Source organism: Endozoicomonas sp. ALB091 (genome assembly GCF_049310265.1).
Classification (GTDB): Bacteria; Pseudomonadota; Gammaproteobacteria; order Pseudomonadales; family Endozoicomonadaceae; genus Endozoicomonas.
Genome location: NZ_JBLYNQ010000008.1, coordinates 576,716 through 692,058 on the forward strand (window position 1 = coordinate 576,716; position 115,343 = coordinate 692,058).

At 50.4% G+C, this 115,343-nt stretch carries 95 protein-coding genes and 1 tRNA gene (2 of these 96 running past the window's edge); 46 read left to right on the forward strand and 50 right to left on the reverse strand.

Annotated features, from left to right (window positions below; translation table 11 throughout):
* On the forward strand, positions 1-239 hold the final stretch of the coding sequence (locus ACO6UX_RS18845) for an acyl-CoA dehydrogenase C-terminal domain-containing protein (protein WP_422449911.1). It extends 1,552 nt beyond the left edge of the window; only the last 239 of its 1,791 coding nucleotides appear in the window; its start codon lies off the left edge, out of view; the stop codon is at positions 237-239.
* Between the two features lie 91 nt (positions 240-330).
* Here the strand turns inward: ACO6UX_RS18845 and ACO6UX_RS18850 are convergent, their stop codons facing one another.
* Positions 331-588 (reverse strand): hypothetical protein, encoded by a 258-nt coding sequence (locus tag ACO6UX_RS18850; protein ID WP_422449912.1) that lies wholly within the window; start codon positions 586-588, stop codon positions 331-333.
* 517 nt (positions 589-1,105) lie between these two features.
* Here ACO6UX_RS18850 and ACO6UX_RS18855 point away from each other — a divergent pair.
* The 4 genes from ACO6UX_RS18855 (at position 1,106) to ACO6UX_RS18870 (ending at position 7,377) form a co-directional block, all read left to right on the forward strand.
* On the forward strand, positions 1,106-2,038 hold the full coding sequence (locus tag ACO6UX_RS18855) for a DUF3943 domain-containing protein (protein ID WP_422449913.1): 933 nt from the start codon (positions 1,106-1,108) through the stop codon (positions 2,036-2,038).
* A gap of 328 nt (positions 2,039-2,366) precedes the next feature.
* Positions 2,367-4,145: an acyl-CoA dehydrogenase C-terminal domain-containing protein gene (locus tag ACO6UX_RS18860; protein ID WP_422449914.1), complete on the forward strand. Its 1,779-nt coding sequence runs from the start codon at positions 2,367-2,369 to the stop codon at positions 4,143-4,145.
* Positions 4,146-4,321: 176 nt separating this feature from the next.
* Positions 4,322-5,467: a hypothetical protein gene (locus ACO6UX_RS18865; protein WP_422449915.1), complete on the forward strand. Its 1,146-nt coding sequence runs from the start codon at positions 4,322-4,324 to the stop codon at positions 5,465-5,467.
* Positions 5,468-5,577: 110 nt separating this feature from the next.
* Positions 5,578-7,377, forward strand: coding sequence for a hypothetical protein (locus ACO6UX_RS18870; protein WP_422449916.1), 1,800 nt, complete (start codon positions 5,578-5,580; stop codon positions 7,375-7,377).
* A 100-nt stretch (positions 7,378-7,477) separates the two neighbouring features.
* Here the strand turns inward: ACO6UX_RS18870 and ACO6UX_RS18875 are convergent, their stop codons facing one another.
* The 3 genes from ACO6UX_RS18875 to ACO6UX_RS18885 form a co-directional block, all read right to left on the reverse strand.
* Positions 7,478-8,014, reverse strand: a complete 537-nt coding sequence (locus ACO6UX_RS18875) for a hypothetical protein (protein WP_422449917.1) — start codon at positions 8,012-8,014, stop codon at positions 7,478-7,480.
* 69 nt (positions 8,015-8,083) lie between these two features.
* A complete protein-coding gene (locus ACO6UX_RS18880; protein ID WP_422450544.1) occupies positions 8,084-9,823 on the reverse strand; it encodes a GspE/PulE family protein in 1,740 nt (579 codons plus the stop codon).
* Positions 9,824-9,854: 31 nt separating this feature from the next.
* Positions 9,855-10,307: an inorganic triphosphatase gene (locus ACO6UX_RS18885; protein WP_422449918.1), complete on the reverse strand. Its 453-nt coding sequence runs from the start codon at positions 10,305-10,307 to the stop codon at positions 9,855-9,857.
* A gap of 169 nt (positions 10,308-10,476) precedes the next feature.
* Between ACO6UX_RS18885 and ACO6UX_RS18890 the strand changes: the two genes are divergently transcribed.
* The 4 genes from ACO6UX_RS18890 (at position 10,477) to argA (ending at position 15,149) form a co-directional block, all read left to right on the forward strand.
* Entirely contained in the window at positions 10,477-11,157 is a 681-nt protein-coding gene (locus ACO6UX_RS18890) for a TIGR00153 family protein (RefSeq protein ID WP_101746454.1), read from the forward strand.
* Positions 11,158-11,176: 19 nt separating this feature from the next.
* Positions 11,177-12,448: an inorganic phosphate transporter gene (locus ACO6UX_RS18895; RefSeq protein ID WP_422449919.1), complete on the forward strand. Its 1,272-nt coding sequence runs from the start codon at positions 11,177-11,179 to the stop codon at positions 12,446-12,448.
* A gap of 84 nt (positions 12,449-12,532) precedes the next feature.
* On the forward strand, positions 12,533-13,687 hold the full coding sequence (argE, locus tag ACO6UX_RS18900) for an acetylornithine deacetylase (RefSeq protein WP_422449920.1): 1,155 nt from the start codon (positions 12,533-12,535) through the stop codon (positions 13,685-13,687).
* Between the two features lie 94 nt (positions 13,688-13,781).
* Positions 13,782-15,149: an amino-acid N-acetyltransferase gene (argA, locus tag ACO6UX_RS18905; RefSeq protein WP_422450545.1), complete on the forward strand. Its 1,368-nt coding sequence runs from the start codon at positions 13,782-13,784 to the stop codon at positions 15,147-15,149.
* 273 nt (positions 15,150-15,422) lie between these two features.
* Here the strand turns inward: argA and ACO6UX_RS18910 are convergent, their stop codons facing one another.
* The 4 genes from ACO6UX_RS18910 to thiI form a co-directional block, all read right to left on the reverse strand.
* On the reverse strand, positions 15,423-16,106 hold the full coding sequence (locus tag ACO6UX_RS18910) for a DUF2057 family protein (protein WP_422449921.1): 684 nt from the start codon (positions 16,104-16,106) through the stop codon (positions 15,423-15,425).
* Between the two features lie 126 nt (positions 16,107-16,232).
* Positions 16,233-18,992 (reverse strand): hypothetical protein, encoded by a 2,760-nt coding sequence (locus tag ACO6UX_RS18915; RefSeq protein ID WP_422449922.1) that lies wholly within the window; start codon positions 18,990-18,992, stop codon positions 16,233-16,235.
* 244 nt (positions 18,993-19,236) lie between these two features.
* Complete coding sequence (locus ACO6UX_RS18920; RefSeq protein WP_422449923.1) at positions 19,237-19,740, reverse strand: dihydrofolate reductase; 504 nt, start codon at positions 19,738-19,740, stop codon at positions 19,237-19,239.
* 83 nt (positions 19,741-19,823) lie between these two features.
* Positions 19,824-21,281 (reverse strand): tRNA uracil 4-sulfurtransferase ThiI, encoded by a 1,458-nt coding sequence (gene thiI, locus ACO6UX_RS18925; protein ID WP_422449924.1) that lies wholly within the window; start codon positions 21,279-21,281, stop codon positions 19,824-19,826.
* Between the two features lie 675 nt (positions 21,282-21,956).
* Between thiI and glnA the strand changes: the two genes are divergently transcribed.
* From glnA to ACO6UX_RS18955, 6 genes are all read left to right on the forward strand, one after another.
* Complete coding sequence (gene glnA / locus ACO6UX_RS18930) at positions 21,957-23,360, forward strand: glutamate--ammonia ligase (protein WP_101746446.1); 1,404 nt, start codon at positions 21,957-21,959, stop codon at positions 23,358-23,360.
* Positions 23,361-23,616: 256 nt separating this feature from the next.
* Positions 23,617-24,177 (forward strand): DUF4124 domain-containing protein, encoded by a 561-nt coding sequence (locus tag ACO6UX_RS18935; protein ID WP_422449925.1) that lies wholly within the window; start codon positions 23,617-23,619, stop codon positions 24,175-24,177.
* Between the two features lie 411 nt (positions 24,178-24,588).
* Complete coding sequence (glnL, locus tag ACO6UX_RS18940; RefSeq protein WP_422449926.1) at positions 24,589-25,662, forward strand: nitrogen regulation protein NR(II); 1,074 nt, start codon at positions 24,589-24,591, stop codon at positions 25,660-25,662.
* Between the two features lie 3 nt (positions 25,663-25,665).
* Positions 25,666-27,144, forward strand: a complete 1,479-nt coding sequence (gene glnG, locus ACO6UX_RS18945; protein ID WP_422449927.1) for a nitrogen regulation protein NR(I) — start codon at positions 25,666-25,668, stop codon at positions 27,142-27,144.
* Between the two features lie 181 nt (positions 27,145-27,325).
* Complete coding sequence (locus tag ACO6UX_RS18950) at positions 27,326-27,820, forward strand: hypothetical protein (RefSeq protein ID WP_422449928.1); 495 nt, start codon at positions 27,326-27,328, stop codon at positions 27,818-27,820.
* 152 nt (positions 27,821-27,972) lie between these two features.
* A complete protein-coding gene (locus tag ACO6UX_RS18955) occupies positions 27,973-28,689 on the forward strand; it encodes a molecular chaperone (RefSeq protein ID WP_422449929.1) in 717 nt (238 codons plus the stop codon).
* Here the strand turns inward: ACO6UX_RS18955 and ACO6UX_RS18960 are convergent.
* Complete coding sequence (locus ACO6UX_RS18960; protein WP_422449930.1) at positions 28,671-29,060, reverse strand: hypothetical protein; 390 nt, start codon at positions 29,058-29,060, stop codon at positions 28,671-28,673. The genes ACO6UX_RS18955 and ACO6UX_RS18960 overlap by 19 nt on opposite strands.
* A 414-nt stretch (positions 29,061-29,474) precedes the next feature.
* Between ACO6UX_RS18960 and ACO6UX_RS18965 the strand changes: the two genes are divergently transcribed.
* Positions 29,475-30,221, forward strand: a complete 747-nt coding sequence (locus tag ACO6UX_RS18965; RefSeq protein WP_422449931.1) for a hypothetical protein — start codon at positions 29,475-29,477, stop codon at positions 30,219-30,221.
* Positions 30,222-30,471: 250 nt separating this feature from the next.
* On the opposite strand, the gene ACO6UX_RS18970 is transcribed toward ACO6UX_RS18965, so the two are convergent.
* From ACO6UX_RS18970 to ACO6UX_RS18985, 4 genes are all read right to left on the reverse strand, one after another.
* Positions 30,472-31,299 carry a hypothetical protein gene (locus ACO6UX_RS18970; RefSeq protein ID WP_422449932.1) on the reverse strand — a complete coding sequence of 276 codons (828 nt, stop codon included), beginning with the start codon at positions 31,297-31,299 and terminating at the stop codon, positions 30,472-30,474.
* A gap of 402 nt (positions 31,300-31,701) precedes the next feature.
* Entirely contained in the window at positions 31,702-32,736 is a 1,035-nt protein-coding gene (locus ACO6UX_RS18975) for a hypothetical protein (protein WP_422449933.1), read from the reverse strand.
* 93 nt (positions 32,737-32,829) lie between these two features.
* Positions 32,830-35,292, reverse strand: coding sequence for a TcfC E-set like domain-containing protein (locus ACO6UX_RS18980; protein WP_422449934.1), 2,463 nt, complete (start codon positions 35,290-35,292; stop codon positions 32,830-32,832).
* A 377-nt stretch (positions 35,293-35,669) separates the two neighbouring features.
* Positions 35,670-36,218 (reverse strand): hypothetical protein, encoded by a 549-nt coding sequence (locus ACO6UX_RS18985; RefSeq protein ID WP_422449935.1) that lies wholly within the window; start codon positions 36,216-36,218, stop codon positions 35,670-35,672.
* Between the two features lie 1,049 nt (positions 36,219-37,267).
* Here ACO6UX_RS18985 and trmL point away from each other — a divergent pair.
* Positions 37,268-37,732 carry a tRNA (uridine(34)/cytosine(34)/5-carboxymethylaminomethyluridine(34)-2'-O)-methyltransferase TrmL gene (gene trmL / locus ACO6UX_RS18990; protein ID WP_422449936.1) on the forward strand — a complete coding sequence of 155 codons (465 nt, stop codon included), beginning with the start codon at positions 37,268-37,270 and terminating at the stop codon, positions 37,730-37,732.
* Between the two features lie 174 nt (positions 37,733-37,906).
* Here trmL and ACO6UX_RS18995 read toward each other — a convergent pair whose 3' ends face one another.
* From ACO6UX_RS18995 to ACO6UX_RS19005, 3 genes are all read right to left on the reverse strand, one after another.
* A complete protein-coding gene (locus ACO6UX_RS18995; protein WP_422449937.1) occupies positions 37,907-38,191 on the reverse strand; it encodes a DUF29 domain-containing protein in 285 nt (94 codons plus the stop codon).
* A 3-nt stretch (positions 38,192-38,194) separates the two neighbouring features.
* Positions 38,195-38,701, reverse strand: coding sequence for a protein-export chaperone SecB (gene secB, locus ACO6UX_RS19000; protein ID WP_241693370.1), 507 nt, complete (start codon positions 38,699-38,701; stop codon positions 38,195-38,197).
* Between the two features lie 87 nt (positions 38,702-38,788).
* On the reverse strand, positions 38,789-39,205 hold the full coding sequence (locus ACO6UX_RS19005; RefSeq protein WP_422449938.1) for a rhodanese-like domain-containing protein: 417 nt from the start codon (positions 39,203-39,205) through the stop codon (positions 38,789-38,791).
* A 421-nt stretch (positions 39,206-39,626) separates the two neighbouring features.
* Here ACO6UX_RS19005 and gpmM point away from each other — a divergent pair, with 421 nt between their 5' ends.
* The gene (gene gpmM / locus ACO6UX_RS19010) at positions 39,627-41,159 is read left to right on the forward strand and encodes a 2,3-bisphosphoglycerate-independent phosphoglycerate mutase (protein ID WP_422449939.1); all 1,533 of its coding nucleotides are present in this window, start codon (positions 39,627-39,629) and stop codon (positions 41,157-41,159) included.
* Positions 41,160-41,233: 74 nt separating this feature from the next.
* On the opposite strand, the gene ACO6UX_RS19015 is transcribed toward gpmM, so the two are convergent.
* The 5 genes from ACO6UX_RS19015 to ACO6UX_RS19035 all read right to left on the reverse strand — a co-directional run bounded on the left by ACO6UX_RS19015 (position 41,234) and on the right by ACO6UX_RS19035 (position 52,268).
* Positions 41,234-41,833, reverse strand: a complete 600-nt coding sequence (locus ACO6UX_RS19015) for a hypothetical protein (RefSeq protein WP_422449940.1) — start codon at positions 41,831-41,833, stop codon at positions 41,234-41,236.
* A gap of 201 nt (positions 41,834-42,034) precedes the next feature.
* Positions 42,035-42,655, reverse strand: a complete 621-nt coding sequence (locus tag ACO6UX_RS19020) for an FKBP-type peptidyl-prolyl cis-trans isomerase (protein ID WP_422449941.1) — start codon at positions 42,653-42,655, stop codon at positions 42,035-42,037.
* A 154-nt stretch (positions 42,656-42,809) separates the two neighbouring features.
* Positions 42,810-47,429, reverse strand: a complete 4,620-nt coding sequence (locus ACO6UX_RS19025) for a hypothetical protein (RefSeq protein ID WP_422449942.1) — start codon at positions 47,427-47,429, stop codon at positions 42,810-42,812.
* Between the two features lie 137 nt (positions 47,430-47,566).
* Complete coding sequence (locus tag ACO6UX_RS19030) at positions 47,567-51,373, reverse strand: hypothetical protein (RefSeq protein ID WP_422449943.1); 3,807 nt, start codon at positions 51,371-51,373, stop codon at positions 47,567-47,569.
* Positions 51,366-52,268, reverse strand: a complete 903-nt coding sequence (locus ACO6UX_RS19035; protein WP_422449944.1) for a hypothetical protein — start codon at positions 52,266-52,268, stop codon at positions 51,366-51,368. The genes ACO6UX_RS19030 and ACO6UX_RS19035 overlap by 8 nt, the downstream gene beginning before the upstream one ends.
* A gap of 439 nt (positions 52,269-52,707) precedes the next feature.
* On the opposite strand from ACO6UX_RS19035, the gene ACO6UX_RS19040 reads away from it, so the two are divergent.
* Together ACO6UX_RS19040 and ACO6UX_RS19045 are read left to right on the forward strand one after the other, a co-directional pair.
* Complete coding sequence (locus tag ACO6UX_RS19040; protein ID WP_422449945.1) at positions 52,708-53,157, forward strand: cation:dicarboxylate symporter family transporter; 450 nt, start codon at positions 52,708-52,710, stop codon at positions 53,155-53,157.
* Positions 53,075-54,127, forward strand: a complete 1,053-nt coding sequence (locus tag ACO6UX_RS19045; RefSeq protein WP_422449946.1) for a cation:dicarboxylate symporter family transporter — start codon at positions 53,075-53,077, stop codon at positions 54,125-54,127. Before ACO6UX_RS19040 ends, ACO6UX_RS19045 begins: the two co-directional genes overlap by 83 nt.
* 135 nt (positions 54,128-54,262) lie before the next feature.
* Here the strand turns inward: ACO6UX_RS19045 and ACO6UX_RS19050 are convergent, their stop codons facing one another.
* Positions 54,263-55,258, reverse strand: a complete 996-nt coding sequence (locus tag ACO6UX_RS19050; RefSeq protein ID WP_422449947.1) for a hypothetical protein — start codon at positions 55,256-55,258, stop codon at positions 54,263-54,265.
* Between ACO6UX_RS19050 and ACO6UX_RS19055 the strand changes: the two genes are divergently transcribed.
* The 6 genes from ACO6UX_RS19055 (at position 55,239) to ACO6UX_RS19080 (ending at position 60,005) form a co-directional block, all read left to right on the forward strand.
* Positions 55,239-55,595, forward strand: a complete 357-nt coding sequence (locus ACO6UX_RS19055; RefSeq protein ID WP_422449948.1) for a hypothetical protein — start codon at positions 55,239-55,241, stop codon at positions 55,593-55,595. The genes ACO6UX_RS19050 and ACO6UX_RS19055 overlap by 20 nt on opposite strands.
* Positions 55,596-56,273: 678 nt before the next feature.
* Positions 56,274-56,540, forward strand: a complete 267-nt coding sequence (locus ACO6UX_RS19060) for an SLC13 family permease (RefSeq protein ID WP_422449949.1) — start codon at positions 56,274-56,276, stop codon at positions 56,538-56,540.
* Positions 56,446-57,015 (forward strand): SLC13 family permease, encoded by a 570-nt coding sequence (locus ACO6UX_RS19065; protein WP_422449950.1) that lies wholly within the window; start codon positions 56,446-56,448, stop codon positions 57,013-57,015. Before ACO6UX_RS19060 ends, ACO6UX_RS19065 begins: the two co-directional genes overlap by 95 nt.
* A complete protein-coding gene (locus ACO6UX_RS19070; protein WP_422449951.1) occupies positions 56,984-57,223 on the forward strand; it encodes an anion permease in 240 nt (79 codons plus the stop codon). Before ACO6UX_RS19065 ends, ACO6UX_RS19070 begins: the two co-directional genes overlap by 32 nt.
* 77 nt (positions 57,224-57,300) lie before the next feature.
* Complete coding sequence (locus tag ACO6UX_RS19075) at positions 57,301-58,527, forward strand: ankyrin repeat domain-containing protein (protein ID WP_422449952.1); 1,227 nt, start codon at positions 57,301-57,303, stop codon at positions 58,525-58,527.
* Positions 58,528-58,775: 248 nt separating this feature from the next.
* Positions 58,776-60,005, forward strand: coding sequence for a hypothetical protein (locus ACO6UX_RS19080; protein ID WP_422449953.1), 1,230 nt, complete (start codon positions 58,776-58,778; stop codon positions 60,003-60,005).
* A gap of 29 nt (positions 60,006-60,034) precedes the next feature.
* Here ACO6UX_RS19080 and xerC read toward each other — a convergent pair whose 3' ends face one another.
* The 5 genes from xerC to lptM are packed head-to-tail and all read right to left on the reverse strand — an operon-like array spanning position 60,035 to position 64,081.
* On the reverse strand, positions 60,035-60,943 hold the full coding sequence (xerC, locus tag ACO6UX_RS19085) for a tyrosine recombinase XerC (RefSeq protein WP_422450546.1): 909 nt from the start codon (positions 60,941-60,943) through the stop codon (positions 60,035-60,037).
* 35 nt (positions 60,944-60,978) lie between these two features.
* Positions 60,979-61,707: a DUF484 family protein gene (locus tag ACO6UX_RS19090; RefSeq protein ID WP_422449954.1), complete on the reverse strand. Its 729-nt coding sequence runs from the start codon at positions 61,705-61,707 to the stop codon at positions 60,979-60,981.
* Between the two features lie 21 nt (positions 61,708-61,728).
* Positions 61,729-62,559 (reverse strand): diaminopimelate epimerase, encoded by an 831-nt coding sequence (gene dapF, locus ACO6UX_RS19095; RefSeq protein ID WP_422450547.1) that lies wholly within the window; start codon positions 62,557-62,559, stop codon positions 61,729-61,731.
* A gap of 23 nt (positions 62,560-62,582) precedes the next feature.
* A complete protein-coding gene (lysA, locus tag ACO6UX_RS19100) occupies positions 62,583-63,860 on the reverse strand; it encodes a diaminopimelate decarboxylase (RefSeq protein ID WP_422450548.1) in 1,278 nt (425 codons plus the stop codon).
* A gap of 56 nt (positions 63,861-63,916) precedes the next feature.
* The gene (gene lptM / locus ACO6UX_RS19105) at positions 63,917-64,081 is read right to left on the reverse strand and encodes an LPS translocon maturation chaperone LptM (protein WP_269675681.1); all 165 of its coding nucleotides are present in this window, start codon (positions 64,079-64,081) and stop codon (positions 63,917-63,919) included.
* 189 nt (positions 64,082-64,270) lie between these two features.
* Here lptM and cyaY point away from each other — a divergent pair, with 189 nt between their 5' ends.
* Both cyaY and ACO6UX_RS19115 read left to right on the forward strand, forming a co-directional pair.
* Entirely contained in the window at positions 64,271-64,594 is a 324-nt protein-coding gene (cyaY, locus tag ACO6UX_RS19110) for an iron donor protein CyaY (protein ID WP_422449955.1), read from the forward strand.
* Between the two features lie 467 nt (positions 64,595-65,061).
* Positions 65,062-65,535 (forward strand): DUF29 domain-containing protein, encoded by a 474-nt coding sequence (locus ACO6UX_RS19115; protein ID WP_422449956.1) that lies wholly within the window; start codon positions 65,062-65,064, stop codon positions 65,533-65,535.
* A gap of 70 nt (positions 65,536-65,605) precedes the next feature.
* Here the strand turns inward: ACO6UX_RS19115 and brnA are convergent, their stop codons facing one another.
* The 3 genes from brnA to ACO6UX_RS19130 all read right to left on the reverse strand — a co-directional run bounded on the left by brnA (position 65,606) and on the right by ACO6UX_RS19130 (position 68,727).
* Positions 65,606-65,827 carry a type II toxin-antitoxin system BrnA family antitoxin gene (gene brnA / locus ACO6UX_RS19120; protein ID WP_422449957.1) on the reverse strand — a complete coding sequence of 74 codons (222 nt, stop codon included), beginning with the start codon at positions 65,825-65,827 and terminating at the stop codon, positions 65,606-65,608.
* A 427-nt stretch (positions 65,828-66,254) separates the two neighbouring features.
* Positions 66,255-67,292, reverse strand: coding sequence for a porin (locus ACO6UX_RS19125; protein WP_422449958.1), 1,038 nt, complete (start codon positions 67,290-67,292; stop codon positions 66,255-66,257).
* Between the two features lie 436 nt (positions 67,293-67,728).
* Positions 67,729-68,727, reverse strand: a complete 999-nt coding sequence (locus tag ACO6UX_RS19130) for a caspase family protein (RefSeq protein WP_422449959.1) — start codon at positions 68,725-68,727, stop codon at positions 67,729-67,731.
* Between the two features lie 204 nt (positions 68,728-68,931).
* Between ACO6UX_RS19130 and ACO6UX_RS19135 the strand changes: the two genes are divergently transcribed.
* Positions 68,932-69,007: transfer RNA gene (locus ACO6UX_RS19135), tRNA-His, on the forward strand.
* A 29-nt stretch (positions 69,008-69,036) separates the two neighbouring features.
* Here the strand turns inward: ACO6UX_RS19135 and ACO6UX_RS19140 are convergent.
* The gene (locus tag ACO6UX_RS19140) at positions 69,037-70,611 is read right to left on the reverse strand and encodes an FGGY-family carbohydrate kinase (RefSeq protein WP_422449960.1); all 1,575 of its coding nucleotides are present in this window, start codon (positions 70,609-70,611) and stop codon (positions 69,037-69,039) included.
* A gap of 93 nt (positions 70,612-70,704) precedes the next feature.
* On the opposite strand from ACO6UX_RS19140, the gene ACO6UX_RS19145 reads away from it, so the two are divergent.
* On the forward strand, positions 70,705-71,460 hold the full coding sequence (locus tag ACO6UX_RS19145) for a glycerophosphodiester phosphodiesterase family protein (RefSeq protein ID WP_422449961.1): 756 nt from the start codon (positions 70,705-70,707) through the stop codon (positions 71,458-71,460).
* Positions 71,461-71,496: 36 nt separating this feature from the next.
* On the opposite strand, the gene yjgA is transcribed toward ACO6UX_RS19145, so the two are convergent.
* The 5 genes from yjgA to ACO6UX_RS19170 all read right to left on the reverse strand — a co-directional run bounded on the left by yjgA (position 71,497) and on the right by ACO6UX_RS19170 (position 76,493).
* Positions 71,497-72,039, reverse strand: coding sequence for a ribosome biogenesis factor YjgA (yjgA, locus tag ACO6UX_RS19150; protein ID WP_422449962.1), 543 nt, complete (start codon positions 72,037-72,039; stop codon positions 71,497-71,499).
* A gap of 156 nt (positions 72,040-72,195) precedes the next feature.
* The gene (locus tag ACO6UX_RS19155) at positions 72,196-73,440 is read right to left on the reverse strand and encodes a cysteine desulfurase-like protein (RefSeq protein ID WP_422449963.1); all 1,245 of its coding nucleotides are present in this window, start codon (positions 73,438-73,440) and stop codon (positions 72,196-72,198) included.
* Positions 73,371-74,093, reverse strand: coding sequence for a 2OG-Fe dioxygenase family protein (locus ACO6UX_RS19160; RefSeq protein ID WP_422449964.1), 723 nt, complete (start codon positions 74,091-74,093; stop codon positions 73,371-73,373). The genes ACO6UX_RS19155 and ACO6UX_RS19160 overlap by 70 nt, the downstream gene beginning before the upstream one ends.
* 202 nt (positions 74,094-74,295) lie before the next feature.
* Positions 74,296-75,447 carry an ankyrin repeat domain-containing protein gene (locus tag ACO6UX_RS19165; protein WP_422449965.1) on the reverse strand — a complete coding sequence of 384 codons (1,152 nt, stop codon included), beginning with the start codon at positions 75,445-75,447 and terminating at the stop codon, positions 74,296-74,298.
* Positions 75,448-75,557: 110 nt separating this feature from the next.
* The gene (locus ACO6UX_RS19170; protein ID WP_422449966.1) at positions 75,558-76,493 is read right to left on the reverse strand and encodes an ankyrin repeat domain-containing protein; all 936 of its coding nucleotides are present in this window, start codon (positions 76,491-76,493) and stop codon (positions 75,558-75,560) included.
* 398 nt (positions 76,494-76,891) lie between these two features.
* Between ACO6UX_RS19170 and pmbA the strand changes: the two genes are divergently transcribed.
* Positions 76,892-78,253, forward strand: a complete 1,362-nt coding sequence (gene pmbA / locus ACO6UX_RS19175; RefSeq protein ID WP_422449967.1) for a metalloprotease PmbA — start codon at positions 76,892-76,894, stop codon at positions 78,251-78,253.
* Positions 78,254-78,481: 228 nt separating this feature from the next.
* On the opposite strand, the gene mgtE is transcribed toward pmbA, so the two are convergent.
* The 3 genes from mgtE to rapZ all read right to left on the reverse strand — a co-directional run bounded on the left by mgtE (position 78,482) and on the right by rapZ (position 81,107).
* Entirely contained in the window at positions 78,482-79,840 is a 1,359-nt protein-coding gene (mgtE, locus tag ACO6UX_RS19180; protein WP_422450549.1) for a magnesium transporter, read from the reverse strand.
* Between the two features lie 140 nt (positions 79,841-79,980).
* Complete coding sequence (locus ACO6UX_RS19185) at positions 79,981-80,250, reverse strand: HPr family phosphocarrier protein (protein WP_101748935.1); 270 nt, start codon at positions 80,248-80,250, stop codon at positions 79,981-79,983.
* Positions 80,250-81,107, reverse strand: coding sequence for an RNase adapter RapZ (gene rapZ, locus ACO6UX_RS19190; RefSeq protein ID WP_422449968.1), 858 nt, complete (start codon positions 81,105-81,107; stop codon positions 80,250-80,252). Before rapZ ends, ACO6UX_RS19185 begins: the two co-directional genes overlap by 1 nt.
* 411 nt (positions 81,108-81,518) lie before the next feature.
* Here rapZ and ACO6UX_RS19195 point away from each other — a divergent pair, with 411 nt between their 5' ends.
* Positions 81,519-82,847, forward strand: coding sequence for a hypothetical protein (locus ACO6UX_RS19195; protein ID WP_422449969.1), 1,329 nt, complete (start codon positions 81,519-81,521; stop codon positions 82,845-82,847).
* Positions 82,848-82,985: 138 nt separating this feature from the next.
* On the opposite strand, the gene ACO6UX_RS19200 is transcribed toward ACO6UX_RS19195, so the two are convergent.
* The 3 genes from ACO6UX_RS19200 to ACO6UX_RS19210 form a co-directional block, all read right to left on the reverse strand.
* Positions 82,986-83,435: a PTS sugar transporter subunit IIA gene (locus ACO6UX_RS19200; protein WP_422449970.1), complete on the reverse strand. Its 450-nt coding sequence runs from the start codon at positions 83,433-83,435 to the stop codon at positions 82,986-82,988.
* 27 nt (positions 83,436-83,462) lie between these two features.
* Positions 83,463-83,777 carry a ribosome hibernation-promoting factor, HPF/YfiA family gene (hpf, locus tag ACO6UX_RS19205; protein WP_101748939.1) on the reverse strand — a complete coding sequence of 105 codons (315 nt, stop codon included), beginning with the start codon at positions 83,775-83,777 and terminating at the stop codon, positions 83,463-83,465.
* Positions 83,778-84,153: 376 nt separating this feature from the next.
* Positions 84,154-85,617: an RNA polymerase factor sigma-54 gene (locus ACO6UX_RS19210; protein WP_422449971.1), complete on the reverse strand. Its 1,464-nt coding sequence runs from the start codon at positions 85,615-85,617 to the stop codon at positions 84,154-84,156.
* 309 nt (positions 85,618-85,926) lie between these two features.
* On the opposite strand from ACO6UX_RS19210, the gene dcuC reads away from it, so the two are divergent.
* Positions 85,927-87,297: a C4-dicarboxylate transporter DcuC gene (gene dcuC / locus ACO6UX_RS19215; protein ID WP_422449972.1), complete on the forward strand. Its 1,371-nt coding sequence runs from the start codon at positions 85,927-85,929 to the stop codon at positions 87,295-87,297.
* 89 nt (positions 87,298-87,386) lie between these two features.
* Here dcuC and ACO6UX_RS19220 read toward each other — a convergent pair whose 3' ends face one another.
* Positions 87,387-87,677 (reverse strand): hypothetical protein, encoded by a 291-nt coding sequence (locus ACO6UX_RS19220; protein ID WP_422449973.1) that lies wholly within the window; start codon positions 87,675-87,677, stop codon positions 87,387-87,389.
* A gap of 111 nt (positions 87,678-87,788) precedes the next feature.
* On the opposite strand from ACO6UX_RS19220, the gene ACO6UX_RS19225 reads away from it, so the two are divergent.
* Genes ACO6UX_RS19225 through ACO6UX_RS19245 form a run of 5 tightly spaced genes read left to right on the forward strand, consistent with a single transcriptional unit; the run spans position 87,789 to position 90,670 of the window.
* Positions 87,789-88,139, forward strand: a complete 351-nt coding sequence (locus tag ACO6UX_RS19225; protein WP_422449974.1) for an ATPase, T2SS/T4P/T4SS family — start codon at positions 87,789-87,791, stop codon at positions 88,137-88,139.
* A 36-nt stretch (positions 88,140-88,175) separates the two neighbouring features.
* On the forward strand, positions 88,176-88,385 hold the full coding sequence (locus ACO6UX_RS19230; RefSeq protein WP_422449975.1) for a hypothetical protein: 210 nt from the start codon (positions 88,176-88,178) through the stop codon (positions 88,383-88,385).
* A gap of 52 nt (positions 88,386-88,437) precedes the next feature.
* The gene (locus ACO6UX_RS19235; protein WP_422449976.1) at positions 88,438-88,854 is read left to right on the forward strand and encodes a hypothetical protein; all 417 of its coding nucleotides are present in this window, start codon (positions 88,438-88,440) and stop codon (positions 88,852-88,854) included.
* Complete coding sequence (locus tag ACO6UX_RS19240) at positions 88,833-89,726, forward strand: type II secretion system F family protein (RefSeq protein ID WP_422449977.1); 894 nt, start codon at positions 88,833-88,835, stop codon at positions 89,724-89,726. Before ACO6UX_RS19235 ends, ACO6UX_RS19240 begins: the two co-directional genes overlap by 22 nt.
* The gene (locus ACO6UX_RS19245; RefSeq protein WP_422449978.1) at positions 89,723-90,670 is read left to right on the forward strand and encodes a tetratricopeptide repeat protein; all 948 of its coding nucleotides are present in this window, start codon (positions 89,723-89,725) and stop codon (positions 90,668-90,670) included. The genes ACO6UX_RS19240 and ACO6UX_RS19245 overlap by 4 nt, the downstream gene beginning before the upstream one ends.
* A gap of 112 nt (positions 90,671-90,782) precedes the next feature.
* Here the strand turns inward: ACO6UX_RS19245 and ACO6UX_RS19250 are convergent, their stop codons facing one another.
* The 7 genes from ACO6UX_RS19250 to ACO6UX_RS19280 all read right to left on the reverse strand — a co-directional run bounded on the left by ACO6UX_RS19250 (position 90,783) and on the right by ACO6UX_RS19280 (position 98,102).
* On the reverse strand, positions 90,783-91,673 hold the full coding sequence (locus ACO6UX_RS19250) for a hypothetical protein (protein ID WP_422449979.1): 891 nt from the start codon (positions 91,671-91,673) through the stop codon (positions 90,783-90,785).
* Between the two features lie 373 nt (positions 91,674-92,046).
* Positions 92,047-93,681, reverse strand: coding sequence for an IS1634 family transposase (locus ACO6UX_RS19255; RefSeq protein ID WP_422445567.1), 1,635 nt, complete (start codon positions 93,679-93,681; stop codon positions 92,047-92,049).
* A gap of 331 nt (positions 93,682-94,012) precedes the next feature.
* Positions 94,013-94,738, reverse strand: a complete 726-nt coding sequence (lptB, locus tag ACO6UX_RS19260; RefSeq protein WP_422449980.1) for an LPS export ABC transporter ATP-binding protein — start codon at positions 94,736-94,738, stop codon at positions 94,013-94,015.
* A 64-nt stretch (positions 94,739-94,802) separates the two neighbouring features.
* The gene (gene lptA / locus ACO6UX_RS19265; RefSeq protein ID WP_422449981.1) at positions 94,803-95,348 is read right to left on the reverse strand and encodes a lipopolysaccharide transport periplasmic protein LptA; all 546 of its coding nucleotides are present in this window, start codon (positions 95,346-95,348) and stop codon (positions 94,803-94,805) included.
* Positions 95,349-95,400: 52 nt separating this feature from the next.
* Positions 95,401-96,039: an LPS export ABC transporter periplasmic protein LptC gene (lptC, locus tag ACO6UX_RS19270; protein ID WP_422449982.1), complete on the reverse strand. Its 639-nt coding sequence runs from the start codon at positions 96,037-96,039 to the stop codon at positions 95,401-95,403.
* Positions 96,040-96,060: 21 nt separating this feature from the next.
* Entirely contained in the window at positions 96,061-97,035 is a 975-nt protein-coding gene (locus ACO6UX_RS19275; RefSeq protein WP_422449983.1) for a KpsF/GutQ family sugar-phosphate isomerase, read from the reverse strand.
* 104 nt (positions 97,036-97,139) lie between these two features.
* On the reverse strand, positions 97,140-98,102 hold the full coding sequence (locus ACO6UX_RS19280) for a calcium/sodium antiporter (protein ID WP_422449984.1): 963 nt from the start codon (positions 98,100-98,102) through the stop codon (positions 97,140-97,142).
* Between the two features lie 253 nt (positions 98,103-98,355).
* On the opposite strand from ACO6UX_RS19280, the gene ACO6UX_RS19285 reads away from it, so the two are divergent.
* The 8 genes from ACO6UX_RS19285 to ACO6UX_RS19320 all read left to right on the forward strand — a co-directional run.
* Positions 98,356-99,204 (forward strand): ATP-binding cassette domain-containing protein, encoded by an 849-nt coding sequence (locus ACO6UX_RS19285; RefSeq protein ID WP_422449985.1) that lies wholly within the window; start codon positions 98,356-98,358, stop codon positions 99,202-99,204.
* Positions 99,205-99,999, forward strand: a complete 795-nt coding sequence (mlaE, locus tag ACO6UX_RS19290; protein WP_422449986.1) for a lipid asymmetry maintenance ABC transporter permease subunit MlaE — start codon at positions 99,205-99,207, stop codon at positions 99,997-99,999. It abuts the gene before it with no gap.
* Between the two features lie 14 nt (positions 100,000-100,013).
* Positions 100,014-100,478 (forward strand): outer membrane lipid asymmetry maintenance protein MlaD, encoded by a 465-nt coding sequence (gene mlaD, locus ACO6UX_RS19295; protein ID WP_422449987.1) that lies wholly within the window; start codon positions 100,014-100,016, stop codon positions 100,476-100,478.
* A gap of 51 nt (positions 100,479-100,529) precedes the next feature.
* Positions 100,530-101,216, forward strand: coding sequence for an MlaC/ttg2D family ABC transporter substrate-binding protein (locus tag ACO6UX_RS19300; protein WP_422449988.1), 687 nt, complete (start codon positions 100,530-100,532; stop codon positions 101,214-101,216).
* A complete protein-coding gene (locus ACO6UX_RS19305; RefSeq protein ID WP_422449989.1) occupies positions 101,213-101,524 on the forward strand; it encodes an STAS domain-containing protein in 312 nt (103 codons plus the stop codon). Before ACO6UX_RS19300 ends, ACO6UX_RS19305 begins: the two co-directional genes overlap by 4 nt.
* A gap of 282 nt (positions 101,525-101,806) precedes the next feature.
* Positions 101,807-102,058, forward strand: a complete 252-nt coding sequence (locus tag ACO6UX_RS19310) for a BolA family protein (protein WP_163370989.1) — start codon at positions 101,807-101,809, stop codon at positions 102,056-102,058.
* 10 nt (positions 102,059-102,068) lie between these two features.
* Entirely contained in the window at positions 102,069-103,331 is a 1,263-nt protein-coding gene (gene murA, locus ACO6UX_RS19315) for a UDP-N-acetylglucosamine 1-carboxyvinyltransferase (RefSeq protein WP_422449990.1), read from the forward strand.
* 383 nt (positions 103,332-103,714) lie between these two features.
* Positions 103,715-115,343 carry the 5' portion of a hypothetical protein gene (locus ACO6UX_RS19320; RefSeq protein ID WP_422449991.1) on the forward strand. Its footprint extends 161 nt past the window's final position, so 11,629 of the gene's 11,790 nt are visible here — the first part of the coding sequence; it begins with the start codon at positions 103,715-103,717; its stop codon lies off the right edge, out of view.

Consider the following 115,343-nt stretch of genomic DNA (forward strand, 5'->3'; position numbering starts at 1 on the left):
ACTACCTGATGTACTCCGGTTATGCCTGCCTTGCTTACTTCTGGGCCCGGATGGCACTGACGGCAAAAGAAGCCCTGGCGAATGGTACCACTGAAGAAGGGTTCTATAAGGCTAAAATCCAGACTGCACAGTTCTACTTCCAGCGTCTGTTACCAAGAGCCCAGATGCACAAGGCGTGCATTGAGTCTGGTGCCGACAACCTGATGGCCATGGAAGCGGATGATTTTGGCGACGTTTAATTCGCTGGTCTGACGGGCTGAAAGTGAATCAGCCATAAGCAAAACAATAAACAGAGAGGCTACCGGTTGGTAGCCTTTTTTTTGCAGATTATTACCGCATTTCATCAAGAATCATAAAGCTCAGAAAAGTAGTGGGTAAGGCAATAATCATAATCACCGGGAGTGCCGGATTAAATAGCATGAGAGTGCCTGCTACCAACCAGATCGTTCTGACCCAGCTGCGCTTGATGCGCTCTTTTCTGGAGATGATTCGACCACGAGGTCTGAGCAATTTGCTGGCTAACTGGTTAAACAGGGTGGAAAAAAAAATCTGCAGGATTGCAGTGATCAAGACGAGAAGATATCGCATAAGATGCCTGAGTATCTGGTCAACAATATCGGAACTGCAGGACAGCTTATCTTCCGGAACCGAGCAATCGAATCAACACTGTTTGATCCGATAAAATGATCAAACAAAAAGAAAACGGTTAAATTAAGTTAGCTTACTTTATCGGCAATTGGCACTTATTTATGATGGATGTTCATGAAGATCTCAGTGAAAAAGGATTTTTCTTGCTTGTTTCACTCTTTTGGTGCGTTTGAACTCAGTCTTTAGCAGCATTGACTGTTTTGCCAGCTATAAAAATATGGTCTATAAAATTTGATTTGCTTTTATGTAGTTGGCCAAATGGAATCGTATATTTCTGGCTAAGTGGGCAGTTGCTATGCAAGGCGCAACGTAGGGAGCATAGCCGTAGCTATGTGACCGGAGTTGCAACGCCGCAGAGTGACTGACAACTTAGTCAGAAATATATGATTTCATTTGGTTAACTACTTATAAGACCTTGGAGCTGAATTCAGCAATCACGCTGTGTTGATGTCGCATCATGAAGAAGAATACCCAAACGATAAAAAGCCTGTTAATTCTTCTTGCCTTCTTTTTTATGTTATCGGGATTATTGCCGCCTGTTTTCTCAGATGATTTCAACCCTGCTCAAGGGCCTTCACTGGCTGCTGTGCATCATGATCTGACCCGCCAGGCAGAAGTCTTTAGCCAACATCCACCATCATTTGTGCAGCAATCGCCATTGCCTTCTGACGACTGGCGCTGGTTTTTAAAAGATAAAGACCAGAGTTGGGACATCACGCTATTTGATAAAAAACCGGCAGAGAATCAGGCCAGACTTTGGTACCAAACCAAAGTGACGTTTGGCTTGGCGCTGGGGGTTCTTGGAGTGATCGCTCTGTTACCAGAAAGTGTTTCCAATTGGGATAAATCGGAAATCAGGCCCATCAAAAAGTGGTGGAGCAATGTCAGGTCAGGGCCTGTATGGGACACCGATAAATGGTACATCAATTATATCGGGCATCCTTATTTTGGTGGTGTGTACTACGTTATGGCCCGGTCATCGGGCTATAACCAGTGGAACTCGTTTGTTTATTCATTTTTGATGTCCACTTTCCTGTATGAATACGGCATTGAAGCGATGTGTGAGCCGCCATCCATTCAAGATATCATTGTGACTCCTCTCGGCGGGTGGCTGTACGGGGAGTGGGCTTATCAGAAAAAACAGAAAATTCTGGACAATGACAGTGAGGTGATGGGCTCCAGGATGCTAGGTTCTACCGCACTGTTTCTGCTGGACCCGGTTGGCAAATTCAGTGAGTGGGTCGGTGGTGACAGTGGTGAGGGGACAATACAAAATTTGTCCATTCGATTGAGCGTTATGCCCCCGGCTGCCAGTTTTTCCCCTTACCGGAAAACGTCACTCGACGTTGATCATCGCTACATCGGCGTGGAGGTTTTCTTTAATTTCTAAATACGACAGCGAAACACAAAGAAGCACAGTCTTTTTGCTGAAAAACAGGGACTCTTCAGGTAACATGGCGTCACGGAACTCAACAGCCTGTGTGACTGAAAGCTGCTTTGGTGTGGTTGCGATAAATGGGACTCCCGCTTCTTCGTCAAGTAACCCCGCTATGCTCTTCAGATGCAGACATTTTTATTACCAATACCATTATGGACGCTTAAACCTGACAGGTTGCCGGTAAAACAGCTATGAGCCACTTTGTGTCCTTTTGCGTATAACTCAAAGGCATAATGGCTGTATTCCAATAGTAAGAAAAAAATTCCAGGAGTGGAGAGTAATGGCCGAGTACAAAGCCCCCCTTCGCGACATGCGGTTCGTAATGTACGACGTATTCAACGTAGCTGAGCAGTGGGCTCAGTGGCCTGCTGTCAGTGAAACGGTGGATCAGGAAACTGCAGATGCGATTCTGGAAGAAGCCGCCAAACTGGCTTCTCGCACCATTGCCCCTTTGAACCGCCCGGGAGATGAAGAAGGGTGTCAATGGGACAGCGGTCAGGTGACCACACCGGAAGGTTATAAAGAAGCCTATAAACTGTTCGCTGAAGGCGGTTGGAGCGGGCTGGGTGGTAATCCCGTTTATGGTGGTATGGGTATGCCCAAGGTACTGGCTGCCCAGTTTGATGAAATGGTCTGCAGTGCCAGCCTGGCATTCACTCTCTACCCGAGCCTGGGGGCCGGGGCCTGTCTGGCCATTGATGCCCACGCCTCCGATGCGTTAAAAGAAGCGTACCTGCCGCAAATGTATTCCGGTGAGTGGGCGGGCACCATGTGTCTGACGGAACCCCATGCGGGCACCGATCTTGGTATCATCCGCACCAAAGCGGAAGACAATGGCGATGGCAGCTACGCCATCACCGGTACCAAAATCTTTATTACCGGCGGGGAGCATGATCTTACTGAGAATATTATCCACCTGGTGCTGGCCAAGCTTCCCGATGCACCTCCCGGGCCTAAAGGCATCTCATTGTTTCTGGTACCTAAGGTATTGGTGAATGAGGACGGATCTCTGGGTGAAAGAAATGCCCTTGCCTGTGGTTCCATTGAGCACAAGATGGGCATTAACGGCTCCGCCACCTGTGTCATGAATTTTGATGGGGCCAAAGGCTATCTGGTGGGAGAACTGAATAAAGGCCTGAATGCCATGTTCACCATGATGAACTACGAGCGCCTGTTTGTGGGGATTCAGGGGCTTGGCAGCAGTGAGATGTCCTACCAGAACGCACTCGAATATGCTCAGGATCGCATCCAGGGACGTTCCGCCAGTGGCGCTGTGCAAAAAGATAAAGCGGCGGACCCATTAATGGTCCATGGGGATATCCGGCGAATGCTATTGAATATGAAAGCCATGAATGAAGGCGGCCGGGCTTTCTCCACCTATGTGGCCAAACAACTGGATATTGCCAAGTTCAGTCAGGATGACCATGAAAAAGAGAAGGCTTCTGCCCTGGTGGCGTTGTTAACTCCCGTTGTGAAAGCCTTTTTAACCGATGCAGGGCTGGAAAGCTGTGTTGCCGGTCAGCAGGTGTTTGGTGGTCATGGCTTTATTCGTGAGTGGGGCCAGGAACAACTGGTCAGGGATGTGCGCATCACCCAGATTTACGAAGGAACCAACGGTATTCAGGCGCTGGATCTGCTCGGACGTAAAATTGCCCTGAGCGGTGGAGCCTACCTGGAAACATTCCTGAGTGAAGTTCGGGGCTCAGTGGACGCTAATGATGAATTTGCTGAAGAGCTGCTGGCTGCGGTTGATAAGCTTGAGGAGCTGACGCGCAAACTTCTGGCGCAGTCGAAAAATGACCCCAATGTCATTAATTCTGCCTGTGTTGATTACCTGAATGCTTTTGCCTACGTTGCCTATGGCTGGATGTGGTCATTAATGGCGAAAACAGCAGCGAGCCAGCTTGCTGAAGGCAGTGAAGACCAATCCTGGCTGGAAGCCAAGCAGCTGACTGCCCGGTATTATTTCAAGCGTTTACTGCCTCGCTTTGAAAGTTCAGCGGCCGCCGCTCTTGCGGGAACTGAGGAACTATTTGCCTTATCTCCTGGTCAATTCTAATAGCAAGCAAAATCATTCCAGTTGAAACCAGAAAACCTCGCTTTGCGGGGTTTTCTGGTTTTTTGGTCTTTATTTTTCAGGATTACGGCCAATAAAAATAGAGAAATCCAGATGTTCTGTTGTATGGGTTATTAATGGTTCGCGTAATCTTTTTGAAATAAATTTTGGGGATACACATGACTCTCAGCTCAGCCTACAGGTCTTTATACCCGATATGTGTCTATCTATTGATCATGACCCCCGGCAATAATGCCTATGGAATGGATGATGTTAAACCTCCGATTTATGCCAGTAACTTTCTGTTAAAACAAAAAGATACAGGCCAGTGTCTGGTGGTAATGGACGAGCAGGAAGGTTGCAGCTCTGAAGAAATCCGGCTGACGGATGACTGTGTGAATAGCAACAGGATAACGTTCGGGGTCTGTGATGAAAAAAAACCGGAGCAGAGGTGGAAGTTTGACTTCCAAAAGAAACGAATTCACTCATTGGAACGAAGTGCTGATCTATGTTTGACCCGGTTGTCGAAACATCTGGCCATGGATGTTTGCCAACCAGCAAGTTTGCAACAGCTATGGTTTTTTAATCAACAGGACCATCTTTACAGCCGGGCTGATTATTTTGACCCTCTTGCGTTTGTAGCACTCTTGCAAAGTGATACGGATATTTCACCGGTCTCGTTCCACTTTAGCGACTCTGAAACGGGAGATGATCAATGCTATCTGAGTCCTTTTACCGGCAGGGTTGAGTGTGCAGGATTTGAAGTTGGTGAAGAGGCCGTGAAACAACAGGAAGTTCAGTCCTGGCACTGGTCAGGCCACTGGCCATGGCAGGCAAAGCCAGCAAAGCTGACAGAAGAGTTGCGGCTTGGTGATTTCAGTAATAATCATTGTCTTGCGGTTACGCAATGTCACATGGACAGTGTTGGGCAGTACGACTGTTTTGGTGGGGCAAAGGTTCAGGTAACTGCCTGTCAATCCATCAGTCATCAGGTCTGGCGCTATGACCTGGTGTCTAAAAAACTGTTTAACAAACAGGCCGGGGAGCAGTTCTGCTTAAGCTGGTCAGCGGGAAAACTGACATTGGAACACTGTCTGCCCGGTGCTGGTCCTCAGCAATGGTATTTTGCCCAGGGAAGAGGAAGCAAGTATCCGGAGCGAGGACAACTGCGTTGGTTTACCAATTTAGATGAACATTACGATTACGTTAAGGCACTTGATTTTGATCCCATCGTTAAATTTGAAATATTAAAGAAAGACATTCAGGGAAATGACTGCGGCTACGATCCCATTAATGGCCTTTGGAAAGGCTTATGTGCTAATTAGGCTATTTGATCAACAGAGTCATTCGGGCTGATTGAACTTATTCCCGTCTATGTTATCTAACGGTATTCTTGGACTAAGCCTCCTGGAACATAAATAGTGAGGATAATCCTGTGTATTTGCATGGCAGTGCTGCTGCGCGTAGAGGCGATCAAAGAACAGAATCGTCTGAGCGTGCTGAAACATCCGGGGTCAGAGCGGGGCGTGATGTCAGGGTCCATGCTGATTCTCCCGGTTTACCAGCCAGTTATGCGCCACCCGGCACTGAACCATTACAGCGAAGCGTATCAGAGTATAACCTTGCCATTGTCAGAGATGGTATCAGAGGTTGTGTGGAAACGGGGAAGAAAGCCTCTCCCGAGTTTTTCATCTACCTGGAAAAGATCAAACCATTATTAGATGGCCCCCCAACTGAAGAGTCTCTCAAGGAAATAGGCGAATTATATAAACTTATCAATGAATGCGATTTCTTCACTGAAGAAATGAAAACCATGGATGACCTGAAAAAAAGGATAGCCTCCAGCTTTTCATCTTATGTTGAACAACAAAAAACAGAGCTGGTGAAACAACTGAAAACCTGTTTTACCATCCGCAGCAGCGGCGGAGCTGATCGCTTTTATGAACAGCTTACTGGCAAAATCAAACAGCTTTTTCCTCAATTCACACCGCCAATGCAGGAGTTGTTGCATAATGTTGGTGCAACCATTGTGTCCAGTGAGTTGGATCAAGGTTTTAAAAAATACCTGACTGACCAGCTCCGCAAAAATGGCAGCTCCGAACACCAGGTGAGAAATCAGAGTGCTGCCGTGCGGTCAGAGCTGGAAGAGTTTGCCCGCATTGCCAGGATGATTGTTGAACGTCAGGGAAAACACAAGCTTGCTGTCACGCAGAATTATCTGGAAAGACTCTCAGTAATGGTTGATCGATCGGTAAGAATGTCAGTGGCAGACTGCAGGTTGCACCTGGAAGCCCTGGAAATGATCGATTCAGCAATGATGGACACAATGGCAATAAGCCCGGGGTCGGATGCTGAAAATTATTGGCATCACATGCTTTTTGAGGCCGTCCTTGATCTTCGCTTTGCTTCCGAATTTATGGCTGCCTATCATCACCTGATTTCGCCATTACCACCACAGAAATGGGGTTTGGAAGAGCTGGAGGGGTTTGTCACTTTATTAAGATATTCCGGTCAGTCCCTCGGCTACTGTTCGCAAGAGTTTGTCTCATTACTTGCCAAAATGGATGGCTCTGACAATGGGCAATCTGCCAACACGCCAGTGGCAGCTGCCAGCGGTGATAATGACGAAGACGATTGCCGGGCCGTAGAGTCTGACGAAGCGCCGGGTGAAACTGAAAAAGGGTTAGCCAAAGAGGACCGCAACAAGGAACTGGAAAAATTTTTGCACGTTGTTGCTCTGGAAGCTTCAGGCGAGTTCTATCACTCAAATTACGATAAAAGCTATTCTGACTGGCACATAATTGCTGAAATGCTGCTCGGGCAGCGAGCGTTCGCAAATCCTCATGCCAGAAAGGCAATCAGGTTTATGGTTGATTTATCAAAAGGGGGAGCCAAGACTGCCAATTTGCATTTTTTTGATACTACTGGCAACAGAGCAAACGCACGCAGAACGTTAGAGCAGGTGATGAACCAACTCAGGCAAAAGCAACCGGACAAAATTGATATCCGGCAAAATGGTTATTTCAGCAAGGTGTCCATCCAACTCTGGAAGGGTGGCCAAATATGCCATACCTGCCACGTGGCTGCGGTCACTGAATCCGGAGTGCCCTATGACAGTATGGCGATGGGGATACAAATTTTGTGTGGCAGGGAGCTGATGAAAGAATTGTATACCTATCGGGATAGAGCCCTGGACTTTCGATATTACCAACCCATGAAGCTTGTTGCTCCTTAACCCGGATATTTCACAAACTGCCCCGAATCTCGCGAGGGACTTTGTTGGTCAGCAGAAATTGAACAATGGATGCTACAGAATTTATTTACAGGCTCAATGATTACTTCTGAAGATTTCGTATCAGCAAGCTGACACCTTCAGTTAACTCTCCAATGACATGGGGAGCATAAGCAATTTCCAACCATCGTTCTTTTTGTTGATGGGAAGAAGGATAAAATACCCAGCAAAGCTGCTCCTGCCATGAGCAGTCGGATTCAAGATCATAATGAATGCCGTATACCGGTAAGCTTCTGTTACCTATCTGTACTCCGTATCTGCCCTGCTCACTGCGGGTAGCAACAATGGTTCCTTCCTGATTGGCTTGAATTTGATAGACCAGCGTGGGTTTTTCATGGCTTTCATGCTGGCTATAGACAGCGTGTGCCTTTAGCAGGCTGTTGATATAGTTCTCCAGTGCCTGTTTACGGCCCTTGCCGGGCGTGTTTGCCGTTATCTGTCTGGCAAATGAATCGGACTCCTCTGTGACGATCATTTTCTGGCCATGCTTATCGGAGTAAATAGCTGTTGACTTATTACTGCTTGCGTTGATCAGCGCTGGAAAGATCAACAGCGGTAAAAGAAAGGCGTATTTCTTCATATCAAAGGCCCTGAATTTATGATTTGTTATTTTTTTCCTGCAAGCCATTTCCTGACATTGCTGCCGGGCTCACTCGGGAGTGACCCGCATCACTTCTTCTATGGTGGTCATTCCAGCGGCAACTTTCTGTGCACCTGATTGTCTCAGGCTATACATGCCTTCCTTGATACATTGTTGGCTGAGCAGTGTAATGTCAGGATTTTCATTAACCATATCTTTAACCTGAGGGCTCATGGTTAAAATCTCATAAAGGCCGGCACGCCCACGATAACCCGTTTCACGGCAATCGAGGCAACCAACAGGCTGATAGACTTCTGAGGGTGCCGATGCGGGCCAGGGGTTTGTCAGGGCTTTCCAGCCACTGGTGTCCAGCGGTGCTTTCGCTTTGCAATTCGGGCAGAGGGTTCTGACCAGACGTTGTGCCATAACACCGAGCACGGTGTTTTTAATAAGATAAGGGGGGACACCAAGCTCAAGCAAACGGGTCAGGGCAGAGGGCGCATCATTGGTGTGCAGGGTAGAAATGACTAAATGCCCGGTCAGAGCGGCCTGAATTGCCATCTCGGCGGTTTCAAGATCACGGATCTCACCCACCATAATGATGTCAGGATCTTGCCTTAACAGTGCCCGAAGCCCTGAGGCAAAGGTCAGGTCGATGTTGTGTTGCACCTGCATCTGGTTGAAGGCAGGCTCCACCATTTCAATAGGGTCTTCGATAGTACAGACATTCACCTGATCCGTGGCCAGCTGCTTCAGTGTTGAGTAAAGCGTGGTGGTTTTACCAGAGCCCGTGGGACCAGTCACCAGAATGATACCGTTGGGCTGGCCTGACATGGCTTTCCAGCGCCGTTCATCTTCTCTGGAAAACCCCATATCGCTGAATGATTTGACCAGCACTTCCGGGTCAAAAATCCGCATCACCAGTTTCTCACCAAATGCGGTAGGTAATGTGGACAAGCGCAGTTCGACCTCATAGCCATCGGCGTTACGGGTTTTCAATCGTCCATCCTGCGGCTTGCGCTTTTCGGCAACATTCATGCGGCCAAGAATTTTCAGGCGGCTGGTCATTGCTGCGGCGACTTTGACTGGCATCTGATAAATCGAGTGGAGTACACCATCAATTCGAAACCGGAGATTGCATTGTTCCCGGCGGGGCTCAATGTGGATATCGCTGGCTCTTTGTTCAAAAGCGTATTGGAGCAGCCAGTCAACAATGTTGACGATATGCTGGTCGTTGGCATCCGGAGCCTTCATGCTGCCCAGCTCCAGCATCTGTTCAAAGCTATTGAGCGAGGCAGAAGTGACACCGGCCTCCGAGCTGGCTCCCATCACTGACCGGGCCAGACGATAGAACTCGACGGTATAACGTCGGATATCGGTTGGATTGGCGACAACCCGCCGGATTTCCCGGCGATTCACATGGCGCAGATTGTCTTCCCAGATTCGATGCCATGGCTGGGCAGAGGCCACCACTATCTCAGTGCTGGTCACCTCAACCGCAAGGATCTGGTGTCGCATGGCAAAGGCATGGGACATGATGGGGGTAATGGCCGTAGCATCAATCTTGAGAGGATCGATGTGGAAGTAATCCTGACCGGCCAGTTCGGCGAGCCACTGACACAGGCGCTCAATATCCAGCTTGTTACCCGGATGACAAAGATCCTCCAGCTCCAGCTCAGCCAGGTATTCCAGGGGGTGCAGACGGACTTGTTCCGGTGTGCGCGGGCGGCTGAGGATATCATCAGCGGTTGCCTGCTCGATATGCTTGCTTCTGACCAGGTCAGACACAACCATGGCCAGATCCAGCATTTGCTCCCTGTGTTGCAGGCCATCTGCTTTATTATTGTTCACGTGAAATACCGTTTGCAGCTGGAATTGCCTTATATTCTCTCTTTTTTTTCGGCGTGGGGACAAATGGATTTATTGTTTCAGTAAATAGAGGGTTGAGCTGCTCTATCGATATATCACTGAGCTCGGCGGGCCAGACAGGCGTCAAAACCTGCCCGTCCAGTTTATTGGTGCGCAGCGGCCACTCCCATTCGCCCCGACGGGTCAGGCCATTGATGCTTTCTCCCCGGGTTTTCAGAGTCTGGATATATTGCCCGTTAACTTCACGAATCCGCAAAGCCACCCTGGCCTGGTTGAGTCTCAGGTCCCGGGTATCAAAGTAGGTATTCCCAAGGTGAAGGGTTTCTGATGGCTGTACTGCATGCTCCTGCCAGAATGGGTGACTTTTCAGCGGCTCAATCTGATCGGCAGGCACAGACAGCTTTAATTCGGTTTCCTGGCTCATTTTCTTATCCACAATGCGGTTGTCAAATTCTATCGGACGGAGAAATTATATAAAAATCATAGGTTCACGGGTAAAGGCACTCTGTGCTGCGCGCGCCAGCTGATGCGCATATGTGCAGGAATTGAAACGGCCTTCTATAATCAGGCGTTCAACCGGATGGATTTGAAAAATGCCTACCAGCAACATACTGGCGAGTGTTTTCGGCCGCTCACCAATAGGACCTATTCAAAAGCACATTACCACTGTTCACAAATGTGCGTTACAGCTGGAGCCATTCTTTCAGGCAGTGTTTGCCGAAGAGTGGGAGACGGCGTGTGAGGTTCAGCAGACAATCACCAAATTTGAGCACGAAGCGGATGTCATCAAGCGAAGTATCCGCCGGTCACTTCCCAAAAGCCTTTTTCTACCCGTTCCCCGTACCGATCTGCTGGAAATCGTGACCGTTCAGGATAAAGTGGCTAACCGTGCCAAGGACATTGCAGGCCTTGTGTTAGGAAGAAAGATGGTTATTCCTGAATCCATGCACGAAGCATTCATTACCTATGTACGCCTTTCAATTGCCACAACTGCACAGGCATTGAAAGCCATTCATGAGCTGGACGAGCTTCTGGAAACGGGTTTTCAGGGGCGGGAAGTTGATCTGGTGGAAAAAATGGTTGAAGAGCTGGACAACATTGAGAGCGAAACTGACAGGGACCAGGTAAAAATACGCCGTATGCTGTTTGATCTTGAACAAACGCTGCCACCGGTTGACGTCATGTTTCTGTATCAGATTATCGAGTGGGTGGGCGATCTTGCGGATCGGGCTTCCCGTGTTGGTAGTTACCTCCAGTTGTTGCTGGCCCGTTAACTGAACCGGATGCAGACTGATGAGTATTATCGCTGAATATGGCACAGTTTTCCTTATCCTGGCCTGCCTGTTTGGGTTTTTTATGGCCTGGGGGGTTGGGGCCAACGATGTTGCCAATGCCATGGGGACGTCGGTTGGTTCGGGAGCCCTGACGGTTAAACAGGCTATTTGTATCGCTATCCTGCTGGAGTTCACCGGTGCTTATCTGGCAGGCGGGTCGGTCACTGAAACCATACGCAAGGGGATTATTGATCCATCCTTACCCCTGCTGGCTGGGAACCCCAATCTGCTGGTATATGGCATGCTGGCTTCGCTGCTGGCTGCGGGCACCTGGTTACTGATCGCTACACACTACGGCTGGCCGGTGTCCACTACCCATTCTATTGTTGGGGCCATTGTCGGTTTTGCGGCTGTTGGTATCTCTGCCGACACCGTCAGCTGGGGAAAAGTGGCAGCCATTGTTGGCAGCTGGGTTGTTTCTCCCCTGATGTCAGGGCTGTTCGCCTTCCTGATTTTTGTCAGCGTGCAGAAGCTGATTCTGGATACTGAAAATCCCTTCAGAAACGCCAAGCGCTATATGCCCCTTTATATGTTTCTGGTTGGCTTCATGATGTCGATGGTGACGCTGATCAAGGGCCTCAAGCATATTGGCTTGCCGCTGGATTATACCGAAAGCACTGTGCTCTCACTGATTATCGGCTTGGTCATAATGTTTATTGGCCAGATGGCGCTGGCAAAAATAAAGGAAGATATTCAGGCGGATATGTCGTTTCATTTCTCCAGTGTGGAGAAAGTCTTTGGGGTTATGATGATTTTTACCGCCTGTTCCATGGCCTTTGCCCATGGTTCCAACGATGTGGCCAATGCGGTGGGGCCATTGGCAGCGGTTGTCAGTGTGGTGATCAGTGGTGGTGAAATTGTCGGCAAGTCTTCCGTTCCGCCCTGGGTTCTGCTGGTGGGTGCTGTAGGTATTGTGGCAGGGCTGGCGACCTGGGGCTATAAGGTCATGGCTACCATAGGTTCTCATATCACCGAGCTGACACCCAGCCGGGGTTTTGCCGCAGAGCTTGCGGCCGCTTCTACGGTGGTGATGGCCTCCGGCACTGGCTTGCCAATCTCCACAACCCATACGCTGGTTGGTGCAGTTCTTGGCGTGGGACTGGCCAGGGGGATCGGCGCTTTGAACCTCCGCGTTATCAGCACCATCTTTATGTCCTGGCTGGTCACGCTGCCAGCAGGAGCGATTCTGGCGATTATTTTCTTCCACTGCCTCAAGTTGATTTTTGGCTAGCAAACCTTGAATTAGTTTCCAATAAGGCCTGCCCTGTTTATCATCTTAAGAGACTCCCTTCATTAGACGGTGATAATCAGGGTTATGAGCAGTCAGCAGCCAACATTTCAGCATGCACTTTCAAGATTGATCGAGATACCTTCTGTCAGCTCAACCCTTCCTGATCTGGATATGAGTAACCTGCCGGTTATCAATGAGTTGGCGGTGTGGTTGGAAGCGATGGGGTTTCAATGCGAGATTCAACCCCTGCCCGGGGCTCCTCACAAGGCGAACCTGATTGCAACTCTTGGCAGTGGCCCGGGAGGTTTGGTACTGGCCGGGCATACGGATACGGTTCCTTACAATGACAGCCTGTGGAAAAGTTCACCGTTTGCCCTGGAAGAAAGAGATGGCCGGTTTTATGGATTGGGCGTCTGCGATATGAAAGGCTTCTTTGCCCTGGTCATGGAAGCGGTTCGGGGGTATCTGGACACGCCACTGAAAGCACCACTGATCATTCTGGCCACGGCGGATGAAGAGTCCTCAATGAATGGTGCTCGTGCCCTGGCGGAACTTGGTCGACCAAAAGCGCGGTATGCTGTGGTGGGAGAACCTACCGGGATGCGACCTATTCATATGCACAAAGGCATTATGATGGAGCGTATTCAGATTCTCGGGCAATCCGGCCATTCCAGTAATCCGGCACTGGGCCGTAATGCCATGGAGACAGCCCACAAGGTGATCACTGACTTGATGCAGTTTCGCGCCGAACTGGCCGAGCGTTATCAGAACCCTGGCTTTACCATTCCGACCCCTACCTTGAACCTGGGTTGCATTCATGGTGGCGACAACCCTAACCGGATTTGTGGGCAGTGCCAGCTGGACTTCGATATTCGTATGCTGCCGGGGATGGACAGCGAACAACTGCGGCAGCAAATTCGTCAGAGGCTTTTGCCAATTGCTGAAGCGGATCAGGTTGAGATCTCACTCGAAGCAATTACACCGGCTATTGAAGCTTTTGCCGGTCCTGAGAATTCGGATCTGGTGGCTGCCTGTGAAAAGCTGACAGGGCATCAGGCAGAAGTCGCAGCCTTTGCTACTGAGGCTCCATTCTTTAGCCGACTGGGTATGGATACCGTGGTATTGGGACCAGGTGATATTGATCAGGCACACCAGCCAGATGAATACCTCTCGCAGGAACGGATAAAGCCAATGATTGCTATTTTGCAGTCATTGATCAGACAGTACTGCTTATCTTGAAGAGAAGTACTGCACGATGTTCTTATAACCTGAGCATGTGATACTCAGGACGGCCTTTAATAGAGTGTGTCATGGATAAACAAGTGTGGCTTGCGTGAAAAAAAAGGAAAATTCAGCAGACAGCGCAGAAAAGTACGTGAAGTTTTTCCGTCAATCATCACCCTATATTCATGCCCACAGGGGGAAAACCTTTGTGATCATGCTTAGTGGTGAAACGCTGGCTCACCCCAACCTTGGTAATATCATCAGTGATATTGCACTGATGAGCAGCCTGGGTGTCCGCCTTGTGCTGGTACACGGTGCCCGCCCTCAGATTGATGAGCGTTTACGGGAACGTGGCATTAAAACAGTGATTCATCAAGGCGGGGCTGGCAATGGCAGAGTGCATAATGAACGACGGGTCACTGACAGGCAGAGCCTTGAGTGTGTCAAAGATGCTGCAGGAAATATGCGAGCCCTGATTGAATCAAGGTTCTCGGTGGGACTGGTGAACTCGCCCATGCATGGTGCCAGGATTCGTGTTGTCAGTGGTAACTTTGTGACCGCCAAACCCCTGGGTGTGCTTGATGGTATCGATTTTAAGCATACGGGCGAAGTTCGGAGGATAGACAGCCAGGCCATCGATCATCTGCTAGACAGTGGTTATGTGGTGTTACTCTCCTGTCTCGGGCTTTCCCCCACCGGAGAGATTTTCAATATTGAAGCAGAGGAAGTGGCTACCCGCACTGCCATCAGTCTGCAAGCTGAAAAATTGATACTTTACGCTGAGCAGCAGGGGATTTTTGATCACCTGGGGAATCTGATCAATAGAATTTCTCCCCATGAAGCCATTAAAGAACTTGAGTCGCAGACTGGTGAATCCAGGCGACTACTGTCCTCCGCCGTGACCGCTTGCTCCGATGGTGTCGAACGGGCCCAGATTATCAGCTATCAGGATGATGGATCACTGCTGATGGAGCTGTTTACCCGTGATGGGGCCGGTACGCTGATTTCCAGAGATCACTATGAAGAAGTCCGTGGTGCAACCATTGAGGATGTGGGCGGTATTCTTGAACTGATCCGTCCTTTCGAGGAAAAAGGCATATTGCGCCGTCGCTCCCGAAAAGAATTGGAACGGGAAATAAAGCTGTTCAGTGTCGTGTTGCTGGACGGCATGATCATCGGCTGTGCTGCTCTTCATCCGTACTATGAAAATGGTACCAGTGCTGCAGAACTGGCCTGTGTTGTGGTCCATCCTGAATATCGCAGTGCACAGCGCGGTGATCGTTTGCTCGCCCATATTGAAGCGTTGGCAGAAGAACAGGGCATGAACGAAATCTACGTCATGACCACCCAGACTACCCATTGGTTTATTGAGCGGGAATTTGCTGAAGTTGCCTGTGATGATTTGCCGGCAGAGCTTAAAGCAAAATATAACCCCAAAAGGCAGTCAAAGGTTCTTATGAAAACGATAGGAGGCTGATCGAGAATACTGCCCGTCCCGGCGACAATTGTAATTAATGGGTTCCTTCTATCAATGACTCCCAAGCCCCGTTCGTCCTGAGCGGAGTCGAAGGGCGTAAACACCACACCCTGAATAAAGACTGTGCCAATCACCCTTCGACTCCGCTCTGGGTGAACGGAGATTGTACACATCAAACTCATTGAAATGGTGTGCTAGAGCAACGCAGGAGCAGTAGTCGCGTAGGGCAGTCTATTCTCGGACAACCTCCTGGGTTAACTGCAAACGAGCAGGCTACTTCCCGGTTTTTTTACTGTCAGAAACCCACTGAAGGAATCGTTCACGGGTTGTTTCATCCGCCTGGTTGTACCAATACTGCAGCATGCTTTCACTCATTGGCTGAGCCATTGCCGGTGCTGGCATGACAGAAGGTTGAGCAACCTGATATGAGACACCTTGCGGGTTAGCAATATAAACGGTTCCGGCCATTGCCCGAACAGCCGCCGGGCTGTCAGACAGGTTAAACTTCTGGATATCCTCCAACGTGTCTCCGCCGATTAACAGCCCGGATTTATTAAGCACGCTGAACTCAAAGGGAATCGCCTGACCTTTGGCATTGGTAATTGAGAATTGGGCCTTTGGCGACTGTGACAGTTTATCGGTATCCCTTGCTGTTTTCAGTCTCGGGGCATTAATGGTGTAGGCCTGATCACCAGACAGGTCAAACGTCATGATATACGGGCTGGTGGTAAACATTTTGGTATCACCACCGTCCCTCACCAGCGTTTTCAGCTGAAATACCAACTGATGACGGCCGTTGCCAAGAGAGAGGTCCTTCTTGCTGCCCAGATGATCGGCATCTTTACCATCAAGAACCAGCAGCTTTGTTTTCTCAGGCAGTACCAGTGTATTGTCAGCAATAACCGGCATGGCCAGAGTGGATACCAACAGTGCACCCAACAGACGACGTACAAACATAAGGCAGTGTTCTCCTATAGACAATCTATCGATTATAGGTTGGTACAACTACCGGTTCGTATTGTTGCTTTCCGAAGTTGTGGGCTTGAACTGTGGGCAGCGGCGCTATCGATGGCCAGGACACGGCTAAACCGGATCAATCGGGCGCTGGTTGCCAATTGGGTGTTGAGGGGATTGAGAAGAGTTATATTTGCTGCCAATAACATAAGTAATAATGCTGTGGAACAGCCTGAGAGTCTCTTCGTGCTTCTGGTAACTTCCTTCTCTTTGTGCTTTTTCAATCCAGGTTCTTAAGTCAAGCAGTTCGTCCAGACTATCGAGTTCTCTGATTTCCTTGAGTGCCAGGCCTTCTGATATTTCTCCTGTACGAAACCGGATAATCAGACGGCCACAGGGTTGGTTTCGGATAGAGTGCAAGAAATCCTCTGATGATAAACGCTGATGTTTATTGTGAGCATGCTGATCCGCTGATTCTCTCACCCGGTCAGCCCCTGGAGTATATCTGCGTTCCTGGCCTTCGGATACAGTAGTAACAACCCGTACACTATTACCAATCAGTGTTTTGGCTATTTGTTTGTTCCAGTTGGCGCTTTTTTCCTGAACAACACGATAGAATGTACCGAATGCACTGTTAATTTCCTGATCAAGCAACTGTTGTAAGGCGGCATGTTTAAGGATAACTATCGCGGCTTCTTCATCACTCATTGACTCATACGGCCCTTTGTTGAGTAGTTCACTTCGCTGTCTGGCTTCTTCCAGACTGTTGCCAATGTCTTCCATTGATTTTATCGACTGGAGTAAATGATCAACCATTGGCTCCAATTCCTGTTTGGCCAGTGAGCGTAGCGTACCAACTTCCTCGCGCCCTGTTCTTAGCCGTTTGCCAAACAGTTGTCTGGTATAATCAGGCTGCTTTTTAATAATCTTTGCCATTCTCTTTTTATTAACTTTGGTATTTGCATGATCGGCAGCCATATCCGTAAAAAAGAAAGCCACATAGCACAAGACTCCACTCAAAGTAATCTTTGGAGCGACAGGGGTTAAATTGATGGTGCTTCCTCTTTTTCCAGCTATTTTGAAAATTTTTACCAGGTTTTTATATAAGGTTCCTTTGACTTGGGTATAGAAAAAATCCTGAATCATGCTTTTCAAAATCCCGGCTGATTTAAAGGCCGCAGATTCTTGTTTAGGCTCAATTCCCACATTGTCAGAATCCGGTTGGCTCGCTGTGTGCCGGGCAGGATTCATCCAGTGAGGAATGATTTGCTGCATCCATTTTTTTTCATTGGTTTTTATCTGGTAGCCGTGAATGGTTAACTTTCTGTTTGTGGTGACACTCTTGAACAGTTCTTCTCTTTTTTCAGGAGGCATATCTTTAAATTTTGAATTCCACAGGTCTTCCAGATCCTTTATATGCCGGTTTTCAAGAATGGTGCGGCTGATCACGACATTCTCGATAAGCTTGTCAAAGTAAAATAAATTGGCTTTCAGTTTTTTTCTTCGCTCAAAGTACAGTGCTTTCTCATTCTCTAAAGCAATAGACTCTGCCAGTGTCTTCTGTTCCTTTTCTGCCATTGTTTTGAGTTTTATTGCCTGTTTTTCGAGATCGGCATAAGCGTTGTATATCTGTGAAAAGGTTTTATGAGTGCATCGATAACGAAGTTTGTTGATGAGCTTTTTTCTTTTCTTGTCGTTTGACTTATCAAAGTTGGTATAGTCAAAGTCAGCGTATTTTTTTATTTGTTTAAGTCCTCTGACCATCCTGACCCTGCGCCAGAGTTCGGTACTGGAAGACCAGAAAGCGATGTAACCCAGGTCAGTGATCAGTCCGACAGCAACGGCAATACCAATGGCAATTCCAGCAGGTGGGAAAATAGCAGTGAGGATGGCTCCAGTAAGTAAAATAAAGAAATTGTAAATCTGGTTTCGTTTATTGCGTAAGATATTTCTCTTTATTCTGTTGCCAATATCTTTAAGGTGTATATTTGCAAAAAAACGTTCTCCTGAAGCCAGTCGTTGAATATGTTTACTGTCTTCTTTCTCGATAAAATGACCTGTTTTCTTCGGCTCAGGTAGCTGAGGAAGTGGCGGCTGCTGATGATCGAGGGCTGCACTGTCAATACTTTTTACTTTATTGCCGGTTGCTGATTTTTGTTCTTCAATGGGCAGAACCAGGTTGTTTCGTAACTCTTTTTTAAACTCAAGCATTCGTTCAAAAGTGAACGTTTTTTCATCTTTTATGCCAACCTTTATTAATAAGTTTTTAATATATTCATATTGTTGTTCAGGATGCACTCCATATTGCTCTCTTCCCTGAAGTTGTTGCTGCATGACGGGTAAGCCGGAGGTTTTTTCATACTGCATTGCCAGGCGAATTTTTCTATGGATATGCGTCAGTAGTACTTGCTGCAGGAAGCCATCAGGTGGTGTTTTACCTTTACGTAAATACTCATAGGCCATATCCATGCTGCTGAGTTGAATGGATTTGACGACAGCTTCCATCGTTTCTGTGCTGATAGCGATATTTCCATCCGAAATACCCAGTCTGCCATCTTCTGATCGATGCAGCTTGATGTGGCCAGCATGCAGTTTTAATGCAGCAAGTACCTTCTGTGGGTTCTCTGGATTGTATTTGGTCAGATCATCAACCAGATCACTCACTGTCATTGAGGGGGCAGGGTGAATAAAGCGATTTATTTTTTCCTTACAGAAAGAGATTAAACGGTTATGCCAGTGCCTGGATTCAATATGCTCAGCCGCTTGAATGGTGGTCTCAACCGATTTTATTTCCCGGGTATCCGTGGCGTGTTGACCTTTACCGGGTTCGGATGGCGGGTATCCTGCGTGGTGCGAAGAAATATGATCTGTAGATGGTATCCGGGGCATTCCTCATTCCCTAAGGTAACCCTTATTAAAGGCTTGAATTGACTTATTGATCATTTGTAAAAATGATGCATTGCCTGCCCAGCGAACAATATAGAAAACAGACAACTTTTCCATGCAACATGACAAGCTGTTCAACTAACTATAGACAATCAGAATTGGAGAAAAGTGCATTTCCTGCATCTGAAGCGGCAGGAAATGTGGCTTATACCAAGGGGGGAAGAGGAAAAACGACAGGTGCTGATATTCAGGTCCTGTCGAGCACCAGGTAACTGTAAGTCAGTGGCTGCTCATCTTCTGATTGGGTGTCTTCCCGGGAGATTTCCCGCCACTCCTGCGGGTTGATGTCCGGGAAAAAGGCATCACCGTCAAAACTTTGATACACCCGGGTCAGGTAAAGCCGGTCAGCCTGATCAATCGCCTGTCGATAGATCTGTTCGCCACCAATGACCATGATTTCTTCGTTACCGTTGATCAGGTTAGCCGCCTCCGCCAGGGCAATCCCATCATCCAGGCTGTGCACTACGCTGACGCCCTCATGGTGCCAGTTTTGATCCCGGGTAATGACGATATTGGTTCTGCCTGGCAGAGGCTTGCCCAGTGAGTCAAAGGTTTTCCGGCCCATGATCACAGGCTTTCCCATGGTAACCGCTTTGAAATAGCGCAGATCTCCCGGCAGATACCAGGGCATTTTATTATTGATGCCAATGGCGTTATTGTCTGCCACCGCAGCGATCAGGGCCAGTTTCATCCATGTTACTCCTTTTTTGAACCATACAGCTGTGAACCACAAAGACAACGCGTGTAAATCGCTGTGTCTTCCCGGTAGAAAATTTACGGCTTCGGGTTAAATACGCCAACATTCTCATGCCCTTCTTCCCGAAGGTGCATAGCATGCAGCTGACTCATTACACCCCTTTCGCAGTAGAGCAGGTAATGTCGATTGTTGTCCAGCTCCGGGAAGCGTGTGCGCAGCTGATAGAAGGGAATGATCACCACCTCGCGTCCGGGCATGGTAAATGGCTTTATCTCTTCTTCAGTGGGGTGACGAATATCGATAATCACTTCACCCTGATGTACTTCACTAACCACCTCAACTTCTTCCCGGGTCAGGTCATCCGCAATGATGTCGTGGATAGAGACCGTTCTCCGGCTTTGAATAGCATGTTCGAGTACATCGAAGTTGACCCGCTCCTCTTCTGCCACAATTCTCTCTACCCTGGCCCGGGTGGTGGGGTTTTTCGAGATCACTGCGCAGTATTCCGGAATATTACGAACGAATTCTTCAGTACCGATTTGTATGGATATATCGATGATTGCCTGCTTATCCATGGTAATCAGAGGCCGGAGCACCAGGGCATCGGTTACCGAGTCAATCACTGCCAGGTTAGGCAGTGTCTGGCTGGAAACCTGACCAATGGCTTCGCCGGTGACCAGTGCCGCCATCTCCATCTCTTTAGCCACCTTAGTGGCGGCCCTGAGCATCATTCGCTTGAGAATAACGCCCATCTGGGCGTTGTCCACTTTGGTCAGTATTTCTTCGACAACCCCTTCAAAAGGTACGGTAACGAACTTAACCTGGCGAGAAGAACCAAAGCGGTTCCACAGGTAGAAAGCCACCTCTTTTACTGCCAGCTCGTGGGCATGCCCACCCAGGTTGAAGAAGCAGAAGTGAGTGCGGATACCGCGCTTCATGGTCAGGAAGCTCGACACCGTAGAGTCAAAACCGCCGGAAATCAGCGAGAGAACCGGCTCCTGAGACCCGAGGGGATAGCCACCCAGACCTGCTCCCCGCTTCTTGGTCATAAAATAGCGGTCATTCTTGATATCAATACGAACCGTTATTTCAGGATTTTTCAGGCTGACCCCTTTGGCTTCGGTCTGCTGGATAAGGCCGCCACCGACAAATCGCTCTACCTCAATGGACTGGAAATCGTGCTTGCCGGTCCGGTTACAGCGAACGCAGAATGTTTTGCCCGCCAGTGTTTCTGAGTGAGCCTCAACGGCTTTTTCCAGAACATCGTCCAGGCTGACCAGCTTGTGCTCCGCCACCTGTAGCCAGTAGGCTATGCCCGGGATATGGCTTAACAGGTCACCGACCTCTGCCATCAGGATCTGATCATTGCTACTGGTCGTGACTTCTATATGATCCCATACACCGCAGACATCGATATTCTCATCCACACGCTTGAGAATGGTGCGAATATTTTTACGCAGCATTTTAATAAAGCGTTTTCTTACCGGGGCACTTTTAATGGTGATTTCCGGAAACAGTTTGATGATGAACTTCATGGATCAGGAGACCTTGTGGGCTGGGTAGTCAAGGCGGGTAGGACGGATAACTTAACCATTCGTTAACGGCGCATTATACCGAATAACCGAGAGCTCTGGCACCCTTGTAGCACGTTGCAGGATGACCCCGGGAAACCGGCTTATATGGATCGTAATTGGTATTTGTCTCTATGCCGGTAAGTAATGCTGCAAATCCCCTGTCAAAGGGGTTACACTGTCAGCCGCTGTTTGGTCAGATGGGTGTAGTAAAAGCTGTTTGCACTTATTTGGTGCGCTTATGGTTTTCTCTGCACCGTATCGGGCGGGCTTTTTCCGGATCTTGAGGTGCCTTGCATTGTTCAGGTGCGTGAGAGCCGTGAACATGTGTACTTTGAGCAGCCTGAGGAGGATAAGGCAAGCAAAAACTGTGTGAACCGGTCTGGTATCTGGCTGTTTCCCGGTCTCTTTTTGCTCAATGTTTGCCTTTTTTCAGATGTTCCACTGAAAAGCACTGTTTTTGTCCATCCCATCTGATCAAGTTGCAAAATGTGGCATAGCTATTGCTCATGGTCCAGCAAACGAATCTCCTGGCTGCTCGTTGATGAGACAGCAAAGAGATTGATCAGTAAACCGCCTGATCTGGTTGCCAGTGCGGTGTTTGTCCGGTTTTTTTGTCCTCCAGAGGGGAAATAATAAATGTCGAAGACTCTTAGCCTGATTAAGGAACATGACGTTAAGTGGGTTGATCTGCGTTTCACCGATACCAAGGGTAAAGAGCAGCACGTATCGATTCCCATTGGTGAAATAGACGACGAATTCTTCGAAGTCGGCAAAATGTTCGACGGTTCCTCTATCGCTGGCTGGAAGGGCATTAACGAATCCGACATGATTCTGATGCCAGATGACAGCACGGCTGTCATCGATCCATTCACTGAAGCCACCACCCTTAACCTGCGCTGTGACATCGTGGAGCCATCCACCATGCAGGGTTATGAGCGTGACCCACGCTCTGTTGCCAAGCGTGCCGAAGAGTACCTGAAGTCTACCGGCATTGCCGACACTGCGTTCTTTGGTCCTGAGCCAGAGTTCTTTGTGTTTGACGACGTTAAGTGGAGCGTTGATATCTCCGGTGCTTCTTACGAAGTGAACTCAGAAGAAGCGGCATGGTCTTCCAACGCCAAATTTGAAGGCGGCAACATCGGTCATCGTCCAAAAGTGAAGGGCGGTTACTTCCCGGTACCACCGGTTGACTCCCTGCACGACCTGCGTGCCGCCATGTGTGATGCCATGGAAGCCCAGGGTCTGGACGTTGAAGTTCATCACCACGAAGTAGGTACTGCTGGTCAGTGTGAAATCGGTGTCAAGTTCAACACCCTGGTAAAGAAAGCTGACGAAGTTCAGATTCTGAAGTACGCAGTGCATAACGTTGCTCATGCCTATGGCAAGACCGCTACCTTTATGCCGAAGCCACTGGTAGGCGACAACGGCTCCGGTATGCACGTTCACATGTCTCTGTCCAAGAACGGCGAGAACCTGTTTGCTGGTGACGGCTATGCAGGCCTGTCTGAAGAAGCCCTGTACTACATCGGTGGTGTAATCAAGCATGCCAAGGCCATCAATGCCTTTGCCAACGCTTCTACCAACTCCTACAAGCGTCTGATCCCGGGCTTTGAGGCTCCGGTTATGCTGGCTTACTCGGCCCGTAACCGCTCTGCTTCTATCCGTATTCCCTACGTGAACAGCCCTAAGGCCCGTCGTATTGAAGTACGTTTCCCTGACCCCACTGCCAACCCATACCTGGCCTTTGCGGCCCTGATGATGGCCGGTCTGGACGGGATCAAGAACAAGATCCATCCTGGCGATGCGGCTGATAAGGATCTGTACGATCTGCCACCAGAAGAAGCGGCCGAGATCCCAACGGTTTCTGCCAGCTTTGAAGAATCCCTGGCTGCCCTGGACGCTGACCGTGAGTTCCTGACGGCCGGTGGCGTATTCACAGACGACATGATCGATGGTTACATTGAACTCAAGAAGGAAGAGTGTCTTGCCGTTAGCCAGACAACTCACCCGGTAGAGTTTGATCTGTATTATTCTGTCTAAACCGTTTTTGCAGACCGGATAAGCTGTCGTTTAACCTCAAGCCAGAGCGAAAGTTCTGGCTTTTCTCTTTCTGATGAACCCTGTAAATGCACGACTGAATGGATGTAGGCGGCAGACGTACACAGGGGCCATTACCGGGAAATAACCAGCATGCGTTTTCCCCGTTACTACCTGTTAAAAAGTCTTGGTAACTATTAAGCTAACCAGTGCTCAACACGATATAAGCCGGATATGACTTCACTAAGGCAAGAGGCTCATGAATATAAAAAAGGCAATGGTTTGGTCTTTTCTGGCGGTGATTCTGCCCCTGGTATCAGTGAACTTTGCGTTTGGCACGATTTACAAAACAGTGGATCAGGACGGAAATGTGATCTTTACTGACTCCCGACCTGCGGATCAGCCCAGTGAGGAGGTCAAGTTACGCCCGATTACGCCAATGTCTCCAGCACCGGAGAATAAGCCTGAATTACCAAAACCTGCTCAAAAAGTGAGCAAGAAGCCCTACGGCAGACTGCAGATTATAGAGCCAGCCAATAATGCCACGGTGCGTAACCAGGGAAATTTCACGGTAAAAATTGTCACAGCACCCAAAATCATTGATGGTCACAAAGTTCGCCTGCTGCTTGATGGAAAGGTGGTGGCGGGCCCCAAGCGAAATTTAACCTTTGAACTTGAGAATGTGGATCGTGGTACCCACAACCTTGTCGTGGAGATCATTGATAACCAGGCCAAAGTCATTCAGTCGTCCAGCAATACGATCCATGTCCATCGAATCTTATTCACGCCCGCAGTATCTATAAACCCTCCTGCCTCCTGACGGCTGCACCAAAAAGGGGAGAGTGAGCTATAGGCTTTCCCCCACACTTTCAGACCAGCCCATAGTTTTGCTAGTTTAATCTCCATAAACCTGGTGCTCTGATTATATTAATGCACTATTATGGTGCAATTGAAGCTGGCAAGTTGGAATTAACGTTTGAGCATCTTTTCGATGGTACGTACTGATATGGCCCGAATAGATGAAATATCAGGCAGGTTGGAAGTTTCACGGTAAAAAGTCTGGCTTGCCATCAAGGGTGGTTTGGTTTTTGCATTAACGATAGCCAATACCGTTTCGCATCAGATTCAGGTCAACAGAGCCTGAAATGCACCATAAAAGTAATAACAATACCTGACCATGAAGCAGCTTTTACCTGGCTCTTTAGAAGAGATAATCCCTGAAACAGGAACTATGCAAAACATCATTCTGGATAACCTGAATACCGTGGTGATGGTGCTCGACCGGGAGTTCCGGGTGATTACCCTGAATCCGGCGGCAGAAACCCTGCTGGATACCAGTTTGAAAAGGATTCTGAACCAGCCGGTAACCACGGTGATTCCTGACGAAAACTTCAAGGCTGATCTGGATCGCAGTCTGTCTCAGTATCAGAAGTTTACCCGTCGGGAAACCGACTTTCCCATCAATGGGGAGATGATCAATGTGGATTACAGCATTTCACCCATCACCTGCGGGGAAGCAAGGCTGCTTCTGGAAATCAATCCCCGTGACCGGGTTCAGAAAATTACCCGGGAAGAGTCTCTGATCGCCAAGCAGGAAACCTCCAGAATTCTGGTTCGGGGGCTGGCCCATGAAGTAAAAAATCCCCTTGGCGGTATTCGTGGCGCGGCTCAGCTTCTGGCCAGGGAACTGGAGGACCAGGGGCTGAAAGAATTTACCGGGATTATTATCCAGGAAGCGGATCGGCTCCGTGACCTGGTCGACCAGATGCTGGGGCCGCTTCAGCCACCAAAAATGGAAGACCTGAACATTCATGAAGTACTTGAAAGGGTGATGCAGTTAATCAATGCCGAAACCGGTGGAGAACTCAGGCTCAAACGAGACTACGATCCAAGTATTCCCGATATACCGGGTGACTTTGAACGAATGATACAGGCCATTTTGAACCTGGTGCGCAATGCCATGCAGGCCATTGATCAGGCTATGCCGCGATCTGAAGGCCTGATCACCCTGAGAACCCGTATTGCAAGACAATTTACCATCGGCACCCAGCGACGGCGGCTGGTTTGTCACTTGTCCATTATTGATAACGGGCCAGGAATTCCGCCTGATCTGATCGACAATATTTTCTACCCCATGATCAGTGGTCGTGCCGATGGAACGGGCCTGGGGTTACCCATGGCACAGTCCATCATCAGCCTGCATCAGGGATTGATTGAGTGTGAGAGTAAGCCGGGTGAAACCATTTTTAACGTGTTCTTACCCATCACCAGAGAACCGCTTTCGCTGGATATGACACAGGAGTGAGGTATGAGTTTGAGTTCCAAAGTCTGGATCGTGGATGACGACCAGGCAATACGCTGGGTTCTGGAGCGGGCCCTGAATTCAGCCGGTATCGAAACACAATCCTTTGATGCGCCGGAAAAAGTGCTGGCAGCGCTGGAACACAGTGAACCGGAGGCCCTGATCAGTGATGTCCGGATGCCGGGCATGAACGGTTTGCAACTGATGAAGGCGGTTCATGAACGGAAGCCGGATATTCCCGTTATTATCATGACGGCACACTCGGATCTGGACAGCGCCGTGTCTTCCTACCAGAGCGGAGCATTTGAGTACCTGCCGAAGCCTTTTGATATTGATGAAGCGGTAGCGCTGGTCAAGCGCGGTCAGGAACATCGCCAGCAACAACTGGCTGAGGCAGCGGTTCCGGAGGCCTCCCTGCAACAGGAGGAGTCTACGGAGATTATCGGTGAAGCCCCTGCCATGCAGGAAGTGTTTCGTGCCATTGGCCGCCTGTCGCACTCCAACATCACCGTATTGATTAATGGTGAATCCGGCACCGGTAAAGAGCTGGTGGCCAGGGCACTGCATCGCCACAGCCCCCGGGCGGAGCGATCTTTTATTGCCTTGAATATGGCAGCGATTCCCCGGGACCTGATTGAGTCTGAACTCTTTGGTCACGAAAAAGGTGCATTTACCGGTGCCGGAGGCATGCGTCGTGGGCGTTTTGAACAGGCCGGTGGTGGTACCCTGTTTCTGGATGAAATTGGCGATATGCCCGCCGATACCCAGACCCGCTTACTGCGCGTGTTGGCCGATGGCGAATTTTACCGCGTGGGTGGGCACACGCCGGTTAAAGCCGATGTGCGAATTATTGCAGCGACCCATCAGAACCTTGAAAAACTGGTGGCAGAAGGCAAGTTCCGTGAAGATCTTTTTCACCGACTGAATGTCATCCGGGTACATCTGCCAAAGCTTAAGGATCGTCGTGAAGATATTCCACGACTGGCGCGTTTCTTTCTGGACAAGGCAGGCAAAGAGCTTGAAGTGGAACCGAAAATCCTGCACCCTGAAACGGCCGGTTACATCAGCACTCTGGACTGGCCCGGTAACGTCCGGCAGTTGGAAAACACCTGTCGCTGGTTAACTGTGATGGCCTCTGGCCGTGAAGTGCTGGTCTCTGACCTGCCCCCAGAGTTGATGGATAAGGGAGACAGTGACCTGGGTTCGGTAACCGGCTATGGCAGCTGGCAGCAACTGTTCCGCCAATGGTGTGATCGTGAGCTGGCAGCGGGGCAGGTCGGCATTCTTGATCAGGCGGTGCCTGCCTTTGAAACCATTGTTATTGAATCAGCACTGGCCCATACCGGTGGCCGTAAAAAAGATGCAGCAGAGTTACTGGGATGGGGCCGGAATACGCTTACCCGGAAGATTAAGGAGCTGAACCTGGAGCCTTCAGCGCCTTTGGAAGAGCCCTCAGCGCCTTTGGAAGAAGAGCTGATTGGTTAAGTACCGCAATATCTAAGGGCATAAACGACACGGAGACAAAAAGTTTTTATATCGTATTTCTGTTTCCATGGTTAAAAAGCTTACTCCTGATATAAGGAAATTTTACAGGACATAAGGTCAATAGTACGTCTTTCACACTGCCTATACTGAAAACAGGATGTGGCAGTAAGGCAGTAGCATCATGGAACGGACTCTATCTCTACGCCAGAGAATTGGCGCATTTTTCCTATTTGGTATATTTGCCGTCACTTCGTTGACATACGTTGAAGCAGCGACCCAGGGAAAACCGGGTAACACCTCCACCGGTTCATTTTCTATCACGCTCATTGTTTACCCGTCCTTGCAGTCGCAGGTTGTCATTGTGGATGAGAGTGCAACGGATGAAAACGGTAATCCGGATATTATCCCAACCAGTACGCTGAGTTTTGATCGCCCGGTTTCCCTCTGTGTCTCAGGGCGTGGCTTATCCCAATTCAGCCTGGCCTCCAGCGGTGCCGACGGTGTTGATTTAAGCGTCTCTGAGCCAGCGGGAGAAACCCGGATTACCGGGCAGCCCTCCGCCATATTTGGTGTTGAAAACGACTGCCGTAACAGCAGCAGACAATTGACTGCCCAGCCGGTAGCCGGTTTTCAGGGCTCAAAACAGCCTGCGACGTTATTGATTCAAGCCGAGTAAGGGTAAGTTTCAGGCAACTTAGGCAGTAAAACCCATTTGAGATTATTTTTCGTGGCAATAGAATAGCGGAATATTGTTCATCCCCTGTCGCCTCAAACCTCCCTGGCTTATGCAGCGAAGTTTGGCCCGGGGCAAACCGGAATTGCCATTATATGTTCATGAAACGTCTTGTCCGTGGAGCCTGCCTGCTGGTCACTCTTATCGCCAGCTCACAAGTGCTGGCAACCATGTCTCTTGATCGTATGATCGTCTACTTCAAGCCAGACCAGCTGCCACGGCAGGATGTGGTGGTCTCCAATCCGGATAAAGAAAATCTCTACCTGCAAACTGAAGTGTACAACGTCATCAATCCCGGTACGGAGCAGGAAGAACGTATTCGGGTAACAGACCCCAATGACATCAAACTGCTGGCCACACCGGGAAAAGCCATTATTCCGCCCAATGGCCGTAAAACCGTAAGGTTGGTGAGTCTGGAAACCCCCAAAGATAAAGAGCTGGTCTATCGAGTAACCTTCCGTCCTGTGGTTGGTGACCTGGAAGCCAAACAAACCGCCATCAAACTGCTGGTAGCCTATCAGGCCCTGGTCTTTGTGCGCCCTCAGAACCCTGAGTATAAAGTGGAGGGTAAATTGGATAATGGCAAAATGACGTTTACCAATAGCGGCAATATCAACGTGGTGCTTCGTAATGGAAAATACTGCACCAGTAATGCGCAAGAGAGCTGTACTGACCTGAGCGACGGTACTCGTATTTATGCCGGTGAAAGTTGGGAAATGCCTCTGCCCGAGGGTGCAGCAAAAGGTAAAGGGTTTATTCAGTATGGCCTGTTCGATGGTGAGTTTGAGGAGACTCAGAAGTTCTCTCTGTAAATACAGGCGATTTGTCGCTTGGTGAAGCTCCCGGTGGGATGATTCGAGAGTTCCTTAACAGAACCATCTGGCACCCTGCCGAAATCTTGGGAACAGGATTGCCGGAGACCCGGAAACAAATCAATATAGCTCTCCATGGCAATATGATTCTGATCCACTTTAACGGATAAGGTTTTGAGATCACGGGGCAGTGTCAGCACCACCTGCTCAAGGTCGGCAGTAGCCTTATGGTTGGAAAGCAGCAGGTCCTGATGTTTCTTCATATGGCTGGCCAGGGTATCCACCCCCTTGCTGGTATCCACCTGGTTACGACGCACCTTCCTCACTTCTTCTAATCGGGTCAGGCGGAACTCGTAACGTTCGACGGTCATTATTATCATCCTCATCACTTGCCTGGAGTGTCAAAGCCAGACCAGAGCAGTAGAAATGCAAATATTCAAACTGCTGCCTTTGAGTTACGGTCGGGAGCGGTGTTGTCAGTGCGGCAAAGTAAAGAGCAACGCAAACGAGAAATGAGTTTTGCCGGGCCGTAATGTTTGTGGTAAACAGGCTGTTTGTCAGTTGGTAGTTTTATTCGGTAGTGAGTTGTGAGATTTTCTGTTTTATGGGGAATTCTCCTCTTTCTTTCATTTCAGGTTGATGGATTACAGGGTAGCCGGGTTGAGCAGGGCGGTAACCAGCCATTCATAAATATGCCCGACGATAACTTCAGTGAGGTCTGGAGCGGCGAAGAAACGCTGGTTCTCAAGACATCCTTCTGTCTCACGGTTAGCCCAGGGGATGATATGAAAGAACTCAGATTTGGACCCTTGAGCACCGGCCTCTATAGAAGTGGACTTAATGACAGTTTCATCAGCAAAGTGGTGTTTACCGGCAAAGGCAAGGCGGTAGAAGGAAAAAAAATAGAGCTTCAGCCCGACAGGACTTCAGTAGCAACTATTGCCTCAGGCAGTTCTTCAGGTCCATCCCAGTGTCCTGATTATGAATTTGAACTGCAGATTCATATCGCCAGTAAAAAAATAGAAACGCTTGACTTGCTTGGACTGCAAAAGGCCTGGCTGGACTTCACTGTCGGGCCTCCTAGCCGCCGGGAGTCAAAAATAATCCGGATTGATCTGGATATTAAAACACTGTACCGCATCTCCGGCTTAAGTGATGTTGAGATTACCCCGGAAGATGGTGGCGGCGCATGGTTGTGGAAGGAAATGCTTTTTTGTGTGTATGGTACCCATGGCACTTATTACAGGGTGAGTCTGAAATCCGCCAGACGTCCCCTTGAGGGCTTTTACCTGTCAGACAGTACCAACCGGAACAAAATTTCTTATCGCATCAGTTTAAGGGGGGATGGGAGTTCAAATTGGAGTATTTTTAATGGTCCGGGTAAAAGCAAATATAAATATAAGAGCAGTCGCAGTAAAATCTGTAATGGTTCCACCAATGTCAGGTTACGGGTGGAGATTCTGAAGTCAGATCTTCCGGCACGCAGCGCAGGCAGTTACAGCGATGTTATGGAAATAACCATTGAGCCGTAAAGCAGACACGGAGTTTCAATGTAGTTTGCATTCGTTCCCACGCGGAGCGAGGTTGACCCGAAACCTGCGTCCCGAAACCCGGAAAAATGGTCTTGATGCAGGTCGGTTCGCAGGCGAGCCGACTCGTGGCCTACGCGGTGAGACCCTTTTATGGGTTTTGCGACAACCTCAGGAGCATGGGGACGAGAGAAAAAGTGTCCGGAAAAGTGAAGTAAGGAAAGGGATAAGCCAGATATTAGTATCAGTCTTCTCATAAAGGCTCAACGGTGAGATAAAGTGTGCCTTTGTATACTCCGGCTGGCTTACCATTTATCCATTTATCCAGAACCACAACCCTCACTTTAGTGTTGTTACTATCACTGCAATTTAGCGAGGTACTGCTGTTCTTTGCCTCCAGCCATTTTCCGGGATCGACCTTACTAAGCTTGGACCCATCGCTGGATAAACGCACCCTGTAGGGAATGGTGTTACTGCCATTGGAAAGAAGGAAGGGGGCGTTTGCTTCTGCGCCACCGCTGGCCTTTATACGATAATCAGCGCCCCCTGACACAAACACGCAAAAGGGCTCATCCTGGCGATAGCGATTATTGCCTCGTCTGGTCAGCACCATATCGTCCAACCCGCTGATCTTGACCAGGGTTGGCAAGTTTACCGTGAAATTAACATCAGAATGGTAGCTCGCTGAACCCTGACCGATATCAACGGAAAAGTTACCGCTGTAACTGCCTGGCAGGATACTTTGCAGTTCGGAAGACAGCAGCTCAAACCGAACCCATGCTTGAGAAAAGGGCTGATCTTCACAGGAGGTGGCACCTTGCTGATCCGAAGTCAGATTTCTCGGACCAGGCTCTTCCCAAATGGAGTCGCCACTTACTGGAGCACCACCACGCCACTTAAAAGCAACCGGCAATGTATTATTACCATTTCTTAAGACAAAATCGTCACCTGCCGTATCGCCATCCACCTGCACATCAAACGGTAAACGACTCCAGGCGTTGATATCACTGTTAGCAGAGGGTTTTGTATAGGAAAGAATACAATATTGCTGTTCGCCGTAAATCACAGAGCTGTTATTCATGATCTCTTCTGTCTGAATCGTGATTTCCTGGTCTTCCAGCCCAATCACGTCAGTGCAGCGTTCACTGTTTCCGGAAAGTGAGCTGCATTCCAAAGTAGCAAAAGAGAGAGGGACCCATAGAGTGAAAACGATAGGGGGAAAGCACTTTAGAACGATCGAGAAAATATCATACAACATAACTGATTACTGTCAGTGCCATCACTTCGCTCATACTGAGATAAAAGATGGCCAGACCCTGTTTTATTATTCTAACGTCTGACTGATGTTACAGACTCTATAGAGTTGGAAACCAGCCTTATCAGATCAGGCTTATATACAAGGAGCTAATGTGACGGATTTTTCACCCAAAATCCATCCGGTCAAACAGCGTCGTATAACAAAGTGGAGATTGATGATGGCTGGTTAGTCCGGAGTCACCGTAAATGTCATCGTATCGATGTAAGTGCCTGCTGGCTTATTAATATCTGGCACTATCACCTCTACGATCATGTTTGTTGATGAACATTGATAGTCATCGGTGGCTGAAAACCCCTCTTGGTCACTATTTTTATCGTAAGACTTACTGGTTGCTTTGGAGTCTGTAACTGTAAGTTCATAGTTGATGTAATTGTTATCTCCATTTTTCAGAGCGAATTTTTGTTCAGGCCGACTGGTTCCAGTCAGGCTGGATGCTTCCAGTGAAAATGTATTAGAACCCATGGCATAAACACAGAACCGGTGGCTACCTTTGGCAGAGTTTCCACTGGGAATAAGGGGAATATTGCCCAGTTGTGATATTTGAATAACAGGCAATATCCTAAGTGTGACCTCAAATTCCATCCAGGCTGGACCAAGGCTTTTACCGTCCATAGTGGACTCAGAACTAAACCGGAAAAGGCTGCGATAGTTTCCTGTCATTCCAGTTTTCAGGATGTCTTCCCGGCGAACAGTCGCAGTAATAATCAGCTCATTATTTCTGCACAGGCTAAACCCATTATTGCCAGTCAGGGTGATCGACTGCCCTGGTTTAAATTCAGTTTTATCCTGGGGGGCTCTACCCGCAACAGATTCGATTTCAAGGGTTACAGGTACAGAATGGCCGCCATTTTTCAAGATATATTTGCTATCAGATGCGGGGCCATAAATACTGACTTGCGGATCAAACATTGTACGAGGTCTGCCTTCTAAATAGGCAATGGTACAAAACTGACTTTTACCGCTGGTTTCGGTATTTCCGGGAACAGACTTCTGGCCATTCCAGTCAGGCAAAGGCAGCATATCGGGAAGGCGCTTCACTTTAACCCAGTAGTTACCGTCCTGATCACAGTTGTTGCCAACACAGTCTCTATCACCATAGGCCGTTGTTACTTGAAAAGCGGTAATGCAGAAAAGAAAGAACAGGCAAGTTGAGAGAGGTTTTGCCTTTTTTTTATAGGTTTGTGTGACAACAGCGCTCACAGTATGTCCTGATAAATAGGGATTGGTTGGTTATGTTTCCAGATTTTGACAGCCTGTAGCGTTCTGCAGGCTGACTAACGGGTAGAAATGACATTATTCGTCAATAGCATTTCGCCCGGTAATCGCCAGCTGGCCCTCCAGCAACGGTGCACACTGGGCATCGGCAAGATCTATGGTGCCCATCTGCAATACATAACCGGCATTCAGTGGTTTAACCGGTAGCTGACAGAGCCAGCCATTGTTCAGTTCTACCTGCAGGTTACCGACATCGGAACGGGTTTCCAATTGGAACATACCGATATCGTCTGTACTGCCAGGGAAGAGGCCCCCGTTAATACGGGCACCTTCCAGTGGCAGACCGTTAAACAGTAGTCGTCCAAACAGCAGCTGCAGGGGAATCGCTTCGTAATCCAGAGTCACCACATTGCCAGGGTAGAGGGTGACAGTTTTTTCCCGCTCATCAAAGCTGTAAAGGGTTTCACCGGCCGGACTCAGGCTGACCCGGTATTGCTCGTAGGGTGACAGGGCAATAATGGATGGGGAGCCGGCAATGGCATAACCACGACGCTGGCCATTTACCTTTACGTCAAATACATCACCGGGGCGGCCATCCAGATTCACCACCAGGGCGCTCTCGGCACGCTCTTCACCACCCAGGGCAAACACTTCACCGTCCGTCAGGAAGCTGGTGCTCATACTGCCGCCCCAGGAGGTGATACTGCTGTCACTGCTGCGGGTATGGCTGGCACTGAAGCTGGCCCGGCCATAGTGGTTGGCGTACTGCACGCTGCCATCCATACGTTCATCACCGGTGCCGCCTTCAACGCCTGCATCAACACGCAGATCGCCATCCAGCAGATGACCATCAACCCAGGAGGTAGAAAGCCGCAGTCGTTCAGAACTGTCGGTTTCACCATTCCGCTTGCTGATCTGTGCCCGTGGTGTGGCCCGGAAGTTCCAGCGGTCTGCACGGTAACGGAAGCTGAAGCTGACCAGGCCAATCTCGGTATCGCTGGATTTGCTCAGGCTCAGGGTCACATCGCCATCGTAATCAAAGGTGCGAAATAGAGTACGGCGATAGTCCAGGCTGTGAGTACGGGTCGGGTCCTGCTCTTCGTTGTTGTCGTCATAGCTCTGGTTCAGGCTGTAACGGTAGCCCAGGCTGCCGTCGAACAGGGGCATGGAAGCAGAAAAAGAGTGCTGTTCAAAGGCGTTGCCAAACAGGCCGGGTATTTCATTGCCATCATCATCAACATCGTTAGTCAGTGACTCATCGTGCCATAAACGACGGTAGTTTCCCGAAAGTGATAAGTCACCCAGACTCAGACGACTGTTGACGGTAAAACCCTTGCTGCCATTATCTGCCAGCATCAGTGATGGTGAGATCTCATAACGGTAGCCAAAGTGGTAAAGCCCGAACTCCATCAGGGCGTCGTCATTATTGATGGCCACCGCACCTGTGGCGGCCAGAGTATCAAGCACCCGACGGTTGGCTCCGGCGCGGGTCAGCCATTGTTCCGTCAGCTCTGGCAGGGCTTTATCCGCTTGACGGTTCACCACCCGGCCGGTTTCCATAAAGAACAGCCATTCGCCGCTGGGTGGAATCTGGCTCTGCTTGGCAAAGAAGCGGGTTTCCGTGGTGGTCCGATTGCCGCTTTCATCGAGAATACGAATTTCAATATCGTAAGCGCCACTGGGAAAGCTGCTGGTATCCAGCTGCTGGGAACCTGCCTCGAAGAACTCGCTGTCGATCAGTCGGTCATCCTTGCGCACTTCCACCCGGCCACGGGTGGGCAGGAACACGGCCACCGGCATACCACCGGAGAAGTCCAGGTCTTCCCGGGTATTGTTGGAACTGTTAATTCGCAGGCCGACCATCGGCTGGTCAGAGGTCAGGTTGAAGCCAAAACCGCTGGTGGATAACAGACCAGCGTTGTATTCAACCCCTTCAAAGTCCCGCTGACCGTACAACTGATTGACGGAGAAGTGGTTGGTATCGGAATAGTCCCAGCTCCAGTAGAGGTTGTTTTCTTTCCAGGCGGCCATGGTCAGGCCATTGAGTGTATAGCTGTTATCGCTGCCCTCGGCTGTGGAGCCGGAAACCGCCGCAGAAAAGTTCTGCATCAGGGCAAAGCCCGCATCGGAAGGGGGCAGGTATTTGCGCACATCGGCGGCGCGGGTCAGCATAAAACGACGGTTGATGAATATATCCACACGGAAGCGGGATTCGTCAAAGATTACCCCGGCCACCCGCGTTTCCAGGATACCGCAGTTTTGTGATGAATCATTCAGGCACACCCGATCACTATGGCTGTTCAGTTCGCCGGTCAGGGTGCTGACAATCAGGGTTGGGTCATTCAGATTACCGATCTGGCGCACCAGCTCAGCGGGGTTGGGCAGTTCAATAATGCCGGGGCTGAACGAGGCCAGCTGGGAGCCGATATAGCGGTTGCCGAAATAGATATCCACCAGGGATTGCTGGGTGCTGCTGAGATCTTCAAACCCGGCGGGTGGGTTGGTGGCGGCAAGAAAAATAGGGTCGGCAGCAAGTGCCATTTGGCTGCAAGCGCACATGGAAAATACAAAAAACAATCTAGCGATGTACTGCCAACGACGCATAATAGGTGGTCTTATCCTGGTTGTTTAACCACAAAGATGCTGAAAATTGCTCCAGTATTTTCAGCGTTTTCACGATCCCTGGCGGTGGCACAGGGATCTCAGAGTTTATATTCTCGTTCCCACGCTCTGCGTGGGAACGAGGCCAGCGAACCGGCCTACCTTTGTTTCAAGAATCAAGACCTGACCCTTGTTTGCTAGAATCAAGACCTGACCCTTGTTTTTTGCTTGTTTTTTCTTGTTTTTCTGACCCTGGTTTCTCTTACTTGACTCCAGTTTTTGGGTATGCATTCCCACGGGGAACCGTGGGAATGAGGTCAGATTGGGAATACAGTTACAGTAACTGTGTCACTAAATACACCTGTTCCCTTTGTGCCTTTAACTTGAACTGTAAGGTCTACAGCATTGTAAGTAGAGCCATCAGCACAAGAAGTTGTATCTACAGCATCAGATGAATCTTGTGTTGTGTAGCCCACAGTACTGAATTCACCAGAGTCAAGCTCAGATGCACCACTACCCCAGACTGATTCTTTTGCGTTAGAGGTGTCAGTTATGGAAACAGAATAGTTAGCACCATTTTCGGTTGGAGTGCCTAATTTGAAACTTCCTTCCACACTGAGCCTGACAGTATTATTAGTGTCATTATTTTTGACGCATAGATTCATAGCAGGCGACTTGTCATTACCTGTAAAGTACAAATCATTAAAGCCCCATATTTGTACAATTTGCCCAAGGCTAAGTTTAATATCAAAAGTTCCCTCAGATGTTGCCCCGAGACTTCCTTGAGTTTCGGCCATAGAAGCATTAGACCCCAACAACCCCAAAGAAACCGCCGTCGTCAGCGCCAATGTCTTTAATTTTTTCATTATTTTGCCCTCACGCAGTGGTTAACTGCTGTTTTCTTATGGTTACATTATTATACGGTGACGTTTAATTTGTGAGCGGGAAAAAGGGAAGTGCTCAGGGTGAAGAGTGAATGGTTACCAAGGTATGCCCAGCTCGCCAAGCCCAACCATTCACTGTTTACAGTTAACAATTCACTCACTCTTTCCGTAAACCCAGCCACAAACCTTCTCAAGTCAACACCGGAAAATGTTTATTTTACGACCAAAGTCTTTTTCTGCATTCACACAGACTAAAAGCATTTGGTCAGTCATTATATTTAGCCGCGATTTTTCAACATTCCGGAATTATACACAAGCTTTTTGTGACTTATATCAAATAAGTTTTCTAACCATCGGTTTTTACGAGTATGCAGTACTCAAGCATCTGTGCCTTGTGAATAATTGACAATTTTATGCTCGCGCAATGTGTCTCAATACCTATCATTTGATGATGTTTTACTGCCGCTTCTTCACGCTTGGGGTATTGCCTATTCCCATCCAACTTATGAGCAACGGCATTATGCCAATGCCACCGGGATGGTTTCTGAATGGCTGGCTGTTTGAGACTCAATTATCGCTATTTGGCGTCACAGAAATGTCATGCTCTTGGTCGGGGAGCGCTGTTACTCCCCGGCGTTTACCAATCTGACCTGATAACCGGGGAAGACAGCATCAACCGAGACAATCCAGGCCTTCTGCCTGAGCCTGGGCAACCAACAGGCGGTCAAACGGGTCTTTGTGAATCATGGGAAGCAAGCCGGACAGTTCGGTATGGTGGGGGTGGATAGAAAGCGGCGAAAAACCTTCATCTTCAAGGCAAGATGCCAGCTTAGCAAGGCAGTAAGTTTACCAATCCTTTTTTTATGGCGATTTGAAGCATGTTGGCTGTTGGCTGTTGGCTGTTGGCTGTTGGCCGAAACAGTTGCTGCACTTAAGCTTATCGGGCAGCGGGAGGCGAACCCAACTCAACTAATGCCCTCCAACACCCAGATACTCTATCATTGACACTCTGTCATCTATTGGATCTGCCCATGCTTGATGTTGTCCTCTACCAGCCGGAAATCCCCCCCAATACCGGTAATATTATCCGTCTCTGTGCCAATACCGGATTTCGTCTGCATTTGATAGAACCCCTGGGCTTTGAGCTGGATGATCAGCGATTGAAACGGGCGGGTCTGGATTACCATGAGTTTGCCGAGCTGAAGATTCATCCGGACTACTCAAGTTTTCTGGAATCCGTCAAACCAGGCCGGGTGCTGGCTCTGAGCACCAAGGGAACCACTAATTACAGCTGCTGCACCTTTCGAGAAGGGGATGCCCTGCTGTTTGGCCCGGAAACCCGTGGCCTGCCAGCAGAGATTCTTGACTCTTTGCCGAAAGAGCAGGTGCTGAGATTACCCATGCTCCCGGACAGTCGGAGCCTGAACCTGTCCAATACCGTGGCGGTGATGGTTTATGAAGCCTGGCGGCAGATGGGGTTTATTGGTGGGCGGTAGTATACGGTTTCAATGTATTTGATGGGTTCTCTCTATCAATGACGCCCAAACTCCGTTCGTCCTGAGCGGAGTCGAAGGACGCAAACTCCATACCCTGAGGACTGTCCCAATCACCCTTCGACTCCGCTCAGGATGAACGGGGATAATAGACATCAAACTCATTGAAACCATGTACTAAGACCCGAAAGGCCAGAAGTTTTTATCCACCGTTTGCTGGAAACTCCAGGGGCACTGTTTTGGAAATGAGTTAACTGGCAGATTGGTTTCATCATGAGCATCTTCCACGGCTCGTTGATATGCGACAGGCAACATTTCGTTAAGTTTGCTTTTCAGCCCCGGGGAGTCCATTAATAAACGCTCAATCTGCTTTCTTTGTTCTTTTATGGTTATTACAGCGGAGGCAAAGGGGAGGGGGGGCAGGAAAAGGAAGCCGACTTCAGAAAGAAGTCGGCTAAGCATTAATCAGTTAACCGCTTCCGGCTGCTGCTTGGCAGACTGCTGTTCGCGGGCCTGCATATACAGCGCGTCGAAGTTTACTGGTGCCAGCATAAGCGGAGGGAAGCTGCCGCGCAGTACCAGGTTGTCGATGGCTTCGCGGGCATAGGGGAACAGGATATTCGGGCAGAAGGCACCCAGGGTACGGTGCAGTTCTTCTTCATCCAGACCTTTGGCCAGGAAGACGCCTGCCTGATGTACTTCAGTCACGAAAGCGGTTTCCTTCTTATCTGAAGGGTTGTTGCCGGAACCATTTTCCACGGTTACCGTCAGGGACAGAACCACTTCATACAGACCTTCTTCAAGAGGGCGGTTGCTGGTGCTCAGGTCCAGTTTGACTTCTGGCTGCCACTGCTTCTGAAAGATCTCAGGGGCCTTTGGTGATTCAAAGGAGATGTCTTTCGTGTAGATTCGCTGCAACGCAAACTGCGGAGCCTGCTGTTGTTGAGAAGCCTGCTGATGATTTTCAGCCATTGTCATTTCCTTACTTTTGATGAGCTAATGATAAGCCAAGCGAATAACGCATTTTGGTAATGATCGTGCAGATTGTCCAGCCAGAGCCTATTTTCGGACCACTGGCAGGTTGTCAGAGGCCCAGGTGGACATACCACCCTGTAGTCTGACCACATTGGCAAAGCCCTCGGTTTTCAGGGTTTTGCCAACACTGCCGCTGTGCTGCCCCATGGCATCCACCACAATAATGGTCTTTTCGCGGTATTTCTCCAGTTCACCGGCACGCTCCTTGATTTTTGTATAAGGAACGTTAATGGCGTTGACGATATGACCTTTGGAAAAATCTGCCTTTTCCCGGACGTCGATCACCACGCCCTGGTCCTGGTTGACCATCTGGGTCAGCTGGGCGGTGGAAACGCTTTGCCCACCCTTGCGCATTTCAGTAAAGGCCAAAGCGCTGGCCAGCGCCACCAGTGCACCAACGTGCAGGGGATGGTTAATGATAAACTCGATGAATTGTTCCATGCCGACAAGCTGTCAATCTATCAATTGAAAGGTGGCAAGTATACTGATCCCGTCTCAGGAAAGTAAGGGAATGACGACGGAAAAAAGTGCTGGCCGACTTTTTGTGCGCCTTTTGGTATGTACGGCGCGTTAGTACAAAAAGCCACCGCCAACTAAAATGACTCCATAAACGCTGTCGGTGATATTTGTGCGGAAAGTTTCAGAAAATTGCAGAGACTTCCAGAGGATATCGCCGGTTGACGCCCCCTGGTGTGATAGTTTGCGCTGTTCACTCAAGAGCAGGCATTGCACTGGAAACCGGCGGCAAAGCAGGTAGAATGCCAACCATTCCACTCACCATAAGGTTGGTTCAAGAGATCGCGCTGATAAGTCAGACATTCAGCCTCTTCACCAGCCTTCCCGTTCGCCAAGGTTAAGACCCATGACTGATAAGCGCACACCTACCGCCCTGATCATCCTTGATGGTTACGGCTACCGTGAAGAAAAAGACAGCAACGCCATTCTGGCCGCCAAAACGCCGGTAATGGATCGTCTGTGGCAAGAGAACCCGCACAGCTTCGTTTCCGGTTCCGGAATGGACGTTGGCCTGCCCGATGGCCAGATGGGTAACAGTGAAGTTGGCCATATGAACCTGGGTGCAGGCCGCGTGGTTTACCAGGAACTGACCCGCATTACCAAAGCCATCCGGGACGGTGACTTCTATGAGAATGAGGTGATTACCGGCGTTGTCGATAAAGCCATTCATGCCGGTAAAGCCGTTCATATTATGGGGCTGGTATCTCCGGGTGGTGTTCACAGCCATGAAGACCATATCCATGCCATGGTTGAACTGGCTGACCGTCGTGGTGCCAAAGAAGTCTATGTTCATGCCTTCCTGGATGGCCGTGACACACCGCCGCGCAGCGCTGAATCGTCCCTGGCAAGGCTGGATGCCATGTTGCAGGAAAAAGGCATTGGCCGTGTTGCCAGCCTGATTGGCCGTTACTACGCCATGGACCGTGACAACCGCTGGGATCGTGTCCAGCAGGCTTATGACCTGATCACCGATGGCCAGGCCGAGTTCACTGCCGCAACCGCAGTTGAAGGTTTGCAAGCCGCTTATGAGCGTGACGAGAACGACGAGTTTGTTAAAGCCACCGTTGTTGGTGGTGAAGCCGCCCGGCTGAACGATGGCGACGCACTGGTATTTATGAACTTCCGTGCTGACCGCGCCCGTGAAATCACCCGTGCCTTTGTTGATCAGGACTTTGATGGTTTCCAGCGCAGCCGTGTGGCCGATCTGGCCGGTTTTGTGATGCTGACGCAGTACTCTGCGGACATCGATGCCCCCTGTGCCTTCCCGCCCAGCGAACTGGTGAACACGCTGGGTGAATACATGGAGAAACTGGGCAAAACCCAGCTCCGTATTGCGGAAACCGAGAAGTACGCTCACGTGACCTTTTTCTTCAGCGGTGGTCGTGAAGAGCCGTTTGATGGCGAGAAGCGAGTGCTGGTGGCCTCACCAAAAGTCGCTACCTACGACCTGCAGCCAGAGATGAGTGCTCCGGAAGTCACCGATCGTCTGATTCAGGAAATCCGCAGTGGCGAGCACGACCTGATCATCTGTAACTACGCAAACTGCGACATGGTTGGCCATACCGGTGATTTCAACGCAGCGGTCAAAGCGGTGGAAGCGGTAGACGCGAGCATTGGCCGTGTGCTGGAAGCCCTGGAAGAAGTCGGTGGCCAGTGCCTGATTACTGCGGACCATGGTAATGCCGAACAGATGGAAGACCCGACCACCGGTCAGGCTCATACTGCCCACACCTGTGAGCTGGTGCCACTGGTGTATGCTGGACCGCAAAGCATTCAGCTGAAGGATGGTATTCTGTCTGACCTGGCACCCAGCCTGTTGGCGCTGATGGGTTTGGAGCAGCCTGCCGAGATGTCAGGAAAGTCCCTGCTGATTAATTAAGCTGCTCTGTTTTTTCGATCAGAGTCTGAAGATAAGTGACAGGCTTATCTTCAGATGTTGTCGGACACCACAGGTTAAATGCCTTCACGTCGGCTTCTGTGAGGATAGTGATGGCTTTGATGATATTGCGTCGGGTGAGAGGGGCGACCAGAATCAGGTTCTCCCACCGAAGAATGCCTTTGTGCCGGTACTGGCGGTGTATGCCAGTTTCGATTGAGTTCTACAGTGGATGATGTGACGGTGTGCAGCACTTGCACAGCTTGTTGATCAGGGAGAGATGTGGCCAGTAAAAGATCATCAACAAAGGGAATCTCGGTAAAACCCTGCGCCAGTAAAGCATTCGGACAGAATTTAAGTAATTCTTTCGGAGTAGCCTCAAAGGTTGTCTGTTTATATTGAGTCACTTCTCTATAACAAACTGATCTTGTCGGCTGGGACGGACATGAAGGTCTGTCATCTTTTGGCTGTGAAGTGGCCTGATGCATGAACGAAGTAGGTTGGGCCGATGCACACGGCAGACCGTTTGCAGTCTTGGTGGGCGTTGAAGAATGGCTTGGCTGGGTAGTAGGGGAAAATGGTGGTTGTTGAGGCCTGTCTGGCATCGATGTCTGCGAAAATTGGTCGGGCATTGAATATTTGCCTGACTGACCAAAATAGGAATTAAAATTATTCATCGGTAACGTACCTTTAAATCTTTTATCAAGTTATTTCGGTCTCACGATTTTTACAAAGTACCATAATAGATGAATATTTATTTTTAGTTTGATTTTAAATTCGCAAAGAAACATTTATTTCATTTGCAGTGGTTATCAAAGAACTGAGGAGTTGTTCAGATCCCTGTCAGTAAAGACAGGGATCTGAAAGGCACTGATCGATCAGGAAACAATATCCAACAGTTCCACTTCAAAAACCAGCGTCGTATATGGACCGATGGCACCACCGGCTCCACGCTCACCATAAGCCAGGTGATAAGGAACAAACAGCTTCCACTTGGAACCCACGCTCATCATTTGCAGCGCTTCCGTCCATCCGGCAATCACACCGGATACCGGAAATTCTGCAGGCTCTCCCCGTTGCACGGAGCTGTCGAATACGGTTCCGTCAATCAGTGTGCCATGGTAATGGGTTCTTACCGTGCTGGTACGGGTTGGTTTTTCGCCATCGCCTTCGGCCATTATTTCAAACTGCAGGCCGGATTCCGTGACCTGAACACCTTCACGTTTGGCATTTTCCGCCAGGAACTGTTCACCTTCGGCAGCAAGCACCCGAGCCTTTTCTGCTTCTTCTGCCTGCAGGCGTGTTTGCATTTCAGTAAAGGCTGCGTGCAGATCTTCGTGGGCAACAGCGCTTTCGACACCGTTCAGGGCATCTGCAAGGCCAGCCAGAACCGCATCAATCGATAAGCCCGCGATGGGGTTGGAGGCCAGCTGATCACCCATCTGGCGACCAATACCGTAGCTGACCCGCTCTTCCATGGTTTGGTAAATATCAGACATTAATTATCAACTTCTTTAGGAATTAAGCGTGGGAGTATATCACGATTAGCAAGCGATCCATTGAGATCTGATGGTCAGCAATAGATAACTGCCTACAGTATGAGCCCATTTGGTTAATTGCCAATGTATGCATATTATTTGGTTCAACCCATTTTCAGGAGGTGGAATTGGCAGGCCCAATCATCGCGATCAGTGCTTTGATAAAATCCCTCCCCTTGATCTGGTAATTATTCACAGGCGGATTGGTCAATAGCAAGCCGTTAACCCTGTGCTCAAAATCACGACGGCGAACATGGTTACGCAATTTCATTTGCAGATTCTCCGTCAGTGCATGAAGGCGTTGTTGTTCCTGAAGCAGGTTCGTCAGGTCGTCAGGTTCTTTGGGGGGGGCAGCAGAGTGCAGGGCGATAAACTGTCTGGCTTTATTCAGGGTCAGCAGGGAGCGCATAAACAAGCCATAAATACGCTCATTGGGGCTTTCAGGATGATTAAACAGAATGGTGCGTGGTATGGGAAATACCGCGCCATTCTGCAATTGTTCGGTCAGTGGATCAAGGTTCTCAGCGAGGTATTCCAGCGTATTGTTCAGTAACCTGGTCTCTTCAGTAAACGGCAAACACCATACCGGCCGATCAACGCCGGAAACCTGAATGGCCGCTGCCTTCGCATCGGTTACTCTGTCATCAATATTGACCTGGAGTCCCATTGCTTTCATGCCCAGATCACCGTCTTTCAGATCAATATTGTAGGCGTTTGGCAGTTTAATCGCCTGACACCCCGGGACTCGCCAGATGACGATACCCTGAGGAATGTCTGAATCCTTGTCGGTATTCAGTGCCCGCAGTTTTTCAACGAGCGTTTCGGCAGACACTTCTGTCGTGCAGATAATGTCAATATCATTAAATGATAAGCAGTGTTTCTGTAAAAAACGTGCGTATGAACCGGTAATCAGGATGGGTGGATTGGTATAAGAATGGTTGATTTCCTGGATAATCTCCAGAGCTTTCAGCGTGAGCCCATTTAACATCGGAACCTGATTGTCAGAACACTCCGGTCTACCTGTTGCTGGCCGCTCTGTTGAACCGTGCTTTAGAGTTTGAGCCGCATTGACGGTAACTGCGGCAGACGTATTTTCTGTTTCTTTAAGGTATTCCTTAAGCTGAACAGGGTATGGGGCTGCCCTGCCGGGATTGACGGCGGATGGCGCTGGTGAGGCAGGGGCTGCATATCCACGTCGGTTATAATTGGACCGCCCCGGGGCAATGGCATGTTCCTGTCTGATCAGTAACTCATCCATCAGGTTGGCTGCGGAGCTGTATTGTTCAAACCAGCAGCCCAGGGCATGGCGCAGATTGCTTCCCCGGGGAAAACTCTGAAGGGACTCCAAAACCTGATTCTTATGGACTTGTCGTCCATTAACAGGCCGTCCGGTGATACAGCAGTGTGCCAGGAAGAAAAAATGCAGGCGTGAGTTCTGAAATGAGCACCTCAGTGTTTTGATGGATTGCAATACCTGTTCTGCTGACACTCTCCGATGATCAATGGTCAATTCATACTGCATCGCCATGAATTTCAATACACATTTCAGCCGTTTCTGGAGATCTTTAGCCGGTACGCTGTTTAAGATTTGCCAGGCCCTTTGAATGGTCTCCTGATCTTCGTTGGCTTCATCGTACCACTGAGGTTGTTTCAACCTTTGCATCAGGTATTCAGCTTGCCTTGAAGAATGATTCCCGGGGGCTTTATCATACGCTGCCAATACAATCTGGTTATCCAGGGTGTTGCCATTCACTTCACTGGCATTCAATGCCAGCTGAGCATAAAAAATCGCTCTTTCGAGCAACCAGTTGCCCCGTTCATAGGCCTTGATCACCGCATCCTGTCTGATCTTCCTGCCATTCAACAGCAGGCCTCTCAGGCAACATAGTTCCTTAAAGCGTACTAACCCCAGTTTTCCTTCCTGACTCTTCGGGAAGGCCCTGGCCACTGCATCCGGCGTGACCGGCTGGCCATTCAACAGCAGGCCACTCAGGCAACATTTTTCCTTAAAGCGCGCCAGCCCCAGTTGGCCTTCCGAAGTATCCGGAAAATCCTTGACTACCGAATCCGCAGTGACCAGCTGGCCATTCAATAAGATTCCCCTCAGGAAACACTGCTCCCTAAAGCGCGCTATCCCCAGCTTGCCTTCCGGACTATTTGGGAAACCCTTGATCACCTCTTCCGGTGTGACCCGCTGACCTTTCAACCTCAGCCCCATCAGACAACATTGAAGCTTGAAGTGTGCTACGGCTATTTTACTCTCAGGACTATCCAGGAAAGCCTGAACGACACTATCCGGTGTGATCTGCTGGCCATTCAACAGCAGGCCACTCAGGCAACATCGTTCCTTAAAGTACGCTATACCCAGTTTGCCCTCCCGACTATCCGGAAAATACTTGATCACTTCATCCACAGTGACCTGCTGGCCATTAACCGACATTCCCCTCAGACAGCATTCCGCCTTGAAACGTGCCAGAGCCAGCAATGCTTCAGAGGCCTCATAACCCTTAATCACTGCATCGGCTGTCACCTGTCGGCCATTCAACAACAGCCCCTTCAGACAACAATGTTCTTTAAAGTGCGCTATCTCCAGTATTGCTTTAGCGGCCTGAAAATCTTTAATCACTGCGTCCGGTGTAACCCGTTGGCCGTTCAACATCACGCCCTTCAGGCAACATTGTTCCTTAAAGCGTGCTATCCCCAGTCTACCTTCCGGACTATCCGGGAAATCCTTGACGACTTCCTCCGGTGTGACCTTCTGGCCATTCAATGCCAGGCCCATCAGGCAACATCGTTCCTTAAAGCGGGCTATCTCCAGCGTTGCCCTGACTGCCCGAAAATCCTTAACCACTGCATCCGCAGTGACCGGCTGCCCGTTCAACGGCAGGCTGCTCAGGCAACACGACTCCTTAAAGCGTGCTAACGACAGTTTGCCTTCCCGGCTATCCGGGAAACACTTAACCACCGCATCTGCTGTAACCGGCTGGCCATACAACGGCATTCTCCTCAGAAAACATTCCTGCTTGAAGCGCGCTATCGCCAGTTTGCCTTCCGGACTACCCGGGAAATCCTTAACCACCGCATCCGTTGAGACCTGTTGGCCATTCACCGGTAGCGCCTTCAGGCAGCATTGCGACCTGAAGTACGCTGCCCCCATGTTGCCTTCCGGATTATTCGGGAAATCCTTAATCACCGCATCCGGTGTGACCTGCTGGTCATTCAACGGCCAGCCTTTCAGGCAACATATCGATTTGAAGCGTGCCAGCTCCAGTGCTGCCCTGGCCACCTGAAAACTCTTGACTACCGCATCGGGTGTGATTGTTTGGCCATTTAATGGCAGGTTCTTCAGAAAACATTGCTCTATAAAGTACGCCAGCTCCACTTTTGCCCCGGCCATCTGAAAATCCTTAACTACCGCATCCGCTGTGACCTGCTGGCCATTCACCGGCAGGCGGCTCAGACAGCATTGCGACTTAAAGCGCGCCAGCTCCAGTATTGCCCCGGCGGCCTGAAAATCCTTAATCACCACGTCCGTTGTGACCGGCTGGCCATTCAGCATCAGGCCTCTCAGGCAACATTCTGCCTTGAAGCGCGCTATCTCCAGTATTGCCTTGATGGCCTGAAAGTCATTAATCACCGCATCTGCTGTGACCGGCTGGCCATGCAATGGCAGCTTCCTCAGGCAGCATTCCTCTTTGAAGCGAGCTATCCCCAATTTGCCTTCCGGGCTATCCGGAAAACCCATAACCACTAGATCCGGTGTGACTGGCTGGCCATTCAATATCAGGCCTTTCAGGCAGCATTTCTCTTTAAAACGCGCCAGCTCCAGTGTTGCCCTGGCTGTCTGGTAATCCTTAACCACCGCATCCGCTGTGACCGGCCGCCCGTTTAACATCAGGCCCTTCTGGCAACATTGTTCCTTAAAGCGGGCCAGCTCCAGTGTCGCCCCGGCTGCGTGATAATCCTGAATCACAGCTTCTGCTGTGACCGGCTGGCGATTCAACGACAGGCCCTTCAGGTAACATCGCTCCTTCAGGCGCCCTATCTCCCGCATTGCTCTGGCTGCCTGAAAATCCTTGAATAACTCATCCAGTAATACCGGTTTGCCATTCAACATCAGACCCTTCCGCCAACACAGTTCTTTAAAACGTGCCAGCTCCAGTGTTGCGTTGGCTCCCTGAAAATCCTTAATCACCGCATCCGGTGTCACTTTCTGGCCATGCAATGCCAGGCCCTGCAGGCAACATTCCGCTTTGAAGCGCGCCAGCTCAAGTATTGCCTGGATTGCCTGAAAATCTTTAACCACCGCCTCCGGTGTCACCTTCTGGCCAAGTAACAACAGGCCCTTCAGGCAACACTCTTCCTTAAAGCGTGCTATTGCTAATTTGCACTTGTTGTTCCGACCCGGTTTTCGGTTGAATTCTTGAATGACCCGATCCGGCGTCACTTTTTTATTGCCAGCCAGCACGTTCTGCAAGCAGAGTCTTTGCAGGAAAAAGCCACTTCTGATCGACGTTGTATCATTGCCAAAGGCGGTAAGCACTTCAGCCACGGTAATTACACGTCTTTGTAACTGTTTATTTTGCCAAAAGGCTTCTTCCAGTTGCCTGCCATAATCCGGGGTGGAGGCTCTGCCTCTATAAGACTGACGGTTTGCGACCCTTTTACCGTTAAATGTACTTTTTCTGCGATCAAGAGGCATGCCTGAACCGGCTTCCCGGTTACCAGAAGACACACACTGGGCATAGGTTGATACCGTTGTTTTCAGAATAAAACCCTGAACAATTAGACTTTAAATACTGCCTTTGACCTCAAAATGATTGTTAGGTTCACTCCATTTATGTAATTCCATCCCGGTGACCGGCCGTGACCTTATTCAGGATGCATCATCGCCAGCAGTGTTTTGATGAATTCCTTTCTCTTGATCTCATAATCATTCACATGGAGAGTTGTCGATAGCCAGTTGTTCACTCTGAGTTCAAAATCATGACGGTATGCATGGCTATGCAATTTCATCTGAATTTTCTCAACCAGGGCATGAAGGCGTTGCTGCTCCTGCAACGGGTTTATCGGGTAATCAGGTTGTGCGGTTTTTCTTTCAGAGTGCAGGGCAATAAACTGCCGGGCTTTATTCAGGGTAAGCAGAGAGCGCATAAGCAAGCCATAAATACGCTCATCGGGGGTTTGAGGAGCATTAAAAAGGAGGGTTCTCGGTATGTAAAATACCGGCCCTGTTTGCAACTGCCCGGTTAGGAGGTCAAGATGATCAGCGAGGTGTTCCAGCGTATTGTTCAGTAATCGGGTTTCTTCAGCAAAGGACAAACACCTTACCGGCACCTTAACCCCGGGGACGTGAAAGGCCAACTGCCCTGAATTTTCATGGGTTACCCTGTCGTCAATATTGACCTGAATCACCTTTGCTCCGGTGCCCAGGTCACCGCCTTTAAGATGGATATTATAGGCGTTTGGTAGTTTAATCGCCTGGCATCCCGGGATAGGCCTGATGGTGAGGCTTTGGGGGATTTCTGCATACCTGTCGGTGTTCATTGCCTTTAGCTTGTCAAAGAGTGTTCTGGCGGATTTTTCTGTCGTACAGATAATGTCAATATCATTAAAGAATGAGCAGAGGTTCTGTAAAAAACGCGCGTATGAGCCGGTAATCAGGATGGGAGGATTGGTATAAGCGTCATTGACTTCCTGAATAATCTCCAGTGTTTTTAGCGTTAGCGCACTTAAATACGGAACCTGCTTGTCCGGGAAATCCGTTCTGCCGGTTGTTAGCCATGGCAGCAGAGTTATGGCCAAACTGGAGGTAACGGCTCCCGGAGCAACGGCTCCCGGAGCGACGGCTCCCGGAGCGACGGCACCTTCCCGTTTGAACAGTAAATTATCCATTAAATTGGCTTCGGAGCTGCATTGTCCAAACCAGTAGCCTAAAGCATGGCGAAACCTGCTTCCTTCCGGAAAACTCTGAAGGTGATTTAGTACATAACTCTTATGGATTTTCCGCCCGTTAATGGATTGTCCGGTGATGTAGCAGTGTGCCAGAAAGAAAAAATGCAGGCGAGAACTCTTAAATGAGCACCTCAGTGTTTTGATGGATTGCAACACATGTTCTGCTGATACTCTCTGATGATCGATCGTCAACTCATTACGCATAGCCATGAATTTCAATAGACATTGCAGTCGATGCTGCTCATCACCTTTGACCAGGAGGCCGTTTAAGATCTGCCAGGCCTCTTGAAGTTCATCCTGAGCCTGGTCAGTTTCATCGAACTGCCGAGACTGTTGCAACCTTTGTATCAGGTATTCAGTCTGCTTTAAAGATTGATCCCCGGGTACGTCATTAAACGCTGCTAATACTTTCTGATTATCCAGATAGCTGCCATTCAATTCTCTGGCATTCAGTGCCAGCTGGGCATAAAAAAAAGCTCTTTCAAGCAACCAGCCACCGCGCTCATACCCATTAACCACCGACTCCGGTGTGACTGGCTGGCCATTCAGCGCCAGGCCTCTCAGACAACATTGTTCCTTAAAGCGTGCCAGCTCCAGGGTTGCCTTGACTGCCTGATAATTCTTAACCACCGCATCCGGAGTGACCGGCTGGCCATTCACCAACAGGCCCCTGAGGCAACATTGTTCTTTAAAACGCGTCAGTTCAAGTGTTGCCCTGGCTACCTGAAAATCCTCAACTACCTCATCCGGTGGGATCAGTTTGCCATTCAGTCTCAGCCCTCTCAGGCAACATTCCATCTTAAACCGTGCGATCTCCAGTATTGCCCGGGCTGCCTGATAATCCTTAACCACCGCATCGGGTGGGACCAGCTGGCCATTCAATGCCAGCCCCTTCAGACAACATGCCTCTTTGAAGCGTGCTATCTCCAGTATTGCCCCGGTTATCTGAAAATCCTTAACCACCGCATCCGGTGGAACCGGCCGACCATTCAATGAAAGGCCCTTCAGGCAACATCCCTCTTTGAAGCGCCCTATGGCCAGTCGGCCTTCCACACTGGCCGGGAAATCCTTCACCACTTCATCCGGTGGGATCTGCTGGCCATTCAACGGCAGTCCCCTCAGGCAACATTCCGCTTTGAAGTGCGCCATCCCCAGTTGGCCTCGCGGACTATCCGGGAAACTCTCAACCACTACATCCACTGTAACCGGCTGGCCATTCAACGGCAGTCCCCTCAGGCAACACTGTTCCAGTAAGCGCGCCAGCTCCAGTGTTGCGTTGACGGCCCGATAATCCTTAACCACCTCATCCGGTGGCACCTGCTGGCCATTCAACACCAGGCCCCTCAGGCAACATTCCGATTTAAAGCGTGCCAGTTCCAGTGCTGCCCTGGCCACCTGATAACTCTTAACGACTGCATCCGGTGTGACCGGCTGGCCATTCAACGCCAGCCCCCCCAGGCAACATTGTTCCAGAAAGAGTGCCAGCTCCAGTGTTGCATTGATGGCCTGGAAATCCTTGACCACCTCACCCGGTGGAACCGGCCGACCATTCAATGAAAGGCCCCTCAGGCAACATTCCTCTTTGAAACGAGCCAGTTCCAGTGATGCTTTGAGTACCTGAAAATCCTTAATCACCTCATCCGGTGTGACCGGCTGGCCATTCAACGCCATCCCCTTCAGGCAACACTCCGCTTTGAAGCGTGCCAGCCCAACTGTTGCTTTGGCTGCCTGATAATCCTTAACTACCGCATCCGGCAGGACCGGCTGGCCATTCAACGCCAGTCCCTTCAGGCAACACTCCGTTTTGAAGCGCGCCAGCTCCAGTGTTGCGTTGATGGCCTGATAATCCTTAACCACTGCATCCGGTGTCACCGGCTGGCCATTCAACAACAGACCTCTCAGGCAACAATCACCCTTAAAGCGCGCCAGCTCCAGTGGTGCTTTGGCTGCCTGCAAAGCCTTAACGACCTCATCCGCTGTGACCCGTCGGCCATGCAACGCCAGACCCTTCAGGCAGCATTCCTCTTTAAAGCGCGCCAGCTCCAGCGTTGCTTTGGCTGCCTGAAAATCTTTAACCACCTCACCTGCTGTAACCGGCTGGCCATGCAACACCACGCCCTTCAGGCAGCAATCTGCCTTGAAGCGCGCCAGCTCAAGTACTGCCTTGATTGCCTGAAAGTCCTTAACCACCGCATCCGGTGTCACCTGCTGCCCACGCAATGCCAGGCCCTTCAGGCAACACTTCTCCTTAAAGCGCGCTATCGCTAATTGGTACTTATTGTTTTGATCCGGTTTTCGGTTGAATTCTTGAATGACCTGATCCGGAGTCACTTTTTTATTGCCAGCCAGCACGCTCTGCAAGCAGAGTTTTTGCAGGAAAAAGCCACTTCTGATCGACGATGCATCCTTTCCATAGGCGGTAAGTACATCAGCAGGGATAATTATACGTCTTGGTAACTGTTTATTTTGCCAAAAGGCATCTTCCATTTCTTTGCCATAATCCGGAGTGGCGGCGCTGCCTTTATGAGGCTGACGGTTTGCGACTCGTTTACCATTAAATGTACTTCCGCAGCGACTGGGAACCCTGCCTGAACCGGCTTCCCGGTCACCAGCAGACACACGCTGAGCATAGGTTGATGCTGTTGCTTTCAGAATAAAACCCTGCCCGATAGACGTTAAACACCGCCTTTTGACCGCAAAATGGTTACCAGGTTCATCAGCCAACCTGTAAAAGCGCCATAAATGCTTTATTGCCAAACTCGACATCTAAAAACTGCACGACGCTGGCTGGCAATGACCTCACCACGCGATCTGCCCTGCGACCATAGCTGAGAGAAAGAAAATCATGGAGCAGATTGAGCATATTGCTGTTGGTCAGTGATGAACTGGTTCTTTTGCAGGATGCAAGCCTGGATGGACTGATTGACTTATGTTCCAGCCAATATCTCTCTTCAACCGTTTCAATACAGATAGAAAAAGCGATAAGTAAGTTTTCTTCCTGCACGGGATCAATCTCAACGAGACCCTGCAAATTTTCAGATGGCAAGGAACTGCCTAAAATCTGTTTGCCAAGGTCTTGAACTTTTTCCCCAAGATGTTCAGGGCAGACGAGAAAGTTCCAGTATTCAATGAGGGATTGCTTGACCTCATGGTAAGGTGCCAGATGCTTAATCCCTGTTATTCCCCGATTGTGCAAAAATAATAAAAGATGGAGATAAACATAAACCGGCTCTCCAACTACTCCACCGAACTTTGCACCTAAACCGTCGATATGCTGCTTCCTGTTGTCAATAAGCTGAGAAAGTGAAGGAAGCTTGCCACGTCGGGCCTCTGAAAAGATATTTTTCAGTACAGGAATACGAACATGATGTCTTTGATAACGCTCTATTTGATGAAAATCGCTTCCCGTAATTCTTTGCAGTTGAGCAATCTGGCCAACCAGCGAATTCATATGACTTGGCAATGCAACCGCTGACACTCTGCTCGATGGAAAAACCTGATGTACTTCATAGGAACCAATCGTCCTTTCCGGTGCAGAAGCGCTCATCCGGCTCTCTGCAAGACCGACTTCTGGTTGAGACCTTTTCCGGGAAGAGTCAGCTAATGGAGGTTCTGACATCCGTTTTGCACCAGGGACCCGGTGCCCGGCAGACGAGTGATAATGAGTATCCATGATATTTAAGTTTCAATTGCCAAGGTTGTTGTCTTAAATTCCTTGCTCCCATATAAATCCTTATCAACAGTGCATATTCTAGCCCGGATATTTCATAAACTGCCCCGAATCTCGCGCACGACCACATGGATGTGGGAGATAGGGCGACGCAGGATGCCGAAGCCGAGGACTTTGTCGCTCTAAGGGATTTTGTGAGGGAGCGCCGTACCGGGGAGTACGGTCGACTGAGCAAAACTCCCTTAGAGCGGCAAAGGGCAAGCGAGATCGGGAGCACGTTTATGAAATATCCGGGCTAGCGACTCTGCTGCTTGACAAGTTCGCTGTCAGGGTTGGTAAATGACCGGGCTTCATTGATAACACCTGAAACAGGAAGGTACCAGGAACCATGTCTCTAGCAGTACTGACCAATATTTTCATCATGGTAGCGTTGCTCTATCTGCTTTACCGTTTCCAGAAACACTGCCTGCCGTTCACCTGGCGGGTATTTATCGCCCTGGGTATGGGCGTGGGTTACGGAGCCTGTTTACAGCTTTTTTATGGTTACCCTTCTGAGACCCTGACCGAGTCCATCAACTGGTTCAATATTGTTGGCAACGGCTATGTCAGTCTGTTGAAGATGATTATTGTGCCCCTGGTCATGGTGTCCGTGATCTCGGCTATCCTGAAGCTGAAAGGTGCTGGCACCCTTGGCAGCATCAGTGGCTGGATTCTGACATTGCTGATGGTCACCGTGTCTATTGCTGATGGTCACCGTGTCTATTGCTGGTGCCATTGGTATTATGTCCGCCCTGGGCTTTGGTTTGAGTGCCGAGTCCATTACCTCCGGTGTTCGTGAAGTGGTTCGTGGGGAGCAGCTGCTAAACACGGTGACCAGGGTAGAAAACCTGTCTATTCCCTCTATGCTGATCAGCCTGATCCCTGCCAACCCGTTTATGGATATGACCGGAGCCCGCAGCACTTCCATTATCGGCGTGGTAATTTTCTCCGCTTTTATCGGTGCCGCGGCGCTGGGTCTCCATCCTGAGCAACCTGAAGAGGCCAGCCACTTTAAGCGAACCGTTGACGCTGTCCACGCCATTGTTATGCGTATCGTGACGATGGTATTGCATCTGACCCCCTTCGGTATTCTGGCCTTGATGACCAAAGTGGTGGCAGGCAGTAACGTCACCGACATACTGCAACTGCTTCAGTTTGTCATTGCCTCTTATGCAGCTCTGATTGCCGTCTTTGTGATTCACCTGATCATGGTCACCATGGTGGGTGCCAACCCCATCCGGTTCATCAGGAAAACGTTGCCGGTACTGATCTTTGCCTTTACCTCACGGAGCAGTGCGGGCACCATGCCGCTGACCATTCAGACTTTGACAAAGGGCCTCGGGGTTTCTGAAGGCGTGGCCAACTTTGCCGCATCTTTCGGTACCACCATTGGGCAGAACGGTTGTGCGGGCATTTATCCGGCCATGCTGGCCGTGATGATTGCCCCCACCGTGGGTATTGACCCAACCAGCCTCAGCTTTATTGGCACTCTGATAGTGACCATCGCTATCGGCTCGTTTGGTGTGGCCGGTGTGGGTGGTGGCGCAACCTTTGCTGCACTGATTGTGCTCTCGGCCCTCGGCCTTCCTGTTGAACTGGCGGGCCTGTTAATTTCCATTGAGCCAGTGATTGATATGGGCCGGACTGTCGTCAATGTCAGTGGTGCCATTACCACCGGCTTTGTCAGTGGTCGAGCCATGGGTGAGGTGGATATGGAAACCTTCAACAGCAATGCTTCCCTTGAACTGGATATGGATGCAGTTTCCTGATGTCTGTGAATCAGTCCACGAATTCTGAGTCACTCAGAATCGTCATTATCGGTGGAGAGGCGGCTGGTATGAGTGCCGCAGCCAAAGCCCGTCGGGTGGCCAGATAATGAATATCTGCGGATTTTCTTCCGGGAATCAATCCGGTGAAACCCTCTGGTTATCCGGATGATTTGCCAATAAGTTATCCAATGTTGTCTTTATGCCTTGTAATGGCCGACTGACATAACCGTTACCATTATCGAACATTTGTAACACCCTCTCCTCAAAGCTATTGCCTTGTACCGTTGCTGGCAGGCCATTAATAGACTTTTGGTATTTACTGATAATGCCACGACCTTCTTCCTCCAGAACTTCAATCAGGAAAAGTAACTGCCTTATCACCTGCAAATCCTCGGCAGCAACACGGGAATAGTTAATATTGGCGATTAAATTACCATGCTCCCTCCTTTTCGGATCAAATTCAGCCAGACGAGTTGATTTATATTCCCTCTCAAACAACTGAACCGCCGCGTTATAATTTGCGCAGGCTTTTAACAAACCAAAATCTCCTCTGGGTTCTTCCAAAGCCGTATAGTTCGCTATTTTACGGGCAATTTTGTCCCTCCCTGCCTGATATTTTTCTGATGCTGATACTTCCTCTATTTTCGATATAAAGTAACGGAAATAGAAGTAAATTGCAGGAGTACAGTCCTCTATGAATCGATCATCCCCGTTTCGGGTTAAGCATTTAATGGTTGCCTTGTCACATTGTTTAAATGCCAGATTTTGATAAAGATGAGCACGATTTTCGGTTTTAATTTCTCCGCGAAAGAACCGGTTAAGATGCCTCCGGACATTGTTAATCGGCTGCGCTGCTTCACAAATACTCTCGAAGGCTTTGGTATTATGTTCAAGCCAAAACAGAAATTTTGAACTGAACCGACTTTTCGAACTGTTAAAAATATTTATGCCTTTACCACTACCACCAGTATCAAGCCTGCCCAACCAATCACCAAAGCTTGACAGAATAAAATTTTTAACATGTTCACTATGTCTTAATTGCTCACCATAATATGTTTTATATCCATATTTTTTTTTGTACCAGGCAGGCGGCTTGTCCGGATCATAAGTGATGAGTTTACTGAAGAACAACCTGGATACGGGTTCATCGCTTTGGGGTGATTCCCGGATTACTTCCGCTGCTTCGCAGATCCTCTGGCCATTTACAAAGGGACTGAGAGAGTCAGGTTTCGAAGAACCGCTGGCGGAGCCGACAGGTTCAGCATTCAAAGGTCTGCTGATGGATTCGACAGGGGCGGCATTCAAAGAACCACTGAAGGAGTCGAAAGAGTGGCGGGAATCTCTATCGAGAGAAGACAGTGTGGAGGCTGAGCCTGAGCCTGCAGCCAATCCTTCAGCGACACTGTCATCCGAAGACATCGAACCCTCACTCATTGCTGACAGGGCTGATTGCCACGTGGCACTCTGAACATGAGCGGCTGAATGGGTATCAACACCCGAATCCCGGGAGATTTGAGATTCACGGGCTGTATTTACTGATATTGGCCTGGTGTTGTACAAATTTGCGCAAGCAGCATAGCCATCCCAGTCAAGGTGTTCTCTGACCTCGTCTTCTGTCACATTAGAGGCTGCCTGATTCACGGGTAAGCTGTGGAATCTGATGCTGAAAGATTTGCTGTTGCCTTCTTCGTCCTGGGCAGCAACATTCAAAGCAGGATGAATCTTCACGACAACCCTGCCCTTTTCTATGGTAATTTCCCTATCAGGTAGACAACCGGTAAATGTTATCACTTCATCTGCATCTACACGGCTAACCTCATAAGGCCCCAGAGATCCGGACGTTTCTGCATCAGGATCCGTTTGAGTTGATTTATCAACGGGCGCTTGTCCACAGAGATTGGGTAATCCAGTGTGATTGATAACCGAATCCATAACGATCTGCTATACCTCGCCTATCAGCATTCAAGTGGATTTTCGACTACGAAGCATAACGGCTGCCGGACAATTTGCAGATATTCTTTGTTTATTTTTGTTAAACCGGGTTGATCAACCCGATAGCAGGGAAATTATCCAAATCACTCGACAACGCTTGAGGCTTAGCCCAAAAAGTTCTTCCCGCTTGTTCCTGGATAAAGTGGGTGCCAGGTTGATAAATCCCAAAACCGCGCAACCATCGGCCTGGTATATGGTGGGTGTGGCAACCATGATGGCGATCTGGTGGGTATCGGAGGTAGTTCCCATTCCTGTGACCTCATTGCTGCCAATGATACTGGTGCCACTGCCGGGCATCGCCAGCATCAAGGAAGTGACGGCACCCTATGCACACCCAACCATCTATCTGTTCTTTGGCGGTTTTATGCTGGGTCTGGCTGACCCGCTTTGGCTTCCAACTGTCCACCGAAGAGAACCCTGAGGCCAGAACGGTATTCCGTGAGCAGCTGAAAGTACTGGGCCCAATGAGTCGCGGCGAAATAACGGTTGCCATTATCTTTGCCATCACCGCTATTTCCTGGATTACGAGACCCTATCTGAAGGCGTTTATTCCCGGTCTTTCTGACACCATTATTGCCATTGCCGCGACCATCAGCCTGTTCATCATTCCGGTGAAGCACGATAAGCGTGTTTATGTCATGTCCTGGGAAAAGGCCCGGGAATGGGGTGTTCTGCTGCTGTTTGGTGGTGCTCTGACTCTGGCAGCGCAGATCAAAAATACCGGTCTGGCCGGCTGGGTGGCCGAAGCCATGACGATTGCCAATGGTCTGCCGGTGCTGCTGGTCGTTGCTTTCTTGGTGACTGTTCACCTTCCTGACCGCACTGACCAGCAACACCGCAACGGCTGCCGGCTTCCTGCCATTGATGGGTGCCCTGGGTGTGACCCTGGGCATTGACCCGGTGATGCTGGCCGCACCGGCGGCCCTTGCCTGCAGCTTTGCCTTTATGATGCCCGTAGCGACTCCGCCAAACGCTGTGGTCTTTGGCTCAGGAAAACTGGCAATAACCGATATGATGAAGGCTGGCTTTGCCCTGAATATTATGGGTATTCTGCTGGTGACACTGGTGGGTTACTTCCTGATTGGTCAGTTTTTAATGGGATAATTATCTTTTCTACGGAGTATTTTCGGGTTCTACACGGTCTGAGTAGCCCCCCCAAAAAACGTAGGGAAGTACCTGACATGAACAGTGTTCCATCCGGTACACCGGTAGCGATACCCACTGAGCCCTCAACCTGCCCAGTGTGCCATGATGACCTCTACCAACCTAAGAATCCGGAGTTTGCTGGCAAGCACGTTGGCATTGCCAGTCCCTGCGGGCATAAGTACCACCTTAACTGTCTTACCCTGTGGACAGGAGCTAATCTGGAGTGCCCTTACGGGCGGCAAGTAATTGAGAATGTAACGGTGGAAATCCTGACCCTGCCACCGAACTGGCAGACCCGGATGGTCAACGCTGCAAAGGAGGGCAATATCAGGATCATCCGGGCCCTGCTGAACCGGGGGGCGTCCGCGGATGCAGGCCAGATTGCGGGGAAGACTCCCCTGGTCTGGGCCGTTAACAACAAGCACCTTGATGCTGCTCTGCTGCTGGCCGACAAGGGATCCTCCGACCCGATCGGCCTGAATAACCTGGAGCAATTGTACCAACATGGTGACGGGGGCATTCCTGTAGATCTATGCAAAGCGGAGAGCTTCTACCTGAAGGCGGCTGAGCTGGGGGATACTTCAGCCATGAACAACCTGGGCTACCTGCATCAGTATGGTGGCGAGGACTTTCCGGTAGACCTGAGCAAAGCAGAGAGTTGGTACCTGAAGGCGGCTAAACTGGGAAGTGCTCGAGCTATGAACAACCTGGGCTACCTGTATAAGCAGGGTGGCAAGGACTTTCCGGCAGATCTGCACAAAGCAGAGAGTTGCTACCTGCAGGCGACTGAGCTGGGGAATGCTGCAGCTATGAACAACCTGGGCTATCTGTATCAGTATGGTGGCCAGGACTTTCCGGCAGATCTGCACAAAGCAAAGCACTGGTACCAGCAGGCGGTTAAGCTGGGGTCTGTTTCAGCCATGATCAATCTGGGCTGCATGTTTCAGGAAGGCGGCAAGGACTTTCCGGTAGATTTGTACGCAGCGGAGGGCTTGTACCTGCAGGCCGCTGAGCTGGGGGATGCCACGGCCATGAGATGCCTTGGCTCCCTGTATAAGCATGGTGGCGAGGGCTTTGTGGCAGATAATGAAAAATCTTATATGTGGTATATGAAGTCACTCAAGCAAAATAATCATCTACCACAAGTAGAGCTTGACGGTTTTGATAAGAATAAAATCGCTCTAATACTCAGCCGGATGATCGACCTCCTGGACACCAATCTGAAAACTCAGGTTCAGGATCTGTTAAAAGACAAAGCTTGAAGCGCTGACTGTTATGTCTGCTGGTGACACTGGCAGGTTGTTTTCTGATGGGTGCCAGCCCGGCCTGATGAGACGGTCGGGCTTAACCCGGACCCGCCGATCAAGTCCGGGAAACTCCATTGAGGCTGTCCGAGCATAGACAGCCCTGTGCGGTAACCGTAAATCTCGGTCACCCTCCGGATGAACGGCCTTCAATCTGAATTGTCCAATGCTTGAAGTCAGTTACTTTTTTGCAAGGAACAACAGCAATGCAAGCGTCAGCCTCCCAAAGCAGTGATTCGATAACAGCTCATGGTTTACCATTGCCCACATCGGAAGCAGCCCAGTCAAATCGTCCCAAAAGTATTGACGCTCCGTGCTGGCGTGGCTTTTCGACCAGGGTTGAGGATATCGCAGAAAATGCCCGGTTTCTCAACCATGTCGTTGCGGCAACTCGCAGTGAAGTGGTAGGAAACAGTCATCTCGTCACGGACTTTAGCATACATTATCCCAGCCTGAAGCCAATCGATCTGGTAAGGATGACATTGCATCGCGGTCCTTTTGTTACCGGGCAAGTGAAAAAAATGAATTTGGGCTACCAGTGTTTACAGGGAATATTTCGACAAAACCATGATCTATCCAACATCAGAACTAGCGATATATATTTCAAGTTCTCTTCAAAAAACGGTTTTGGTGATTGTGGCTCCCAAGTTTATCAGTGCCGGAAAAACTTGTTAAAAGCAGGTGTTCCCGCTGATATTATCTGGGCGCTCCATTTTTCTAACAGACGCAAAAGTGATACTCCACATGATGGACATTGTATGCTGCTAATTGCCGATAACCAGTCTATGGAGCGGTTGTTTGATCAAATGAATATCGTTACCGCTAAATACGGTGTTGAAAATAAAAAGCGACCTGGAATTGCCATGGATGTTGCGGATTTTTTTTTCTTGTTACAGGAAAAACTACCAAATTTGATTTTTGTCGATCCTTTTAATGATCAGATCATTCCGGGTAATGGGTTAAATACAACCCCTGTAGGAATTTTTCTCAACTTTGGGTTACGCGGAGAGTACTCTGTTTCTTTTACAGGGAGTAATGATTACCTCCCGATTTCAGATGATGAGCTTGAATTTTTTGAGCGGAAAATCAAGGGTGATAAGAAAGCGGTAAAAGCTATGCAGGATATTAAAACGGTAGTACATAATATTAAGTTAATCCGTTTAATCGACGCCTCAGAGATTGCTTCACGACTTAAACAAAAGATAACCGTCAGTATCGGCAAGTCAGAATTTGGCCTCGCTTTTCGTCAATGCGCATATTATAAAGCCAACAGCGTATTCGATTACTTGTATGATCATGCAGGCGAGCTGGATTTTGATCTTAATTCATCCGGAAATTCTGGCAATACTGCGCTGGATTACGCCAAAAAAGCGGGTAATTCCCATGCCATAGTCCGGCTGGAAACATTAAAAACTGCCTGTTCCGGATCAGCCTGAATCAAATTCACCATCCGGAATTCTTGCATTCAGTCGTCTTTCTTCTTCGCCCTTGGGTGAGCCTTATCATACACCGTGGCCAGATGCTGAAAATCCAGATGGGTATAGATTTGTGTGGTGGAGATATCGCTGTGCCCCAGCAGTTCCTGAATTGAGCGCAGGTCACCGCTGGATTCCAGCAGGTGGCTGGCAAACGAATGCCTCAGCATGTGGGGATGAACCCCCACCGGCATGCCCGCTTCCCGGGCAAATTCCCTGATACGATTCTGAATCTGTCGGGTACTGATGCGCCTGCCCAGCTTTGACAGAAACAGGGCGCTACCACTCTCTCCCCGAACCAACTGTTCTCGAAAAGTAAGCCAGTGTTGAATTGCCTGCCGGGCTTTGCTGCCCACCGGGATCATCCGCTCTTTGCTGCGTTTCCCAAGCACTTTTACCTGGGAAAACCCATTGGAAAAGCTGTCCAGATTCAGTGCCGCCAGCTCGGCCAGACGCAAACCTGACGAGTAGAAGAGCTCCAGAATGGCCAGATCGCGGCACTTCAGCGGATCACCCTCCGCCTGACCATGCGGGTCATCCAACAGATGATTGACCTGGTCGGCATCCAGCGTCACCGGCAGAGGCCGACCGGTTTTCGGTGCCCGGAGCCGTTGCGCCGGGTTATTGGTTACCTCACCCCGGGTTAACAGGTAGTGATAAAAACGACGAAGTGATGAGATCAGCCGCTGCAGGCTGCGACTGGATAACCCCTCTTCGTGCCAGAGTCCCAGCCACTGCTTTAACTGCTTCTCGGTAATCGTTGCCCACCCCTGAATATCACTGGCGGTAGCCTGCTGCATCACACGGGCAAGATCACGCTGATAGGCCGACAGCGTATGGGGAGAGTGCTGCTTTTCATAGCGGAGGTAATCCAGAAAAGCCGCTATTGATTGTTGCAGGCCGCTATTAACCGGAGAATTGGAAGATGAGTGGTTCATGAATGCAGCTGTCGAGCCAGAATTCGACTCAGGATATCGCCCAGGTAACTGATAAACAGGGTGCCCATGCTGGCCTTGAAATGATGTTTGTCCTGACTGCCCAGCGCCAGAACCCCAAGCTGCTGTGGTTCACTGAGGGCATAGTTCAGAGGGGCAATGGCCACCGAGCCAACATGCTCGGCCTGCTCCTGAAACAGGAAGTCCAGCTCTGCCTGAGTCACCTGGCCACAAATGGCTTTGCCACTGGTCATAATGGAACCCAGGGCTTCCACCACCACGTCGGTATGTTCAATCCTGACGGGCAGGTTCATTGGTTGGTCACTGAACAGAATCAGCGAATGGAATTCAATACCAAACTCATGGTTAAGGCTGTCACCGATCACCTCCACCAGCTGTTCCAGATCCCTGCTCTCCAGCAGGGCCAATACCAGCAGCCGCATACGCTCAAACAGCTTTTCATTGGCTTTGGCATTGTCCGCCAGACGGACCAGCTGATGCCGGTAATCCAGGGCCCGTTCCCGCAGCAACGCCACCTGACGCTCAACCAGCGAGATCGCATCCCCACGCTGATGAGGCAGGGTCAGATCCAGCAGCAGATCGTCACGGCCCACAAAAAAATCAGGATGCTCTTTCAGAAAGTTGGCAACCTGCCTGGGTTTCAGAGCTTTCGGCTGATTCGGCGTTTCCTGCTGCTCCCTGTCTGTTTCGACGATCTGTTCGGTCATGGTCTCTGGCCCTTAGCGGATTTATAGCCGGGTGTATCCTTCATAAACCCGGGTTGCTGCGCCTGTCATCATAACCGGACTGCCCTCTCCCGGCCAATAAATAGACAGGCTACCCCCGGGCAAGTTCACTTTAACGGTATCGCCCAGCAAACCTTGCAGGCGTCCTGCCACCACAGCGGCACAGGCACCGGTGCCACAGGCGAGGGTTTCACCAACGCCGCGCTCAAATACCCGCAGGTTAATTTCATCGGTACTGAGGACCTGCATAAATCCGGCATTGCATTTCCGGGGAAAGTCCGGATGGGCTTCAATCATCGGCCCCCAGGTGTCCACGGGTGCCCTGTGCACATCAGCCACCCGATAAACGCAGTGGGGATTGCCCATGGACACGGCCGAAACCTCGATAACCTGGCCATCAACCATCAGGGGATAGGTCACTGAACGCTGCTGCGCATTAAACGGCACCTGTTCAGGGTCCAGCCTCGGCATCCCCATATCCACGCAAACCTCGCCATTGCTCTGAATCGTCAGCTCAATGTTGCCCCCGGCGGTTTGTACCCGGATCCGGTCTCTGCCGATCAGCTTTTTGTCCCGGACGAAACGGGCGAAACAACGGGCCCCATTGCCACACTGCTCCACTTCACTGCCATCGGCATTAAAGATGCGGTAGCGAAAATCCATATCAGGATTGGTCGGGGGTTCAACCAGCAGCAACTGGTCAAAGCCGATCCCAAACCGCCGGTCCGCCAGGCGGCGGATTTTTTCCGGCGGCAGGCGCAGATTCTGGGACACCATATCGACCACCATAAAGTCGTTACCCAGCCCATGCATCTTGGTGAAATGTAGCAACATATAGTTCATTCTTTCCTGATACTTTACGACGGCAGCAGGCTTTCTGAGGCAAACTGCTCGGCAACGGTTTCCCGGCGACGGATCACATAAGATTGAGTACCATCAACCATGATTTCTGCGGCACGATTGCGGGTATTGTAGTTGGAGCTCATGACAAAACCGTAGGCACCCGCCGAATACACCGCCAGCAGATCACCTTCCCGGATGGCCAGATTCCGTGCTTTGCCCAGAAAGTCGCCACTTTCACAAACAGGCCCGACAATATCATACACCTGACTATCCACATCCGCGTGCTGCGCCGTATTGGCAATAGTATGCCAGGCACTGTAGATGGACGGTCTCAACAGGTCATTCATGGCTCCATCGACAATGGCAAAATGCTTCTGCTCAGTCGCCTTGATCAACTCAACGCGGGTCAGCAGGATACCCGCCTGGGCAGCAATAGACCGGCCCGGCTCCACCACCAGCATCACATCACCATAGCCCCGCTCAACAAGGCGCTGTTTGACCGACACCAGATAATCGGCAGGTGAGGGAATCGTCTCATCCTGATACTGAACCCCCAGGCCACCGCCAATATCCAGATGCTGCAAATGAATCCCCTGAGCCTGCAACTGATCCATTAACAGCAACAGACGATCCAGCGCATCCAGGAAAGGCTCGGTGGTGGTCAGCTGGGAACCGATATGGCAATCAACACCCACCACCTCAATATTGCTCAATTCAGCAGCCCGGGCATAAACCGCAGGAGCCCGGTTAATATCAATGCCGAACTTATTATCTTTCAGGCCAGTGGAGATATAGGGGTGAGTCCGGGCATCCACATCCGGATTGACCCGCAGGGAGATGCGGGCCACTTGATTCATCGCCAGCGCTTCTTCCTGAATACGCTCCAGCTCCTGTTCTGATTCAATATTGAAGCAGTGGACACCCACTTCCAGCGCCCGGCGAATCTCATGGCGCTGCTTGGCCACCCCGGAAAACACCACCCTGGCGGGATCACCGCCGGCCGCGAGCACCCGTTCCAGCTCCCCGACCGAGACAATATCAAAGCCAGCCCCCAACCGGGCCAGAACATTCAGCACCGCCAGGTTGCTGTTCGCTTTTACCGCATAACAAATCAAGTGGGGGCTGTCAGACATGGCCTGATAATAGGCCTGATAGCTGGCTTCCAGGGCTCGTCTGGAGTAGACATATAAAGGCGTACCATACTGGCGGGCCAGCTGTTGCACCGGAATCTCTTCGGCAAACAACTCGCTACCGGCCGCTGGTTCAGAGGGCTGAAAGGTAAACCACTCCATAAGGTGACTGTTCCCCATTTCACTTATTTATTGATGTAATTAGCCAGAACTGCTCTTTATTCAACGACTGTTTCTTCCAGAGCAGCCGATGCATCAGCCAGAGATGATGCTGGTTGATAAAGGTCACCTTTCTGACCACAGCCTGTGAGCAGCAGCACGAAAAACGCAGCAGCGGCCAGAGCGGAAGTTTTCAGCCGATGGTCAGCAGTGAACAATCTCATAATCTGATCCTTAATTCTGAATAGGCCACAGTATAACTGTCTAATTAGCGATGGCTCTAGCCCGAATATTTCATAATTGAGGCAACTCGGCATGCGGTGGCAGCGCTCTCTTTTCATGGAAGGCTCTATCAGCAACGCCGGAAGCAGGCTAAAATTCCCCCATTCAGATTAAATTGCACCGAGACAGGAATGAAAGAGCGTCAATATAATGAACTTCTGGATGGCCTGATGCTGGCCATTGAAGACGCCATAGACGATGCCGAACTGGACATTGACTATGAAACATCAGCAGGCATTCTCACGTTAACCTGTGAAGACAACAGCAAAATTATTCTCAGCCGCCAGACCCCGCTGCTACAGCTATGGATGGCCGCCCGCAGTGGTGGATTCCATTTTGACTACGATGAAGAGCAGGGTGACTGGCTGCTCGATGGCCGGGAAGACACCTTTCTCACGGTGCTCAACCGCTGCCTTACCGAACAAACAGGCGACGATGTTCATTTATCTATTTAGCGTCCTTCTTTCCGGGAGTTGTTCCGGAATAAGTTCCGTGTTTGTCTGAAGCATAAGTTAATGCCGCCTCCCGTTTCCCGCAAAATTACAAGTCGCCCGTCTTTTTCGGGCAGCGCTGAAACTTCATATTTATTGTCAAAATTCCCATGGCACGACATTCATGGCCTATACTCCAGCCGGTTTGTGACAGTCTCCTCTGGTATTGGTTCTTTACCATCAGGACAAGATTAGAGAACCGGAGCCATCATCATCTGCTCTTCTGTCTTATTAAGCTCAATACCCCAGGCTGTCACCCACTCTCAGTCAATATCATCCTGATAGGCTCTGGGACGGATCAATACAATAAATAAAAGCCTTCTGCTTCACTGGGGGATGACTCAGAAGCTGCGATAGAGGGGTGCAGGAGATTGCTGGAGACAACACTGAAGCTCTTAAAAAAACATCAGTAGCATCGGGAGATCATCACTATGAGTAACCTGTACAAAACGGACTTTTATCAGTGGACCCGTCAGCAAATTGATTTACTGAAAAAAAACAAGTTTCGGGCTCTGGACCTGGAGAACCTGATTGAGGAGGTAGACGACCTTGGCCAGGAAAAGGTCAACACGCTGGAAAATCATCTGACCCGAATCCTGGTGCTTCTGCTCAAATGGCATATTCGCACCTTCAAAGAAGACCTGCATGCCTTGAATCGCTGGTACCGCAGCTGGTTTATGGTGATTGATTACAGCCTGGCAAAAGAACGGGCGATAGTTAAACGACTGTTGATGAAAAACCCCAGCTTGTATGGACTGTTTGATGAAAGCCTGCTGGAATGTTATCCCATTGCCTGTCGGGATGCTTCCCGTGAGCTGGAAATACCGGAGGATGAGTTTCCGGATACCAATCCGTGGACCATGGAACAGATTATGACCAATGGGTTTCCGCCGGGGCCGGAGTAGGTTTTGAAATCATGATGAACACCAGGGTTAGCTCGCCAACCTCGTTCCAGAGTTGTCGGGCAGAACCGGGTCAGTGCTGCCTGAGCCGGTCAACAATCCACGTTTTAATCAGCGCTTGACGGCTGATGCCGATTGCGCTGGCTTCTTTATCCAGTTCATTGACGACCCATGCAGGGAAGTCAATGTTAACCCTTTTGGCTGCAAGGTTGGGCCGTTGAGGATTGTCGGTGTCGAAGAATTCCAGTACGTCTTCGCCATCGTCGAATTTTTTATCAATATCACTGGCTTTCATAAAGGTTCACCTCATTTTTTCTGGATCGGCGTACTGAGATAATTCTGATACAGTCTCCTGATACACGGTTTAAATGTAATTGATGGATCCTCTATCAATGGTGCCCAAACTCCGTTCGTCCTGAGCGGAGTCGAAGGGCGTAAACACCATACCCTGAATAAAGACTGTGCCAGGCACCCTTCGACTCCGCTCAGGGTGAGCGGAGATTGTACACATCAAACTCATTGAAATGAGTTGCCAGAATAGCGTCTTCGGATAGGCTGGGTAGTGTTCCCGCAGAGGACCGAGGTACTGTGCATGACCGTTGGTTCCGGTGTCAGCTCTTATGGGAACCGATCTTTGTCAAAACGCAAAAAAACCGCCGGAGCGGTTTTTTTGTTGCCGGAAAGTCCGGCGAAGGCATTGCTGCCAGGCAACCACTTCGATATTAGAAGTAGTAACGAGCCTGCAGAATCATCTTGTCGTCAACGTCAACATTAGCAACTTTGGTCTTCTCGAACTGGTAAGTAGCAGACAGCTGAACTGGACCTTGAGTGTAGATTACTTCTACAGGCATGTACTTCAGTTCGGTGTTTCCAGCGTTGTTGCTCTTGTCTTTCAGCTGGTTGTAACCACCACCGAGCTTGAACATTTCGTTCAGCTGATAGCTGCCATACAGTTCAATGCCTTTAGCCTTTTCAACAAGACCCAGTGTACCGTCTGCCAGGTTCTTCAGATCTGCATAAGTGAAGGCAGCGTAAATCTTGTCTGCTTCAAGCTTGGCACCAACAATAGCAGATTTAGATTTGTCTTTAGATCCTGCTACAGAAGTATCTTTAACTTCAGCCTGGTTGTATGCAGCTCCGATACTCAGCCCCATTGGCAGGTTGTAGCTGCCAGCTACACTGTAAGAACCATCACGTACCATAGTGGACGGGATAACAATACCACTAACCTTGGTTGAAAGTTTTCTTTCACCCAGCTGAACCTGTGCAGAGATATTCAGCCCCATGATACTGTGGTTATACTGCAGAGCGTCGTCAGCACGAGCAGTACCCAGCTCATCACCAAAACTGGTGTATGTGCCGGAAGCTTCACCACCGGTGGTAGCAAACATGTCAGTCCAGCCAGAAACAGTGGAGTAAGTAGACCACTGCTTACCGAAAGAGATAGAACCATACTGGTCGTTCTTGGCACCAACATAGCCCAGACGGTTGAAGAAGAAGTCGCCTTCGCCACTGTTAGTCGTGTCAAAGCCCCACTCAGCCTTGGCAAAAGCGGTAGTCGCTTCAGTCAGTTTGTGTTCGAAGGCAAAGTTGATACGGCTGCTGTCGCCCTTAGATTCGCCATCAGTCTGGTCAACATAACGCATACCAACGTGACCACCGATGGTCACTTTGTCAGTACCATTGTCAACAACAGTAGCAGCCATCGCCTGGCCAGCCATCATGGAAGCAACAACAGCTGCAAGAATTTTCTTTTGCATGGAGCTTACTCCTGAAATTGTGTGTGATGTGTGTGCTTTTTTCTGTCGCCTTTCTTCTTATGCATAGCCTGGCGCAAAAGCCCCGAACCGATGCGGACGACTTAATTTGGGCACAATTATTCAAGAGTTGTTAAACCAAGGTCACATTAGATAATTGAATTGGCTTATGATTTTTTTTACTGTCGTGAGAATAAAAATCAAGCAGCATTTGATAGTAATTAATCAAGGATAAGGCTGTAGGCCTTGATGGATAATGGATTCAAGTAAATCACTACGAAGAGATTGAGTTAAAACAATCAAATAACCGGGTAGGTGAATGCCGAGATAAGGGATAAAATACGGCATTCCCGGTTAATGGAAATTTACATTTCGTTGATGTGCATCAACGCTGAAATAATCAAAGCCAGTGCGCAACATGTTATCTGTTAATGGACAGCTACCAGCCAAACAACTTCAGGTTTCTGGCCGGACGAAAGTTGGTTGAGAGAACAGCATGTTGATTCGGGTTGTACCTGACATCGGCATGCAGTTTCTGGTCACGGAGCAGGGCCGGAATATTTCTCACATAGAGGTTATGGTAATACACCTCTTTCAATGTCTTGATCATTCGGTGGCTAAAGTCCCCCTGGCTGCTCCAGGCGATAATACCGGGGCTTGGTAAAAAAGCATCGGCTGCGGTCTCTCTGTCGCGACTGGCGGATACCACCATCATATAGGCAGGAATGTCCCTGTCTCTGCCTGTATCAATTTCCTCGATAATATCCGGATGCAGCGAGTTATAGACATACCGATAGGGCAGGTCAAACATGGTGCCGGAGTGGCAGGTGTCAACGAAGATCAGCAGCCTTGTGCTGTTGTGAAAGCGTTTGAAGGCATGATGCAGTTCATCATCGGAAATAACATCGCGACCACAGACCAATAGCTCATCCATATGATCTGACTCATCACCGCTGGTATCCGGTCTGCGGGTGCCGTGTCCGCTGAAACTGATGATTATGCGATGTGGCCCGGCTTCGCTGTGGGTTTGCTCTGCCAGACGTTCAATTTCCGCGAGGACGATGGATTTTTTGAGTGGGCCAGATCGATCAGTCTGTACCTTAAGGGAGGTTGTCGGGATGCCCTTGCTGGTGGAGGCCCAGTTAAAAAAGTTCCAGGCATCATTACGGCAACCACCTAATGTTGGTACTTCCGGAATCTGATCGTAGTTTTGCCCGGTAAACAGTCCCTTGATCAGATGCATATTTTCAAACTCAAAATAGAAGTCAGTGTCCAGTGGACACTGGTTGTCATAACAAACGGTCTGATTATCGGGCAAATCTGAATTGAAAGAACAGTAGGCGTTGAGTGGCGATAGCAGTATTAATGACAGACAGATAAGCTGCGTGATCGTGCTGAAAACAACATGCTGAATTCGGGCTATACAGAAAGTGAGCATGGTATGCCTCATGCTTGAAAGCTTGAGAAGTGATGAGTGTCGGGTAAAGGTACCCCGGAGGCTGAACGAAGATAGATGCTTATTGAAATATAGTGGTAAATCGCAGAAAAAAACAACGGGTCATGCTTGCAAGCTGAACAGCTTTCCTTATAATCAGCGGCGTCTGGTGAGGGATGAAGTTCTTTCCTGATTCAGTCGTTGATGGTGGGCGTAGCTCAGTTGGCAGAGCTCCGGATTGTGATTCCGGCGGTCGAGGGTTCGAGCCCCTTCGCCCACCCCATCTTCCCTCCCTTGCAAACCTTCCAATTCTCACTCCCACGATTGTTGATCCTTCAGCATCTTTATAAATATGTCGTATTTTGCCTGGTAAAAATCAACCAGCTGCCGCTCAGGTTCTATCCGTTCGTGATAGCGACTCATGGCTCTCATGGCCTCCTCAATACTGTCGTAGATACCAGCCGCCACCGCTGCGGTGATGGCTCCGGACAGCAGCATATTTTCTCTCTCTTCCGGAACGGCAGCAGGAATATTGAGTATGTTGATATGTTCAGTGAGCAGTCGTTGGTTCTTTGCCAGTCCTCCGGTGGGGATGAACAGTTCAATGTGATACCCGGCTTTTGTTAACTTCTCTAACTGATAGCGTGCATCCAGGGCCAGGGCCTGAATACTGGCAAGGTACAGCACAGCAAGCGACTGATGACTTTTATCCAGGGTAAGGCCGGTAATCATTCCCCGCTGTGGTTGATCCACTTCAGGTGCGTCAAAGTAAGGGAGTATATGCAGGTGCGCGGTCAGTTTGCTGACACTGTCAGCGTATTCCGATCGATCATTATCCGCCAGCTCATAGAGAATCTGATTAAGGTATTCATGAACCCCGATCCCCAGGCTGACAGCGATATCATAGATTGAGCTGTAAGCCGGGTGTGAGGTAATGATGTGATCAATAAAGGCACCTGCCGCAGTTTGCCGGGCGTATATCAACGAGTAACCTTCCAGCACAGAAGGGTAGGGGCCATCTGCTCCATCGCAGGTCAACATATCCCTGCTGAACGCGACGTAGTTGGATGAAGTTCCACCAATAAAACTGACTCTTTTGGTAATACAGTCTAGTGGTTGCTGACGGTCCGGGTGATTGCTGGCAAGTATCGTGGCGAGGGTGCCGCCATAGGCATCAACGATACCTGTGGCAACCGGGGTGCCCTGTTTGAGGTTCAGTTGGTCAGCGGCACTTTGGCACAGGCCATCCCCGATGGCTGCACCCATCTCAAGGGATTCACCCTTGAATCGTCCCTCAATATCAATATTCAGTTGGGCTGCAGCCTTTTGGGTAAAGATATGACTGGTCGAATCGGGTGTTCTGGTCAGGCAGGCCGTTAGCTTCCAGGTGGCATAATCATAAAGGTCGAGGATGCAAGTAGCGGCTTGCCAGGTTTCCGGCGCACACTGGAAGAGCCAGAGTAATTTACAGCAGTTACTCCTGGCGTTGATGCCAGGGCCCGCATGGCCAAATAGTCCCGGGTGTTCTCTGGCAATATAGGCAGCCTGTTGACTGGCGCGGCTGTCCATCCAGCCAAAAGTGTCAGCACGATTGCTCCCGGGCAGGTGAACGGGTTGCATCCGCTGGTCCAGCAGAACCAGGGAGTAGGTGGTATCAATACCGATCCCGATAATATCCTCCTGATTCAGCGGGTGTTCAGCGATTAATCGGTTAACACCGGTGACCAGGGCTTCCCAGATATTCTTGGAACAGAACTCCATGGTACTGGCTGTTTTCCAGATCAGAAGTGGCTCTTCATTATGGGCAAGGACATGCCCTTCCGGGGAAACAAAAGCGCTGCGCAAACTGTGGGTGCCAACATCAATACTGAGCAAAACAGGCCGCATCTGTGATAATGTCCTTGAAACAATGTTTCGGGTAAGAATAGCTCCGTTCCTGCATTTGGACAGGGGTGTTTTAAGGTGGGTAAATTCATGCACATGAGCAGGATAATCGGGCATCGGGGGCTGGCAGGAGAGGCACCGGAAAATACCCTGGCAGGCATCAGGCTGGCTGCTGAGCGCGGGCTGAAGTGGGTCGAGGTGGATGTTACTCTGTCAGGTGATGGTACCCTTGTGCTTTTTCATGACCGGCGACTGAACCGTACCACCAATAAAAAAGGTCGCTTGAAGACGTTAACCTGCTCTGATCTGGCAACAATAGATGCCGGAAGCTGGTTTTCCGAGCAATTTTCGGGTGAGCAGATTCCTCAGCTTGGAGCGGCGCTTAAACTCATAAAAGAACTTGGGCTTGGGCTGAACCTTGAGCTGAAAACCAATGGCTGTTCAGAGCCGAGGTTGGTAGAAGCGGTAGTAAAGACCATTGCCGAGGTTGAGTTGCCAAACGATCGGCTATTGGTTTCCAGCTTTAATTATGCGGCACTTGTCCGGTTCTCAGATTGTTCAGATATTCCGGTTGGCTGTCTGTTTGAGCGATTGCCAATGAACTGGCAGAAGAAAGCATTACGGGTCAACGCGGTATCCATCCACCTCAACAGTAAGCGAACGGCAAAACGACACATTTCGCGAGTGAAGTCCAAAGGCTATGAACTGTATTGCTACACCGTTAACTCTCCGGCGGTTGCCAGACAGCTGATTGATGATGGCGTTGATGGTGTTTTTTCTGATTACCCTTTGGCAGATCACAAAAAGCATGGGGGTGAAGTCCCGGCGGTGACCGAAGAAATCACGACGTAAAAAGAACAGGCTGGGTCAGCCTGCTCATGGTGAACCTTAAAGCTCGTCCACTTCTCTCAAATATTTGAACAGCTTTCGCGCCGCTGCCGGGGGCTTATCCTGAGATGCTTCTCTCTGGGCATTACGGACCAGCTGGCGGATATGCTGGTGGTCAGCTTCCGGGTAGTGCTCCAGGTATTCAGTTAATGCCGTGTGACTGTCATCATCACGAATCAGCTGGTCACGCCACCGCTCCAATTGATGAAACCGGCGGTTGTACTCTTCACTGGAGGAATCCAGCTGGTTAAGCAGCGCCATGATCGGCTCAATGTCCTGGTCTGCCATCAGTTTGCCAATAAAGCCCAGATGGCGCTTTCTGGCATTGTTGCTTTTGATGCGATTGCTCTCATCCAATGCTGCACGCAGGCGATCATTCAGTGGCAACTTATCCAGCAGTGCCGGTTTCAGTTCCATCAGCCGGGCACCAATGTTTTTAAGCTCATCCATGTCCCGCTTCAGCTCAGATTTGCTGACATAGATGATTTCTTCGGTTTCTTCATCGTCCCAGGCTTCCTGGATGCGACGGCTCTTTTTACTCATAGAGAATGGCCATTGATGGGAATCTGCCTGATGTTATTTATCAGAAAGCAGTTCCATGGATGGAAAATGGATTTCCCGGTATTTTACTTCAGAATGCTTTTCAATTGGGATGTTTTTCCGCAACTCCTTTTGTCGTTTTGTTGCGGGCCTGATGCATCATCTGGCAAATCCCGCAGAAATATCTGCCAGAACGTTAAGCACCCTGTCTATCTCTTCCGGCGTATGGTAGTGGACAAAGCCTATCCGCAGTAACCCATCCCGCTCCTGAAGCTTGAGCCGGTCAAGCAGATCCAGTGCATAGAAATGGCCGGACCAGGTATAGATACCGTGCCGGGCCAGCAGCTGTGCCAGCCTGGCCGAGGATTGTCGGTGGTGGGCCAGGGCAAAGGTGGGGGTTCGGTCAGCCGTGGTATCCGAGCCGTACAAGGTAAACCCGGTCATGTGGTTGAGACCATCAAGAAACCGTTGCGACAACTGTTGCTCGTGTTCCTCGATCCAGCGCGCCGACGTCTGCAGTCCCTTGCGGTCATGGTCAGAACCGGTGAGCCAGCCATGGTATTGAATGCAGGCCAGCAATCCGGCAATCGCGGTAAAGTTCTGTGTCCCTGTCTCCCAGCACCAGGGTGGCTGGTTATTTGCAGCCCGGACCTTATAGGGCTTCAGACTGCCCAACAGTTCTGGCCGACCATACATCACCCCCAGGTAAGGGCCGCAGAACTTGTAGGCTGAACAGGTCAGGAAATCCACATCCAGGGCCTGCACATCCGGTAACCGGTGGGCGGTGTAGTGAACGGCGTCAACATGGACCAGGGCATTCACGGAGTGTGCAGCCCTGATCAGTTCTGCTGCCGGGGTGATGCTGCCGGTCACGTTGGAGGCCAGGGTAAACGCCACCAGTCGTGTTCTGTTGGACAGCAGGCGCTCAAGCTCCGTGACGCAGAGATTTTGACTGGCGGTAAAATCCATCGTCCGGACTGTGCATCCCCGTTCCTCTGCCGCCAGCACCCAGGGGGTGATATTGGCGTCATGGTCCAGCGATGAAACAATAATTTCATCACCTTTGTGCCAGGTTCTGGCGATGGCTCTGCTCAGCGCCAAGGTCAGGGAGGTCATATTGGCACCGAAGGCAATGCTGTCAGCAGGGGCATTTAATAACTGCCCGGCAGCCTCCCTTGCCCGTTCCAGCAGTGCCATGGTTTCTTCACTGGTGGCAAAAAAGCCACCCAGGTTAGCGGAACCCGATTGTTGGTAATCGGACATGGCACTGATCACCGATACCGGAACCTGGGTACCTCCCGGCGCATCAGAATAGACGGCCCGCTGGTTTCCCTCTAGCCGCTCAAGGGCTGGAAATTGCTCTCGGATACGCTGGAGGTTGGTTGAGGTATGCTGTTTTTCCACTGTTCATCCTCCAGGGTTACCGTAATAACGAAAACATCCCGATGCCCGGAGACTTGGCCACTGCTGACCTGAAGCGCAGAGGTGTAGTGATAGACCCGCCGGTCATTGCAGTAAACAATATCCCCGGGCAACAGCGTAGCACTATAGGCAGGTTTTTGTTCCGGATGATAAAAAATTCCAGTCTCTGCACCCTCGACGTTTTTGCGGTCAGTGCAGATGATGGCAATCAGGTCGAAGCCATCCTGGTGAATGCCTTCCGGCACTGGCAAGCCGTGATCATCGCCGGAGCAGGTGACCCGGATTTGATGCACGCCATAAACGGTACGTGCCGGATCAAGACCGAAAAAAACGTTTACCTGTCTGAACAGGGATTGAAATTCCGGCAGCTCCGTCAGGGTCGGTTCAATTTCAGCAAATTCCCGCAGAATGTCGCCACTGAGATAATTGACCGAACGGGACTGGACAAAGTCATCGTGGGGTAATCTTTCCAGGCGTTCTGCAGGCCCGGTAAAACGGGAGTAGCGGCGAAAACGGTAGTGACCGCTGACATAACGGTCAGCGGCAAGATTGGCAAAAAAAGGCGCAAAAGCGTTCAGGTCAAGATCGGTCAGCCGCTGATGTGAAAAGGTAAAATCAGGTGAAATAACAGCCATGGTCACCCTCCTGCCATTACTGATGTTGTTCTACGGTGTCTGCAACATAATAGACGACATAATCGCTACGCAGCGTGCCTGGTGAAGCTGGACAAGCATTTTTTTACCGGTTTGGCATCAGCTGCCATTGCCTGGTCATTGCATGAATCACCAGTTAGTTCAGATAAATTAGTGCACAAGGCTCTCTGCGCAAGTCTGAATCTTAATAACCTGCTTTTAGGGCAAATCCCGAATAAGTCAGCGGCTGGTATAAATAGTTTTTCATGGGATACGGCAGCGGCAGGCAGTCAGAGCCTGATGCCAGGACTTTTGCCAAGGGCACCCGGTTCTCTACCAGCCTTGAACGAATGCAGGTTCGGGCGCAGGCCATCAGCGTCCTCGGTTGATAAGCAGAAATGTAATTGTGCAGGGTATCAACAACGCCTCTGGCTGCAGCAATGTCCAGTGCGGTTTTACCAGAAGCATTGGGAATATTGGCATGGGCACCATTGGCCAGCAGACTGTCAACGATCTCTTGCCGGTTTTTCTGAAGCGCCAGATGCAGTGGGGTATTGCCTGAGCGGCCGGGTTTATTGGGATTGGCTCCATTGGCCAGCAAGCTATTGGCCATACTGTTCATTCTGTAATGGAGAGCCCAGTTAAGTGGAGTCTGACCCCACTTGTCAGGAATATCTGGATTGGCACCTGCTTGCAGTAACGTGTTAACGCCCACAATTTTGCAGTGAAGTATCGCACAGAGCAGCGGAGTCTGGCCCGAGAAGTCAAGGGCGTTGATATAGGCACCTCTGTCAAGCAGGTAATTCAGGAACTTGGTGATCACTGTATCGTTTATATTAAGAAGGGCCATATGCAGTGCTGTGTCACCATTAATGTTACTGGCGTTCAGGTCAGCTCCCCTGTCCAGCAACAAATTGAGGGCCTTATAGTTGCCCAGTTCTGCCGCTTTCAGCAAAGGCGTACTTTGATCTACCAACAAATAGGGGACAGGAAGGTTCGGATCTGCACCGCGATCCAGCAGCGTCTTGACAATACCTTCACCGTCCAGTCTGTAAATGGCAATATGCAGAGGGGTAGATCCACCCACAGAGCAAATATTGGGGTCAATGCCCTGGTCCAGCAACCAGTTGACGGTGGCCAGGTCATTACGCAGGACTGCTGATATCATCAGCTCTGCAAAATCGGCCGTTGTTGCCGACAACTGCCTGCTGGCTGAAGCAGCCACAGCAGATTCTGAATGATTGACCTCTGTCGTGTTATCAGGCAGCGGGAGATCGACTGCAGATGAGGATTCCACGCTGGCATCGGCTACCATTTCCTGCGAATGGTCATGCTCCGTCCTGACGCTTGGTAACATTGTTGTGTTTCCGTTCAAGATATACAAAGAACAGCAATCGTTTAAAGAAAATAGTTCACAAGGTTCGCTACGCAAGCCTGAATCTAAATGACCTGCTTTCGGGACAATTCCTAAAGAGTCAGCGGCTCGTGTAAATAAGCCCTTATGGGATTGGACAGCGGCAGGCAGTCAGAGCCTGGTGCCAGGGCTTTTGCCAGCGGCATCTGGTTCTTTACCAGCCGTGAACGAATGCTGGTTCGGGCGCAGGCCAATAGCGTCTCCGGTTGATAAGGAGGCATGATATTGTGCAGGGTATCAGCGACGCCTTTGGCTGCTGCAATGTCAAACGCAGTTTGACCAGACGCATTGGGAATATTGGCACGGGCACCATTGGCCAGCAGAATGTCAACGGTATCCCGCCGGTCTTTTTGAAGCGCCAGATGCAGAGGTGTTTCGCCTGACTTGCCTGGCTTATTGGGATTGGCTCCATTGGCCAGCAGGCTATTGACCATACTGTTGATTTTGGCAGGGACGCTGTACAGTACAGCCTTGATAAGTGCAGTCTGACCCCACTTGTCAGGAGTATCTGGATTAGCACCTCGTTGCAGTAAAGTGTTAATGCCCGCAATGTTGCCTGACATTACCGCCCAGAGCAGCGGAGTTTGGCCGTCACAGTCAAGGGCACTGATATCGGCACCTCTGTCCAGCAGGCAATTCATGATCTCGGTGATCGCTGTCGGGTTGTTACAACAAACAGTCGCCAGATGGAGCGCTGAGGAATTCGAATGATCACGGGCGTTCAGATCGGCTCCCCTTTCCAGCAACAAGAAAACGGCCTTGTCATCGGCCTTCATTGCAGCCAGTAGCAAAGGCGCAAAATGGCAGGCCGGGAGATTCGGATTCGCTCCGCGATCCAGCAGCGTCTTGACAACATCTTCCCGCTTGCCATAGATGAGGGCCCAATACAGAAGGGTATAGCGGCCCTGGCAGCGGGTATTGGGGTCAACGCCCCGGTCCAGAAGGTGGTTGAGAGTGGCCAGGTCATTCTTCGCGATGACTAATTTCATCAATGCTGCCAGATCTGTCAACTCACTCGTCGTGGCAGGCAACTGCCTGCTGCCTGAGACTGCCACTGCGGATTCTGAGTGATCGACTTCTGACGTGTGATCAGACGGTGGGAGGGGTACGGGTGGGGGAGACGAGCTTGCATCGGCTGTCATTTCCTCCGAATGATCATACTCCGTCCTGCCCCTTGAGAACATCAATGCTCCCCCTTTCAGGTATATAAAGAACACAAATCGCTTAGTGAAAATAGTGCACAAGGCTCAGTGCGCAAGTCTTGATAAAGGTTGCTGATTAGACTCTGAATCTGCAATTGATCATCTATCTGATGCATTATTAACTTCACAGCGGCACAATAGTTGAAAACCTCCGTAGGCATAAACACAACAGATCAGGTGCAATCATGGGCGAACCTTCCAATGCAGTGCTGGATCCACGAAGTGAAGAGACCAGGCTGAAAACACTGGCCGGTGATATTCTGGCAGAGGCCACCAGACAGGGAGCGGATGCCTGTGAGGTGGGCATCAGCATGGATGCCGGCCTGTCGGCCAGCGTCCGTATGGGTGATGTTGAAACGGTTGAGTTTAACCGTGACCAGGGGCTGGGCATTACCGTCTATCTGGGTAAACGAAAAGGCTCTGCCAGTACTTCTGACAGCAGCCCAAAGGCCATCCGTGAAACGGTAAAAGCCGCCTGCGATATTGCCCGTTACGCGTCCGAAGACCCTTATGCGGGTTTGGCTGACCCCGTGTTAATGGCTGATGGTGATGCGCTGCCGGATCTTGACCTGTATCACCCCTGGGGAATCGATGCCGGGCAGGCGATTGATCTGGCCATGCAATGTGAAGATGCCGGACGTGCGTTCAGTAATAAAATTGTCAATTCCGACGGTGCCAGTGTCTCCAGCCATCAGGGTTGTCGTGTCTATGGCAACAGCAATGGGTTTATTGGCAGCTATGTGTCCAGTCGCCACAGCCTGAGTGCGGTGTTGATTGGTATGCAGGGTGACGAGATGCAGCGGGATTACTGGTATACCGTAAGCCGTAATGCCAACGAGCTGGAAAAAGCGGTCGCGGTTGGCAAGACCGCGGCGGAACGCACGGTGCGCCGACTGGGAGCAAGAAAGGTAGGCACTGCCGAGGTGCCGGTACTGTTTGCACCGGAGGTGGCTTCAGGTCTTATTGCCCATTTTCTCGGGGCGATCAGTGGTGGCAGCCTTTATCGACAGGCCTCTTTCCTGTTGGATCACCTGGGTAAGCCGGTGTTTCCAGAATGGATGCGTATCCACGAGCAACCATTGCTGAAAAATATGCTGGGATCCGCCAGCTTCGATAATGATGGGCTGGCGACCTATGCCAAGGACTTTATTACGGACGGTGTGCTGCAGCATTATATTTTAAGCACCTATTCTGCCCGCAAACTGGGGATGGACAGTACTGCCAACGCCGGTGGTGTTAATAACCTGTTTGTACAAAGCAATGCAGGCGATCTTGATGCGCTGCTGAAACAGATGGGAACCGGGCTGCTGGTTACCGAACTGATGGGGCAGGGGGTTAATACCGTTACCGGTGATTACTCCCGTGGTGCCGGTGGCTTCTGGGTCGACAATGGCGAAATTCAGTTCCCGGTGTCAGAAGTGACGATTGCCGGCAACCTGAAAGATATCTACCGGAATATTGTTGCCGTGGGCAATGATGTCGACAGGCGTGGGAATATCCAGACCGGTTCAATTCTGATCAGCAGTATGAAGCTGGCGGGTGAGTGATTGCTAAAAGGCAAAAGAAGGGACCACAAAGGCACAAAGGTTTTTTGGGCTTTTGTGGTTCAATGTTTAAAAGCTATTCTCGGACCAATGGCACTGACTTAAGGGTGAAAGCCTTGTCATACGTGGTCTTTAAGGCACCCGGCGATTGGAACCACAAAGCACACAAAGAGCACAAAGGAAAAGAAAAGCTCTTCTTAGTGCTCTTTGTGTGCTTTGTGGTTCAAAACGCTACCCATAGAAAACAGTGGCCAGCCCAAGGAATGAGAGGAACCCCACCACATCGGAAATCGTGGTCAGGATAATACTGCCAGCAAGGGCCGGATCAATATTTAATGATTTCAGTAAAACCGGCAGCATCGCACCGGTGACCACGGCAACACTCAGGTTGATCACCATGGCGCAGGCGATCACCAGGGAAATAATCGGATCATCAAACCAGAACCAGGCGATGGTGGCCACCAGGGTTGCCCACAACAACCCGTTGAGAAAACCGGCAACCAGCTCCCGGCTTAACAGCCAGCGGAGGTTGGTCTTACTGATTTGCCCTAGCGCCATACCCCGGATCACCAGGGTCAGGGCCTGACTGCCGGCATTACCTCCCATGCCCGCAACAATCGGCATCAGCACCGCCAGGGCCACCACTTTATCAATTGTTTCCTGAAACAGACCAATGACCGAGGCGGCAATAAAGGCGGTAATCAGGTTGAAGCCCAGCCAGACCGCCCGGCGTCGTGCAGTTCGCAGTGCCGGGGCGAAGGTGTCTTCATCGTCATCCAGACCGGCCATACTCATCATGGAGTGTTCGGCCTCTTCCCGGATCACGTCCACTACATCATCGATGGTGATCCGCCCAAGCAGTTTGCCCTTGTCGTTCACCACCGGGGCGGAGAGCAGGTCCTGCCGTTCGAACAGCTGGGCTACCTGGGTATCCTGCATATCCGCAGGAATCGGGTCCAGGTCGGTTAACATCACTTGTCTGACGGTAGCGCCCGGTTCGGTTGTCAGGAGCAAGGTCAGGGGCAGGCGACCGATGTATTCATCCCGGCGATTGACCACCAACAGGCTGTCTGTGCCATCCGGAATGCCTTCATGACGGCGCAGGTAACGGAGCACAACATCAACGGTGTTATTGGGGCGCACCGTAATGGTGTCGGTGTTCATCAAGCCACCGGCGGAATCCTCCGGATAGGCCAGAACCGCCTCAACCCGCTGGCGGTCCTGACTGTTCATGGAATCCAGCACCTGTCGGGTGATGGTATCTGGCAGTTGCTGCAGCAGGTCGGCGATGTCATCAACATCCTGACCTTGAGTAATGGCTTTCAGTTCGGCAATGTTCATCTGGTCAAGGAAGAACTGGCGAACGTCTTCGCTCAGTTCCTGCAGCACGTCGCCTTCCTGTTCACGGTCAATCAACCGCCATAACAGGCTGCGTAACTTTGGTGGGGAGGACTCCAGCAAGTGCGCGGTATCAGCAGGGGGCAAGGTGTTCAACATGGTGCGCAATTCTGCAGAGACACCGTGCTCAAGAGCATCATTAAGTTTTTTCAGCTCGGCTTCACCGATGCTCAATTGCAGTTGCTGCGCCATTATTGTCTGCCTGAAATGATCTGCCTGAATGATCTGCATGAACAGTTTCTGCGCATCCGGTAAAGGCCGGATGGTCAGGGAAAATGAAAGATGGTCTCTATGGTAATTGCAGTGGCTACTCCCCGCAAAGGGGGAGTCTGTTATTCTTCTTCACCAAAGCGGTCATCAATCAGCTCGCACAGGGCAAGGCAGGCGGCCTCTTCATCATGGCCGTCACAAAGGAGCTCAAGCTCCGAACCCTGTCCTGCCGCCAGCATCATAACCGCCATGATACTCTTGCCATCCACCTTGCGCCCATTGAATCCGATTTCGATCTCACTGGCAAACGCCGATGACGTGGAAACAAACTTGGATGCCGCCCGGGCGTGCAAGCCCAGTTTGTTAATGATTTTTTTTCGATAGGTAATCATTATTCGTGAAGCTCTCTGTGTCTAACCTGAACCCGATCCAGTTTACTGGTAAACAGGGTGCCCAGTGTTTTACCAATATAGACTGAGCGGTGCTGCCCTCCAGTGCAACCGATGGCAATCGTCATATAACTGCGCTGGGCTGACTCAAAGCGCGGAAGCCATTTTTCGATAAAGGCACTGATATCCTCAACCATTTCGACCACCAGGGGATCATCCTTCAGAAAGTCGATAACCGGTTGGTCCAGACCTGTGTATGTTCTCAGGGATTCGTCCCAGAAAGGGTTGGGCAGGCAGCGCACATCAAAGATAAAGTCGGCGTCTGAAGGAATTCCGTTTTTAAAGCCAAACGATTGAAAAAGAACCGTCACACCGCTTTTGTGATCAGCGCAGAACTCCTGTTTGATCATGTCCCTCATCTGATGAACAGAGAGCGATGTGGTGTCGATTTTCAGGTCTGCCTCAATCAGCACCGGCGTAAGCAGCTTTTTTTCTAACGCGATGGCTTCTCTGAGCGATGTCTGGTCATTACTGAGCGGGTGCTTTCTGCGTGTGGCACTGTAACGGCTGACCAGCTTTTCGCTGTCGGTGTCCAGGTACAGTACCTGACAATGGATGCCTTTGTTCCGAAGGGACTTCAGCAGATCAGGAAAGTTATCCAGAGTTCCGGGCAGGTTTCTGACATCAATACTGACGGCCATCCTGGGGGGCGTTGAATGATGGCCTTTCAGGGTATCCGGTAATTGGTTCAGCATACTGGCCGGAAGATTGTCGACACAATAAAAACCCTCATCTTCAAGGGTGTGCAGAGCTGAACTTTTTCCAGAACCGGAGCGCCCGCTGATGATGATAAGTTTCATAGCTGTTCCTTTATGCTTCTGAGCGTGTAGGTATTGAAAGCTGACCCTTCTTCTATTAAAGCAACTTTTGATCAAGAAGCCTACCGGATACCGTTGACCTGAGGTGGAAAAAGCAAATCGATGGCCAGGGTATCCGGAGTTGCTGGCAATCCTGTTAATCAAAATGTGTTTAATGGCTGACAGCGTCTGGTTGCGGGATTCTATCAGGGTGCGGGATATGGGTCAGGCTATTGGTTTTTCCTGATTCTAATGAGTGCGGGAAACTCTGTTAGTGCTTCTGACAGTGCTGTCATTCATTTAATGGGAGAATAATCCTAGAGTTTAAATCACAAGTAAACCAGTGAGAGAGGTTAATTAAATAATCTCTCTTAATTATATGAAACAATCCTATCTTGTTAAAGGAGTAACATCATGGACGCACCACTGACTAAACCACAATTTCTCGCAATTACTTATCAACCATTAGTTGAAACTACTAAACGTCAATTAGTTGAAACGACTAAACATCCATTAGCTGAAAAAGCTTCTCAACCAGTTCCAGTTCCGGGTCCGCGTGAAAAAGATCAGGTACCTGATGATTTTGGCAGGTTCTATAACCGCATGGTAAGGCCACTGGAAAGAAAGTTTGAAGATGGTCAGCCAAAACCAATATTTGTTATTGGCGGTCGGGATAAAGCCGAAGATAAACTGGCCAAAAGCCACATGGCCTACCTTCAGCGCAAGGCTGATGCTATGCAGAATATCAAACCGGTTATTGATTCTGTTGTCCAGACAGAACAGGAAAGCCCCATAGAAAGCGACACCAGTCCCAAGGTGGAGGTCATGCAGGACGAACCGGCTTTGGAACCTGTTCCTCAGACAAATTCGGAAAGCTCTGAAGACAGCTCCTGTGGCTTCTTCAAAAAGCTGAAGCACTGGGCAATTAAAGTTGTCAAAGTTGTTTACAAATATACCGGTCTGAAATTTATTGTTGAGGCAATCAAAGGTAAGGATAAATCTGAACCTGTCGCTGATACCGTCAATACCCAGGATGAAGCTGTCGCTGATACCGTCATAAGCCAGGATGAAGCTGCAGTGGTGGCTGATGTTGTCAAAAGCAAGCGTAAACCTACACCTGTTGCTGATTGTGTCAAAAGAGTGCTTGAAGCTAAAATTGCTACAGTTGATGTGATGAAAGCCAGAGGGCTGGCCCTTCAGCCTGACAGGGCTAAAATGCTTCATGATCTTAAGATTGTACAACGCTTACGAGGTGTTGTTGCACCGATTACACCACGTACCGCAGAGAGTTCGCCTTGCTCCGGGCAGGATAGTTACGATCTTTCCGGGCTTCACCGTGCGAGTACTGTCTTCGCTGAAAAAAGAGATAAAAAAGCCTTGGAGAACATTGCTGAAATTGAAAAGAAACGAGCTGAGGTTGAAGCCAACAAAGCAAAAGAAAATTTTGCCAAGGAAAAAAAGGCTTCATATAGAAATAAATTAATAAATCCTGGGTTAAAGTATGGCAAAGATTGGGTGGCCTACAACTTTTCACGAAAGCAAGAGTCTACTGAAGTGCAGAAGGCCAAAGAGGCCAGGGACATCAAAATGGCCGAGGATCATAAGCGACAGGATTCTCAAAGCCCTGTGTCTGAAACCCCGATTGTTCCATCAACTGTTTCGCCAGTCACTAAAGAAGATCCAAAGGCCGACAGGTATGCAGCAATTCGTGAGCTTGATGAGCAACTTAAGGTTCAACGGTAATTGGCTAAAACCCTGTAAGCCGCAATGCATTTTGTCCGGGACTCAAAGAAGTGTGTTAACAACAAAAGATAAGAGCATTGTGATCAGTTGAACCTTTCAGGCCATCATTACCTATGATGGCCTTTTTTGTCACGTTATTCACTGTTCACTCATAGTACGATAGAGCATTGTCGTATTGGTAGCCGAACGTATTTTCTGAAGGGTCAGGGCAGAATGAAATCGCCCGGCCAGCGTCCTTAAAATTTCAAGATGTTCCTGGTTTTCGCCTTCTGGCACGATCAGCGCGAATACCAGATCAACGGGCTCACGGTCCACCGCATCAAAATCAACCGGTTCCGCCAGTCGTATAAAAAGACCGATAGGCTCCGGGCAGGCTTTGCAACGACAGTGGGGAATAGCCACGCCATCACCCAGTCCGGTGGTGCCAAGACGCTCCCGGGCAACCAGCGCTTCAAACAGTTCTTTGGCATTGATTTCGGGGGCATCGCTGCTGATGCGTTCAGCGATAAATTCCAGGATTTTCTTTTTGCTGGCCCCGTGCACCCCGTCAAGGGTGCGCTCGGGGGTTAGGATGCGGTGAATAATCATGCTGAATAAGAATGGCAACCTGATAAATCAAAGGGCATGGCCACTGGCACCCTGTTGCCTGTCCAGGGCTTTCTCTTTTCGTTTAACCAGCTGCCGATCCAACTTGTCCGAGAGCAGGTCAATGGCTGCGTACATGTCTTCGTGCTCGGCGGTGGCATTAATCTCGGCCCCGCGGGTATGCAAAACGGCTTCTGCTTTCTGCACCAGCTTTTCGACGCTCAGGGTCACCTGTACATTGGTGATATGGTCAAAATGTGAACCAAGACGCTCCAGTCTTTTGATCACATAGTCGTGCAGAGCTTCTGTTACCTCGACATGATGCCCACTGATGTTGACTTGCATGTAACGCTCTCCTGAATCCCATTATCCAGATAATCACCAGTCCGCGGGATTTTTCGTACTGGCTGAGTTCGATTCTATCACTGTCGGTGCAGCTTGGAATGCCCTGAGACAAAAAAAACTGCTTTTTGAACGGTGTATCAACGGAGCTTGTGTAAAAAATTCCGGAACACTGTTTCAATGTGATTGATGGGCGTCCCTTATCAATACCTATCAATGACATCCAAACTCCATTCGTCCTGAGCGGAGTCGAAGGGCGTAAGCACCATGCCCTGAATAAAGACTGTGCCAATCACCTTCCGTCCGTGCATCCAAGCGGAGCCGAAGGACGCTCAGGGTAAACGGAGATTGCACACATCAAACTCCTCAAAATGATGTACTAAGGCACTAACTGCTTACGCTCATTGGATGGCGGAATATTCATGGACTCACGGTATTTGGCAATGGTGCGCCTTGCTACCTTGATGCCCTGATCCCCCAGAATCGCTGCAATTTTATTGTCACTGAGGGGCTTGCGCGGTGTCTCTTCAGCAATAAGTTTGCGGATATGGGCCCGAATGGCCGTGGAGGAACACTCCCCCCCTTCCGTGGTGCTGACATGGCTGGAAAAAAAGTACTTCAGCTCGTAAACACCCCGGGGAGTATGCATGTACTTCTGAGTAGTGACCCGGGATATCGTCGACTCATGCATCCCCACCGCCTCGGCAATATCCGCCAGCACCAGGGGTTTCATGGCTTCATCCCCTTTTTCCAGGAACTCCTGCTGATAGGTAATAATCTGGCTCGCCACTTTCATCAATGTTTCATTGCGACTTTGCAGGTTTTTCAAAAACCAGCGGGCTTCTTGCAGATGGTTCTTCATGAACACATTGTCGCGGCTGTTATTGGCTCTCTGAACCATGGACGCATAATTATTATTAATACGCAGTTTGGGCAGGGCGTCGGAATTCAGTTCCACCGTCCAGCGTTCCCTGATTTTCCGGACGGATATATCCGGAACCACATATTCGGCTTCTGTCTGATCAATGGTGCTGCCGGGTTTTGGGTGGAAGCTCTGAATCAGGCTGAGGGCTTCTCGCAGCTGGTCTTCTTTCAGTTTGGCATGACGCATGATGCTGGCATAATCACGGGTGCCAAGGGACTCAAGGTAACGGGTGAGCAGTTTTTCTGCATTGTTGAAATGGGGTGTTGAGGGCGGCAGCTGACGAAGTTGAACCAACAGGCACTCTCTAAGGTCAACACTGCCACAACCCACCGGATCGAATTGTTGCACCCGGTGTTGCAGCACATGGATCTCTTCAATCTCCAGATCGTCCAGTTGGGATTGAAGAGAGACAAACAGGTCATCCAGCGTGCAGGTTAAATACCCATCCGGATTAACCGCCTCGATGATCGCCAGACCAATCAGCCGGTCCCGGTCGCTCATGGGCACCATATCCAGTTGCCATTCCAGGTGATCCTGAAGTGACTCCACAGCGGAGGATTTTGCCAGGGGGTCATAATCATCGTCACCGCTGCTGGCCGGCAGGCTGGAATACACGTCGTCCCAGGCGGAGTCCACGGGCAGTTCATTGGGAATGCTGTCTGACCATTCCGCCATCTCCTGAGGCTCAGGTTCTGAGGCTTTTTCGCTCAGATCAACGAGCTCTTCCCGTCCTTCAGTGCTGCTGGCGGTGTCCTCTGTCTGGCTATCGTCGGACTCCAGCATGGGGTTGGACTCCAGGGCCTCCTGAATCTCCTGCTGAAGATCCAGGGTCGATAGCTGTAGCAGCCGGATGGCCTGTTGCAGCTGCGGCGTCATGGTCAACTGCTGGCCCATCTTGAGCTGTAAGGAAGGCTTCATAGGCAACCGTATACCTTTACTTCGTTGTCCGTGGAGGCTGCAGAGGCTTACTCTCCATGTGCGGCTGATTATAAACCCATAGACGTTTCTGAAACCATAGCTTTAGCAAAAAATGTGCAAAGATTGAATACGATGAAATTACGTGTGTTTTTGTGTGGCTTATAAGCGCTTTCCGCCTTTAAAGTTCGGTCATAACGACTGTCAGAATGGTTAAAAAAAACTACCCGATCATTATTTGACATTGGTCATTTACAACCAAAAGTTCAAGAAATAACCTGCGCGAAATTTAGCCATTTTCAGGATTCCCCTGTGGATATACTCATCGTCATACCCGTAGTTGCACTGGTTATATACGCCATCGTGAAGAACTACAGTGCATCAGCCTCGCTGGCTATTGCCGGTATTGTCCTGCTAAGTGCCGCCGCGTTGATGGGGATAAAAGACATTCTGCCAGCGGCCAAGGCCACCGGTTTTATCCCCTTTGACCTGTTTCAACTGATGAACACGGTATTCAGCTTCCGCATGGCCAGCCTGGGTCTGACCATCATGGCCTGTGGTGGTTTTGCCAGCTACATGTCCCATATCGGTGCCTCAGAAGCGCTGGTTCGACTGGCCGTTAAGCCCATCAGCCGTTTTCGCTCACCTTATATGGTACTGGCACTGTGTTATCTGCTCAGTGTTGTGCTGCAAATGTTCGTCACCTCGGCAACGGGTCTCGGTTTGCTGTTGATGGTGACGCTGTATCCGGTGCTGAGAAATATCGGTTTAAGCCCGGCTTCAGCGGTTGCCGTGATCGCTTCTCCGGCGGCGTTTGAAATCGGTGTCACCCAGGTGAATGCCAACTTTGCCGCCAGCCAGTCCGGACTGGAAATTACCGAATACTTCCTGGATTATCAGGCCTGGATCACCGTCCCCATGGCGCTGGTGGCGGCGGCCCTGCACTTTGTCTGGCAGCGTCGGTGTGACCTGAAAGATGGCTACAGGGTTGCCGAGCATGTGGGCGAGGGCATCGAACATACAGACGGTGACAAGAAAGACCCGGCCCCGGCATATGCGCTGCTGCCCATGATTCCTTTCTTCCTGTTGTTGATCTTTTCCAAAATGATGGTGTCGTCCATCAAAATGAACCTGGTCATGGCCATGCTGATCAGCGTATTTGCCGGCATGTTCTGTGAAGTGATCCGTACCCGGAAAATGAAACAGTCCCTTGATGGCTTTGATCAATTCCTCAATGGTATGGGTGCTGTTTTTGGTCCGGTGGTAGGTCTGATTATCGGTGCTGAAATTTTTGCCACAGGGTTAAAACATATTGGTGCCATTGACTCCCTGCTCGGTTCTGCCCAGGGGCTGGGTATCGGTGCTGCCGGTATGACGCTGTTTATGGCCATGCTGATTGCTGTTGCGGCCATTATGATGGGCTCTGGCAATGCAGCCTTCCTGTCATTTGCCACCCTGGCACCAGAAGTTGCCAAAAGCTTTGGTGTGCCTGCGGTGGCCATGCTGCTGCCCATGAACTTTGCCGCTTCCATGGGCCGTTCCATGTCCCCCATCTCGGCGGTCATTATGGCCTGTGCCGGTATTGCCAAAATCTCACCGTTTGAAGTGGTGAAAAGAACCTCGGTACCGATGATTGGTGCGTTTGTGGTTGGTATGGCGCTGCATCTGATTTTGTTTGTCTGATCCTTTTCTCCCCCGCCTGGCGGGGGCGTTTTTTTAATATGATCCTGCGTTGCTCTAGTTCAGGAAAGCCCTGATACCCGACATCCCGCTCAGTGCAGCATGGGTACCAACGCTTTTCCACACTGGGTTGTCTCAAAAGCCGCAGTGAGTTGACTTGGTAGATAAAAGTGGGTGTCCTTTTCTCCACTAGCAAAAACTCCAACAAATACTCCGGCTAAGAATTGGTCAAAACCTACCGCCTTAACAACGTACAATAGAACAGCTACACCGTAAAAAACATACATTGCGAGAAACCGCTTACCTTGTAGCATTAATATCAGAACCACTAACGCTGTTGAGAACTGAATCGGGTAATCGAAAAATAGATTCATAATTTCCATGTGTATTTGTGCTTAAGGCAAAAAAGGCAGGCAAGAAACAAAAAAGTTCAGTTTAAAAAAATTCAAGGACACGCATATTTCATTGCCCGCTTTCCAGAGGTAAATTTATGGGTGTCCTATTTTTTACAGCAACCCCATGTGGTGCGGCTGGAAAGTCGCCCCCCAAATATTGAAGGGGAGGGAGAAGTGACCCTGCGGGATCTGGTGCGCAATAGTCTGCGGATGCGACCGGACCGGATTGTGGTGGGCGAGGTGCGGGGGGCTGAGTTTATCGACATGCTGACCGCCATGAATACCGGCCATGACGGTTCCATGACCACACTGCACGCCAATTCACCGAGGGATGCCGTACGACGACTGAAGAGTATGGCGGCCATGAGTGGTATGGGGCTGGATGGTGATGTCGTGGTAGAGCTGATCGCTTCAGCAGTGGATGCCATTATCCAGCTGGAACGCATGTAAGACGGCGTTCGTCGTGTTGTAAGTGTTCAGGAACTGGTGGGCATAACGCATGGGGATATTGTCCTGCGGGAAATCAGCCGGTTTGAGCGTTCAGGGGCGGGTGTGGATCACGTTGGTAAGGGAGAACGAAAAGGTGTTGCTGGTGATTTTATCAGCACCGGCTATCGGCCCCTCTTTATGGACAAGCTGGAAGCCCGTGGGCTTGGCTGTGACGATAAGATTTTTGCTGAAGGGGTTTTATCATGAACGATGTCATGGGCAGTGCCATGAAAGATCATAAACAGAGGAGGGACTGGTTATGTCTGGCTCATTAAGTCTATTGCTGGCCATGACCTTTATGGCGGTCTTTATGGTCAGTATTGCTGTGCTGCTGCTGGGTCCACGACACCAGTTGCAGAAGCGGCTGCACCACCATCTTGAGCAGATGGGGGGCGATCAGCCGATGCACCAGGTGCTGCGCAGACGTTATGTGGAGCAGTTACCGCCCTGGCTGCAAAAGGTGGAACAACATCCTCTGTTGGCTGGGCTGGATCTGCTGCTACTGCAAGCCGGTAAAGGGAATCGTGCACTGGAACTGATGGGCATCTGCCTGGCCATTGCACTGCTTTCCATAACGGTTTTACTGATGCTGGATGTTGGCTGGCCGCTGGTGATGGTGCTCTCCCTGAGCAGATGCTGGACTAACTGCTGCTGGTGCGGGGTATTGGCCTGTTGATGGTGGCGTTATCCATTGGTCTTGTGTCGTATTTATTGATCTCCAGGCTGAAAAGGCCTGCAAAAGCGATGGTGCCGGAGGGTGCCCCGGTGGCTGTGTCCGCTGTGGCTGGCAGCCGCTCCATGGAGTGGTTATCACCGGCCCGCAAGTATCTGTTGCCAGCGGATGAAAAAGAGCAAATAAGTGTTAGTCGACGTTTATTACAGGCAGGGTTTGATCAGGAACAGGCATCCCTGGTCTACCACGCGCTCAAGGCATTGCTGGCCCTGGTGTTCGGGGTGCTGTTACTGCTGCTGCACCCCTGGTTGCCCGGTGATCTGCCGGAATACCCCGAGCTGGTGGCCATGATCGGGGCGGCCTTCGGGTTGTTTCTGCCCTCGAAATTACTGGATTCGTTCCGACAGCGGCGACAGCAAAAGCTGATTGCCGGAATGCCTCAGTTGCTGGATATGCTGCTTATTTGTCTCTCCGCCGGTTTAAGCCTGCCCCGGGCGCTGGAGCGGGTGCAGTCGGAATTGCGGCTGGCCCATCCTCTGATGGCCGGTGAGGTTGCCGGGGTTTCTGCCGAACTGAATGCTGGGGTCACCCTTGAAGCGGCGCTGCACCGGTTTGCCGAACGGGCCGGATTGCAGGAGGTGCGAGGGCTGGTGGGCACGTTGATCGAGGCGCACCGTTACGGTGCCAACCTGTCGGATACCTTGCGGGATTATACCCAGGATTTTCGGGCAATCCGTTTGCATCGGGCGGACTTGCAGGCGGCAAAAGTGAGTACACGACTGGTGTTTCCCATGGTTACCTGTATCTGGCCGGGCTTCTTTGTGGTGGTGGTAGGGCCGACGATTTTGCGTATGCTGGAGGCATTTGCGGGATGATTCATGTACTTACCTTGAAAACAATTAAAGTCTTTGCTCTGGCGTTTCTGATCAGCGGCTGTGTCGGCATGCAGTCAGACCAGCAAACCAGCGACCGGGGTGAGCTTTACGACGGCACCCTGGCCGCCGATATGCTGGGGGTTGCTGATGCCAGTACTGAACGTGAAGCCCTGGAGAAAGGTGACAGTTACTGGTTACGGGGCGATGGTGACCGGGCGTTGCTTTACTATATTCGTGCATTAGAGCTGAATAAAAACGCCCATGTTGCTGCCATGAAAATTGCCCGGGTGCATCAGCAGAAGGGGAATAAGGCACTGGCAGAGCAGGCGTGGCGTACGGTGCTGGCGATAGAGCCAGATCATGTTATGGCGCTGGAGGCCGTGGGATTGATTCGGCTGGAGCAGCGGGAGTATGGTTATGCCAGTGACTTGTTTAACCAGGCAATTGAGCAGTGGGAGTTGGGCCTGGTGGGGACCGAGAGTGGTTCTGGTGGATACATTCCCTGGCTGGCCGTGAATGGCCTGGGGGTGATTGAAGACCTGAACCAGAACTACCGGTCGGCAATAGCCTACTATCGTCGTGCGCTGGTGATGGCCCCCGGCCAGGCAATGTTGCTGAATAATCTGGGCTACTCTTATTTACTGACCGGGCAACTGGATCAGGCCGAGGCGTATTTTCGTCAGGCGCTGAGCCTCCGCAGCGATTACCCTCTGGCCCGGCACAACCTGGCCCTGGTGCTGACCCGGCGGAATCAGCCAAATCAAGCTGTTCGGGTGCTGGAGCCTGTAATGGGCGAAGCACAGGCCCGCAATGATGTGGGCTATCTGATGATGCTCAATAACAGGCTGGATGTGGCCGAGGCCCTGTTCCGGGAGGCCATTGAGCTATCCCCCTCCTATTACCGCGAAGCCTGGCAGAACCTGGCCCGTTTGCAGGAAGGTTAATGCCGGGGCAATTGAACGATTGTCGTGTTTCTGTACTTTGCAAGGCTGGCGCAACATTCGACATCAGGGTTCCTTTTTGCTCGAATTGAGCCAGCCTGCAAACGCCTCAATTTCATGCGCGGTACATTGTGCTGTAAACATACGGACGTGGGTGTTGAATCATTGGCTGTTTACTGTCTATAGAATCTTGAATTTTCATCAACATTTCATCAACCTGGAAGATAGTGCAGGCAGTTTGAATGAGCTTGGAGTTGTAGCGATTTTGTCTCTTCAAGTTATAATCAATCCTGTCTTCAGCATCATCTTCGCGTTCTCTTGCGTTATTGTTTTCAGTCACGGCATAGTCAGTCAGATTTATAACTTTACCAAAACTATCAAATATCATTTGATCCTGATGAGACTTGGCCGATGCTGAAAAGCTTGCAGCGTCTTGTTGTAACTTTGTCATTCTGGCATTAAGATCCCCCTGCAATTCATGAAGCAGAGAAGGATCACCGTAGTTTTCAAGGAGAGATTTTGCCAGGATAAAGCGAGAATCATTGTTAATATCATCAATACCATATTTAATTTTACGCTGGGTTGCGGCTTTAAATCCATTTTCAATAGCCTTTTTATCAACACTCCCTTTTTTACCATTAACTATAGCCCTATCCAGAATAACAGGTTCAAGGTCTTTCTTTATTTGGGATGAACGTGTTTTGCTAAATTTCATACCACTGGTAGTCAATCGTTTAAATGCGTCAGCAACTGCACCAATCATACGGTTAAAAATATTTTTTCTGTCTGTTTTGGCTGTAACAATGATATTAACAAATGTGTCTTTATCATCACTGCCGTACACATAAACATCGTAATATCTTTTTGCCTCCACCGAATAAAATGTTGCTTTTATTTTGTCACCTTTGAATTCACCAACGCCTTTAATGAGTAGATCATCATCCATTCTAGCTTTCCATGAATCGATTTTAGTGGCAGCTGCTACTGAACATTCCTGAGAATTCATACCAAACACCTCCGTGGCAATTAATCAATCAAATAGAAAGGAGTCAATATATCCATCATTTATAATTAGAAGGAAATATGTTTCGAATATGATATGGAAAATTTTCCCTGGCTATAATGACAGCCCGGTTAGCAGCATTAACAATCGATAGAAAAAAGCAGGGGTATATATGGTGCACCCTGCGTTGCATGGAAAAGTTTTTCAGTGTGATTAAAGAGTAATGCTTCCACTCTCTTAATAAAGAGACCGACCTTGAGGCTGTTTTTTCGGGTTTTTGACAGCCTGGTACATATTTGATGGGTTCCCCTGTCATTGACGCCCAAACTCGTCCTGAAGCGGAGTCGAAGGGCGTAACTGCCTTTCACCACCCCTATCAGGAATACACCGACTCGTAAAAATTGCCCAAAATCTGCATGATCGTCCATTGTCTTTCCTTCAAACCGATCACATGTTCCTCCTGATTATTGACCGTTAAGACATTTATTCCCTGGAAACAGAAAAACACCCATCTCGCCGTTGGGTTCTGGCAGGGCTTCTTTTTCTGGTTTGGAAATACTCGGCTCTGTTTTTTCAGCTCGTGCCTTATTTTGTGCTGGATAGCAGCATAGACCATCAGGCACAGTGTCATCACCATTAACAGAGCTTCAATGCGCTCAGCTTTCTTCAGATAGAGTGAAGAGACCAGAAAGTCCGGGCTTTTCAGGAATCGAAAGCCGCCCTCAACCTGTTGTTGTGACTTGTAGGTAGACAATAGCTCCGTCGCACTCATGCAATTCTGATCCAATTCATTGGTGCCCAGGATAAAGCAACCCAGTGAGGCCTGTGCATTCTCCCTTTTCTGACAGGGAACAAAGCATTCAGCCTGCACAAAGTACTCGAAGTGATCAGGCTTGCTATCCGGCGATGGCCGTCCCCTGCCCGAATAACAGGGTTTACCGGTAACCTCAGGCTCCGTTGCACTCTGGCAGAGTTTCGATTGTTTCTGCCATAAGGCAAAAGCCTTCAATGCATCGTCCCGACACAGAAAGGCCTTTTTTCCCAGCTTTTCCAGATCACGGGCTTCTTTCAGTGACTGCTTCTGCATCTTTCGGGTCAGTGTTTTCTGTTCAACCAGCCTGCGCTTTTTGTTGAGAAACAAGAACCATCGTTGTTTAACATCTCCATAGCAGGAAGGCACTTCAGCAGAGTAATAATCTTCATAGCCTTCAACCGGCTCCAATGACATGGCTGGCGCTTTGCCGACCAGCTCCTTTGCACCCTTGATATTCAGGGGCACACGGGAGATAAACAGCTGCTTTTGCTCGTCAAGCAACTGAAGGGTTTCAGCAACGTACATGGCGGCATCAGCGACCAGATAGCGGCTATTCAAAGTCTCCTTGAAACACGACAGATGATTTTTGATAATTTCCTGAAAACAAGTTTTGTCGTTTACATTACCGCTCGCAGGTGCCATAAACACTGGAATACCTGCCTCATTTTCGGTCATTAACTGCAAGACCACCTGATTCAGGTCAGGTCGGTGGTCACGGCTGTAACCGCGGCAGATATGGATACAATTCAAGTCATCAGGATTTTCATGACTGTTATAGATTCCATCCACATGAAAGCTGGTGCCATCCAGATTCAATGCCTTGCAGGGCAGCTTCAGATGATTGACAACCTTAACGGCAAGGTTCAGGTACAAGTCACTGACGCCAGCGTCGTACAGGCTATCAAGGGCCCGACCAAGTACCTTGTCGTTCAAGTGTTCGGGCTGTATGCCTTCCCCGATGAGGCGATCAATCGGCTTGTCCTCAAAAAACTCAGGGAACATATACAGAGTTTGCCCTGTAAACCCCAACCCATTGATGATCATTGCGACCACCGCTTGTCCTATAGTGACATGACGCACATCGGAGTCATTAGTTATACGCGCATCGATGTATTCGGCTATCCTTAGCTCCCGACACATAGCGGCAACCAAGCCAAGGTGGTTCAGGTTCTTAAACTGGTATTGAACTGGCAACATGTCGACGTTCCTGAATATCTGATCAATCCTTTGACAACAGATTTCAGGAAAATATCAATCGGGGTGGTGAAAGGCAGGCGTAAACACCATGCCTTTAATAGAGACTGTGCCAATCACCCTTCGACTCCGCTCAGGGTGAACGGAGATTTTGCACATCAAACGCATTGGAATAATGTGCGGGTACACTGTTCCAATGTGTTTGATGGGTCTCTATCAATGACGCCCAAACTCCGTTCGTCCTGAGCGGAGTCGAAGGGCGCTAAGGATGAACGGAGATTGTACGCATCAAACTCACCGCAATGATGTACTGGCTGCGGCTGGGAACACAGAGTTACAAGCTGAACTGGTGCCCAAGATAAACGTCACGAACCGTCTGGTTGGACAGTACCGTATGGCTGTCGCCTTCTGCGATGATATGCCCTTCACTGACGATATAGGCCTTCTCACAGATATCCAGTGTTTCCCGGACGTTATGGTCGGTGATCAGTACCCCGATACCCCGGTTTTGCAAATGACGGATGATGGACTTGATATCACCAACGGAGATCGGGTCAACGCCGGCAAAAGGTTCGTCCAGCAAAATAAAGGTCGGGTCAGTGGCCAGGGCCCTGGCAATCTCTGCCCGTCTTCTTTCACCGCCGGATAGCGCCATGCCGGCACTGTCACGAATATGGCCAATATTGAACTCATCCAGCAGCGACTCCATTTTCTCGGCGCGCTGCTGTTTATTGAGGTCTTTTCTGGTTTCCAGAATGGCCAGAATATTGTCCCGCACGGACAGACGACGAAATATAGAGGCTTCCTGGGGGAGGTAACCGATACCGGCACGGGCCCTGTGGTGCATGGCCTGAAAGGTCAGGTCCTGCTGATCAATGCTGACTTTGCCGCCATCGGCTTTCACCAGCCCGACAATCATATAAAAACAGGTGGTCTTTCCTGCACCATTAGGGCCCAGCAGGCCAACGATTTGACCACTGTTAACCTGCAGAGAGACATCTTTCACCACCTCTCTGCCTTTGTAGCTTTTGCTAAGATGTTCTGCCTTGAGGATTGCCATCCGGTTGTCTGTTAACCTGAGTGTGAAAACAAAGTGTGTCGTTTAGAACGCTGCCCGCGTTCCATTATTTCGTGCTGGCCGCTTTTTCCTGACGGGGTTGAATCACCATCTGTACCCGGCCATTGTCTCCCTGACTGGGCGTGCCTTTGGCATTGACGGTCTGCAGTGTCAGGTTGTAGTCAATCTTTTCGCCGGTAAAGGTGTCTCCCTTTTGGGAGAGCTGGGCATTTTTGATCAGCTCAATCTGGTCACTGTCCACATCGTAGCGAATGGTGTTGCCCCAGGCCTGGACGATTCCCTGTTCACCGGGTTGCAGCTCTTCATAATAAGCCCTGGCCTTATTGCCCCGGGCAATGACCCTGGTCAACTCCCGATCCCGGGTGTAGATGGTAATAACATCACCGGTGATGCGTGTGGTGCCCTGGGTCATGACCACATCACCACGATACACAGACACCCCTTTTTTATTATCAATGTCAGCCGTGTCTGAATCGATCTGGATGGGCTGCTGGCGATCAGCGGGTAAGGCCATGGCCATAAATGGGACAAATAATAGCCCGACAAGCCATTGTTTGTTCAGGAGTGCTTTTGGTTTTGGTAGTCGTGTCATGGGTTATCGTTTCCCTGACAGGGAGATATCAATGATTGTGTGAATAATCAGATTACTCAGTCTCATAGACTCCCCGTACTCTGGACTTTAATTGAATCTTTCCCTGCTGGTACCATGCGGTCATCCCAATGGCTCGGGTCTCTCCGATGTCGCTGGTAATCAGCACAGGGCGATCGGTATCGGCAATTTCCTTATCCGTCGCAATGGTCAGGAAATCGGTGTCCATTCTGAGTTTTTGCTCATAGCCCTGTTGCCTGACGGACGGGCTGCTCTGGATAACCACGACATTATCCCACAGTTCAATATCTTTGCCACCGGGCAGTAATTTTCCATTCTCTGACGTTGACACAGTGAGTTGTCCACTGTCACTGAGGTTAGTCAGGATAGGTTGTTTCAGGAGTGTGTTGTCATTGTGGGGGTAATGGGTAATGCTGTCCGACTGCAACTGGTATTGCAGCGCTCCGGTAGCGTCGTACTCCTTAACCAGGGCATCCACCAGAAAGTAGTCGGCATCCTGGCGGATGATTTCCGAAGGGCTGGCACTGACCGTTACTATTGCACCGTCGTAGGTCCAATAGCCAGCGGCCAGCACTGGCAGGATTGCAGCGATAATAAGATGATTGCGATAGGTCATCCGGGTTCCGATACTGACAGCCTTGAGCTGATAAATAGCCTTGAGCCTGATAAACACCTTGAGCCTGATAAAAAGCGTTTAAACCACGCCCGCTTTCAGCAAGTCATGCATATTGATGGCACCAACAGCATGCCGCTCATGGTCAACACAGATAAGCGCATTGATTTTGCGATCATCCATAATTCTCAGTGCTTCAGCGGCGAGAATATCAGGGGTAATGGTGGTGCACTTGATGGTCATTACCTCGTCGATGGTCGTGTTGTGGGGGTCAACCCCGTGATCCAGTGCACGACGAAGATCACCGTCGGTAAAGACACCAACGACCACGTTGTTGTCATCAATAATGGAGGTCATGCCGAGACCTTTCCGGGTCATTTCCAGCAGCGCTTCACCCAGGCGTGTGCCTTTTTTCACCGTCGGGATTCGATTGCCGTCATGCATGATATCCTGCACTTTCAATAGCAGCCTGCGACCCAGGGCTCCGCCGGGGTGGGAAAATGCAAAGTCTTCTGCGGTAAAGCCACGGGCTTCCAGCAGCGCAATGGCGAGCGCGTCACCCATAACCAGTTGAGTGGTGGTGCTGGATGTGGGTGCCAGGTCAAGTGGGCAGGCCTCTTTATCAACCCCTGTGTTCAGGTTCACTTCAGCGGCTTGCGCCAGGGTGGACGCGGGTTTGCCGGTCATGCTGATCAGCGCAGCACCCATTCGTTTGAACAGCGGCAGCAAGGTGATGACTTCGCCGGTTTCACCGGAGTTGGAGATAGCCAGCACCACATCGTCTGCGGTGATCATACCCATGTCGCCATGGCTGGCTTCGCCGGGATGGACATAAAACGCCGGTGTACCGGTACTGGCCAGGGTGGCACTGATTTTACGGGCGATATGTCCTGACTTTCCCATCCCCACCACGACAATTCGGCCCCGGCATTCCAGCATTAACCGGCAGGCATTGCTGAAGTCTTCACCAACACGAGGCAGCAACGCTTCAATAGCATCCTTTTCGATCTGGATGGTACGACGACCAATTTCAATAAAATTCTGGTCAGAGGTCATTTCAGTAAAGCCTTTGCAGGAGCTGTCAGGATGTTGTGGCAAAGCATAACCTTTCAGACTCCGGGATAAAATAGTTCAGGGGGAAGGGAGCGTTCAGCTCCGGTTTAAACCGTCTGTACGTACAGCCATGTGCCATAGCAGGCATACCCTGCCAGAAAGATAATACCTGTAAAACGTCCCAGCGTTTTGGGTTTTTTACCGACGATGGCCATGGCCGCCAGCAGAACGGTAAATGCCAGCATCACGGTATAATCCCGGGAGAAAACGGATTCACTGATGGCTCCGGGACGAACCAGTCCGGGCATTGACAGAACGGCCAGCAGGTTGAAGATGTTTGAGCCCACCACATTGCCCAGGGCAATATCATGGTGGCCGCGCAGGGCGCTGGCTACCGATGCGGCCAGCTCCGGCAGGCTGGTGCCAATGGCGACAACCGTCAAACCAACGATCAGCTCACTGACACCCAGCAAAGTGGCGATTTCCGTTGCCCCCCAAACCAGAATCTCGGCGCTGACCAGCAGCAGTACCAGTCCGCCCACCAGTTCCAGGTACGCTTTGCCAGAAGGCAGCTCTTCGATCTCTTCAATCTCTGCCAGAGGTTCTTCAGGGTGGGATTTTTGCCAGGTCACCATCAGATAGAGGGTAACGAACAGGCCACTGAGCAGCACCAGGCTTTCTATAAGCCCAAGGTAGTTGTTGGCAAGGCAGGCACCGGCAATCACCGTGACCAGTAACAGCCAGGGTATTTCCCGTTTGGCCAGTGCTGTTTTGACCGGCAGTGGTGCGATAAGCGCGGTTAGTCCAAGCACCAGCCCCATATTGGCAATATTGGAACCAATGGCGTTGCCAACCGCAATATCGTTGTGTCCCTGGAGAGAAGACATCAGCGATACCAGAATTTCTGGCGCAGATGTACCGATGGAGACAACGGTCAAGCCGATCAGCATGGGGGATATACCCCAGTTTTTTGCCGTAGCGGCAGCTCCGCCAACAAAGCGGTCTGCACTCCAGGTGAGTAGTATGAAGCCAACAATAATGGCTGCTATGGCATAAATGGCAGGACTCATTCCGGGGGAGTTCTCAAGAATTCATATAAAGGAAGGAAGTGTAGGGAAAATCAGGCAGACAATGCAACTGCATTCCCCTCTGAATTGATCCTGTCAGCAGAAAATTCCTCCGATATAATTTGTCTGTAGTTGTCTGGTACATGGTTTCAATGTAATTGATGTACTGGAAGGTGCAATTAAAGTGTGAAACAGGTCATAATATCGGAACTGGAAGACTTTTACATTCTGTCTGTTGCAGGGATCTGCGAACCCAATGATGAATTCCATCTCCTCAGGTGAACAACACAGCAACGAAAACCGTACCGATAATTTTGTCGAGATTCGGGGTTTGACCTTTTATCGAGGTTCCCGGGCGATCTTCAAAAATATCGATATGGATATACCCCGTGGCAAAGTGGTGGGTATTATGGGGCCTTCAGGCACCGGCAAGACGACCCTGCTACGGTTGATTGGCCGTCAGCTGCTACCCGACCGGGGCTCGATTGTGGTGGATGGTCAGGATCTGGCTGATCTGACGAGAGATCAGTTATTTGTTCAGCGTCGTAAAATGGGCATGCTGTTCCAGAGCGGGGCACTGTTTACCGATTTGTCCGTTTTTGAGAATGTCGCCTTCCCCCTGCGCATTCACAGTCGGCTATCGGAAACCATGATCCGTGATATCGTACTGATGAAGCTCCATGCGGTGGGGCTGCGCGGTGCATGGTCATTAATGCCCAGTGAGTTATCCGGAGGTATGAGTCGGCGCGTTGCCCTGGCCAGGGCCATTGCCCTGGACCCTGAAATGGTGATGTATGATGAACCCTTTGTCGGACAGGACCCGATTGCCATGGGCGTGCTGGTGGAGCTGGTTCGTAAGCTGAACCAGGCGCTGGGCATCACCAGTATCATTGTTTCCCATGATCTTCATGAAACGGCCAGCATCGCGGATGTACTCTACCTGATCGCCGATGGTGAAGTGATTGGTTCCGGCACCCCTGAGGAGATGTTAAGTTCAACGGATGCCAGGGTCTGCCAGTTTATGCAGGGGCTGCCCGACGGGCCTGTTCCTTTTCACTTTCCTGCAGATGATTATCAAAGCGACTTACTGTCTCCGGGGGTATAAATGAAACTTGATGTTCTGGACCGGCTGGCCCAGCTTGGTCAGTCAGGTCTTGGTCATGTGCAGTCCCTGGGGCGGTCCGGTATTTTTCTGTTTCTGGCGATTTTTTCCCGGGCGGGGTTCTCTGGACGTGGCGCGCTGCTGGTCAGGCAGCTCTACAACGTTGGTTTTCTGTCGTTAATCATTGTATCGGTTTCCGGTCTCTTTATTGGTATGGTTCTTGGTTTGCAGGGCTACAGTATTCTGATTCGCTATGGCTCAGAGGGATCTGTTGGTCAGCTGGTGGCCCTGAGCCTGGTACGTGAGCTGGGGCCGGTGGTGACGGCACTGCTGTTTGCCGGGCGTGCCGGTTCTGCCCTGACCGCTGAAATCGGGCTGATGAAAGCGACCGAGCAGCTGTCCAGTATGGAAATGATCGGTGTTGATCCGTTAAAACGGGTCATTGCCCCACGTTTCTGGGCGGGGGTTATCTCTATGCCGTTGCTGGCGGCGATCTTCAGCCTGGTCGGGATTCTTGGTGGCGTCATCGTGGGCGTTGACTGGCTGGGAATTTATGAAGGTTCATTCTGGAGTGGCATGCAACAGTCGGTTGATTTTGTCGATGATGTGGGCAATGGCATGTTGAAAAGCCTGGTGTTCGGGGTTGTGGTGACCTGGATCGCTGTCTTTCAGGGGTACGATGCCGTTCCCACTTCAGAAGGCATCAGTCGTGCAACCACGAGAACGGTGGTTTATTCCTCACTGGCTGTTCTCGGATTGGATTTCATTTTGACCGCAGTGATGTTTGGTGAGCTTTAAGGAGAGAGCATAAAATGCGGATACGAACGTTAGAAATCAGTGTCGGTGCCTTTATGCTGGCGGGCATGCTGGCCTTGGTGCTGCTGGCGGTAAAGGTCAGTGGCCTGTCCCTGAAAACCGGCGGTGAAACCTATGAGCTGCATGCTTACTTCGATAACATCGGAGCCCTGAAACCCCGTTCCAAAATATCCATGGCCGGTGTCACCATTGGCAAAGTGCAAAGTGTTGAGCTGGATAAAGTGACGTACATGGCCAGGGTGGTTATGGATATTGATCAGCAAATCGATAATATACCTATCGATAGCACGGCATCGATTGTCACCGCAGGGCTATTGGGTGAGCAGTACATTAGTATCAGCATTGGTGGTGACGAGGCGTTTCTGCAAGATGGTGAGCGTTTTGAAGACACGCAGTCAGCGCTGATTATCGAGGAGCTGATCGGTAAGTTTCTTCTGGGTACGGTCAATAAAAGTGAGTAACGAAAGGTCAACAAACCCGGAGAAGCCTTCTCTGGCTAGCGGATGGAATGGATGATGAAAGGTAATCGACACGTGTTGGCTTTCCTGGTGGCGCTGTTATTTCAGTGGTCTTCAGCGGTCATCGCTGCTGAGCAGGTCATTGAGTCACCTCAGAAGGAAGTGGAAAACATTACCAGGGAGCTGCTGGCAACCTTTGAAAAAAATATTCATGAGTATAAAAAAAACGATGCTGCCTTTATTGCCGAGGTTGATCGCCAGCTATCACCTTCCGTGGCCTTCGACGCCATTGCCCGGGGGGTGATGGGTAAATACTCCCGCCGTGCTAAAAGCGGGCAAATTGAACAGTTTTCCAGGACGTTTAAAGACAGTCTGATCAGCTTCTATGGCAAGGCCCTGCTGAAGCTTGATGATACCCGGTTGACCATTGAGAAAGTTGATGCGGTACCGGATACCGTATTGAATGCCTACCGGTCAGGCAAGGCGCGGCTGGTTCCCGTGGATATGACGGTCAAAACGTCCTCCGGTACTGTGGCCATCTCTTATTCCATGGTGTATCAGGATGAGCGCTGGAAACTCAGGAATATCATTGTGGATGGTATCAATATTGGCATTCAGTTCCGTAATCAGTTTGCCGAAGCCATGAGCAAGTACAATGATCTCCAGTATGTTGTGGATCACTGGCCGGAAATCATGCAGGGTCAAGCAACGGAGAACAACGCTGCGGGCAAGCAGTCATGACCCTGGCAGTGGCAGCACCTGGCCGGTTTACCCTGAATGGTGTGGTTAATTTCACCACCTCCGCTGTTGTTGAAGAGCAGGGTGCCCGTTTGTTACTGACCTCTGGCGGTGACGACTGGGAAATTGACCTGAGCGGTATCTCCCAGGCCGATAGCTCTGCTTTATCGGTCTTTCTCTCCTGGATCCGGCTGGCAAAAAAACAGCAAACGTCTATCGAATTTGTTGGCATGCCTCATGAACTGGAGGCACTGGCTGAAGTCTGTGGTATTCAGCCATTGTTGAATAATGTGAACGGCCTGGAAAACTGACGCAGCCAGGAGCCTGTCGGACTTAAGACTGTCCTACTGCGGTTGCGATAAATTGGTCTAAAAATTCCTGCTTCTTCGTCAAATAGCCCCGCTATTCTCCTCAGAAGCAGAAATTTTTATCCTCAATTTCTCGCAATCCTCGCTACGGACGCTTAAGCCCGACAGGCTCCTAGCGGGTTGATCCCGTTTTGGGGCTATTCATGGAACCCTCTCTCGGATATCATTGGCCGGTTTTACTGTTCCCTTTAAATACCTGATTGTTATTCCCTGAGAGGTTGGATCATGCAAGCCGAAGAGGTCAAGGCGCTTCTGGAGAAGGAGATTGCGGGCTCACAAGTGATTGTTGAGGGCGAGGGGTGTGACTTTCGTCTGACCGTAATCAGTGACCAGTTTGAGGCGAAGAGACCGGTTCAGCGTCAGCAGATGATCTATTCTCACCTGAATCCATTCATCACCAGTGGTGCGATTCACGCTGTATCGATGGTGGCTTTGACTACCGCAGAGCGTGCCAGACAGCTGGGTAACCAGGACTAAGTGAGAAACCATGGATAAACTGATTATCACCGGTGGTGTGCGCCTGGATGGAGAGATTCGGGTCTCTGGTGCCAAGAACTCTGCCCTGCCGATTCTGGCTGCGACCCTGCTGGCTGACTCCCCGGTTACCGTATGTAATCTGCCCCATTTGCATGACATTACCACCATGTGTGAGCTGTTTGGCTGCATGGGGGTTGAGCTGCTGGTGGATGAAAAGATGAACGTGGAAGTTCATGCCAGCACCATCAAGCAGCTCGTGGCACCTTATGAGCTGGTGAAGACCATGAGGGCTTCTATCCTCGTACTGGGCCCTCTGCTGGCCAGATTTGGTTATGCAGAAGTCTCCCTGCCCGGTGGCTGCGCTATTGGTAGCCGTCCGGTTGATCTGCATATCAGCGGCCTGCAGGCCATGGGCGCAGATATTGTTGTGGAAGACGGCTATATCAAAGCCAGCGTCAAGGATCGCCTGAAAGGTGCACACATACTGATGGACACCGTAACGGTCACTGGTACGGAAAACATCCTGATGGCTGCAGTACTGGCCGATGGCGAAACCATTATTGAAAATGCGGCCCGTGAGCCTGAAGTGGTGGATCTGGCCGAGTGCCTGATTACCATGGGTGCGAAGATTGAAGGCCATGGTACGGGTATGATCCGGGTTCAGGGCGTAGAGCGCCTTAATGGCTGCACCTACTCGGTCTTGCCAGACCGCATTGAAACCGGCACTTACCTGATTGCTGCCGCAGCAACCGGTGGCCGGGTTCGCCTGAAAGACACCCAGCCTGATATTCTCGATGCGATTCTGTTCAAGCTTCGGGAAGCCGGTGCTGCGGTAGAATGGGGCGATGACTGGATTGAACTGGACATGAAGGGCAAGCGTCCCAAGGCCGTTGACCTGAAAACGGCACCTTATCCAGCAATGCCCACCGATATTCAGGCTCAGTTCACCGCATTGAATACCATTGCTGAAGGCACCGGTCGGATTACCGAAACCGTGTTTGAAAATCGCTTCATGCATGTTCAGGAAATGAAACGCATGGGCGCAGACGTTGATGTGGAAGGTAACACCGTTATCGTCAAAGGTGTTGAGCAGCTCAAGGCCGCACCGGTTATGGCGACTGACTTGCGGGCTTCAGCCAGTCTGGTTATTGCAGGTCTGGTCGCTGAAGGTGATACCGTAGTAGAACGTATTTACCATATTGACCGTGGTTACGAGTGCATTGAAGAGAAACTTCAGCAACTTGGTGCCAAAATTCGTCGCGTTCCTGCCTGATTTACACTTCTTTTCTCCTTTCTTACCCTGACTTTCGGCTTTTTGGTCAAAAGTCAGGGAACTTTTCTCCCTTTTACCACTCAAATAAAACGATAGTCTCAATTTTGTTATTGATGACTTGATGACCGTCAAAGACTTTTACATCCATCAGAGAATAAAGCTTTGTCAATTCATTGGTTTTGCTGGCTCATTAAATATCGCGTAATGAAGGCTCTCTCAAATACAAGAATATGCCTGGCAGTAGAATGGAGTCTAATTAAATGGAATTAACGGAGTTTACTGCTATCAACCCGGTCATCCCGGAGGGAGGACCCCGGTCTCCATCGATCAGAGCGAGCGGAGATAGGGTTTCTGTTCGGCCTTATTTTGATACAGCAAATCATGTGACTATCAATCAATGTCAGGATGCTGCACCGGATGTTCCTGAACAGACAGCAATGGTTGACAGAAGCTCAATCAGTCAAGTGTCAGGGCGTTCTTTACTGGCTTCCAGCGCCAATCAAAGCGAGGGCACTGCTGATGATGCAGATGAAAGTACTTATCTACTGGCAGTACCCCGGAGTCAGAATTTAACGGCAAGCCAACAGGCTACTGCCTATTCCTCTATGGGGCAGACAAAAGCAACCGGTGTTCCAGCCTCCGGTAGCCCGGATGAGGACGCTCCTCAAGTTCGCCATATTTACCATGATATCGTTTTTTGTTTCTATCAAAACCTCCGCAAAGCCTGTGGCCTGGGCATTAAGTTAGGTTTGAGAAAGGTTGGAGTTAATCCGGATGCCCAGCCAATCGTTGCTGCCGGTCGGACCAGTTGCTCTGTGGGTGGCAGTCATGATAACGGTTATGTGAATATCGAGATTGTCCGTCCTCCCGCAAAGGCCCGCAAGAAGGTGAGTGACAGGCTGGTCAAGGCGGCAGGTTTAACGCCGGAAAAAATGCTGGAAAAGCCTGAGGCTCTGAATGCCCTGGTGGAAAATCTGACGGAAGTGATTCAGGGCGAGCTGAAAAAGGCCAGCCCCTGGCCAGAAAACGTTGCCGGTGGAGTGGCTGGATATGCGGTTGATCCCGGTGGGGATGAAGGCTGGGTCAGTGATGTTACCCGATCAATTGCCACCATTCTGGTACACCTGACTCATGAGGCCTTTCTGGATAAAGTAACCCTGGCGGATAGCGACGCTGGGAAAAAGGAAATATCGGACACTCTGACCCGGTTAATCGTGAGCATACTGGGTTTAACCGGGCATCCGTTGGCACAAAACAATGCAACTGGCATTGATTCCATGTTAAGTAACGGCATTGTTACTGTATCGCAGTCGGGTAATCAACTGTTTAATGAAAAAATGACAGCCATCAAGGCTGACTCTTTAAAGGGGATTATCAACCAGGCACTGGTCAGCATGATGGCTGAAGGCGTTGAGTTGACCGATAAGAATGTTGATGAGCTGCTATCCAGAATTACGGCCATCATTATTGATACCCTGATGAATATTCGCGCTGATACTGTGCGCATATTCAATGACTGGCAGCAACATAAACCGGATGAAATTGACAGAATTCAAAATAGAATTGCCAGTAGCGCAGCAAAAACATTAACAACGGTTGTGCAAAAACACAGCCATATTGTTGTGCAGAAATTCAGTTCTGCTGCGGATGGTATTTCTAAAATGGCTGGCAAAATAGCGGGTCTATGGAAGTCCAAATCCAATCAGCCTGAACCAGAGCCGGTCAAATACACCGAAAAGAAAATCAAACAGCTGATCAATAAGAAAATAAAAGAAGCTGTTCGGGTATTTCAAAATGAACAGGCGTTTAAAGATAAGCTGAAACCGTTGATAGAAGAGAATCTGGAAAAAATTGCGCCAGATATTAAATGTATTATCAGGAAACTGAAGAGAGAAACGCAAGACTGTAAAAATAATAGTGGGGATGTGCAAGACCTGGTTTCCAGAATCACCACTGCGTTTGCAGACAATAGCCAGCAAACTGAACAGGGCGAGGTTGCCTCTGCCGCTGTAAAAGACCCACACACATCAGGCGATTCAGCAACGAGCGATCAATCAGACAGGGCTTCTACCTCATATTCTGCTGAAGGAACGACAGAACCTCGTGTCGGGCAAAGCCGTGTTATTGATCAGTTGATTGCTCAACAAGGTAGCAGGGTGGTAGTCGAGGCGATAGACCTGCTGACCGGCGAACTCCGGAAAAATCTGGATACGGTTATAGCGAGTGTAGAGCCGGGCATTGAGAAAGTGATGGAACAGGCTGTCAGTCAAGGTGCTGCTTTTATTGCTGAGCGAAATGGCACAGAACTCGCGGCAGATCAGGGACTGGCAGAGACTCTCCCCGGATTCCGGGCAGCCATGACACCGGTTTTAACGACATTGGCTGTTGATATATTGAGCCGTAAGCTCGAGTCTGAGGCGTGGAAAAAAGCACTTCGTGACAAAGGGCGTGAAGTGATCGGTCAGTCGAATAGCCCGTCAGATTCTCAGGAAGACTCCGCAAACACCATCGATGAGGCATTGAAAACAGCGGAAGCAGTTGCTCTACAGCAATTAACGGACCCATTAAAGTCTGTGATTGATACCCTGCCCCTGGACAGTCTTCAGAAACTGGCTTCCGACGTTATCCTGCAAAGCGCCGGGGATGGAACCGTCTGGCTTGATGATCTGGTAAGAGATCTGTTTAACCGGAAAATGGGGGACGAATCCATTGTTCTGGCAGTTATAGATACAATTTCAGAGGAAACGGTCAATCTGCAGCACCAGCTGATAAGTGCTGCTATGCACTGGATAAGGCAACGAGCAAAGGAGTGGGGGGCGAAATACCAGGTCAATCAATGTATGGACTGGTTGGCAACATGGATAGCGGAAAACAAAGAACAGATAGATCTGGATGCTCGAGAGTATGTAAAAACATTGCTGGTTCAGGCAACCCCGGAGTTGGAAGGTGCTATCCATGAACGATTAGAGAGCCTGCATTCTGCGTTGGCAAGTAGCAGGGTTGATGCGGTGACTACTTTTCAGCAGATAGCGGAGGAGCTGGAGCCAGGGGAAAAGTCCGGCTATTTGACCGGCAAGGGTGTGGAGAAAACGACAGCGGGCCATCAAAATCAACAGGATCACTGGCAGGATGCCCGTCAGGCCGTTGCTGATCAGTTGGGTAACCTGGCTGATGAAACCATCGACCTGGTCATTAAAAAAAGTGGTCAGTTGGAGGCGGTCAAGCCGATTCTGGTGGGCAGTATCCGTGAGGTTATGGATCTTGTCGTCAAAGAAGGGGCACTGTTTGTCGCGAGGCAGAACGGTGAGCAATGTGACGACGTGAATGCCTTAGAGGGCAGCACGGCGCTAACCGAACAATTACCGACGTTTCTGACCACAGCCTCTGTTGAATTAATGGTTGAACTGCTGAGTGACCGTTTGCAATCCGGGGACTGGAAAACAGCAACTGTTACCGAGATCACTGCCGGGGAGGAAACCACAGACTCAGCCACGATGATAGCCCGCGAAGTTGACCGAATGCTGGGCGAAGGGCTTGCCGAGATGGTCAACGCGGTGGCCGATCAGGTGGAATCACTTCTGCAAAAACACCCATACACTACTGCCGAAGCGGTGCTTGGGGAGTTGACCCAGCAAGGGATACACGACGGTGCTGCATGGGTAGGTGAGCTGGTGCACGGTCTGTTTGCCGGTGATGCCCGGGTTGTGTCCAGGGTAGTTGATAAGTTAACCGAACAGGCAGAGTCGCTGGTGCAGACCCTGGCGACTCACGGGCTTGGTTGGTTATCAACCGAGGATCAGGCAACGGGACAGCAAAACCTGGAAGTCGTAAAGGAGATCCTGGTTCGCCGTGGGAATACTCTGGTAGAACCACTGCTGACCGGCGTGACGGGCGAAGCAGTGGCGCTCGGAAATCAGGCATCAGAATCCACCGCGCTCAGAAACGCCGTGATGCCGTTCGTACAGGACCAGGTTCAGAAAGGTCACGTACTGGAACGGCTGGCCGCTTACGGAGTCGATGCGCTGGTAAACAGTGTCAGCAAGCATAAGGACGACCTTGCAGAGGATGTAAAAGCACTGACTCGTGCAAGCATGGACAAAGCCCTACCGGAACTTGAAGGGCTCCTGCACACAAGGTTACAAGCCTTGGCCGCCGCAATGAAAAAGGTGCCAGAGGATAAGCGTGACGTTGTGGCTGACTTGCGCCTGGCGGCAAAAGCTCAGAAGCCAGAGGAAAAGCCCGGCAGCGATAATAAGCAAACGACAGCGGACCATCAAAATCAACAGGATCACTGGCATGATGCCCGTCAGGCTGTTGCAGAGGAGCTGGGTAACCTGGCTGATGAAGCCGTCGACCTGGTCATTACACAAAGTGGTCAGTTGGAAGTGGTCAAGCCGATCCTTGAGGACAGTATTCGTGAGGTTATGGAGCTTTTCGTCAAAGAAGGGGCACTGTTTGTCGCGAGGCAGAACGGTGAACAATGCGACGACGTAAATGCCTTAGAGGGCGGCACGGCGCTGACCGAACAATTACCGGCGTTTCTGACCATAGCCACGGTTGAATTAATGGTTGAACTGCTGAGTGACCGTTTGCAATCCGGAGACTGGAAAACAGCAGTCGTTACCGAGATCACTGCCGGGGAGGAAACAGCAGACTCAGCCAAGATGATAGCCCGCAAAATAGACCGAATGCTGGGCGAAGGGCTTGCCGAGATGGTCAACGCGGTGGCCGATCAGGTGGAATCACTTCTGCAAAAACACCCATACATTACTGCCGAAGCTGTGCTTGGGGAATTGACCCGGCAAGGGATACACGACGGTGCTGCATGGGTAGGTGAGCTGGTGAATGGCCTGTTTGCCGGTGATGCCCGGGTCGTGTCCAGGGTAGTTGATAAGTTAACCGAACAGGCAGAGTCGCTGGTGCAGACCCTGGCGACTCACGGGCTTGGCTGGTTATCAACCGAGGATCAGGCAACGGGACAGCAAAACCTGGAAGTCGTAAAGGAGATTCTGGTTCGCCGTGGGAATACTCTGGTAGAACCACTGCTGACCGGCGTGACGGGCGAAGCAGCAGCACTTGGAAATCAGGCATTAGAATCCACCGCACTCAGAAACGCCGTGATGCCGTTCGTACAGGACCAGGTTCAGAAAGGCCACGTACTGGAACGGCTGGCCGCTTACGGAGTGGATGCGCTGGTAAACAGTGTCAGCAAGCATAAGGACGACCTGGCAGGGGATGTAAAAGCACTGACCCGGGCAAGCATGGACAAAGCCCTACCGGAACTGGAACAGCTTCTCCATAGACGGTTGCAAGCCCTAAGTACTGCGATGGAAAAGGGGGCAGACGATAAGCAAGGCGTTGTGGCTGACCTGCGCCAGGCGGCGAAAGCGCAGAATCCAGAGGAAAAGCCCGGCAGCGATAATAAGCAAACGACAGCGGACCATCAAAATCAACAGGATCACTGGCATGATGCCCGTCAGGCCGTTGCTGATCAGTTGGGTAATCTGGCTGATGAAGCCGTCGACCTGGTCATTACACAGAGTGGTCAGTTGGAAGCGGTCAAGCCGATCCTTGAGGACAGTATCCGTGAGGTTATGGATCTTGTCGTCAAGGAAGGGGCGCTGTTTACCGCAAGGCGCAACGGTGAGCAATGTGACGATGTGAATGCCTTAGAGGGTGGCACGGCACTGACCGAACAATTACCGACGTTTCTGACCACAGCCACGGTTGAATTAATGGTTGAACTGCTGAGTGACCGGTTGCAATCCGGAGACTGGAAAACAGCAACGGTTACCGAGATCACCGCCGGGGAGGAAACAGCAGACTCAGCCACGATGATAGCCCGCGAAGTTGACCGAATGCTGGGCGAAGGGCTTGCCGGTATGGTCAACGCGGTGGCCGATCAGGTGGAATCACTTCTGCAAAAACACCCATACACTACTGCCGAAGCGGTGCTTGGGGAGTTGACCCAGCAAGGGATACACGACGGTGCTGCATGGGTAGGTGAGCTGGTGCACGGTCTGTTTGCCGGTGATGCCCGGGTTGTGTCCAGGGTAGTTGATAAGTTAACCGAACAGGCAGAGTCGCTGGTGCAGACCCTGGCGACTCACGGGCTTGGCTGGTTATCAACCGTGGATCAGGCAACGGGGCAGCAGAACCTGGAAGTCGTAAAGGAGATTCTGGTTCGCCGTGGGAATACTCTGGTAGAACCACTGCTGACCGGCGTGACGGGTGAAGCAGCGGCACTTGGAAACCAGGCATCAGAATCCACCGCACTCAGAAACGCCGTGATGCCGTTCGTACAGGACCAGGTTCAGAAAGGCCACGTACTGGAACGGCTGGCCGCTTACGGAGTAGATGCGCTGGTAAACAGTGTCAGCAAGCATAAGGACAACCTTGCAGAGGATGTAAAAGCACTGACCCGGGCAAGCATGGACAAAGCCCTACCGGAACTGGAACAGCTTCTCCATAGACGGTTGCAAGCCCTAAGTACTGCGATGGAAAAGGAGGTAGATGATAAGCACGGCGTTGTGGCTGACCTGCGCCAGGCGGCGAAAGCTCAGAAGCCAGAGGAAAAGCCCGGCAGCGATAATAAGCAAACGACAGCGGACCATCAAAATCAACAGGATCACTGGCATGATGCCCGTCAGGCCGTTGCTGATCAGTTGGGTAATCTGGCTGATGAAGCCGTCGACCTGGTCATTACACAGAGTGGTCAGTTGGAAGCGGTCAAGCCGATCCTTGAGGACAGTATCCGTGAGGTTATGGGTCTTGTCGTCAAAGAAGGGGCGCTGTTTACCGCAAGGCGCAACGGTGAGCAATGTGACGACGTGAATGCCTTAGAGGGCGGCACGGCGCTGACCGAACAATTACCGGCGTTTCTGACCACAGCCACGGTTGAATTAATGGTTGAACTGCTGAGTGACCGGTTGCAATCCGCAGACTGGAAAACAGCAACTGTTACCGAGATCACTGCCGAGGTGGAAACCGCAGACTCAGCCACGATGATAGCCCGTGAAGTTGACCGAATGCTGGGTGAAGGGCTTGCCGGTATGGTCAACGCGGTGGCCGATCAGGTGGAATCACTTCTGCAAAAACACCCATACACTACTGCCGAAGCGGTGCTTGGGGAATTGACCCGGCAAGGGATACACGATGGTGCCATCTGGGTAGGTGAGCTGGTGAACGGCCTGTTTGCCGGTGATGCCCGGGTCGTGTCCAGGGTAGTTGATAAGTTAACCGAACAGGCAGAGTCGCTGGTGCAGACCCTGGCGACTCACGGGCTTGGCTGGTTATCAACCGTGGATCAGGCATCGGGACAGCAAAACCTGGAAGTCGTAAAGGAGATTCTGGTTCGCCGTGGGAATACTCTGGTAGAACCACTGCTGACCGGCGTGACGGGCGAAGCAGCGGCACTTGGAAACCAGGCATCAGAATCCACCGCACTCAGAAACGCCGTAATGCCGTTCGTACAGGACCAGGTTCAGAAAGGTCAGGTACTGGAACGGCTGGCCACTTACGGAGTCGATGCGCTGGTAAACAGTGTCAGCCAGCATAAGGACGACCTTGCAGAGGATGTAAAAGTACTGACCCGGGCAAGCATGGACAAAGCCGTACCGGAACTGGAAGGGCTCCTGCACGCAAGACTGCAAGCACTGGCCGCCGCAATGAGAAAGCGTTCAGAGAATAAGCACGACGTAGTGGCTGACCTGCGCCAGGCGGCAAAAGCGCAGAAGCCAAAGGAAAGGGCCGGAGATGTTGCTGTCACCAGTGTGAAGAAAACGACAACTAACCATCAAAAACAGCAGAACCACTGGCATGATGCCCGTCAGGCCGCAGCAGAGCAGGCCAGCGAAATGGTCGGCGATTTAATCAAGCTGACCATCGATGAAACAAAACAACTGGAAGTGGCCAGGTCAATTCTGTCTGACAGCTTTGGCAAGGTTATCAAGGTCGCCGTTCAAGAAGGTGCCGGGTTTGTTGCCAAACACCATGGCATGCCGTCTGGCAACCACCAGAGCAACGGTGTTGTGCTGTCCGGGGATAGCATCGCTAAACTGACCGGCGTCGTATCACCATTCCTTACGACAAACGTTGTCGAAAGTATCACCGAAAAGCTGTTGTCTGCTGCCTGGCAACAACAAACTGTGAGTGACGTAAAGAAGGCAGCTGAACAAGCACTGGTACCGGCTAGCCCGGATAAAGTGCATTTGCCCGCTTCGACACAGAAGCCGCAAACTGTCGGGCAGGTAGCTTCGGGTCAACGTACGACTATTGGCACCGAAGTTGATGACATGCTGAAAACAGGCCTGGCCGAGATGCTGCACAGCGGTGCAGACCAGCTGGAAGCGGTTCTGGAAGGTCTGCCTTACGACAGTGTGAAAGCAATGGCCAGTGACCTGACATTGCAGGGGATCGCTGATGGCACCAGGTGGCTGGATATACTGGCAACCGGTCTGTTTGCTGATAATGAGGTGGTCGTCCCCAGGGTGATTGATGCCATTACCGAGCAGGCGGTGGTGATCCAGCAGGCGGTTATTGATGGTGTGCTTGGCTGGCTGGCTAAAGAAGATACCACGACAGAACAGCAGCCGAACCGGCAGAAATTGCTGGATATTCTTGTGCGCAGATTGAATGGCCTGGTTGTACCGACAGTGACGGGTACTTCCGGCCTGGTCGCAGAGAGCGTACAGCAGACATCACAGTCCCGGACTCTCAGGGATGCAGTGCTTCCTTTCTTGCAGAATCAACTCAACAGGGGACAGGTACTGGAACAACTGGCCGGTTACGGTGTGGATCAACTGTCAGGCTGGATACGTCAGCATAGAACGGTGCTCCGGCACGATGTGGAAGTCCATGTTCGGGCAATGATGCAACAGGCGGCCCCGGAGCTGGAATCCATCCTGCATGATCGGCTGGCGACTCTGCGCTCTGCGGTCAACGATAGTCAGCAGGATAAGGGTGACGTAGTCGCTACCCTGCGCAGGGCTGCTGAAACAATAGCACCTGCTCAAGGGGTGAATACAGCCACTGAGAAAGACGGCCACTCTCGTCAGTCTCAAGTGATGGATGACCTGATACCCGACCTGAGCAAGGGCATTACGGAAGTGATTACTCAAGGCGCTGATATCTTCCGTCGTAAGGCATGGGCAGACAATCTGCGGTTGAAATCCGGGAACGACGCAGATAGCTCCAGAATGTCTATTTTCCCAATCGTTCTTCCCCATGTTCAGCGAATGGTTAAGGAAGCGGTGAGTGCCGGGACTGAATACGGTATCGGGACGCTTGCAGAACCATCCGATGGCAATGCGGCTGGCATTACCGAAGCCGTCAACCTCCATGTGCAAAGTCTTACGGCTAACTATTTAGGCCAGGCGGTTGCCGATGCGATTGAGGGTATGGCTACTGCCGTTTATAACAATGCAGATGGCATCCAGAACGCAATTGAGGCGCTTTTGAAGAATGTGAATGTCGGAGCTCCAGCACCAATGGAACTGGAGGCATTATTAATGCCGCATATTGATGGTGCTATCGATAAGGCCCTGAATCATGGCCAGGGTTTTATCCGGGAAAGCATGGAAAAATGGATCAAAGCCAATGCCCTGGCAGCGACACCGGAGCTGCATAAAGCCATTGATAAAATGTTAACGCATATGATGGCTAATGGGGGGGAATGGATTATCCGTCATCAACAAGGGGTTGAGTTAGAGGTTATCGAGCCAATAAAGAAGGCGATGGCCGAAACACTCAGGCAGGCTCAGGCGGATATTATTCAAAATATTGCTCTCTGGTTGAGTAACGACGCTAATTTACACCATTTCGTTGGAGTATTTACCGACCAGATTCGCACAACGGTTACCCGGGTTGTTGTCGATGCTGTGGCAAAGCAGGTTGCTGGAAAAGAGGGAGAGACAGAATGTAAACGTGCAGTTGATGATATGACGCCTTACCTGACCCCCATTATTGATCAGGTGTTGACCCGGGCTATGACTTACACGGGTAACTGCTGTTCTGGTTGGGTCCGGGATCATGGTGCCGACATCTCATCTCTGGTGAATCCCCTGATTGATAAAACCGTGGAGGAGGTTATGCCTTCCGTACGTCAGGCGGTTCAGGATAAAGCATTACTGCTGGCACGAAATAAAGCACAGGACATTGACTTCAATAAGTTGGCAGCAGAACTGGCGGCAGCTTTTGCCCACCGCTTTGATCCGGGTAAGATTACGTCTGGCGTTTTGCAGGTTCAACCAAAAAGCTGTGTGGCCAGGGAGCTCCCGAAAATTTTATGTTTCCTGATGCAGACGACGGAAACCTATGAGAGTTTGGGCGGAAACCTCAATGAACCGGTGAAGATTGACCGGGTCATCATTGATGGTCGGGTGTTTAAGAATATTCAGGCTTACCTGACGAAAATGAAGGATGGCTCTATTCAGATTCGCAAAATGGATCTGATATTTGAGAATGAAAATCAGGTTGATGTTGATATCGAAGTGACCGGAGTCACCATTTCCTATCAATTACCGGAAAAAAGCAAGTTGTACAAAGCCGCTCTATTAGCAGCTGCCCCTGCGATGAGCCCTGCCGATTTAGCCAGGAGTCTGCTGGAGACATTTACACCAGATCATATTGATTTCAATGTTGATCAAATTACGGGTGAGTTTCACGACAATATTCTGGACGGCCCCGGAGAAGATATTCTCAGTTTTGGCCTTAGCAACCTGAAACTCTCTCTTAACATACATAAGTATGCTCCAAGACCTTACATCGATATCAGTGCCGGGCCGCAGGATGGACATCCAACCATTGAATCAGTAAAAGTGAATCTGGCAGGCCATGGCCTGGTTGATCATGTCGAGGCGGATATTCACCTTGACCGACATCGCAATGGCTACGCTGATGTAACAACACTGCTGAAGCCCGACCGGTTGAGTCGTTTTGCCGGGTGGCTGATTGGCGGGCCTATTAAAGTCGATGCCAAAGTTGCTATTAACAATACCACAGGAACTCTGGATGATATTGAATCAATCCGTGTTCATGCCGGCCGTTTCGGTAAGGTATGTAAAGCCATGTTTAAAAATACGCTTAAGGCCTACAATCCCGGACTCACTTTGGCAGATGATGGCAAGGCGGTTATCAAGTTAAAGTTAACGCTATTCTCTGAAGAAAGGTCAAACCCGATTACCCGCTGGTTAGCCAAAACGGCCAATCGCATTCTGCAATTTTTCACCGTACCTGTTGCAATACCGATGTCGTTCAAAGGCGCTCCCTATACACCTGCCTTGGAAGGTGAAAGGGGAATTGGGTCATTTAATGCCCTGCGATTTATTAATGGCTTATTTAACCCCTGTCCTTTGTCCATTCACAGTGATACCCATGAAGAGCTGCTGAGTGCGCTGCGGACGGTATCAATCGATGAAAATCCAAAATATCATCTTATCCTGCTTGGTAAGGTCATTGATCAGGTGGTCAAAGAATTCCGGCTGGGTAATGCTCCGTCACACTCCATTCTGGCCAGGAAGATTCCATTGGAAAGTCTGGTTTTGCTGGTTAATCGTGTGAAGGGAAATGCAACTGGACCGCAGGATCTGTCCCGTCTGTTATTCCTGGTTGCCAACCTGGTGGAAGCACTTCCGGAAAGAGCGGTGCAACTGGTGAACAGATCCGGAGTTACCACTGAATCAGCGGGACAGCCCTACCTGTTGCATCTGATCTCTACCACACCCACCAGCTCCTGGCTGGCTAACCCGGAGGATGGCAAAGTGCTGGAGCCGATTTACCAGAGTTATCAATTCCAGCGCTTGCAGGAATTCTGGCAGAACAGTCAGAGTAATCCTGATGGCAGTATCTACAGTCCCGGCACTGAAAAACAGCCCGAACAAAAGTTTACTGAAGAGGTGGTAGGGACGGTACGTAAGCTGGTCGGTGACATGGATGTGCCCGATGACATCCGGTTGATGATGGCCCGGGACTTTGATTTTGCCAATAAGATGTTCGGAACAGGGGCTCCTGTAA

What these genes read in the sequence shown, in the direction of transcription:
- ACO6UX_RS18850 (WP_422449912.1), bottom strand. Translation starts at nt 588, where the DNA reads ATGCGATATCTTCTCGTCTTGATCACTGCAATCCTGCAGATTTTTTTT.
- ACO6UX_RS18855 (WP_422449913.1), top strand. Translation starts at nt 1,106, where the DNA reads ATGAAGAAGAATACCCAAACGATAAAAAGCCTGTTAATTCTTCTTGCC.
- ACO6UX_RS18860 (WP_422449914.1), top strand. Translation starts at nt 2,367, where the DNA reads ATGGCCGAGTACAAAGCCCCCCTTCGCGACATGCGGTTCGTAATGTAC.
- ACO6UX_RS18865 (WP_422449915.1), top strand. Translation starts at nt 4,322, where the DNA reads ATGACTCTCAGCTCAGCCTACAGGTCTTTATACCCGATATGTGTCTAT.
- ACO6UX_RS18875 (WP_422449917.1), bottom strand. Translation starts at nt 8,014, where the DNA reads ATGAAGAAATACGCCTTTCTTTTACCGCTGTTGATCTTTCCAGCGCTG.
- ACO6UX_RS18880 (WP_422450544.1), bottom strand. Translation starts at nt 9,823, where the DNA reads ATGCTGGATCTGGCCATGGTTGTGTCTGACCTGGTCAGAAGCAAGCAT.
- ACO6UX_RS18885 (WP_422449918.1), bottom strand. Translation starts at nt 10,307, where the DNA reads ATGAGCCAGGAAACCGAATTAAAGCTGTCTGTGCCTGCCGATCAGATT.
- ACO6UX_RS18890 (WP_101746454.1), top strand. Translation starts at nt 10,477, where the DNA reads ATGCCTACCAGCAACATACTGGCGAGTGTTTTCGGCCGCTCACCAATA.
- ACO6UX_RS18895 (WP_422449919.1), top strand. Translation starts at nt 11,177, where the DNA reads ATGAGTATTATCGCTGAATATGGCACAGTTTTCCTTATCCTGGCCTGC.
- argE (WP_422449920.1), top strand. Translation starts at nt 12,533, where the DNA reads ATGAGCAGTCAGCAGCCAACATTTCAGCATGCACTTTCAAGATTGATC.
- ACO6UX_RS18910 (WP_422449921.1), bottom strand. Translation starts at nt 16,106, where the DNA reads ATGTTTGTACGTCGTCTGTTGGGTGCACTGTTGGTATCCACTCTGGCC.
- ACO6UX_RS18915 (WP_422449922.1), bottom strand. Translation starts at nt 18,992, where the DNA reads ATGCCCCGGATACCATCTACAGATCATATTTCTTCGCACCACGCAGGA.
- ACO6UX_RS18920 (WP_422449923.1), bottom strand. Translation starts at nt 19,740, where the DNA reads ATGAAACTGGCCCTGATCGCTGCGGTGGCAGACAATAACGCCATTGGC.
- thiI (WP_422449924.1), bottom strand. Translation starts at nt 21,281, where the DNA reads ATGAAGTTCATCATCAAACTGTTTCCGGAAATCACCATTAAAAGTGCC.
- glnA (WP_101746446.1), top strand. Translation starts at nt 21,957, where the DNA reads ATGTCGAAGACTCTTAGCCTGATTAAGGAACATGACGTTAAGTGGGTT.
- ACO6UX_RS18935 (WP_422449925.1), top strand. Translation starts at nt 23,617, where the DNA reads ATGAATATAAAAAAGGCAATGGTTTGGTCTTTTCTGGCGGTGATTCTG.
- glnL (WP_422449926.1), top strand. Translation starts at nt 24,589, where the DNA reads ATGCAAAACATCATTCTGGATAACCTGAATACCGTGGTGATGGTGCTC.
- glnG (WP_422449927.1), top strand. Translation starts at nt 25,666, where the DNA reads ATGAGTTTGAGTTCCAAAGTCTGGATCGTGGATGACGACCAGGCAATA.
- ACO6UX_RS18950 (WP_422449928.1), top strand. Translation starts at nt 27,326, where the DNA reads ATGGAACGGACTCTATCTCTACGCCAGAGAATTGGCGCATTTTTCCTA.
- ACO6UX_RS18955 (WP_422449929.1), top strand. Translation starts at nt 27,973, where the DNA reads ATGTTCATGAAACGTCTTGTCCGTGGAGCCTGCCTGCTGGTCACTCTT.
- ACO6UX_RS18960 (WP_422449930.1), bottom strand. Translation starts at nt 29,060, where the DNA reads ATGACCGTCGAACGTTACGAGTTCCGCCTGACCCGATTAGAAGAAGTG.
- ACO6UX_RS18965 (WP_422449931.1), top strand. Translation starts at nt 29,475, where the DNA reads ATGAAAGAACTCAGATTTGGACCCTTGAGCACCGGCCTCTATAGAAGT.
- ACO6UX_RS18970 (WP_422449932.1), bottom strand. Translation starts at nt 31,299, where the DNA reads ATGAATAACAGCTCTGTGATTTACGGCGAACAGCAATATTGTATTCTT.
- ACO6UX_RS18980 (WP_422449934.1), bottom strand. Translation starts at nt 35,292, where the DNA reads ATGGCACTTGCTGCCGACCCTATTTTTCTTGCCGCCACCAACCCACCC.
- ACO6UX_RS18985 (WP_422449935.1), bottom strand. Translation starts at nt 36,218, where the DNA reads ATGAAAAAATTAAAGACATTGGCGCTGACGACGGCGGTTTCTTTGGGG.
- trmL (WP_422449936.1), top strand. Translation starts at nt 37,268, where the DNA reads ATGCTTGATGTTGTCCTCTACCAGCCGGAAATCCCCCCCAATACCGGT.
- ACO6UX_RS18995 (WP_422449937.1), bottom strand. Translation starts at nt 38,191, where the DNA reads ATGCTTAGCCGACTTCTTTCTGAAGTCGGCTTCCTTTTCCTGCCCCCC.
- secB (WP_241693370.1), bottom strand. Translation starts at nt 38,701, where the DNA reads ATGGCTGAAAATCATCAGCAGGCTTCTCAACAACAGCAGGCTCCGCAG.
- ACO6UX_RS19005 (WP_422449938.1), bottom strand. Translation starts at nt 39,205, where the DNA reads ATGGAACAATTCATCGAGTTTATCATTAACCATCCCCTGCACGTTGGT.
- gpmM (WP_422449939.1), top strand. Translation starts at nt 39,627, where the DNA reads ATGACTGATAAGCGCACACCTACCGCCCTGATCATCCTTGATGGTTAC.
- ACO6UX_RS19015 (WP_422449940.1), bottom strand. Translation starts at nt 41,833, where the DNA reads ATGAATAATTTTAATTCCTATTTTGGTCAGTCAGGCAAATATTCAATG.
- ACO6UX_RS19020 (WP_422449941.1), bottom strand. Translation starts at nt 42,655, where the DNA reads ATGTCTGATATTTACCAAACCATGGAAGAGCGGGTCAGCTACGGTATT.
- ACO6UX_RS19035 (WP_422449944.1), bottom strand. Translation starts at nt 52,268, where the DNA reads ATGTCAGAACCTCCATTAGCTGACTCTTCCCGGAAAAGGTCTCAACCA.
- ACO6UX_RS19040 (WP_422449945.1), top strand. Translation starts at nt 52,708, where the DNA reads ATGTCTCTAGCAGTACTGACCAATATTTTCATCATGGTAGCGTTGCTC.
- ACO6UX_RS19055 (WP_422449948.1), top strand. Translation starts at nt 55,239, where the DNA reads ATGAGTTTACTGAAGAACAACCTGGATACGGGTTCATCGCTTTGGGGT.
- ACO6UX_RS19065 (WP_422449950.1), top strand. Translation starts at nt 56,446, where the DNA reads ATGCACACCCAACCATCTATCTGTTCTTTGGCGGTTTTATGCTGGGTC.
- ACO6UX_RS19070 (WP_422449951.1), top strand. Translation starts at nt 56,984, where the DNA reads ATGGGTGCCCTGGGTGTGACCCTGGGCATTGACCCGGTGATGCTGGCC.
- ACO6UX_RS19075 (WP_422449952.1), top strand. Translation starts at nt 57,301, where the DNA reads ATGAACAGTGTTCCATCCGGTACACCGGTAGCGATACCCACTGAGCCC.
- ACO6UX_RS19080 (WP_422449953.1), top strand. Translation starts at nt 58,776, where the DNA reads ATGCAAGCGTCAGCCTCCCAAAGCAGTGATTCGATAACAGCTCATGGT.
- ACO6UX_RS19090 (WP_422449954.1), bottom strand. Translation starts at nt 61,707, where the DNA reads ATGACCGAACAGATCGTCGAAACAGACAGGGAGCAGCAGGAAACGCCG.
- dapF (WP_422450547.1), bottom strand. Translation starts at nt 62,559, where the DNA reads ATGTTGCTACATTTCACCAAGATGCATGGGCTGGGTAACGACTTTATG.
- lysA (WP_422450548.1), bottom strand. Translation starts at nt 63,860, where the DNA reads ATGGAGTGGTTTACCTTTCAGCCCTCTGAACCAGCGGCCGGTAGCGAG.
- lptM (WP_269675681.1), bottom strand. Translation starts at nt 64,081, where the DNA reads ATGAGATTGTTCACTGCTGACCATCGGCTGAAAACTTCCGCTCTGGCC.
- cyaY (WP_422449955.1), top strand. Translation starts at nt 64,271, where the DNA reads ATGAAAGAGCGTCAATATAATGAACTTCTGGATGGCCTGATGCTGGCC.
- ACO6UX_RS19115 (WP_422449956.1), top strand. Translation starts at nt 65,062, where the DNA reads ATGAGTAACCTGTACAAAACGGACTTTTATCAGTGGACCCGTCAGCAA.
- brnA (WP_422449957.1), bottom strand. Translation starts at nt 65,827, where the DNA reads ATGAAAGCCAGTGATATTGATAAAAAATTCGACGATGGCGAAGACGTA.
- ACO6UX_RS19125 (WP_422449958.1), bottom strand. Translation starts at nt 67,292, where the DNA reads ATGCAAAAGAAAATTCTTGCAGCTGTTGTTGCTTCCATGATGGCTGGC.
- ACO6UX_RS19130 (WP_422449959.1), bottom strand. Translation starts at nt 68,727, where the DNA reads ATGCTCACTTTCTGTATAGCCCGAATTCAGCATGTTGTTTTCAGCACG.
- ACO6UX_RS19140 (WP_422449960.1), bottom strand. Translation starts at nt 70,611, where the DNA reads ATGCGGCCTGTTTTGCTCAGTATTGATGTTGGCACCCACAGTTTGCGC.
- ACO6UX_RS19145 (WP_422449961.1), top strand. Translation starts at nt 70,705, where the DNA reads ATGAGCAGGATAATCGGGCATCGGGGGCTGGCAGGAGAGGCACCGGAA.
- yjgA (WP_422449962.1), bottom strand. Translation starts at nt 72,039, where the DNA reads ATGAGTAAAAAGAGCCGTCGCATCCAGGAAGCCTGGGACGATGAAGAA.
- ACO6UX_RS19160 (WP_422449964.1), bottom strand. Translation starts at nt 74,093, where the DNA reads ATGGCTGTTATTTCACCTGATTTTACCTTTTCACATCAGCGGCTGACC.
- ACO6UX_RS19165 (WP_422449965.1), bottom strand. Translation starts at nt 75,447, where the DNA reads ATGTTACCAAGCGTCAGGACGGAGCATGACCATTCGCAGGAAATGGTA.
- ACO6UX_RS19170 (WP_422449966.1), bottom strand. Translation starts at nt 76,493, where the DNA reads ATGAAATTAGTCATCGCGAAGAATGACCTGGCCACTCTCAACCACCTT.
- pmbA (WP_422449967.1), top strand. Translation starts at nt 76,892, where the DNA reads ATGGGCGAACCTTCCAATGCAGTGCTGGATCCACGAAGTGAAGAGACC.
- mgtE (WP_422450549.1), bottom strand. Translation starts at nt 79,840, where the DNA reads ATGGCGCAGCAACTGCAATTGAGCATCGGTGAAGCCGAGCTGAAAAAA.
- ACO6UX_RS19185 (WP_101748935.1), bottom strand. Translation starts at nt 80,250, where the DNA reads ATGATTACCTATCGAAAAAAAATCATTAACAAACTGGGCTTGCACGCC.
- rapZ (WP_422449968.1), bottom strand. Translation starts at nt 81,107, where the DNA reads ATGAAACTTATCATCATCAGCGGGCGCTCCGGTTCTGGAAAAAGTTCA.
- ACO6UX_RS19195 (WP_422449969.1), top strand. Translation starts at nt 81,519, where the DNA reads ATGGACGCACCACTGACTAAACCACAATTTCTCGCAATTACTTATCAA.
- ACO6UX_RS19200 (WP_422449970.1), bottom strand. Translation starts at nt 83,435, where the DNA reads ATGATTATTCACCGCATCCTAACCCCCGAGCGCACCCTTGACGGGGTG.
- hpf (WP_101748939.1), bottom strand. Translation starts at nt 83,777, where the DNA reads ATGCAAGTCAACATCAGTGGGCATCATGTCGAGGTAACAGAAGCTCTG.
- ACO6UX_RS19210 (WP_422449971.1), bottom strand. Translation starts at nt 85,617, where the DNA reads ATGAAGCCTTCCTTACAGCTCAAGATGGGCCAGCAGTTGACCATGACG.
- ACO6UX_RS19220 (WP_422449973.1), bottom strand. Translation starts at nt 87,677, where the DNA reads ATGGAAATTATGAATCTATTTTTCGATTACCCGATTCAGTTCTCAACA.
- ACO6UX_RS19235 (WP_422449976.1), top strand. Translation starts at nt 88,438, where the DNA reads ATGTCTGGCTCATTAAGTCTATTGCTGGCCATGACCTTTATGGCGGTC.
- ACO6UX_RS19245 (WP_422449978.1), top strand. Translation starts at nt 89,723, where the DNA reads ATGATTCATGTACTTACCTTGAAAACAATTAAAGTCTTTGCTCTGGCG.
- ACO6UX_RS19250 (WP_422449979.1), bottom strand. Translation starts at nt 91,673, where the DNA reads ATGAATTCTCAGGAATGTTCAGTAGCAGCTGCCACTAAAATCGATTCA.
- ACO6UX_RS19255 (WP_422445567.1), bottom strand. Translation starts at nt 93,681, where the DNA reads ATGTTGCCAGTTCAATACCAGTTTAAGAACCTGAACCACCTTGGCTTG.
- lptB (WP_422449980.1), bottom strand. Translation starts at nt 94,738, where the DNA reads ATGGCAATCCTCAAGGCAGAACATCTTAGCAAAAGCTACAAAGGCAGA.
- lptA (WP_422449981.1), bottom strand. Translation starts at nt 95,348, where the DNA reads ATGACACGACTACCAAAACCAAAAGCACTCCTGAACAAACAATGGCTT.
- ACO6UX_RS19275 (WP_422449983.1), bottom strand. Translation starts at nt 97,035, where the DNA reads ATGACCTCTGACCAGAATTTTATTGAAATTGGTCGTCGTACCATCCAG.
- ACO6UX_RS19280 (WP_422449984.1), bottom strand. Translation starts at nt 98,102, where the DNA reads ATGAGTCCTGCCATTTATGCCATAGCAGCCATTATTGTTGGCTTCATA.
- ACO6UX_RS19285 (WP_422449985.1), top strand. Translation starts at nt 98,356, where the DNA reads ATGATGAATTCCATCTCCTCAGGTGAACAACACAGCAACGAAAACCGT.
- mlaE (WP_422449986.1), top strand. Translation starts at nt 99,205, where the DNA reads ATGAAACTTGATGTTCTGGACCGGCTGGCCCAGCTTGGTCAGTCAGGT.
- mlaD (WP_422449987.1), top strand. Translation starts at nt 100,014, where the DNA reads ATGCGGATACGAACGTTAGAAATCAGTGTCGGTGCCTTTATGCTGGCG.
- ACO6UX_RS19300 (WP_422449988.1), top strand. Translation starts at nt 100,530, where the DNA reads ATGATGAAAGGTAATCGACACGTGTTGGCTTTCCTGGTGGCGCTGTTA.
- ACO6UX_RS19305 (WP_422449989.1), top strand. Translation starts at nt 101,213, where the DNA reads ATGACCCTGGCAGTGGCAGCACCTGGCCGGTTTACCCTGAATGGTGTG.
- ACO6UX_RS19310 (WP_163370989.1), top strand. Translation starts at nt 101,807, where the DNA reads ATGCAAGCCGAAGAGGTCAAGGCGCTTCTGGAGAAGGAGATTGCGGGC.
- murA (WP_422449990.1), top strand. Translation starts at nt 102,069, where the DNA reads ATGGATAAACTGATTATCACCGGTGGTGTGCGCCTGGATGGAGAGATT.